This window comes from uncultured Flavobacterium sp., assembly GCF_951805225.1.
In the GTDB taxonomy this organism is placed as follows: Bacteria; Bacteroidota; Bacteroidia; order Flavobacteriales; family Flavobacteriaceae; genus Flavobacterium.
The window spans coordinates 4,383,027-4,498,369 of the sequence record NZ_OX638201.1; the positions used below are offsets into that span (position 1 = coordinate 4,383,027).

The following is a 115,343-nucleotide window of genomic DNA, read 5'->3' on the forward strand; positions in this document are numbered from 1 at the left end:
CGAGCCCGGTAACTATTGCAACAGAAACAAATGCTAATCCATACAATTCTAACATTGCAGTATCACTTCTAAATTTAGGAATTGTAGTAAATCCTGGTGAGAAAATTTATCTAAGATTTTATGCTTATAACGGAAACGGTAATTGGAAAATAATGGATAACAATACCTTAAAAATTATGGGTACTGTAAACACTATACCATCTCCGTTAAACGGACCCTATAAAATTGGAAGCGCATCTGACGCAAAATTTCCAAATATAACTGAAGCAATCAATGCTTTGAACGCTCTTGGTGTGAGCGGACCAGTAACTTTCCTGATTGATGAAAACCAAACTGTTACTTCACAACTTACTATTAATCAATTCACTGGTACTAGCGCAACAAATACAGTAACCATAAAACCGAATAATACAAAAACAGTTAGTATTACAGGAAGTATTGGTAGTGGCGCATTAATAGCTTTAAATGGAGCTGACAATATCATAATAGACGGAAATAATACTGGTGGCGACAACAACTTAACTTTATACAACAGTTATACCACAGGAGCTAATGACAATCGATTAGGAATTTGGCTTTACAATGATGCCAATAACAATATTTTTAGAAATTTATCTATTCGAATGACAATTATAGACAAAACTGTAGATGTATTTTCAGCAGGTATTTTCTCTGGTGGTAACACAATTGGTAGTTCTGGTAATAATTCTAACAACACAGTTTCAAACGTAATTTTCACCGAAACAAAGCAACCAGTTTTTGTAGAAGGTGGTAGCAACTGGACTGTTTCAAAAAATACTATAGGCTCCAGTAATATCGACATTCAGCCTTCTGTGGGTATCTATTTAAATAATATTAACGGATATACTGTTTCGGGTAATACTATTTCCGGAATCACAAAATACTCCAATAACAACGCAAGAACTGCCGCTGGTCTTTCTGTTTTAGGAACAAGTACCGGAGGAACGATTTACAATAATATAATCAATAACGTAAACAACACGCAACAATCAAATGGCAGTAACACAGCAGGTATATTTATTGACAATGCCGCAACCAGTACTACTACTATTTACAACAATATTATAAGCAATATTTATACGCAGGCAAATGATGACAGTGATAGTAATATCAACTATAAAGGCCATGGAATTTATATAAAAAACGGAATTAATAAATTGTATTATAATACAATTGCAATGATTCCTTCGACACAAGCAAATGGACGTTCATCATGTGTTTATATTCAATCTGCTGCATCTGTAGATTTAAAAAACAATATTTTCTACAATAGTCGTACATCAGGAACACAATATGCGTTGTATACACGTATGTCAAATACTAATCTAACCAGTAATTACAATAGTTTCTTTGTTACATCCGGTAATGCAAATAATATTGTTCGTTATGTAGATACTCCATATAAACTAGCTGATTGGAAAACTATTAAAGATGCAAACTCTGTAGGAACTTCACCAGTTTTCACGTCTACTTATCGTTTAAACACGACTGACGTTGCAAATAATGTACTAAAAGGAGATCCAATCTCTAATATCGTAACTGATATTGATGGTACAATACGTATCAAGCCATATATGGGTGCATTTGAAGTTAAAACTTGTACTCCTCTAGGTGATCAACTTGCATTTGGTACTAACTCATGGATAGGATATGTTTATAAATGGACTTCAGCAAATCCGCCAAATCCAGCACTAGCATCGTTGCCAGGAAATGATGCAACTACTTACCTTGGAACAGTTACAGAAGCTTCAATATTTGATAGAAATGTAGGCAATGGTGTAATAAGTGGTGCTACAATTAACCTTTGTGGTCCTGCACCGGCAGATACTTTCTTCGTGCGTTACAAAATGAAAGTAACAACAGTAGCTGGAATCTTTAATTTCTCAATTGGAGGTGACGATGGAGCACGTCTATATATCGACGGAACTCAGGTATTAACACGCTGGAATGATCACAGTTTCATTATAGACGCAGCTTTAATAACGTTAGCAGCTGGAGATCACGAATTCGTTTTTGAATATTATGAAAATGCCGGTGCTGCACGTGCGACTTTTTCTTATGGTCAAATTAAAGGTGATAATGTTAATTTGCCTTACGGTATTAATACATGGAATGTTTATGGTTTTACCAAAAACAATCTGGACTTGACTCAAACTGTTTATGCAGGTAATTATGTTGATTCTAGTCTAAACATTGTTACACCAAATTCTTGGGCTGCAGACAAATCACCATCGGTTGCTGCCGGATATCAAGGAGCTCCAATGCCTGTTGACTATTTTACAACGTCTCACAGACGTCAGGGTTTTCCATGTGGAAACTACCAAATTCAGCTTGCAAATTATGATGACGATGTTCAGATCTATGTTAATGGAACATTGAAATTTCCAATAGGAACTAATAAAACTGCACCACAATACATCAATAGCGGAGAAGTTTTTGCTTTAAACAAAGATTCAAAAGTTGAAGTTCGTCTACGCGAAGATGGCGGAGATGCAAAAATGACTGTTAATTTTGTTTCGGTTCCAGTTATTTATAACGGTGTCGGAGCTCCTCCAACAAACACATCAGCAATTACAATTTCGAGCAATACAACGCTTCAATCAGATATTGAAGTTTGTTCTTGTACTGTAAATCCCGGAGTAACACTTACTGTTCCATTAAACAAAACACTAACGGTTAATGAAACTTTAACTGTAGGAGCTGGCGGAAAACTTCTAATAGAAGATGGAGGTTCGTTACTACAAACTAGTACGGCGGCAAATGCTTACCAAGGTACCTCAGAATCTTTTCAGGTAAAAAGAAACACAGATCTTGTTCGTCGCTATGATTATACCTATTGGTCAGCACCTATAACGAGAACACCTATTTATACAATGCATGACTTATCTCCAAATACGTTATTAGACAAATATCAAAGTTATGATTCGTCAGTAGGAGCATGGGATATCGATTTAAATGGAAAAAAAGAAATGAAACCTGCTATAGGTTATGTAGTGAGAGCGCCACAAAGTTTCTCACTTACAGATGGTGCAGTTTATCCTGCAGTTTTTACAGGTATTCCAAATAACGGAGATTATTCAGTTCCGCTTTATGCTGCAAAATATAGTTTAATAGGAAACCCTTATCCATCAGCAATAGATGCACAGAAATTTATATCTATAAATCACAATGCTACACCATCTGTAGATGTTGGAGCACTATACTTCTGGACACACAATACTCCACCAAGTAACACACCTTCAGCAGGTGGTACTTATGATTATACTAGTAATGATTATGCGGTCTTTACTTTATCAGGTTCAACTTCTACAGGTGCAAAAAGACCTGACGGAACTTACGAACCTGCACCATCAGGAAAAATAGCTTCTTGCCAGTCTTTCTTTATGAAGGCTTCAGCACCAGGTGTTGTTAAGTTTACAAATGATATGCGAATAAAAGGAGGTAATACTGAATTCTTCAAAACAACAAAAACAGAGGAGCTTGAAAAAAATCGTATTTGGTTAAATCTTACCAATACTAAAGGCGCTTTCAAACAAGTTTTAGTTGGCTACATCGAAGGAGCAACAAACGAATGGGATGTTAATTATGATGCAGTCGCATTTAACGGGAATACTTTTGTAGATTTCTATAGTATTAATGATGCAACAAAATTGAGTATTCAGGGTCGTGCTTTACCATTTGAAGATACTGATAGAATTCCATTAGGATATAAAACTACAGTTGCAGGCGATTTTACTATTTCGATCGATCATCTTGACGGATTTTTCAATAGTCAGGGCGTATATCTTGAAGACAGAACAACAGGAAAAATTACAGACTTAAAAGCAGGTGATTATACATTTACAACTGCGATAGGAACTTTTGCGGATCGTTTTACAATTTCTTATATCAAGAAAACTCTTGGAACAGGAGATTTTGAAAGCACCGAAAATGATCTTTTAGTTTCTGTAAAAGACAAAACGATCAAAGTAACTTCTACTAAAGAAAACATCAAAGAAGTTGCTATTTATGATATCTCCGGAAAACTTCTTTATAATAAAAAGAAAGTTGATACGGCTGAACTACAAATAGAAAACCTACAATCAAGCACTCAGGTTTTATTGGTAAAAGTTACTTTAGACAACGACTATGTTATAACAAAAAAAATCATATTTAATTAAACCTACGATTATATATGTAAAATCCGACAGTGAAAGCTGCCGGATTTTTGTATGTAATATAAACCCTAAAACTGAATTATAACTATTAAAAAACATCAAATCATTTAAAGACTTACTCAAACAATGGCTTTAAATCTATAACCAACTCTAAAAAAACCAACCCTCCCATGTCCCATAAATCACTATTGCCTAATCATACCTTTTTTATATCAAAAATCGTATTGTTTTTTCTATTGATTTCTTTTAAGATGTCGAGTCAAACCAAAATAACAACAATATACACAGACTGGAACGGCTATTGGAAATCAAATGGCGTAACTGCTGCAGGAAACAGACCTGACACTGAAAACAATTTACTGGCTTTTGAATGGAATAATAAAATATACTCTACCGGAGTAAATGACAATATTCTAAATGGAAAACCTATTACTTATATCCCTCAAAAATTTAGAGCACTAAAAATTCAAACGTTAGGTTTGGATGCAACGTCTATGTACTTTTTACAAGGCTCAAAAATAGACGGAGACGATGCAATCACAAAATTAATTCCCCCACTTGCAGGAGCAACTTCAACAGGTGCCGAACTTGCTTCCCGACTTACAGATGGAATTAACGGTTTAACTCTTGGAACAGGTATTGCAAATATAAAAGCAGGTTCTACCGAATTTAAAATAGGAACAAACAACCTGAACCTCAATGGTCTTGGTGACAACATTCCTGATTTAATTGTGACTCAGGTTGCAGATCCGGGAGGTACTGAAGATGTTTTCAAATTTGTAGACAAAGACAATAATATTGTGGGTCATGCCTTATCTACAAATTTTGGTTCAATGTCAGCTATAGGCACTTATAGCTTGGATTTATTCCGAGCTGATAATGCTGCCAGAGCATATACACCTGCTGCAACCAGAAACATTCGAATGTTGGCAATTGAAACCAGCGATTTTGGTATTACAGCAGCAAATGCGGCAAGTGTGGATCGTTTTATAGTGACTTTTTCCGGAAATTCAGATTGTGCTTTTATAGCTTTTAATACTAATTCACTAAAAATCGCGGAGTTAACTTTGGTTACAAAAGGTACATTAACATCTTGCGGAAAAGTTGGAGACAAAATAAACTACACCTTTGAGGTAACCAATACTGGAGAAGTTCCTATCACTGACATTAAAGTTACCGATGCCTTAACAGGAATAGCAATATCCGGAAATCCAATTGCATCACTGGCCGTTGGTGCAAAAACAACTCTAACAGGAGTTTATACCATTACAGCAGCAGATGTTACTGCAGGTAAAATTATAAATACCGGAAAAGTTACCGGAGTCGATCCTTCCTTAAACACAGTTGAATTTAATAATACACCCGCAACGACATTTTTGTTAACACCTCCAACAATCAGTAGTTTCACAAATACCACGTGTACGATTTTAGGAACAATTACATTAAGCGACCTGCCAGCTAGCGGATCATGGACTGTTGAAAGAACTCCGGGAGCAGTTAAAACTGTGGGCTCAGGAACATCAATTACACTTACAGGAATTCCGGTTGGAAAATACACTTATAAAGTTTACAACTCTTGCTTTATGTCGCCTTCAAGCGCTGAAGTTACAATTACAAATCAATCGTCTACAACCTGGGACGGAACAACATGGTCTACCGGTGATCCAAATGCAACCAAAAGCGCCATATTTGCTGGACCATTTACAATAACAGCAGATATAGAAGCTTGTTCCTGCACCATTAATTCGGGAGTTAATATTATTGTACCCGCAGGACGTACTTTAAACATTAAAAATGCGCTAAATGTTGTGTCTGGAGGATCTCTAACATTTCAGAACAATTCAAGTTTATTACAAACTAACGGAACTACTAATACAAACACCGGTAATATTATCTATCAACGTAATACAGATCTTGTTCGTCGCTATGATTTCACTTATTGGTCAACACCAATAACCAGAGTACCAATTTATACAATGCACGACTTATCTCCAAATACGTTATTAGACAAATATCAAAGTTATAATTCTTCAGCAGGGGCATGGGACATAGATTTAAATGGAACAAAAGAAATGAAACCTGCTATAGGATATACCGTCAGAGCACCACAAAGTTTCTCACTTACTGTTCCTGCAGTTTATCCTGCGGTTTTTACAGGTGTTCCAAATAATGGAGATTATTCTGTCACACTTTATGCTACAAAATGGAGTTTAATTGGAAATCCTTATCCATCGGCAATAGATGCAGAAAAATTTATTAAAATTAACCATGATGCTTCTCCATCTGTAGATGTTGGAGCACTATACTTTTGGACACACAATTCTCCGCCAAGCAGTACGCCTTCTCCTGGCGGTTCTTATGATTATACCAGTAATGATTATGCAGTTTTTACGTTATCAGGATCGACTTCTACAGGAGCAAAATTGCCAAACGGAACTTACGAAGCTGCACCGTCAGGTAAAATAGCTGCCTGTCAATCTTTCTTTATGAAAGCTTCAGGACCTGGAGTTGTTAAGTTTACAAATGATATGAGAATAGGCGGAAGCAACGATCAATTTTACAAAACAACAAAAACAAGTGCTATAGAGAAAAATCGTATATGGTTAAATCTTACCAGTAATCAAGGAGCTTTCAAACAAATTTTGGTTGGTTATATCGAAGGTGCAACAAATGAATGGGATGTTAATTATGATGCTACTACAAACAACGGTAATACTTTTGTAGATTTCTACAGTATTAATGACGCAACAAAATTGAGTATTCAGGGTCGTGCTTTACCATTCACAGATGCTGACAGAGTCCCTTTAGGGTACAAAAGTACAGTTGCGGGTGATTTTACAATTGCGATCGATCATCTTGACGGATTTTTCAATAATCAGGAAGTATATCTTGAAGACAGAACAACTGGAAAAATTACAGATTTAAAAGCTGGCAATTATACATTTACAACTGCGATAGGTACTTTTTCGGATCGTTTTACAATTTCTTATATCAAGAAAACTCTTGGAACAGGAGATTTTGAAAATACTGAAGATGATCTTTTAGTTTCTGTAAAAGAGAAAACAATAAAAGTAACTTCTACTAAAGAAAACATCAAAGAAGTGGCTATTTATGACATTACAGGAAAACTTCTTTATAATAAAAAGAAAGTTAACACCGCTGAATTACAAATACAAAACCTACAATCAAGTACTCAGGTTTTATTGGTAAAAGTTACTTTAGAAAACGACTTTATAGCAACCAAAAAAATCATATTTCAATAGTTTCTTAACAATATAGCGTTAAGCATCTTCACAAAATAAAAAATCCATTCTGCGCAAAAACAGAATGGATTTTTTTATTCACCTTAATTATATTATAATGTATCTCTTAAAGTATAGATTATCGTTTTTCGATTAAGATACTAACTGCATTTCCTCCAAAACCAACAGCATTTATTAGTACTTTCTTAATTGATTTTTCAGATTGATTTTGTTTTTCTCCAAATGGAACTTCAATAAAAGTGTCATTTTGCATCATTAAAAGAGCAAGTTCTAAACTCAATATTCCCGAAGCCCCAAAAGTGTGACCAATTTTCCATTTATTAGTAGTCAATAAAGGCAATTGAGATCCAAAGACTTTTTCGATAGCGCGCAATTCAGTTAAATCACCTTTTATTGTTCCCGGAGCATGCATTACAATCACATCAATATCTTCTAAATTCTCATCTTTCAAAGCCATTTTCATCGATTTCTGAAAACAATCCGCTTCAGCAGAAATTGAAATATTATGCTCCAAAATCTCTGTTGCATATCCAACTCCGGTTACATAAGCGATTGCATTTTCTTTTTCGCCAGCCTCCAAACAACAAACTGCAGCACCTTCGCCCAGAATCATCGTGTTTTGAGTTTTCTCAAAATCAAAAGCCAGATTTGGCCACTCTTCTTCTGTTTGATTAATACGCGAATATATTTTTAAAGCACGCATTTGTGCAATTGTAAAATCCGTTAAAGGAGCTTCACTTCCACCAACCAAAAACTTATCGGCCATTCCGGATTTCAACCAAGCAAATCCATTTAATAAAGCATGAAGTGCGGTTGAACAAGTAATAGAATGAGAAATTTCAGGGCCAACACTTTGTAAATCGTGTGCAATCCAAGACGAAATATTCCCTAACGTTGTTGTAGGCGATGCCAAAGTCTGTGCTTTTCCGGTATCGATATATTCTTTATAATGTTTCTCGAATAAATCTGTAGCACCTCGCGAAGAACCGATGTTGATTCCAAAAACATCATTTGATTTCCATCCTGCCTGTTCAACTGCTTTACGAGAAGCTGCCAAAGCAAACAAAACAGAATCATCTAAGAATTTATATTTAGGATCTGATTCCCTAATTTCAGCAACAATTTGCTTCGACTCAGCATCAAGTGCCGCAACCGAAGTGTCTTGTTGATCTAAAAATTGCTTAGAAAAACAATGTTTATTGTCGAGATATTTTCCCCAAACTTCCTCAGCATTATTTCCCAAAGGAGAAATAGAAGAAAAAGCTGTTATGGATATTTTTTGTGTATTCACTTTATTTTATTTAATCGCAAAGTTCGCGAAGTTTTGTAAAATGGCACGCTGATGACACAGATTTAACTGATTTACAAAGATTAAAATTAATAATCGGCGGAAATCCGTTGCATCCGTTAAATCTGTGGGCCAAAATTATACCATTTCGATAGCTTCTTCGATTGTTTTATATACCTTTTGAAGTTGTTCGTCTGTCATTATATACGGTGGAAGAATGTAAACAATATTTCCGACTGGTCTCAAAACAATACCATTTTCAATAAAGAAATTGTAGAGTTTTGTTCGCATCGATCCATAATAACTTTCATCTGAATCTGATTTAATTTCAACTGCAAAAATAACCCCAAGAGTTCTGGCGGTAATTACTTTTGAATGTTTTTCAATTTTCTTCTGAAAGTTCAAATGACTTGTATTGATTCTTTGAATATTAGCTTGCATTTCTTCTGTTTGCAACAAATCAATACTTGCAAGCGCTGCCGCACAACCAGTAGGATTTGCTGTAAAAGTATGTCCGTGAAATAATGCTTTATTAATATCATCATCATAAAAAGCATCGAAAACCTCTTGCGTAAATGTCGTAATCGCCATCGGGATTGTTCCTCCGGTTAACGCTTTAGACAAGCAAATCATATCCGGAACTTCCGAAACATAATCCATTGCGAAGGTTTTTCCTGTTTTACCAAAACCTGTCATCACTTCATCGGCAATAGTTAAGACTTTATTTTCGTTACAAATCTGAATCAATTTTGCCAAAGCTTCCGGTTCATACATTACCATTCCAGCTGCACCTTGTACCAAAGGTTCAAAAATAAATCCGGCGCAATTATGATTTTGAATCACATTTCTTAAAGCGTCAAAACTCTCTTGCTCCTGCCCTTTTACCGGCACCGGAATTCTAACTACATCAATAAACATTCCTTGAAAAGCTTGTGTATAAAATGAAATTCCGCTTGCTGCCATTGCCGCAAAAGTATCTCCATGAAAAGCATTTTCGAAAGCAATAATTGTAGTTCGTTTTTCGCCTTTATTAAAGAAATATTGTAAAGCGACTTTTATCGCCACTTCAACTGCAGTTGAACCATTATCAGAAAAGAATATTTTTTGCTGATTCTTTGGCAAGATTTCGATAAGTTTCTCTGCAACATTTATAGCCGGTTCATGCGTAAAACCGCCAAACAAAACATGTTCTAAAGTCGTTAATTGTTTGTAAATCGCATCAGCAATAATTTTATTACTATGCCCAAACGGATTTACCCACCAAGAAGCAATTGCGTCAATATATTCTTTATTGTTTTCGTCCCAAAGCAATGCACCTTCACCTCTGGAAATTGCGATTGGAGTTTGCGACGTTTTGTGTTGTGTATAAGGATGCCAAAGATATTGGCTGTCTTTTTCTGTTAATGTCATCACTTGTAAATTGTAGATTTCTGATTTTAGATTTTAGATTTCTCTAGAGCCAACAAATTCTCTCTAAATAATTCAGCATATTCGCGAATTACATTTTGATCGAAATACGGTTCTTCATCAATTCTTCCAATGGATTTTATACCAGTTTTATTCAGAATCAAACTTTCAGTAGATTTGTTTTCGCTTCCGCTAAAGATAATCCCTGCAACTTCAAAACCACGATTCCGAATTGCTTCGATCGTTAATAAAGTATGATTGATACTTCCTAAATAATGTCTCGAAACAACAATTACTTTATAATCGGGTTTGATTAAATCTATAATTGTATCCGTTTCATTTAGCGGAACAAAAATTCCTCCGGCGCCTTCGATTACTAAATGATTCTCCGTTTCCGGTTCTTTTATTTCCTTTAAATCAATTGTAATTTCATCTATTTCTGCAGCCAAATGCGGACTTGCAGGCGTATTTAACTTATAAGCGTTTTCGAAAATTTTAGATTTTAGATTGGAGATTTTAGATTGGATTTTGTGACTGTCTGAATTGTCTAAATCTCCTGCCTGGATGGGTTTCCAATAATCAGCTTCTAAAGACTCAACAATAACTGAGGAAGCTATGGTTTTACCAACATCCGTTGAAATTCCTGTTACGAATATTTTCATAATGATATGGACCGCAGATAAAACTGATTGAACGGGTTTACCGCGGATTTGTTTTTTTTTATTTGCAAAAACTCAACAAGATAATCAGTGTAAATCTGTTCGATTCGTCATATCCGTGAGCCATGATGCAAAAATACCAATAAACAATAAACCCATCATTACGATGGGTTCTGTTTTTTCTATTCTTCTTTTAATTCGTCTATAACTTTCTTGATTTCTTTGGCAAACTTACCATAAAACTTATGTACCCACCATTCTAGAGAAATTGCCATAAAAAGCATAGTAAAAACTACAATCGAAAATAAGGCACCTAATTGAAAGTTTGTAAAATCATTTGACAGAAAACCCGGAGCGTCAGCAAACTTTAAATACAGAAAACCTATTAAATAAAGGATTAAAAAAGGCGTCAAAGCAAATCCAAAGGTTTTATAAAGCTCCATATTCAACCTTATATCAAAGTATGTTTCGTATAAATTGTCTTTTGTCTTTAAGGTTATTGAACTCAATCTTTTGTAAAAGAAATAGAATTTTGCCAAATAATAAATGCAAACTGCTACAAAAAGACTGAAAAGCAAGTAATACAAAGTTGTCATTTTTGGAGGAAAATCATAAAACGTTGGAATAAACCCGATGAAGATGATTGAAAAAACCTGATAAATAAATTCCTTTTTAAGATTTTTTCTAATCTTATCTAATGGCGTATTCGCTTCTTGTATTTTTTCTAAATTGTTTGGAAGAACGACATTTTCAGTCTTTTCGTTGTTCCATGCGTTTTGTATATCGTTAAAATCCATATCCTTGATTTTTAATAATTTCTTTTAATTTTTCTTTTGCTCTGTTTAATTTCACTCTGGCATTTCCTTCAGAAATTCCAAGATTATCTCCTATTTCTTTGTGTGAGAAACCTTCGAGTTGATAAAAAATGATTGCTTTATCAATTTTTTCCAGTTTTTGAACAGCTTTATAAAAGTGATCAATCTGACTTTCTTTTATATGTGAGTCACCTTCGTCGTCCTTAATGTTTTCTGAAGCGATTTCGTATTTATCCACCTTTCGTTTTTCTTTTCTAAGGAAAACAATGGCAGTATTTACGGCAACGCGATACATCCAGGTCGAAAACTGACTTTCATTTCTAAAGGAATCATACGATTTCCAAAGTTGACAAACAATCTCCTGAAACAAATCTTGTTGATCATCATGATTATCCATATACATCTTAGAAACTTTGTACAAGATTCCTTTGTGCTTTTCGATCCTATTTAAAAATTCTTGCTCTCTTTCTTTCAAAACAATACTATTTCATTACTGGTTTTACTGTATATCCTGCTTTTTTCAATAAATTAATTAATCCTAAATCACCCGCCAAATGCGCAGATCCAACTGCTACAAATAAGCTTTCTTTTTTCATCATTTCAGGTAAAGTTTTTACCCAATTTAAATTTCTTTCGTAAAGCATATGTTGTTTTGCTTTATCATTCATTACATTTTCAGTAGTTGTAACTTTATATAAATCTTCTAAATTTTCCTGTTTGTAAGCTACCACCATTTCTTTGGTTAATTCCGTATCTGATTCCTCCAACATAGCAATCATTTCATTATCAGAATAAGCATCTTCTAAGGATTTAAACTGAGATTTCACCGTTTCTAATCCGGCAATTTCCTTATTTTTAGCCTTAGCTTTTTCGATAAAATCCATTTCATAGAATTTCAAATCATTACAGCCAAAAGTCTTCATCGAAATTAAACTCATCACCGTCACTAAACTAAAAGCATCTACTTGCTGAATAGTCATTCCGGCTGATTTTTTCAGGATCGCATCTAATTTGGATATTTGTTCCGGACTTAGTTTTTTAGTTAAAGGTTCTTTCCCCATTGCCATTTGCTGCATATCGCTCATTTCTTTTGGATCATTAAAATTAATTTCCAAAACTAATTTCTCAGAGACATCAAATGCTTTTTTTGTTTTATCCGATAGAAAATAATCTCCTGAACAAATCATATGAATCGTTCCATACAAATAAGTTGGTTTTGACAATCCGTTTCCAGATACTTCCCACAAAAGTGAATTTTCAAGTTTTGGAGATTTTGTCTGCGCTTTTGCTGTTCCGCTAAAAATTAATGCAAATGCTACTATTGCTAATGTAAATATTTTTTTCATTTTGTTGATTGATTAAGTGATTGATGATAATTTGATTGATTCTTTTGATTTTGTTTGATTGATGATTGACTAACTTATGATTTACTATATTTTTTTCTCTGCCAAGAAGCTAATGAAGCAAAAAATAAACAGATTGCAATAAGCAGCAAATCTTTGTTTGGATGGCTTAGCACAAATTGATTCACTAATGCATATCCAAGTAATGCAGAAGCTACAGAGACAAATACATAATTGAATATTTTTTCGATAACTGAAGTTGATGTTTTCATAATAGTTTGGTTTTGATTGTTGTTATTATTGATTGATTTGATGATTAAAACTCCTTTATTCTTTACTGTATTCTTGCTTTTCTGAAGATGCAAAAGCTGATATTAGCAAACAAATTATTACTACCATAATATCCGGTTTTGGCTTTCCGTAAAAAATGTGATTTATTAAAGAATAACTTACCTGAACGGCGGTTAAAAAAATTAAAAGATTATAAACGCCTCTTTTTGCTAAAGTTGATATATTTTTCATAATTATTTTGGTTTATTTGATTACGGCTCGTAAGTAATCAAATAATCAAAACGTTACAAAAAAATTTAAACTTTTTTCAAAAAATGAGGAAATAAAGGCATTGAGAGCAGTATTTTTTTTTTAATAGCACACGGATTAAACTGATTTAACCGATTATCGCAGATTTTTTAGGTTTAGCTTTCTGTTATTGGTGTAAACTAATCTTTTAAAATCCGGAGTTTCACCAAAATTCAAAACTAATCCAACTTCAATTTCTGTAGATTTTAAATAATTCATTAATTGAGCAACATGCGAATTTATAAGATGTTCACATGCTTTTAGCTCTACAATTATAGTATCTTCAACTAGCAAATCAGCATAAAAATCGCCCACTAATTGGTTTTTGTAAAATACCTTTATCTGCTTCTGAGCTTCTACTTTATAACCTTGCGCTATCAATTCAAAATACATTGCATTTTGATATACTTTCTCAAGAAAACCATAACCAAGTTCATTGTAAACGTCATAAAATATACCTAAGATAGGTTTAGAAATTTCTTTGTGCAGTAAATCAATCATAATAATCCGCGTAAACCCGTATAATCGGTTTTATCTGCGGGCTAAAATACGAAATTTCCTAATAATTCTAAGATCTGATTAATTTCCACTTCTGAATTATAACTGTGAATGCAAAAACGAAGGCGTTCTTGCCCTTCCGGAACTGTAGGCGAAAGTATTGCCTTTACATCAAAACCTTTATCTTGTAGTTGTTGAGCCAAACGTTTTACATTTTCGTTACCCGGAATAATCGCAGATTGTATGGCTGATTTACTTCGAACAAACATTGGCTTTAAACCTAATAAATTTTTCTGCTGATTGAAAAGTACAATATTTTGACGCAGTTTTTCGATTGTTTCGGCTTCTAAATCAAGTTGATAATATGCTGTTAAAATTGTAGAAACCGAATGTGGAGATAATCCTGTGGTATAAATAAAGCTTCGGGCGAAGTTTACCAGATATTCTTTCAGTTCTGTGCTTCCTAAAACTGCAGCGCCATGACATCCCAAACCTTTTCCGAAAGTCATGATTCTTGCAAAAATTCTATTATGCAATTCTAAATATTGCATCAAACCTTCGCCTTTTTCTCCAAAAACCCCCAAAGTATGCGCTTCGTCAACTACAAGATAACAATTGTATTTTTCAGACAACGCAACAAGTTCTTCTAAATTTGGAGAATCTCCATCCATAGAAAAAACAGTTTCGGTAACAATATAAATGGTTGTGTCGGGAAATTTTACGATAAGGCGTTCCAAATCTTCAAAATCATTGTGATTGAATTTATATGATTTTGCGTTCGACATTACGATTCCGTCGCGAATAGAAGCATGACTTAATTCATCATACAAAATAACATCGTTTCGTTGCGGTAAAGCGCTAAAAAAACCAACATTGGCATCATAACCCGAATTAAAGATTAAAGCCGATTCAGCGTCATGAAATTGTGCGATAAAAGTTTCTGCAATTTGGTATAAGGAATGGTTTCCCGAAATTAATCTCGAACCGGTTGCACCATTTTGAATAATCTCATTTTCGATTAAATAATGATGTGCCTGTTTAAATATAGCTTCAGATTTTGAAAATCCAATATAATCGTTTGAAGAAAAATCGACAAGATTATTAAAACTTGGCAATTGTCTTAACGAATTATTTTGCTTTCGATTTTCGAGCTTTTGAATCAGGTTTTCCGGTAATTTCATAAAAGCAAAGTTAGAAAAAAATAAAATGATGTAACATTAATTCACTAAACAGGAATATATCGTACTGGGTTTTAATTAATCGAAATAAAATTCTTCTAGATAAAAAATTATCGTTTATAGATTTTTTATTATTGTTTATCGATAATTTTAATATATTTACATCCAATAAAAATCTAAAAAGCCATGAAAAACAACAACAAATTAGTAACGGTACTTTATATTATATCGCGATTAAGTTTTCGCACCTTTCAGCTTGTTCTATTATTTGCCATAATTTTTGAATTTATTCCAAATGGAAGTTTAGGAGGATTCAATTCTATTAGTCATCATTCAAAAGGATATTTAGTAAAAACCCAAATTCAGTTAAGTATTCCAGACACCTTAATTTTATTTAACAATAAAGAAGCAAGAACAAGCGGAACATCTGCAAAAAGAACGGATAAGGAATCGAATGCGGATTTTAATAAAATAAAAAATGATAAAAAAATAAACAAAACCTACCAAGTCAATAATTATGATGTTTATAATTATAGTGATAAAGATTTTTATGCTAAAAAGAAATTTGACAATATAGAACCACAGGGTGACAGTTCAGGTTTTAATGTTCTAATTAATCCCAAAAATTACTTTTTTAAAGCTGCTATATTAGTAAAAAATTATCTTCCATTACTTTTAGCATTATTTGTCAGCTATCATCTTATGCGATTGTTCAAACAGTTAAGAACTAATTTTGCATTTGATCAATTACTAAACAACAGAATCCGAATTATAGGATATTCGTTTATATCATTTCAAATTATAAACATGATAATTAGTATTATAACGACGCAATATTTATCAACTATAAACTATTATCACTATATTCCAAAAGTTGAAAATTCAAACTTTCAATTCATGAAGCTAAATACTTATGTTGAATATAACTGGCAAACACTCTTTATGGGATTATGTCTAGTCGTTTTAGCAAAATTATTGAGCTATGGATATGATCTTCAAAATGAAAATGACTTAACAATATAATTATGCCAATCATTGTGAATCTTGATGTAATGCTTGCGAAAAGAAAAATGCGTTCAAACGAACTAGCAGAACGAATTGGCATTACTACAGCGAATCTTTCTGTCCTGAAAACAGGAAGAGCAAAGGCTATTCGGTTTTCTACTCTAGAACTTATTTGTGAAGTTCTTGAATGTCAACCCGGAGATATTATGGAGTTTGTTAAGGATGAATAATTTTTTCATTGAACAGGATTGTTTTCATCTTACATCAAACGGTATAGCATCAACAAAATATATAAATTGAAAATAGTATAAACAAAAAAGCCATTCGTCGCAACGAATGGCTTTTATATTTATTTTGAAATGAACACTTTATTCCTGTTTAATAAACAGTATAAATTATGGATAAATACTATATGTTACTGAATTACTTGTAGTACTTTTAATCATATACTGAGTTGTAGGTGGATACCCACGACTAACAATATCGCGCTCTACAGCTGTAAGCGCTGACTCACAACAAATTCCCAACCAAGACGCTGTATAAGTTGGGCCATATACAACATTTACAACTTTGGGATTGTCAATTTTAGCTAGCGACATTGTCCCAAAACCTAATGTCATTACCAGCATTACTAAAAAAACTTTTTTCATAATAATATTTTTAAGTGTTAATATACTTACAAATATATCATGTATTAAGCAAAAAATTTGCATATTTTTTGCGTGTTTTTTGCATATTTTGTTAATTTTCTGACATTATATACAATTAGAGATATATCTTCTTCAAACATGGACTATAAAAAAAACCGACATTGATACCTAACTTTTCATCTTTATTCTAAAATTCCCCGACATTACCTCGTTTCAGAGCGAATATTATTGTTAATTAAAGCCTTAATATCTCTAATTTTCAAATTATAAACTGATTCTTACTAATTTGTATATTGCATTAAAAAAGAGAAAAATGAAAATTATTTGTAAAAACTGCGAAACACCTAATTATCCAGATTTCAATTATTGTCCTGAATGCAGCCAAAAAGTTAATTTGCATCGTATAAGTCCGCACGAGGTTTTTCATGAAGCTGTTCATTATTTCACACATGCTGACAAAGGTATTTTTCAACTTATTAGGGACTTAGCCTTAAAAAGTGGACTTGTAGCCAGAGAATATATCAATGGCAAAAGAAAAAAGTACTTTGCTCCGCTTAATTTTTTCTTATTGGTTGCTGCTATTTTTGTTTTCATTTCTAATATCCCAAAAGAAACACCTCCTGTTGATATTCAAAAAGAAAATCAGGAACTCAGCGCTATTTCAGATCCTATCCAAAAAGAAAAGATCATACATCTTTATGAACGAAAAGAAAAAATGCTTCATTTCATGAGAAAGTATTCAAATCTAATGGCGATGATGGCATTACCGCTTACTGCATTTTTCTTTTGGTTGTTTTATAAAAAAGAAAACTACAACTATACAGAACATTTAGTCGCAGGAATGTACATGTTAGGCTTTTGTATATTGGTCAATACACTTTTAATTTTGCCTATTTCTTTATTATTCCATCTCTCAGGTAATTATCAGGCATTGTTTTTTCTACTATTTCAACTCTTTTATTTCACGCTCTTTTATTACAAGTTTATAAATAAAAGCGCTAAACTTCAATTTGCAAAAGCTTTTGGAATAAGTGCTTTCGGGATTATCGCTTGGGCAATTATCTCCGGATTAACTGTGAATGCATATGTTTCCAGCGGCTTTTGGGGAATTGTACAATAATACAAAATCGCACAATCAAAAATAAACACAAACAAAAAAGCCATTCGTTATCCGAATGGCTTTTTTATATTTATTCTAAAATTGTTTTAGTCAACTAATACAATAATTTTATTGTCTTTCATCTCGATAGTACCTGACGTAATCTCTAATGTATAGGTTTGGTCATTTACTTTCGTGAATTTACTCGCTACCTCTTTAGGAAAATTGAAACTTGGCGCTGCAATTTTAATAGTTCCTTTTTCTAAAATAGAAACGATAGGCGCGTGGTGATTCAATATTTGAAAGCTTCCATCAACTCCAGGCAATGTAACAGCTGTTACTTCTCCTGAAAATAATTTTGCCTCTGGTGATACTATTTCTAAAATCATCTTTTTTTAGTTATGAGTTATAAGTTATGAGTTATAAGTGAGTTGAAACTCATAATTTATAACTCATAATTCATAATTATATTAAGCTTCAGCTAACATTTTTTCTCCAGCTTCTATAGCATCCTGAATAGAACCTTTCAAGTTGAAAGCTGCTTCTGGAAGGTGATCTAACTCACCGTCGATAATCATGTTAAATCCTTTGATAGTATCTTTAATGTCAACCAAAACTCCAGGAATACCTGTAAATTGTTCCGCTACGTGGAAAGGTTGAGATAAGAAACGTTGAACACGACGTGCTCTAGATACTGACAATTTATCTTCTTCAGATAATTCTTCCATACCTAAGATCGCAATAATATCTTGCAATTGTTTGTATTTTTGAAGAATTTCTTTTACTCTTTGTGCACAGTCATAATGCTCATTTCCTAAGATTTGAGGAGTCAAAATTCTTGAAGTAGAATCTAACGGGTCAACCGCTGGATAAATACCTAACTCAGCAATTTTACGAGACAATACTGTTGTTGCATCTAAGTGAGCAAACGTTGTTGCCGGCGCCGGGTCAGTTAAGTCATCCGCAGGAACGTAAACCGCTTGTACAGATGTAATAGATCCTTTGTTTGTAGATGTAATACGCTCTTGCATAGCTCCCATCTCTGTTGCTAGAGTTGGTTGGTATCCTACTGCAGAAGGCATACGTCCTAAAAGTGCTGATACCTCAGAACCTGCTTGTGTAAAACGGAAGATGTTATCAACGAAAAACAATACGTCTTTACCTTGATCAGTTCCAGCTCCATCACGGAAATACTCAGCGATAGATAATCCTGAAAGTGCCACACGAGCACGAGCTCCAGGAGGCTCATTCATTTGTCCGAAAACGAAAGTAGCTTTAGACTCTCTCATTCCTGGCATATCTACTTTAGATAAATCCCATCCTCCATTTTCCATAGAGTGCATGAAATCATCACCATATTTAATAATTCCTGACTCTAACATCTCACGAAGTAAGTCATTTCCTTCACGTGTTCTTTCTCCTACTCCTGCGAATACTGAAAGTCCACCGTGACCTTTTGCGATATTGTTGATTAACTCCTGAATCAATACTGTTTTACCAACACCTGCACCACCAAACAATCCAATTTTACCTCCTTTTGCATAAGGCTCGATCAAATCGATTACTTTAATACCTGTGAATAAAACTTCTGATGAAGTTGATAGATCTTCAAATCTAGGTGCTTGTCTGTGAATTGACAAACCGTTTTCTCCTGTTTTTGGCAAGTTTCCTAAACCATCAATTGCATCTCCAATTACATTAAATAATCTTCCATATACATCTGGACCGATTGGCATTTGGATTGGATTACCAGTTCCAACTACTTCATATCCTCTTGACAAACCGTCTGTAGAGTCCATAGAAATGGTACGAACAGTGTTTTCTCCAATGTGAGATTGCACTTCTAGAACTAATAATGTTCCATCTTTTTTAGTGATTTCTAGTGAATCATAAATTTTTGGAAGTTCAACATCTTTACCGTTGAAAACTACGTCAACTACTGGTCCAATGATTTGAGCAACTTTTCCTATTACTTTTGACATTACTTATGTATTTATTAAATAGCTATTTAGGTTTATCGAAAATACCTCTTTTTTCAGAGCGCAAAGATAATTTTTTAAAATATAAAATCAATTTTTTTTTATAAAAAATACTATTATTTTGTTTGATTCCTAAAACTCAGGCTCCAAATACAGAAAAAAGCATTTTTTATCGAAATAAAAAAAAGCCACTACATTTTAGAAATGCGCGGCTTTCTTACTAAAAAAAATTTGGCTTTACGGTAATACTGCCGGATATAGAATTGGGTATTTACCTACATCTACACCTTTTAAGTTTGATCCATATTTAGCATTGATCGCCTCAATAAATTTGTTTGCGATAAAAGCATAACCTCTTGGCGATGGATGAACACCGTCTAAAGAGAAAGTTCCTCCTGTTACAAATGTTGACAACATTGTGTAGTTATTAGCTACAATTCCTCCTTCATCAATTTTCTTCATAATCGCGTTTGCATCTACAAAAGCAAGACCTTTAGAATCTGCAAGTGATTTTATAGTTGCATTAAATGCATCTGTTGCTGTTTTTAATTCTGCAACTTCTGTTGGAATCAAAACATATTTATCTTGTAACGGATATGTGATTCCAAATTTATCTAATGGTGCCGGTGGCGCTATTCCTAATCCAGAATTCGCCGCTGTTGGAGCCGCACCAATTGCTGATTGTGTTGTCAAAAGAACTAAATCTGTTGCTGTTGCCTGACGAGCTTGTCCAAAAATCGCACCATAGAAAGCAGCTTTCTGAGCACCCAAAGTAGGTGTAAAAGCAGCTGTTAACTGAGCAGACAAGTTTGTTAAAGACTCATCTTTTATCAATAGCGGATTTGATCCTGTTGCAGACAATAAGCTAATTCTTGTTCCTGCACCAAAAGCAGTTAACGCTTGGTTTAACGGCCCGTAAAGTTGCGCGTTCAAAGCATTAATCGTTGCCGCACCAACAGCTTCACTGCCTCCTCCCAAAACTTTTGCTGTTAAAGGATTATAAGGAACTGTCTTAAAAAACGGAATTGAAGTTACATATGGAATATTAGCCACAACTCCTTTTGCTCCTGTCGAAGTCAAAGTAGTCACAAGAGCTCCATAAGTTCCATCAAAACCAACACCTGGCGCACCAGAAGCCGGCGTAATTGGGTTTGAGCCATCTCCACCCGAAGTTGCATATCCCAATACATCATTATTTCCAATCCATAAAGAAAAGAAGGTTGGCGCCTGACTCATTGCATAAGCCAATACAGATGTTGATCCGTTTGGAGCAAAACGCACATAGTAGGGATTTGCTGTTCCGTTTGCCAAACCAGCTGCCGCTCCATAAGTAGGAGACAATAAATGAAAACTCTTAGCACCCGGAACTCCTGTATTGTTATATGGTCCGGCTGCAGGAATTGCAGGATTCAGAACTTCTGTTGTAGACGATCCGCTTACCGGAACCGGCGCTGTACCATTAAAATACAATCTTGGCCCAAAAGCCGGATTCACCTGTCCTCCAAAAAGCAATCCTCCTATATTATCATTTGTATATGGAATTTTAAATTCTCCGCCTCCAACAAGTTTAAATTGTTGTGCCAAAATATTAGTATAAGCTCCTTCCTGACCTTTTTTAAACAATGCACCATCACTAAACCCCGAAGTTAAAGAATTTCCTAATGCAACATATTTTGAAAAATTAGCAGAACCGGCAGTCAAAGGCAATCCATCAGACGAATCTACTACTGTTGTAGCGTTGTCATCACTATTACAGGCTACAAAGGTCAACGAAACCAATAAAAGCCATTTGAAATTTTTTATCATAATTTATATATTTTAAAATTATCACTTTCTAAATCTTTCTTAAAGAAAAGTAAATAACATATTTGTTTTATCTGAGATTTTGCAATTACGGATTGATTGTCCAAGAAGCAAAATATTGCTGACCAATAGCTCCTGCTCCAATTACCTGAACATATTCTTTTCCTCCAATATTTGCAGCTCCTACTTTGAAAACAGATTTCAATACTGGTACTGCATAATTAATTTGCGCATCAATTACTGTAGCCGATTTAATTAAACCATCAGCAAAACTAGATTCCCACATGTATTCACTATTCCATCTTCCGCTTACATTAAATCCGAAGTTTTTGAATAATTTCTCATTTCCAAGAGACGCTTTAATTCTGTGTTTTGGTGTATTAAAACCAGCTTCAAAACTTGGATCTTTTGCCTGATCAAAATCAAATTGTGCATAGTTATAATTTAATCCTAACTCAAAATCAGCAATTACCTTTTTAGAAAGTCCAACACCAAAACCTAATGAATGAATTTCAACATCTGAGTTTGTATACAATTGGTATGCCCTGTATTCTCCATTTTGGATTGCACGAACAGATTGAAAACCTGGATTTGATGGTCCTGCAGCAAGATTAGGATTGTCCTGAGCTTCTCCATAATAAGTAGAAATAACATTTAGGTTACCAATAAAGTCATTGTAAATATTATAATATCCGTTTACATCTATAGAAAAACCTTCGAAAACAGAACGATATCCTAACTCAAAAGCTTTTACTTTTTCAGGTTGTACCAAATTTGCTCTTGCTTTTTTCAACAATGCTGCTGCCGCAATTGGATTACTTCCTGCCATAGCAGCAAAAGCAGTTACTGAACTTGCGATATAAGAGTTATCATAAGCATCGTACCCTGTCATATTTTTCGTTGCACTTCCGCCATTATATAATTGACCTTCGGCACTAACATTAAAAGTCTCACTAAATCTTCCCAAGTTATCAGGAGCAGAACCAAGCAAAACAGCATTTCCAATATTGAAACCAATATATTGATCTTGTGTAGATGGATTTCTGAAACCTGTTTGAAAAGATCCTCTGAAATTATGATTCTTCTTTTCTCCTCCAGAATAAACAAGTGCTAACCTAGGAGAAAAATTTCCGTCGAAATTTTTTGATTTATCATAACGAATAGATCCCGTGAATTTTAATCTATCATCCATGAATTTTTTCGCTAATTGCGTATAAGCTCCATATTCATTATAATTAATAGGACCGTTTGCATCTGTATAGATTCTTCCGTGCGAATTCAACTCATACAATCTAAAAGATCCTCCAACCTGAATTTCAGCCCATTTTATCATTTCTTTAAAGTTATAATTGGCATCAGAATGATAAATTCTTGAATTATCAACCAACTTAGAACCTGTCAATACGCTTTCATCAGCAATTACCTGATTGAAAGCATTTTTAAATGCTGCTGATCCCGGTACGTAACGTCCTGTGTCAGCAGTACTTCTTGCAATCGAATGTGCTTGTTCAGGAGTAGCTCCGCCTAAAGTAGACTGAATATACGCTCCTGCATACTGACCAAACCATGTTTTATCATCTTTCCATTTTCTATCTACATTGATCCCTGTAAACACCATGTCATAAGATTGTCCACCATCTTCTGATGTTGTATATCCTCTTAAAAAGAAGTTCTTCCCTTTAAATTCTATTTTATGTTGTTGCATTGAGAAGTTATTCAGATAATATCTGTTTGCTCCCTGATAAACAGCATTACCAAAACCAAATTTACTTTGCCAGATAATTTCTAATCTTTCATCTCCAAAAGGTCTTGCGTGAAATGAAAAATCTATTTTTGTATTACCCGCTTTATTATCTGTAAGATCTGTTTCATTATAACCAGTTCTACTAACATTAGTATTTGGCAATAAATTTACAGCTCCAGCAGGAATCAATCCTAAACTTGCCAATGATTGCCCTACACCTTTTAGGTTTGTAGAAACTTCATCACCATAAACATTTATTCCATCATAATTCGGATTACTTCTATCGATTCCGGCAGTCGTTTTATCACTATAATCTGTAGCATACCAATCAGTAGCTTTCATATAAGTAAAGTTAGCTTTGACAGCAATATATTTATTGAATGCATGAGCCATTCTAATCCCAAAATCATAATATATATTGTTACCTGCAGCATTTTGAGAAGTTTGCCCCATTTTCAAATAAGTCGAAATACCCTGACTTGTAAATGGACTTTTACTGTTCATAAACAAAATTCCGTTAAAAGCATTTGCCCCATATAATGCAGAAGAAGCTCCCGGTAAAAGCTCAACACTTTGAACATCTATCTCAGAAACTCCAATCATATTACCAAGTACAAAATTCAACAATGGAGATGAGTTATCCATTCCGTCAACCAATTGCATGAAACGAGTATTTGCTACAGTTGCAAATCCTCTGGTGTTTACAGATTTAAAAGTCATACTACTTGTATTCATCTGTACCTCTTTCATATTCTCCATACCATCATAAAAAGATGGCGAAGCAGTTTTTTTAATATCCTGAATTCCCATTCTCTCAATGGTAACCGGAGATTCCAAAACACGCTCAGGAGTTCTTGAAGCAGAAACTACAATTTCATCCAGTTTGTTTTCTTCATCTTTCAAAACCACATCTATCTTTTGGTTAGCCGATGTAACATTTACTGTCTTGGAAGTAAATCCAACTGCAGATACTTTAATCGTAAATGGCGGTTTAGTTGAAGTAGTTAATTTAAATGTCCCATCAAAATCTGTAGAAGCACCACTACGATCTCCTACAATAACAATGTTGGCACCAGGAATAGCTTGTTTGTTACCGTCAGTAACAGAACCAGTAATTGTATTCTGCGCAAAGGATATTCCGCTGAAAAACAACATAATTAGTAAATACACTCTCATGTTAGGTTTGTTTTTGGTTAGTTTATATAGCCAAAATACAAATATTTTTAATATTAATAAAAAAACGTTAAAATAAATTAATATTTAGCATGTTTTTAGCTAGTATTTTAACTATTCGTCAGTTCGATTTATTAAATTAAAATCAAACATCAAACACCCAATTCACAAATTACTATGCATACATATAATTTTTAAGAAAAAAAATAAGGATTTAATAAAAATACACGGGTAAGAAAAAAAATATGGCAATAAAAAAAAGCAAGACACAAATCTTGCTTTTTTAACACTTTTATAGTCTTAAACTATCTTGTCTGTAACTCTACTTTTTCTAATCTTTGTTGCAAATCGATTATTTGTTTATTCTGACCAATCATATACAAAGTCATTTCTTCTATTTTCTGAAGCAATTTAGCATTCATCTCACCAAGATTAATTCCGTTTTTTAAAACTTCTTCTTCACTTGGAATATTTTTCAAATGCCCTTTCTCGGCAATATGTTTTTCAACTTCTTCAAGCGTTGGTAAATTGTATTTTTTTTTGAAAACAAAATCTGCCCAGCCTATCATGTCAACTTTTACTTCTTTTGAATGGATTATTCCGTTAACATCTAATTTATTTAGCGGGTTAAGAACACCTATCCCTACATTACCGTTACCTAGAATTCTCATTTTTTCTGTTTGACCCGTAGAATATAATTCTTGTGTAAAAAATTGCATTCCATATGTATTATAACCACTACTTTGGGTAATTGTTCTTATAGAAGTTCCAAAAGTATTATAGCTCCCTAAACCTATAGAATGTGCAATCATAATAGAAGACTCATTATCAATGTTTGAGGAATTTCTAACTAAGATATTTCCGCCTTTAACTTCTAGTTTTGCCAGCGGAGTTATTGTTCCAATCCCTACATTTTTATCAGCGCCAAATGTTATAACCGAATTAAGCCCATAATTTATATCAAGATATGCAGCACCTGCAATATCCCTTGCTGTAAAATCCCATAATCCACCAGTATGACCATAAGGACGTAGCGATAAACGAATAATCTCACCTGCGGTATTTGCAGGCGCTTCTTGTTTACCTATTTTTAAATTTGTATCGAAATTAACACTCCCACTTGGAGGAACATTATTTTGAGAAAAAACATTTGGCATCCCAACAAGGATAAATAACAATATAAGCTTATTCATGGTCATTTATTTTATTTTTTGTTCAATCTGATATAATCTTTCAGAAATAGATTCAAGATTTTTGTTTTCAACACTTAACAGTTGAATTTCTTTCGTTTGCTTTTCATTTTCTTTTTTCATCTCAATCATATAAAGCGTCATTTCTTCGATCTTCTGCAATAATTTAGCATTCATTTCGCCCAGATTAATTCCGTTTTTCAAAACTTCTTCTTCACTTGGAATATTTTCTAAATGTCCTTTTTCGGTAATATATTTTTCTACTGCTTCAAGAGTTGGCAAATTGTATTCTTTTTTAAAAACAAAATCTGCCCAGCCTGTAGCCTGCACTTTTATTTCTCTTGCTGCAATTGAACCTTCGACCGCAAGTTTATGAGTTCCTGTAGTTGCTGTTCCAATACCTAAACTTCCATTTGAAGTTAAGGTCATCTTTTTATCCCCATAAGAATACCATGAAAATAGTGGTCTATTTTTTACTGAAGAGTCACTAAGTCTCGAATCAAAGATCATGATAGGCTCTGTTCCAGTATCATTTGCTAACTCAACAGCACTTATCATATAAAGAGCTGCTCTATTATCACTAACATGATATGCATGTAAAGCAGGTATGAATTGCCCATTTGAACCTGTAGTATTAGCGATTTTGATATAATCCTGAGGAGCATCTCCCACGCTTAATTTTAACAATGTTTCTCCACCAACGATTGCTGTACTTGTGATTTCAACTTTTCCGTTAGCAACCTCCATTACATTACGGCTGGTTTTATCTCCAAAGCGTATTCCTCCATGCCAGTGCAAATCCAAACCAGAAGAACCTGTCACTCCATATGTTCCAATTGTATAATTACTTGCATCATTAAACCCTACTATTGGCAAGGTACTCTGACTATAAATACTAATTGTAAACAATGCAAACATTATTACAAAACAAGATGACAATTTTACTTTTTTCATTTTTAAATTATTTTTTCAACTTAATAATTAAAGTCATTTTTATAAATATACCACTACAAACCAAAACTTACGTCACATAAAATGTAGAAAAAACGTGAAAAAATACAGCCTCTTTATCCATTTCGATCTTTCTGAATACAGAAGAATTATTAACACCTCAAAAGCTGTGCGAGCGTTTATTCTAACACAATTATATTTTCTTTCAATAGCTTTATAGCAAACATAGTTCTCACTTGGGCAAGCTAAAACAGCTTTTATTGGATTTTAGTTATCGCAAGCCAAACGAAAGGATCCATATAAGGCATGGGGTTTATTTTATTTTTTGCTCAATCTGAGATAATCTATCAGAAATAGATTTAAGATCTTTGTTCTCAATAATTAAAAGTTCTATTTTCTTGTTTGACTTTTCAATTTCTTCTGATTGTATTTTATTTTTCTTTTCCTCTTCAATAAGGTAAAGCGTCAATTCTTCGATTTTTTGCAATAATTTAGCATTCATTTCACCTAGATTAATTCCGCCTTTCAAAACTTCTTCTTCACTTGGAATATTTTCTAAATGCCCTTTTTCGACAATATGTTTTTCAACTTCTTGAAGCGTTGGCAAATTGTATTCTTTTTTGAAAACAAAATCTGCCCAGCCTGAAGCCTGAACTTTTACTTCTCTCGCTGCAATTGAACCTTCGACTGCTAATTTATAAACTCCTGTTGTTGTCGTACCAATACCTACATTCCCATCTGGTAAAACATTTAAACTTGAATTACTAAAAGACGGCATTGGAGAACATACAATCCACCAATCTGTACCGGTACTTTTGTATTTGTCAAACTCAGCCTCACTTACAAGTACGGAACTATACATACTAAAACTATTTGCTTCAAAGGCTTGATCAAAAGAATTACCCTTTACTACTGCCTGAGGATGCCAGATTGAATTAATTTGTTTATTAGCATTATATTCCAACGTATTAATACCATCCCATTTTATCATTAGGACCGTAAAGCTTTTACCCGGATTTCTGGATGCTACAATTGCATATCCACTAGCTCTTGCATTTTGTTGTTGCGTTGATGCGATCGTCTGTGCTTTTCCTGTCATCGCAAGAAGAAGTACAAAAACAGTAATAAAAAGTCTACTTGATTTTTTCAATTTTATATAATTTAGATTTATTTAGAACCTTCATGCTCTGTTTTGTAAAAACAAAATAACACCAAAAGCATTTTCTATAAATGCATATTTTTAATACATTTCTTACAAATATATAAATATAATCTAAAACTTACATAATATAATATCGAATAAAAGAAAAATGCATAAAAAAGCTATTTCTTTTCTAGCTTTTTTTATGCATTTTAATATCCCTGATCTAACACAAATCCTTTCGTGTGGCACAAAGAAAGATATGATGTATTTAAAATCAGTAGCAACCAGTAAGTTCTCTTTTTGGGTCAGGCAATCAATAACTTTACTAAAAATATAGATAATCCTCAGTTTTACAAACCAAAAATATTCTATCAGTTTTTAGTTATCTCAAACCACACGAAAGGATTCGTGCGGGAGCGGGGGATTACTCTTAAATCAGTTAATTTGGGTTGCGTATCTGATTTAAAAAATTCTCGCTACCAAGCTCTAATTCCTTTAATACTTCTAAAAAATTTTCGTAATTTGCTATAAAGTTGTGCATTGAATTGTTTATGTCGCAAGTACAATTTACTGTTTTTTTTAGCAGGTTGCACAACTTTTATTTATTAAAATGTAAATGCACTACGGGTTTATTTATTTTATTTCCTACACTACCTTCTCCTTTCTCATATATACCCAACAATCTAGACTATTAAGATTTAATAAAATATCAGTAGAAAAAACACATTTTTCTTCCACCTCTGAAAATTCAATATCTGCTAAAACCTCGACTGCAACATCACTTACATTTTCGTAATCATCTTCATTAGGTTCTCTTTCTAAGTAAAATATTAAAATTAATTTTCTTATACCTTCAAATCCCATGGCAATAGCCCTTATTTCTGGATATATCATCCCTAGCAAAGCTCTCTGAATAGATAATAAAGCGATTCTTTTTTATTTCATTATATACCATATATTTTAGTTTTTAAGGAATTGGTAGTGTCGAAGGAATAATGTGTACTCCTGTCATTTTTAAGTCGTCTATTATAGACGACTTAAAAAAAGACTGGGAAATAAAAAATAGTACAACAAAACCAGTCTTCATTGAATTCCTATGAATATAATTTACTTAGCTAAAAAACATTCTGTGACAAAATCTCAATAGGCTTATCATTGTTTCCCCTTATTTAAAACAAATCAGATTCAACTAAAACATAAACCTTTTCAATAATGTCATAATAACAAAATATACAATTAAAGAAATGATAATTATTGCGATTACTTTTAGACACTTAATAGTCGAAGTCCCTTCTTGTCTAAAAATATTATAATTCATCATAGTAGCAATTACCCCTATAACACCTCCAATAGCACCTCCAAAAAAAAGCAACAAAATTGGAATTCCACCTAAAACATATTGAAACCATTTGAGTTTTTCAGCTATATTATTTTTGACACCATTTATTTCTAATCCTGGAATTAGATCAGGAAAAGTCTGTTTTGGAAAAGCTTTTAAAAATTCGTTATTAGCTTTTGGAATAAGGAAAGGTTTACCTTTCTCTTTTGATTGTTCTAATTGTTCACTATTCATAAACAATTTTAATCGACCTGTCCAAATTGACACTTCTAATGCAAAATTTGCATCAGGGAAATCGGGTAATTTAAAATGGTGTTTTGTAATCTTATTTCTTTTAGAGTCCTCAATAGTCAAACTGGCATTATTCTTTGTATTACTTTCAGTTATGAGTAATTCAAAACCACAAACATTGCAATATTTAGCATTTACATTAATTGATTGACAATTATTACATTCAATTTCTTTCATTTTTTATATTATTATTTCTAATTGTTTTTTAGCAACAGCAATAAATTCCTTTTTAATATCTGACTTGACATCAAACAATCCCATTTCATAATATTTTATTTCGAATAATTTTTCAATTGAAAAAATAATATCCTCTATATCTTCATCTGTTTAAAAAAGCAAATGAGCATAATCATAATTAATTCTAAATTCGACTGTTTCTTTCATTTTTAATTATAGATCATTAATCATATTTAAAAAAAAACTTTTTGCCTGCACATTATGTCACAAATTACCTTTCAAAGATTTATTATTTGAATGTCGGATAATGTGGGAAATCATATTCACCCGTTTTTGCTCTATAAATAATACTTTCCGGATTAATGACCATTCCTATCTCAGCATTCCTATTTAGCCCCTCTAGCTTTCCAACTTTAGTAGATTCTAAATCTCCTATTTTCCAAACATACCAATTATCCGATATCTTAACTGGAGTTTGTCCTTTCATTACTCCATAATCATTTGTGTCACGAAATAAAATATTTTCAAATGTTCCCACATCTTTAATATTACCTGCTTTTTCCCAATGACCGAGTTTTACACCCCATTTCGTTACACAATGAGCATAAAAAAAAACTTCATCATTTATGACTTCCAATAAATCAGGGCTGTCTTCTAATAGATAAACTTTTTTAAAGCATCTAATAACATCACTATTTAACTGTTTCAAATCATTTGTTATGTATTGAAAATAGCGTTTATTAAAACTATCAATTTTAATAAAAAAAACATCTCCTATTTTTGTATTTACTCTTTTCATTTTAATTATGGTTTAATACCGTATTGCTCCCAATATTTTGGTGCAATGGAATTTCTAATATTTAATAAATTTTCTTTTCCAGATTGATTTATTAGAGATTGTTCAATAATTCGTGCATTTATTCTACTTAGATTTTCATAACCGTCAATTACTCTATATTCTAATAATGCTTTAGATCCTCCAGAATTGAAATGTTCACCGAATCTTATAAACGGGTCTCTCTGAGTAATTTCAAAATATTCAACTTTTCCCGTTATTCTATTAACTCCTTGATAAACTGAATTAATTCCTCCTTGATCTACAATCTTATTAAATGCTGGATTTTTAGAAAGATCAACATAACCTGAATTATCAACACCAGCCGTGCTACTCATGTTTATTGGCTCCTGCTGTGTCCTTACCGCCTTATCGTATGCTATTTGAGCATCTTTAGTAAAGGTATCAGTACTTTTAGCTATTACAGATGGTTTTGGTGCTCCAGTTATAGGATTTAGGCCTTGTGTCTGTGCTGCTTTATATCCTTGATAACCACCAGAAACTATTGATATTGCTGCTGTAATACCTGAATTAGCAAATGGATCTTGACCTTCTACAACATTACTAAGACCATTCAAAGTCAAATTGTAACAAGAGAATAGGCTGTACCATTAAGAATTCCAGCCGGTGCAAAATTAGCTGCATATCCTCCCGCAGCCCCAAAGACACCACCTTTAAGCCCTCCATAAGCACCATCCCACATTACTTGACCAAAACCATTTCCGTTTAGAGCTGATCCCGTTACACCTCCTGCAAAACCTGAAGCCGCACCTGTTATCATAGTTGCAGGTAAAGGCGATGTCATTCCTGCAGTTGCATTATAAGTTTCACACCAAATACCTCTTTCTTAAAATTTAATTTTGCTTAATAGCATCTTCAGGAATTTTTTCTTTAAACACTTTTTTATACCGCTCTAAGTCGTCAGAAGAATTGACGGGATAATTTAAGAGTATAAAACTATTCTTAGGATTTGCCTTTTCGTAAATAACTAGATACAAAAGACTCAAATCTGGTTTATCATTTGGAATATCAACATAATAATTCTCTCCATAAGAATGAACAAAAAACTGATTATCAATAGAGTAAACATATTTAATGGAATTACCTGTATCTCCTTTTCCCTTAAGATTAGTAACAATATATTGCTCTATACTCCCCGTAGTTAAATAAAAATTATTTTTTAACAATGCAACATTTTTATCTTGTTTACTATTTAAATAAATACCAGCTACTAATCCTATAATTAATATAATTAATAAAAACTTAAGTTGAATATCAATTGTTTTAAAGTTCCTCATAAAGTAAAAAACAATAAACAATACAATGATTCCGAAAATTGATATAATTATTTTTGTATGATCGCCTAGATTAAAAAATTCTTTCATAATAAATAATGTTTAGATAAATTATCCTTTAAATTGTGGTTTAAGCTTAGGAGCATAAAACGAAGGGGGAATCACATTTCTTCCTGGTATAATATAATTAGGAATCACAAGACTTGGATTTATATTAAAAGGCGTTATTGGTCTTAACTCTAAGGAATATATTAATGGTGATGGTGTTTGAGGTATATAAGAAGGCTGCGACACAAATCTACTTAATCCTGTAAATCCTCCACCAATAGCACTAAAACCTAAATTCACTGGATCTAAAGCTCCTTTAAAACTTTCAGCAGGATTTTTACCTCCTGTACGAACTAAATCGGTAGTGACATTTCCCAAAAAATTTGAGGTAACTTCTCTTGTTACACCAGTAATAATAGAATTTAAGGCATTATTCCCTCCTATCAGACCATTCGTAAAAGTAGCATCAAATTTTAAACCGATTCCTCGCGTTACAAATCCTCCTGCAACAGCTGACCCAGTATTTATTAACGTTTGCTGCATGTTTTCTCCTTTAATAGCTGAATTCATAAATGATTGTACTCCTGCCCCTATAACAACTCCATAAGGACCACCATAAACCGTTAATGCCCCAGAAGCTGCTCCTGACACAGTATAACCAGTAAATTTATCCCATTTAATATCTGAGAATTTACCAGTTCCTCCAGTAATATTATCCCAATTTTGATAAACATTTATTGCAGCACTAACCACAATTATTCCAACTATAACTAAAGGAACAATTTCTCCACTAGGATCCGTATACTTTACAGGATTATTCCAACAATATCCGTAACGATTAAAATTCTGTGTATTAAACGGGTCTTGCACAAAATTATCCGGCTGTAAAAAACGATGCAATTTAGGATCGTAAATACGACCATTCATATTGATGAAACCTGCACTTTGCAAATGTTCATGACCTGTATACCCACGATCTAAAACGGTTAATCCAGTAAGTTTATTTCCTGCTCCATCCTGTACACTCACAATGGCGCCCCAAGCGTCAAACAATCGTTTCTCGACAACTGCTCCGGCCTGATTTGTTATCGCTACGATAGAACCTTGGTAATCTCGTTGTAAATATAAATAATCTTCCGCCGTATTGGTACTTCTAAATACTATTGGTGCAGAATATCCATCACCATCAATATAAGTTATAAACTCAAAAGTACCTGTTAAACTATTTTCTTTAATCTCCATACTGCCATCTCCAGAGTAGTATTTTTTGAGCGGTCTATCTAATATTTTATCTTGTAAACCTCCGTAAAACATTGCCGTACGACTACTGTTGTCATTATAAGCAAAACTTATTTTATCAATACCCTTTTCGTCAATAAGTACTGGGCTTTTGAAAGTATTATAGGTTATAATCTGCGATGGTTTTGTAGTATAATAAATTAGCGCCTCAGGTGTTGTTACAATAGATGCATTTTGATAAGGATTATCTTTAGAATAACTATAAGTTCCTAAATCATTTTGAGTAATTCGCCCCTGATCATCATAAAGTTGCTTTTCCTGTAAACCCTTTACATTTGTAAATTCTATAAGACGATCTTGCGTATCGTATTTAAAGCTTTCATTACGGCTAAACAAACTGTTTGTTCTACTGGTAAGATTTCCTTTTTTGGCATCAAAAACCGTATTTAAAGTCAAAATATTTATCGAACTAGCTGTTTTGTCGTACTTTGATTGAGAAGCCAAACCATATACATCATAATTATTTGTAATTGTTGTTGGTCCGTTTTGCGCACTAGTAAGTTGTCCTCTTGCATTTACAGTATTGTTCTGCCATAATACAGCATTTGTGGCATTGTCTAACAATTGCCAATGCGAGCCATTTTTATAGCTGTTTTTTATAGTTTTTGAACTCGATTTTCCGCCTGAGATTGCGGTTGATGTTTCTGTATTTATACGTCCAAAACTATCATAACTAACTTCTTTTGTAAATACCGCATAGGGTGTTGTTTCTACTGTTTTATTAATTCTTTTGAAAGCATCATATGTAATTGAATTCAATATCGTTTTTGTACCATTTGCAAAATCATCAAATTTGCTCAAAGTCAACAACTTGCTTAAAGGATCGTACGAATATGTTGTTTGGGAATCTGTAATAGGTCCTTTGATTGTTTTTTGTGACAATTTACCAACATCATCTAATACGTAAGTCGTTGTTCCGTTTGGTGTCTCTTCACTTTTTAACTCACCAAACTCATTATATTTATAGATATATGTACCTGCAGACGAATCAATAAGTCGTTCCTTTCTACCGTAGATATCTTGTTTTATTGTTGTTTTTACCCCTGCATAATCAGACTCACTTAAACTTCCGTTAGCGAAGTAAGTGTATTTGATGGTTCCTCCAGGATTATCTGTCATAGAGACGACATTGCCCATGGCATTTTTAACAGACGTTTTTGATTTTGTACCATCATTTATAGTTGTTGTTAATACAGAATAAGTAATATCAGTTACTTTTCCTGTAAATGCGATACTTTTAATTACTCTGCCATAAATATCGTATTTGGTTTCGCTCCACTGGGTTCCCGTTGATCCAAAATAAGGTTCGCTTATTTTATAATTTCTGTCATGAATATCATAAACATAGTCGATATAAGAGAAGCTTCCCATTATATTTTTGACACCAACTTTTATTTTTCTTCCTAAATCGTCAAATGTTTCTTCGCTTACACTGCCGTCATCCGCTGTAGATGTTACAATTGTTTCTTGACCACTACGAGTGTAAGTGTAGTTATTCTTTTTCCCTAAATAATCTGTAGTAGTTGTCTTTTTAGACCAGGAATCATATAAATAGGAAGTCGTTAATCCATAAGGATTTGTTTCAGATTTTAATGTGCCATCTGTATTATAAACAAATGATGTTGACAATCCCTCAATATCAGTACTTTTTATTAAAAAACGACCAGAAAGGTCATATCCATAACTAGTAACCCTAGGCGTGAGTCCTGTGGCTGTAATTGTCTTTTCAGTAATGTTACCAAAACCATCGTACGAATTATCCTCGATAAGATAATTGGTCGCTACATTTGCTTTTTTCTTAATTCTCGAAAGAAGTTGCTTATCATTGTATTCATACACTTCCTCACTTCTTGAAATATCACCCGTTACCGCTACGGTTTGTATTTTGCTTTCCGGTCTTCCAATAATATACGGAGATACAGTTGGAGTTTTATATGTAACAGTTCCTGTAGTTGTTTGTACAATTGTTCCAGCCTCCTTTAATACTGTGCTTGATTTTAAAATATTATTATATTGATCAAATTCTATATTATTTGTTTCTGTACTTGTGTCATCTAAACCATTAAACTGTTTCGTTTTAATATTTTTAATTTTAAAAACTTTATTTGGCAAAAGCTCACTTTCATAAGTCAATAATGATTTTGTTATAAAACTGGAAGGCGTATTGGGAGAGTTATTATTTGCTTCCTCGTTTATTTTTGCCGAAAATGTACTGCCGGGTTTAATCCATGTATCAGGCTTTAACGTGATACTTTGTGTTGCTACTAAATGATCCGTTCCTGATACGGTATATGATCCTTCTTTTGTAATCGTTCTTGCTGTCTGGTTACTACTTGGCATCAAAGGGCTTCCAAGTTCCAATACTGTGTAATTTTCTGTATTTGATCCTCTTAAAGTGATGTCGTTTTTTGCTATAGTCGAAATCATACCACTATCATCGTCGTACCAATTGGTTCGTACTGTCGATCTAAAACCTAAGAAACCTAAGCCTTCAGTATTAGAAACAGCTCCTGCATATAAGAATTGCTGTTTTTTATTTACATCTTTACTTTGTTTCTCAAGAAATGAAACAATTTTAACTCCGGAAGCTACTACAATATCAATATTAGGGTAGATACCTGTTAGAGCTGTTGGTGTATATACAGGCTCGTAAGGATCTTGTTGTAAAGGTTTGTATGTTATTATTTCTTTAACTCCATTACCTGTTGTGATTCCTTTTAACAAAACATCTACTCTATTGTCTTTGGGACTATTAAAAGATATTATCGCATTATCACTTATTAAACTATATTCTAAATTTTGATTGATTTTATTATGATTTGTAAAAACTGGAATTGAATTTCTTTTTACTCCAGCAAGTTGAGATGATTTATTAATCAAGTTAAAACTAATTGCACTTCCTGTACACGACATATTTTCAAGCAGAACTAATTTGGTAACTTGTGGCTCTCCCTTTCTTGCATACATATCCTTATCACCCATAATATATTCTACAGTAAGATTCTGCTGATACAAAATGTCTGTTTTTCCATCGCCGTTAAAATCATTCGCAATAAAAGTTCCTTCGTTTAAACTATAAGTGTTTGTAGGGAAACCCACAACGCCATAATATCCAACAGCTGAAGTATAATAAGCTAAGCCTATTGGTGTATTTAATTTATAAAATTTTGTACCTGTAGAAAAATAAAAATTCCAACTATCTTCATTATCCTTTTGTGGTATTACAAAATCCATTTTTCCATCGCCGTTAAAGTCACCAAATAAAATTTGCCTGTTAAGGTCCATACTTGCATCGGCAATATCATTTTGAAACAAGAGAACCAGCTTATTATCTTTATTTAAGGTATAAACTTTTATAAAATTAGACTCAAAAACATAAATATCTGATTTTCCATCGCCATCAAAATCAGCAACAAAATATTTTTTAATAGAAGTATCGTTATTCTCAATACTTCCTATATTCTCAGGCTCATTTGAAGTAATTCGCCTGTCTAAATTAAAAAAATGTGCCGTTCCTCCCTTGTATAAAGGTCTTTGATACTCAGTTGTTTTATTCCCAAAATTGCAAACCTTCATATCGTAGTAAAAACTTTTCTCTATGGCAATAACATCAGTCAATCCATCTCCGTTAAAATCTCCGCTTAAATATTCTATAGGGATGTTTTCTAATATTACTCCGGTATAATCTTTTGGATCACAATAAGACCAATTAGATGCTTTCGTGACTGTTTTGCTAAAATTGTATTGCTTTTCATAATGTTTAAAAGCCGCAAAAGTTGATCCTTTTCCGTAAATTGAAATTGTACAATTTTTATCTGTTTTCCTTAAAATCCCCCAACCTTGTGGCAACATTTTATTATCTGAACTCAAAAAAGCTACAGGAAAAATATTCTCAAACGTCCCAACGTTTTCTAAACTACCAGTACTATACCCACCTGGTACTAAACTCGAATAAAGCGTGTAATTATTTTTTAATCCTTCAATTTTTGAATACAAAATAATATCTGTTTTTCCATCATCATCAAAATCACCGGATATATAATCAGTATTTGCATAATTAACTCCTGACATGCCAATTGTTGCAGGATTATTGATTATCATAGGAACGTCACTAACAGTAGTATCATAACTAAATGTAGTAGGATTATAACTCTTAGAATTATCTCCATTTTTTTCTGTAATACTAATTAAACGGTCATACCCTAAAGAAGTCTCTTCTTGCTTTAAAAGATAATTTCTAAAACCTATACCGTTCCCAACTACATTAATTTCTTTAAGTATCGCATTTCTAGTGATACTTAAGCCACCTATATAAGCTTGTTCACCACGCTTTTTAGTATCATATTTAAACTTAATCTCATTGATTGGTGTTTGAGTAGTCACACTGCCATATTTTATAGAAGCTATATCCAACGTATTATTATCCAAAGAATAAGCATAACTAATTCTCACGCCTTGTGGATTCTCCCAATAAGTAATTGCCCAGTCTGTTACAGAACGTGAATCTGCAGAGTTACCATAATATGCTTTTGAACCATCCGGATACTCAACTAAAAAATATGCCGGACCGTACTTAGCTCCTATGGGGTTTACACCAAAAGATGTTATCTTTAAACTTGAGAAGCTCTCGGTTTCATAAACAGTTTTCTCTACCCCGTAAACTCCATTTGTTCCATTTTTCACTATCAATCTTTGTCCATCTAGTGCGAAACGGTCTAAACTATTAAAATCTACCGCATCAATTATTCCATCATGAAATTTAGTCGCAGGAATTCTGGAAATTGCTGATACACCCGAAATATTCCAGCCATAACCAGCTATGCCATTCCCCCCTTGGCTATTATACCCCAAACTTATCTGTGGCAATATTCCATTGATCCCTGGAGGTACAGCAATTGGAATCGTATAATTTGCACCTCCAGACAAGGAAACAGACAATTGACCTTCTGTAACACCAACTTCTGTTGACTGCCCTGAAACCAAAAAACCAAACAATAAAAAAACAAGGGTTAAATATAAATTCTTCATAGCATTTATTGTTTAATGATTTTGATAGATTTCTCGCCCCCGTCTTTATATGAAAGTAATACTAGGTAAACACCTGTGGTATATTGTTGAAAAGGAATATTTAAATTGTTTAAACTGCTATTGGTTTGATAGGTTTGTAAAACCTGTCCTGTTATAGAATAGACATAAACAGTCGTTACATAATTGTCATTGACAAGCTGCCATTGCAAATACAATTGTTCTTTTACAGGATTTGGATAATAAGAGATGACATCATTGGGTGAAAATTTCAATAAATCATCTTCGACAATGGCTTCAACTTCCTTGACCTGTTTTGCAGATGTTGATACACAAGTAATGCACAATGTTCTATTGATTTGATTTCCAGCTGCATCATAACCAAAAGTAAGCTTGGTTTGTGCATTTGAAGTAAAATAGAATAATAAGAAAAAAACTGGTAGATATTTACTCATAAGGCTTAAAAATTAAATACATTTCCTACAAATATATATTTATAATTCAAATCCTACAAAATAAAAAGATAAATAAAAAAATAAGCGCATAAAAAAAGCGAGACGTAAGTCTCGCTTTTAAAATTATATTGTTTTATAAACCTTATTCTACAGTAACTGATTTTGCCAGATTACGTGGCTGATCGACATTACACCCTCTCATAACTGCAATATAATAAGATAGTAATTGCAAAGGAATAGTTGTAATCAATGGAGATAAAGCATCTGAAGTTTCAGGAATCTCGATTACATAATCAGCCAATTCACGAACTTGTGTATCACCTTTAGTAACTACAGCGATAATTTTACCGCTTCTTGATTTTATTTCTTGGATGTTACTTACAATTTTATCATAATGACCTTGTTTAGGCGCAATCACGATAACCGGCATATGCTCATCGATAAGCGCAATAGGACCATGTTTCATCTCTGCAGCAGGATAACCTTCAGCATGAATATAAGAGATCTCTTTAAGCTTTAAAGCACCTTCTAATGCTACCGGAAAGTTATATCCACGACCTAAATATAAACAGTTTGGAGCATCTTTAAAAGCTGCTGCAATTTCTTTTGCTCTGTCGTTTGTTTCTAATGCTTCGGCTACTTTTTCAGGAATTATTTCTAATTCTTGTAAGTACGTATGAAAATCAGTGTTTGATAATGTTCCTTTTGCTTTTCCTAATCGCAAAGCAATCATAGTTAAAACTGTGATTTGCGTTGTAAAAGCTTTAGTTGAAGCAACTCCAATTTCAGGTCCTGCGTGTGTATAAGCACCTGCATGACTTTCTCTTGAAATAGATGAACCTACCACATTACAAACTCCAAAAACAAAAGCACCGTTTTCTTTTGCCAATTTAATAGCTGCCATAGTATCTGCCGTTTCTCCTGATTGAGAGATTGCAATAACTACATCATTTTTATTGATGATAGGGTTTCTGTATCTAAACTCAGAAGCATATTCCACTTCTACCGGAATACGGGTAAACTCTTCAAAAATATATTCTGCTACTAAACCTGCGTGCCATGAAGTACCACAAGCAACAATAATGATTCTGTCAGCGTTTAAGAATTTTTCAAGATTATCTTCAACACCAGCCATTTGAACAATTCCTTCATTTGCATGAAGTCTTCCTCTGTAAGTATCTTTTATAACACTTGGCTGCTCATAGATTTCCTTAAGCATGAAGTGATCATAACCTCCTTTTTCGATTTGCTCCAAATTCATTTGAAGTTCCTGAATATAAGGATCTACTAAAGAATCATCTTTTATTTTTCTAACTTTAAGAGGTTTGTGCAATCTGATATTTGCCATTTCACCATCTTCAAGATAAATTGCATTCGAAGTATATTCGATAAACGGTGAAGCATCAGAAGCAATAAAAAACTCTCCTTCCCCAACCCCAATCGCTAATGGACTTCCTAATCTTGCAGCAACAATTTCGTTTGGATTCTTTTTGTCGAAAACTGCAATTGCATAAGCACCAACAACCTGATTTAAGGCTACCTGAACTGCTTTACCTAATTTAATACCTTCCTTTTTTTGAACTTCTTCAATTAAGTTCACTAAAACTTCAGTATCTGTATCCGATTTAAAAGTATAACCTCTTTTTTTTAATTCTTCTTTAAGCGGTGCATAATTCTCAATGATTCCATTATGAATAATAACCAACTCACCAGAATTTGAAAGATGTGGATGTGAGTTTACATCATTTGGAACTCCGTGTGTAGCCCAACGTGTATGCCCAATTCCTATACTTCCATTCGTCGTCAAATTATCTTTTGCTTTTGTTTCAAGATCTGAAACTTTACCTTTTGTTTTACAAAGTTTTATTCCGTCCTGGTCATCATACAACATAACACCAGCACTATCATATCCTCTGTATTCGAGTCGTTTTAATCCTTTGATTACAATAGGATACGCCTCTCTATGACCGATATATCCAACAATTCCACACATATATATTTATTAATTTGGTTTCGTGTAATAAACTTGGAGTTTTAGCCTTTTACTAGGATCTACATTAGATGTTCCTCCATACAAAATCGTACCTAACGGCCCCATAACTGAACCGGCTGGCGCTTCAGAAATAACGTCGTTTTTCAACTTTAATTTATTCGACGCAACAACACTAATTCCTTCTGTTACTGCTAAGCCCAATCTAATATTTTTTACAGTAGCATCTTTTATAAGAGCTCTGATATGTTTTGTAATTCGAACTTTATAACTTACTCCTCGTTGGGTAGTTGCATCAACCGCAATTATACCACCAAAAACAGCTCTATTTAGTTTTGAATCAAAAGCATTTGTACTACTATCAACATAATCAGCAATAATTGTATTATTATCCAGATCATATAGATAAACTCTTTTTGGCTCATTTACTAAATCCTCTTTTTTACCACTAGGATTGTAAGCCATCTTTTCTGCATCTATGTAAAAAACTAAATTAGCCTCATTAACCAACCACTTTTTAACGATAACATTATGTCTGATTTCGTCTAATTCATCTGAAACACCATTAGGTTGGTTTACTAACTCATTCTTATCATTATATCCTATAACATCAGTTTTATTAAAAAGGTTAATAACAGCCAATGATCCCTGACCTCCTTTTAGATAAAGTCTGTCGTCACCAGTATCTTTATTTCTATTGGCAACCGCAGCTTTATAATCAGAATTTTGTACGTCATTAAGCAAATTTGCTGTTGCTCCTGACAAATTGATCGTTATGGTTTTATCTTCTGTTGTAGCTTCAGGATCCGTTGTAATCGCTGTTTTTGCTTTATACTTTATAGTGATTTTAGCAGGGCCAGCTGGTTTTAAAAAATCCAACAATGCCATACATGACGGACTAGTACCTGATTTTTCAACCTGAAAATACAATCCTTTAAAATACTGCTGAAAAACATCTTGTGCTGAAAGATTTGCTGCCGAAGCATTTAAAATTTTCTTCTGAAAAAAAGCTTTATCCAAATCCAACTGCATTTGTGGCGCAGAATAAGTATCTGTATATACTACCGGATTGGCATTGGCATCTACCGCAGTTTTAGTTACCGTTTGTAGTGGACTAAAAACGAATTCATCATTCTGTGCTTTATCAGTCGAGTTATTTAATCTTTCTGGCTTGCCTGTTGCAACATCCTTTACTCTATTATCATAAAAAAAAGGATTTTGATCTGTATAATATAATTGCCCTAAAAGAGAACCATTCCCATCATAATAACTATTATACATTTGCGCTCCGGATTCATAAACACTAAGTTTAAGTTTTCCGTCTTTTGGTCCGTAAATAGAATCCAATGTATAAAAATTACCTCCTTTTGGATCAACCGCACCTTGTTTATAAAAATAAGGTACTGTAAGCACAACACTTTCTATAACTGGACTTTCACCAATAGTTGGTTTATATTCCGACAACGAAACCTGACAAGCAAAATTTGCTGTAGTCTGACCAAAAACCTGATTATCATAAATTCCTAAACCAAAAAGCGGCAATGCGTTTGACTGAACAGGAGTTACTTCCTGATTAAATGCCGTAACACTATATTGTTCAGGAACTAAATCAAAATGATTATCACCAATTAATTCGTCACCAATAGCGTTAAAATCTTTATCGCAAGAATACAAAAGAACAACAGTTGCAACTAATAGAATTTTCTTAATAAAAGAAGTATTATACATGTTTAATTATAAAGTTAATTTTTAAAGACCCATCGTTTTATAGAAATTTGTATACGCTTCAGCGAATGCATCTTTCGTGGCGAAAGGTAAAAAAGGTTTTCCTGAAGATTCTATAAATTTTGTTAAACTTGGAGATACATTTTCAGATGCTATAATCACCGCATCCGAGTGTAAGATACTAGCCTTTAAGATGTTTTCGTAATTTGGCGTTTCTAAATCAGCAACTGATTCATGAGGAACTCCGTCAAATTTAACTTTGTTTATCATTTCCAAATCTAAATTTTCATCAAAAGATTGTCCATAAACAGAGGTTACAATCTTAGTTTCAGAAAACAAAGCTTCATTTTTGTAGTAATGTTTCATGTAAATTGGCAACATTGCAGCCAACCAACCGTGAACGTGGATAATATCCGGAACCCAATTCAGTTTTTTAACTGTCTCAACAACTCCTTTTGCAAAAAATATTGCTCTCTCGTCATTATCAGGATATAAAACACCCTCTTCGTCAGCAAAAGTTGCTTTACGCTTAAAATATTCATCATTATCAATAAAATAAACCTGAATTCTCTCTTTCGGAATTGAAGCAACCTTAATAATCAATGGCATATCCAAGTCATTCACTACCAAATTCATTCCTGAAAGTCTAATAACTTCATGCAATTGGTGTCTTCTTTCGTTGATATTTCCATATCTTGGCATGAAAATTCTTATCTGACCTCCTTGATCGTTAATCATTTTTGGAACGTCATAAGACATTAAAGAAACCTCATTTTCAGCCAAATAAGGCACGACTTCAGATGATACATATAATATCCTCTTATCTTTCATAATAGTATTTTACTTAATTTTTGGTAATAAAAACGTTGCAAAATTACAAAAATTTATGCAGTTTATAACTAATATATTATGTTTGCACTAAATTTTAATAATACTGGCATGCATATTTTCTACGGTAAAGTAGCTTTGATAGCGTATTTAAAAACTATCAAAACGGCAAATTCAACCATTGGATTTGTACCAACAATGGGCGCTTTACACCAAGGGCATTTAGCTTTAATGCAAAGATCACTTAAAGAAAATGACGACACAGTTGTGAGTATTTTTGTCAATCCAACGCAATTCAACAATCCTGAAGATCTCGAAAAATACCCGCGAACACTTGAAGAAGACGTAAAAAAAATGCGAGGTTTAAGTGACAAAATGATTTTATATGCACCTTCTGTAGATGATATTTATGAAGGACACACAATTTCACAATCTTTCGACTTCGACGGACTTGAAAATCAGATGGAAGGAAAGTTCAGACCTGGGCATTTTAACGGAGTCGGAACCATTGTAAAACGTCTTTTCGAAATCGTTACTCCTACAAATGCTTACTTTGGAGAAAAAGATTTTCAACAATTACAGATTGTTAAGAAAATGGTCGAAAAGAACGATTTACCTGTAAATGTTGTTGGTTGTCCAATTTTTAGAGAAGAAAACCAACTCGCAATGAGTTCCAGAAACGAGCGTCTAACGCCCGAAGAAAGGAAAGAAGCTTCAATTATTTATAAAGTTTTGACTGAAGCCAAAGAAATATTCCAGACAAATACTCCTGAAGAAACCATCGCTTTTGTAGAAAATTCTTTCAAAGACAACAAAAAGTTTGACCTTGAATATTTTGTAATTGCTGACGAATCCACATTATTACCTATCGATCATAAGAGTAAAGACAAAAACTACCGTGCATTTATAGCGGTATTTGTTAATTCTATAAGACTGATTGATACCATTTCATTAAATTAATTTACCTTTGCACCATGCAAATTCAAGTTATAAAATCAAAAATTCATCGTGTAAAAGTAACTGGCGCTGATTTAAATTACATTGGCAGTATTACTATCGACGAAACATTACTGGAAGCCTCAAACATTATTGAAGGTGAGAAAGTAGCTATTGTAAATATCAATAATGGTGAGCGTTTTGAAACTTACGCCATTAAAGGAGAAAAAAATTCAGGTGAGATCACACTAAATGGTCCCGCAGCAAGAAAAGTTCAAAAAGACGATATTATCATCATTATATCCTATGCAACCCTGGAATTTGAAGAGGCTAAAACCTTCAAACCATGGATCATTTTCCCTAATGAGAACGACAATTCGTTAACATAAGATTTTCTTTTACACTTTACTCTTAATATTATTTGTCAAAATTATTTTTGAACAAAGAAGATTCCTTTTTTCTAAAAATAAAGAGAGAAATTTAAACGCAAAGTTCGCAAAGCTAAATTGATAAAGCTTTGCGAACTTTGTGTTTTTATTTAAAATCCATATAAAAATATCTTAGCACACTTTGCGGTTAAAACATTTTATTAATGCAAAATATTTTATACTGCTACGCAGGTTTTTATATTCATCCAAATAAAACAAATTTTCAATATAATTTTGATGTGTTTTAAACGTTCTCATTGACAAAAAAGCAAATAAAGTACTATATTGCTACACTATTTCAATACTTTTTAATTCACTGAAATGCCACAAATCATGAAAAAAGTTTACTTACTAATCCTTTTTGTTTCAATTTCTGTCTTTTCGCAGAAAAAATTCGACAACATCCAATCTGAGAAACTTGGAGAAGAAAGAAGAATAACCATCGGACTTCCTGCTTCTTACGAAGCGAATCCAGACAAAAAATATCCGGTTCTTTATTTATTGGACGGCGATTATTTATTCGATCCATTTTCCGGAGCTTTAAGTTACGGAACCTATTGGGACGATTTGCCGGAGATGATTATTATTGGTGTTCACCAAAATAAAGATGGAGAACGTGAAGACGACTCAACAATTGATCAAAATACAGGTTTACCTTTTGAAAAAGGAGCTAAATTTTTCGAATTTATTGGAGCTGAATTAGTTCCTTATATCGAAAAAAAATACCGCACATCTCCATTCAGAGTTATTGCTGGTCATGATGTAACAGCAAGTTTTATCAATTTTTATTTATATAAAGAAGAACCGCTTTTTAACGCCTATATTTGTTTAAGTCCGGAACTTGCTCCAAAAATGGAAGTTCGTATTCCGGAAAAGTTTGCCAAAGTAACACAACCATTCTTCTATTATCTTTCTGCTGCTGATGGAGACATCAAAAAAATTAAAGAACCAATAGAAAAATTAGACAGCAATATCAAAATCGCAAATAATCCGTTAGTGAACTATAAATACGAATTATTTAAAGGAACAACGCATTATACAGAAGTATTACATTCAATTCCGAGTGCTTTATATCAGATTTTTGAAGTTTACAGACCAATAAATTCTGCAGAATACAATGATAAAATTGCCGTTCTTCAAACTGGTTATGCCGATTATCTTCAAAACAAATACGACATGATGTCTAAAGTTTTGGGAGTTCAGATTCCGGTTAGGATGAGTGATTTTAAAGTAATCGAAAACATTATTCTAAAAAGAAATGCTTACGACGAATTAGGAAAAATGGCCGAAATTGGAAATGTAAATTATCCAAAAGCGATGTTGGGAGAATATGAATTAGGATTGATGTATGAAAAAATGGGCGATCCAAAACATGCTTCAAAAAAATACCAAAACGCTTCGCAAATGGAGCCAATTGGAGATTTGAATAAAGATTTGATGTACGAGAAAATCGACGAAATGAATACACTTGCAAAAAAGACCAAATAATGTCAAAAGTTAAAACTTCTTTTTTTTGTCAAAATTGCGGAACCCAATATGCCAAATGGCAAGGGCAATGCAATGCGTGCAAAGAATGGAATACGATTGCGGAAGAAATTATTCAGAAACAGGAAAAAGTAGCTTGGAAAAGCGAACCGACTCCTTCGGGTAAAGCTCCTCGACCTTTAAAAATCAACGAAATTGATTCGGCGCTGGAAATCCGAATGGATACAACAGATGGCGAATTAAATCGTGTTCTTGGCGGTGGAATTGTTCCGGGATCTTTAACACTTTTGGGCGGTGAACCCGGAATTGGAAAAAGTACACTTTTACTTCAAATCTCCCTAAAATTACCTTATAAAACACTTTATGTTTCTGGTGAAGAAAGTCAGAAACAAATAAAAATGCGTGCCGAAAGAATAACGCCAAATAGCGATAATTGCTATATTCTAACGGAAACCAAAACGCAAAACATCTTTAAACAAATTGAAGCAATTCAGCCGGAGATTGTCATTATCGATTCGATTCAGACTTTACATACGGATTATATCGAATCGACAGCCGGAAGTATTTCTCAAATTAGAGAAACTACAGCCGAACTGATCAAATTTGCCAAGGAAACCAATATTCCGGTTATTTTAATTGGACATATTACAAAAGACGGAAACATCGCCGGACCAAAAATTCTGGAACATATGGTTGATACCGTTTTACAGTTTGAAGGCGATCGAAATCATGTTTACAGAATCCTGCGTTCTTTAAAAAACCGTTTTGGCTCAACTGCCGAATTAGGAATTTATGAAATGCTTGGAAGCGGATTAAGAGAAGTTTCTAATCCATCAGAAATATTGATTTCGCACAAAGACGAAGAAATGTCTGGAACTGCAATTGCGACAACCATGGAAGGCATGCGTCCGCTAATGATCGAAATACAATCGTTGGTAAGTACAGCAGTTTACGGAACGCCACAGCGCAGCACCACTGGTTACAACGCCAAAAGGCTAAACATGATTCTGGCAGTTTTAGAAAAAAGAGCCGGATTTCGTTTAGGCGCAAAAGACGTTTTCCTGAATGTTACCGGCGGAATTTCTGTTGATGATCCTGCGATTGACTTAGCGGTTGTTGCGGCGATTTTATCGTCAAACGAAGATATTCCGGTTACTAAAGGTTTCTGTTTTGCAGGCGAAGTTGGACTTTCGGGAGAAATCCGACCTGTAAATCGTGTTGATCAAAGAATTCAGGAAGCCGAAAAATTAGGATTCACCACTATATTTGTATCTAAGTACAATAAAATAGCCTTAAAAAACACTGGAATCAAAATTGAGCTTGTTGCTAAAATTGAAGATATTGCCAGTATTCTTTTTGGATAATATTTTTATAAATCTACTTTATGAAATTTCCAAAACTAAATATTCCAAAACAAAAAATATTTAAAGCCTTAAAAATACTTGCTGTAGTATTGGTTTTGATTTTAATTGGACTTTACTACTTTCGTGATTCGCTCTTAAAACAAGCTATTGCTAAAGTTACACACAAAATGGCTGTCGATTATAACAGTACATTTTCTGTAAAATCAGCTTCATTTGAAGGTTTATCCGGAATTAAATTAACAGACGTTATTTTGGTTCCTAAAAACGCGGACACTCTTTGTCACATTCATAAAATAGAAACAAGCATAAGTTTAGCAAATTTATTAATTGGAGATGTTCAGGTTGGAACCTTAAAAGTTGACAATGGATACATACAATTGGTTAAAAAAGGAAATATCCGCAATTTTGACGCTTTTCTAAAAAAAGACAAATCAGATACTGATAAAAATGAAAAAAGAAAATACGCCGCTTTTGCGTATCGTATTATTTCAAAATTACTGAATTTGGTTCCGACTGATATGGATTTGAAAAATCTAAATTTCAGAATTGATGATAACGGCAAAAAAACCTCTATTGCGATCAATAAACTCGTTTTAGACAACAAACAACTCGAAACCAATCTTCATGTTCAAAGCAAAGATTTTGATCAGCGCTGGAACATAAAAGGTTTTGCAGATCCAAGAAATAAAAAAGCAGATATCAGATTCTTTAATTTAGATACCGGCGCAATCCGAGTTCCTTATTTAGACGAGCGCTACAATCTGAAAGCAAGCTTTGATTCGATCCGATTAAATGTTCAAAACATTGAAAAAGACGGAAGCGAATTGCATATCGACGGTTATACTTCGATTACTAATTTAAAAATCAATCACCCAAAAATTGCGAGCAAAGATGTAGTGATCAAAAATGCACGTTTTGATTACCGTTTTTTACTGGGGAATGATTTTATTTCGATAGACAGTACTTCGACTATGCAATTGAACAAAATAAAATTGCATCCGTATGTTTCTTACGACACTGAAAAAGACACGATTTATACTTTGAAAGTCAATATTCCGAAGATGAAAGCGCAGGATTTTATCGTTTCATTGCCTGATGGATTGTTTACACACTTTCAGGGAATGGAAGCAACCGGAAATTTTGATTATAAACTCGATTTCAAATTCAATAAAAACAAACCGAATACTTTAGTTTTTGACAGCAAACTAAACAAAGAAGATTTAAAAATCACCAAATATGGTGAAGCCGATTTAAATAAACTAAACGGTGAATTTGTCTATCGTGCCATTATTCAAAATGTGTTGCAACGTCCGGTTTTAGTTGGGAATGCAAATCCTAATTACACGCCATTAGATCAGATTTCTCCTTATTTAAGAAAATGTGTTCTTACGACCGAAGATCCATCTTTTTTCTCACATCGCGGTTTTATCAATGAAGCTTTCAAACAATCAATTCTAAAAAATATCAGAACCAAAAAGTTCTCTCGCGGTGCAAGCACAATTAGCATGCAGCTAATTAAAAACGTTTTCCTGACGCGCGAAAAAACGCTTTCGCGAAAGTTAGAAGAAATCTTATTGGTTTATATTCTTGAGAATAATCGTGTGGTAAGCAAAGAAAGAATGCTCGAAGTTTATTTCAATATCATAGAATGGGGACCAAATGTATACGGAATTGGCGAAGCAAGTCATTTCTATTTCCAAAAAAGTCCTTCGGCACTAAATGTTGATGAATGTTTATTTCTGGCGACGATTATTCCGAAACCAAGAAAATTCATGTATCAGTTTAATGATCAAGGCAATTTGAAAGATTTCGCAGTAAAGAATCAAAAATTCTTGAGAAACTTAATGTTCCGTCGTGGTTTATTAATTCCCGAAGATACACTTGGTCAATTACCGGTTTATATTTCTGGAAATGCACGTTCGTTAATACGAATTAAAGCTCCGGATTCTACAGCAGTTCCAGCAGATTCTTTGTCTATTAGCGACGAATTTGATTTGTAAGTTTTGACACGAAGACACAAGGGGTTTTATTTAATCGCGCAAAGACGCAGAGTCGCAAAGCTTTTCCATAGACCCTAGCTTCAGCTAGGGGAATAAAATTCACGCAAAAAGGGCTTTAGCCAAACTATAGTGTTTGGCTAAAGCCCTTTTTATTTACTTTATATTTTCATCCAGCTAAAGCTGGACGCTATTGAACTTAAGAAATTAAACTTTGCGACTCTGCGTCTTTGCGAGATTAAATAAATATCTACCAAAATCTTCGGGACATAACAACTTAAGGCGCAGGATCAGGAATTATCGCCTGAACTGCTGCAATCTCGGTTAAAATTTCTTTCGATAAAAACACATCAATTGTATCGATGTTTTCTTTTAATTGTTCCATTGTTGTTGCGCCAATAATAGCACTCGTTAAAAACGGTTGTTGCAACACAAAACCCATCGCTAATTCTGTTAAAGTCAAACCGTGTTTATGAGCGATTTCCTGATACAGTTTTGTCGCTTCTGTACATTGTTCGCTATTATAACGTGTATATTGCGGAAATAGATTGATTCTGGCGTTTGGATGCGCTTCTCCGGTTAAAAACTTACCCGTTAAAACTCCAAAAGCTAAAGGAGAATAAGCCAATAAACCAACATTCTCATATTTAGAAACTTCGGCAGAACCAACTTCAAAAAGACGATTCAATAAGTTATAAGGATTTTGGACCGTTTTGATTCTTGGTAAGTTGTGATATTTGCTTTCTTCCAGAAAACGCATCATTCCCCAAGCATTTTCGTTAGAAACTCCAATGTGTTTTATTTTTCCTTCTTTGATTAATTCGTCAAAAGTTTCTAAAACGGTTCTGAAATTATCTTCCCAAATTGCATCATGATCTTTAAAACCGCGTTGTCCAAAATAATTCGTCAATCTTTCCGGCCAATGCATTTGATATAAGTCGATATAATCTGTTTGCAGACGTTTTAAACTATTTTCTACAGCATATTTAATACTTTCCGGAGAGAAATCTCCCTTTTCACGCATGTACGTAAAATTTGGATTTGGTCCAGCAATTTTCGATGCCAAAACCACTTTGTCACGATTTCCCGATTTCTTGAACCAGGTTCCAATTATTTTCTCTGTACTTCCGTAAGTTTCTTCACGTGCCGGAACCGAATACATTTCGGCAGTATCAAAAAAATTAACACCTCTTTCAAGTGCATAATCCATTTGTTGATGTCCTTCTACTTCTGTGTTTTGTTGCCCGAAAGTCATCGTTCCGAGGTTTATTTTACTAACTTTTATATCCGTGTTGGGTAATGTTGTGTATTTCATTTTTTTTGAGGTTCTAAGTTGCTAAGAATCTGAGTCGCTAAGATTTTTTTCTAAGCTTTCAGCTTAATAATTATAAAACTCAAATATACGACGAGATTTTTCAAATGGAAATTCGATAAAAGTTAAAAAAAGAATAAGGTTTCTTTTTTGAGGTTCTGAGCTGCTAAGTTTCTAAGGCACTGAGTTTTCTTCGTTATAATAAACAAAAGGCTCAAAGTAAAACTTTGAGCCTTTTAAAAAAAATCTTAGAACCTTAGCAACTCAGTGTCTCAGAACCTTAATTAATACTATTAAGCATTTCAGCGATTTCATCTAATCTTGGCGTTAAGATGATTTCGATTCTACGGTTTTTAGCTTTTCCTTCGGGAGTTGCATTGCTTGCAAGTGGAGAAAATTCGCTGCGACCTGCTGCTGTTAATTTTTGTTTGTTGATTTTAGTATTTTCACTTAAAATGGCAACAATTGCAGTTGCTCTTTTTGTAGATAAATCCCAGTTGTTTGCAATTGGTCCTGAACCTGCATAAGGGTCATCGTCTGTGTGTCCTTCAATAAGAACTGAAAGATCCGGATTATCACCCAAAACTTTTCCTAATTCTACAACAGCTTTTCTACCTTCTACTCCAACTGCCCAACTTCCTGAGTTGAAAAGCAATTTGTTTTCCATAGAAACGTATACTTTTCCGTTTTTCTGTTCTACAGTAAGACCTTTACCTTCAAAACCATTTAAGGCTTTAGACAAAGTTTCTTTTAATTTTTTCATTGCAGCTTCTTTTGCTGCAATCATAGCTTCAAGTTCGTTTAGACGACTTGCTGTTTTATCTAAACGCGCTTGTTCATCGGCTAGTTTTTTAGATTTTGCTTCTAATTGAGCTAATAATTCACGGTTTTTAGCCATATTGCTTTCTAATGCATCATTGCTGTTTTTTTCTAATGCATTATAAGAATCCTGTAAAACCTTATATTTATTTTGGGCCGCAGTCAAATCGGCTTTTTGCTTTGCAAGATCAGCTTTTGTGTCGTTTAGATCTTTTGTTAAAGCATCACGATCTAATTCTAACTGATTTTTTGATTTTTGCAAACTTGCATTTTCATCAGCAATTGAGCGATTTTCTTTTTTTAGATCTGAATATTTTGTTTCAAGATCGTTGTAAATTTTCTTGGATACACATGAAGTCATAGACATGGCTACAACTAGTAATCCGATAGAGGCCTTTTTAATCATACTGTTTTTTATTTGGAAGGTATTAATAATTCTAAAATTTCTTGTTTAACCGAGAGTCCTAGCCCTGATGGAAGCGGCATCCTTTTGTGGCGGGGTTCGCCATAAAAGATATAGTGGACAGCAGGAAATAGCTCCGGAAAATTAAAATCCCAAATTCCAACTGAAATTACTTCGCTAAAACTGCTATTCACTCAACAAGAACAATACCACTTTTATTCTATCTCAACTAAAACCGGGCAATGATCTGAATGTACAGCATCGGGAAGAATAACAGCACGTTTTAAACGATGTTGCAAAGAATCGCTTACCAAATTATAATCGATACGCCAACCTTTGTTGTTTCCTCTGGCTCCGGCGCGGTAACTCCACCAAGAATAATGATGCGGATCTTTGTTGAAATGACGGAAACTATCAACGAAACCAGATTTCATAAATCCGTCAAGCCAGGCACGTTCTGCCGGAAGAAATCCTGAAACAGTTTTATTACGTACCGGATCGTGAATATCTATGGCTTCGTGGCAAATATTGTAATCACCGCAAATGATAAGATTTGGAATCGTAAGTTTTAATTCGTTGATGTAAGTTTGAAAATCATCCATAAACATAAATTTATGATCTAATCTTTCAATATTTGTTCCTGACGGAAGATATAAACTCATTACAGAACAATCGTCAAAATCGGCACGAAGGTTACGACCTTCAAAATCCATGTGATGAATTCCGGTTCCGAAAACCACATTGTTTGGTTTTATTTTAGACAAGATAGCCACGCCACTATAGCCTTTTTTGGTAGCCGGATAATAATATTGATACGGGTAACCTGCAGCAGTAATGTCGTCTACGGGAATTTGCTCTTGTGTAGCTTTTATTTCCTGAAGACAAATTACATCTGGATTAGCTTGTTGCAACCATTCGATAAAACCTTTGGTAATTGCGGCACGTATTCCGTTTACATTATAAGAAATAATTTTCATCAGTGTTTTTTTTAGGATTCCAAATGTAATAAAAAAGTGGAAAGTTTGTGTTTGAATCAACGAAAAGTAGAGTTTTTTGTTATCTTTGTTCGCTGCTCTAATAAATTAAAAATAGTACATGGGTTTAGTTACCGCGAAAGAAGTTGCAAAGGCAATAAATGTTGAGAAGTACGGAGTTCTTGGTACTTTTTCAGGCTGGATTCTTATGAAGGTTCTTAAGATCTCTACCCTTAATAAAATTTACGATCATAATAAACATTTAGAGGATGTTGCGTTTTTGAATGGGATCTTGGATGAAATGGAAATTAAATTCGAAATTCCGGAAGAAGATTTAAAACGTTTACCTAAAGATGGCGCGTATATTACCATCTCAAATCATCCGCTTGGAGGAATTGATGGTATTTTGCTTTTGAAATTAATGCTCGAAAGAGAACCAAATTTCAAAATCATCGCTAACTTTTTATTACACAGAATTGTTCCGCTTAAAAAATATATAATGCCGGTTAATCCTTTTGAAAATCATAAGGATGCTAAATCGAGCGTTGTTGGAATCAAAGAAACTTTACGCCATTTAAGTGATGGAAAACCGTTGGGAATTTTCCCTGCCGGGGAAGTTTCTACCTATAAAGATGGAAAACTAGTTGTAGACAAACCTTGGGAAGAAGGCGCTTTGAAGTTAATTCGAAAAGCTAAAGTTCCTGTAGTTCCAATTTATTTTCACGCTAAAAACAGTAAATTATTTTATTGGCTTTCTAAAATTGATGATACTTTGCGAACTGCAAAATTACCATCAGAATTGCTTACGCAGAAAGATCGGGTAATTAAAGTTCGTATTGGAAAACCGATTTCTGTAAATGAACAAAACGAAATTGAATCGTTTGAAGAATACTCAGAATTTTTAAGAAAGAAAACCTATATGCTTGCAAATCCTTTTGAAAAGGACAGCAAACTATTGGATACTGCAAGTTTAAAAATACCAAAAGCACCTAAAAAAATCGTAACGCCAGCAAGTGAATCTAAAATGCTTGACGAGGTAAATATGCTAAGAAACAGCGATTGTCGTTTGTTGCAAAGTAAAAATTACGAGGTGTTTTTTGCAAGAGCAAAATCTATTCCGAATGTTTTGCACGAAATTGGTCGTTTGCGTGAAATCACTTTTCGTGAAGTTGGTGAAGGAACAAATGAATCTATCGATTTAGATAAATTTGACCAATATTATCACCATATGTTTTTATGGGACGATGAAACTAAAAAAATTGCTGGTGCTTACCGCATGGGATTAGGTTCTGAGATTTATCGTAAATACGGAATTGAAGGCTTCTATTTGAATGATTTATTTAGATTTGAACCTGAATTACATGATATGATGCATAAATCTATAGAAATGGGTCGTGCATTTATCATCAAAGAATATCAGCAAAAACCGATGCCTTTGTTCTTATTATGGAAAGGTATTATTCATACAACATTACGTTATCCTGAACACAAATATTTGTTAGGCGGCGTGAGTATTAGTAATCAGTTTTCAGATTTCTCTAAATCATTGATGATTGAGTTCATGAAGTCCAATTACTATGATCCTTATATTGCACAATATATTCACCCAAAAAAGGCTTATAAAGTAAAACTGAAAGATGCTGATAAAGATTTTATCTTCGATGAAGCAGAATCTGATTTGAATAAGTTTGATAAAATCATTGACGAATTAGAACCAGGAAATTTACGTTTACCTGTTTTAATCAAAAAGTATATCAAGCAAAATGCACGTGTTGTAGCTTTTAACGTCGATCCTTTGTTTAATAATGCTATCGATGGTTTAATGTACATTAGAATCGCAGATATTCCGGAAAGCACAATGAAACCGGTTATCGAAGAATTTCAAATAGAATTGGAGCGCAAATTATCTGAGAAAGAAGATTAATTACAGCGATTATTATAAAATTAAAATCCCATTTGCTATAAAAGCGAATGGGATTTTTTAATTACAATTTTTTCCTCAAAACTAGTCCGGATGTTCCTTCCCAAACAATTTACCAAATCTCTATTTTTTGAATTAGATATAATTAAACTCATATCCAAACCCTATTAAAGAACAACTACACTTCGTTTGTAAAGAGATGCAATATTACTTCGCAAAAGAACTAGAAACGTCCCTTAAAAGTCATTAAAACAAAAGAAAAAGATATTTATAAAACTCCCAAAAAGAAAAAATCCCATTTGCCGCAGCGAATGGGATTTTTTATGTTTTAGAACCAAGGTTTTTGACCAATCTGATATGTTTGATAAAAATCTTCATCAGTTTTAGTGAGGTAAATTATCCCTTCTATTATACCAATTAAACCTCCAATACCAAATATTATGTTCAATAAAATTTGAATAATTCCCTCTTTTGTATATCCTAAATAAAATTTATGAATACCCAAAAAACCTAATAAAATAGCTAGAATTCCTGCTACAACCTTTTTATTCTCTTCACGATAAACCGGAGGATTATTCCAGTGTTCTGTTTTTGTGTTTTCCATTTTTATAGTGTTATTAGTTAATTAAACTTCTTTAAAAAAGGTTTTCCTGTCTTTTAAAACCAAATGGATTGATGCAATATATCATCAAACGAATTATTTTTGACAAAAAGAATCAATCGGATAAAATGATAAAAAGCTAAAAAATAAGCCATATTATAGGCTAGTTTTCTATTGTATAAAAGACTTGTAAAATATTCTTTTTTAGTTATAATTTCTGTTGTCAATACAATAATAGTAAGCCAACAAAACACAATAACAAAAGGCCCTAAAATATGATAACTAAGTGACTTGTAAATATCTCCCTGATAAAAATAAACCAATGATTTTGTAATCCCGCAACCAGGACAAGGAAAACCTGTAACCATCTTGAAAGGGCAAAACGACTGATCAGATTCTAAATGGTTATTATGATTATCAAGCATCAAAAAAAACGGAACTATCAGTGTAATTGCTGCACCGATAATTCCGTAAATTTTACGTTTTGTTCTGTTATTATTTGTATAATCTGTTGATATCACCTTGTACAATCATTGCTGCTGCAATAGGAAAAAAGAATCCTAAAACAATTAATAAAGTTGACTGATCTTTTTGAAGCTCTCCAGTTTTCTCATAAACTTTTGGCAATGCTTCTTTTCCAGCCAAATAATAAAAATAAATATTTACCGGCATACAACATCCTGCAAAAATTGCAATAGGCTGTGAGATAACTTCTCTTCCTGCAACGGCATTAAAAACTTCAGATACTTTAATATTCCAATAAATTAAATATAATCCACAAGTCAAAAACCCAAAAAGCAATACCATAATAGGATCTACTTTAAATACTGGAATTGGTTCATTAAAATTATTAGACGTTTCTTTAAATTCGTTTTCCATTTTTTATTAGTTAAAATTAATTGGTTATGTCCTACTCTTAGGATTTTCGGTCACTCCTTATTTAGAAACAATATTATTAAAAATTAACATTAAAAACTAATTCTAGTCTAAAAATTCTACAGAAAAAACTCGTTATTTAATTCTAAAAACTACAATGCAATCAAAACTTGGTCTTTAAACAATTTACTTATTATAAACCGCTTTAATTTTATCTACTATAACCTGCGCCAAACGCTCGTGGCTCTCAAAAGTCCAACCGGCAATATGAGGCGTCAACAAGACATTTTTGGCTTCTAATAAATATTGAAAAGCTTCCGGAGTATTTTTATCCTGAAATAATGTTTCAAAAGATAATTTCTCATATTCCAAAACATCCAAACCTGCTCCCAGAATCTTTTTAACCTTCATAGCTTCAACCAAATCTGCTGTAACGATATTTTTACCACGCGAAGTATTTATAATCCAAAATGGCTTCGAAAACGCATTTATAAAATCAGCATTCACAATTTTATCCGTTTCCGGAGTCCATGGAAGATGTAAACTCAAAACATCTGCTTTTTGCTGTAATTCCTGCAATGAAACTTGTCTGGCATTTTCATCTCCAATATTTTCTAAGATATCATGAAACAAAACTTCTACTTCAAAACCACGAAGTTTTTTAGCAAAAGCTTTTCCCATATTTCCGTAACCAATAATTCCAACGGTTTTTCCATCAAGTTCATGACCACGATTGCTTTCACGATTCCAATGTCCCCCTTTTATTTCGGCATCGGCTTGATTTAAATTATTGAATAATGACAAAATTACGCCTAAAGAATGTTCTGCAACAGCGTTGCGATTACCTTCCGGAGCAGCAATTAAGTGAATTCCTTTTGTCTTGGCATAATCACAATCGATACTTTCTAAACCCGCACCAACTCTGGCAATAAACTGCAAATTGGTAGCTTTATCCAAAAACGTTTTATCAATTTTAAAACGGCTCCTGATTACAATTCCGTTATAATCCTGAATCTTGGATTCAACTTCTTCTTTTGAAGATTTAAAATCGGCGTGATTTTCAAAACCGGCATCTTCTAATTGTTGCCATAAAATTGGGTGATTGCTATCGATGTGAAGAATTTTTATGCTCATTACTTTTTAATTTTATTAAAACAAAAATACGGTTAATTCTCTAAGATATCTTGTAAAAATTAATCCCGCAAAAACCAACAAAAGCAAAACCAAGAAGTTCAAAATTTCTTATTGGTCCGATTTTTTTTTAACTTTGAAAATATAAGATTCGCCAGCTTTGTCCGAATTTTTCCTTTCTAAATTATAATTCCCCTCCAATATGAAACTAACCAAGACTTTTAAAGCCTTTTTTGAAAATGAAAAATCGGGAGGAATATTATTACTCTTTGTCACTATTATATCACTTTACCTCGCCAATTCTTCGTTTCAGACAGAATACATCGCTTTTTGGGAAAAAGATATAAACGGACATTCGATCACACATTGGATTAATGACGGTTTAATGACGATTTTCTTTTTGTTAATTGGTCTTGAATTAGAACGCGAAATTTATCATGGCGAATTATCCAGCATAAAAAATGCCTCTTTACCAATTATGGCAGCTCTTGGCGGAATGCTTATTCCTGCTTCAATTTTCCTGGCTTTAAATTTTGGAACCGCAACTCAAAACGGAGCGGGAATCCCAATGGCAACAGATATAGCTTTTGCAATTGGAATTTTGTCTCTTTTAGGAAAAAAAGTTCCATCATCATTAAAAGTGTTTCTAACTGCCCTCGCTGTTATTGACGATTTAGGCGCTATTGTAGTAATTGCCGTTTTCTACACGACAACAATTTCTTTTGTAAATCTTGCCATTGCATTAGGAATCTGGGCATTCTTATTTATTTTGAATCGAATGAAAGTTCAAAACCTGATTCCATATTTAATTGGAGGCGTTGTAATGTGGTATTTTATGCTAAATTCTGGCGTTCATGCAACAATTACGGGAGTTATTTTAGCTTTTGTAATTCCGTTTGGCGATGGCGGAGAAAATTCATCTTCGTATAAACTACAGCACTTTTTACACAAACCTGTTGCTTTCTTTATTTTGCCATTGTTTGCCATTGCAAATACTTGTATTGCAATTCAATCTGACTGGCACGAAGGTTTAAATCATCCAAATACATTTGGAATCATTTTAGGTTTAGTAGTTGGAAAACCTCTGGGAATTTTACTTTTCTCTTCTATTGGAGTAAGTGCAGGATTATGTTCTTTACCTAAAAATCTGAAATGGGCGCATATTCTAGGCGCAGGAATGTTGGGCGGAATTGGTTTTACAATGTCAATCTTCATTACGATTCTCGCTTTTAAAGATCCTGAAACTATCGTTTTTTCTAAAATCGCTATTTTGATTGCTTCAATACTTTCCGGAATTTTTGGATTGGTTTATTTGAAATTTACTGTGTCCAAGAAAAAAACCATTTAATTATGACAACGTCTTTTTATAAAATTACAATCATAACTTTCTCCTTTCTACTATTTTCTTCCTGCAAGGATAAATCCAAAAACGTTACAGACGAAAACAATTCTAAAGAAGTTCTTATCGATTTGACAAACAAAAACGACGAATCTATTGAAGGTTTATACAAAACAGAACCAGATCCAAATAGCACTGAAGAATGTGAAATTTCTCTTGAAATCGCTAAAATAAAAAGTGACTATGTCTATTCTCTAAAAACTAAACTTCGAAAAGTAAAAGGCAAAGCAACTTTCTCTACAAATGAATCCGGAGAAAAATATATTGTTTTAGAAGGCATAAAATGGGATGATTATGAAGGAGACATCAGCAATGAAGATGAAACTGATTCTATTTCTGACTCAAAAGAAGCATTAGAAATTCCTGTTGGAATTGATGCGAGTTATGTAAAAGACACCATAACTATTCAGAATTATGGCAATTCTATGAATTCGTATACTAAGATTTCAGAATGTGGCAGGAAATACATACAGTTGATTAAGAAATAAAACTTACTATTATGATTGCGAGAATCTGGCACGGAAAAACAAGAATTGAAAATTATGAAACCTATACTCAATTCATAAAAAACACAGCAATTCCTGACTATTCAAAAACAACAGGTTTTATAAAATTGTCATTTTTAAGAAACATTAAAAACAACGAAGCCCACTTTACACTTATTACCTATTGGAAAAACCTCGAAGCGATTAAAAACTTTGCCGGCGAAGATTATGAAAAGGCTAAATATTATCCTGAAGATGATGAGTTTCTCTTGGAGTTTGAAGAAAAAGTCGAACATTTTGAAGTTTTTGCATAAGAAAAAACCGAAAATAAAAAATCCCAAATTCTAATTTTATCAATTGGAATTTGGGATTTTTATATTGAAATTTCTCATAAAACTAACCTTTAATCTGTTTCAAAGAAGTTTTGATTCCTTTGATCAAAGACGAACTAAAACCATTATGTTCCATTTCGTTCAAACCAACGATTGTGCAGCCTTGAGGCGTTGTTACACGATCGATTAATTGCTCCGGATGTACTTTTTCCTCTAATAACATTTTTGCAGCTCCTTTTACAGTTTGTGCCGCAATTGCCAAAGCTGTATTCGAATCAAAACCTATTTCGATTCCGGCTTGCATCGAAGCACGAATATATCTTAAAGCATATGCCGTTCCGCATGCGCCAAGAACAGTTGCAGCATCCATTAACTTTTCGTCAATAACCGGAGCCGTTCCTAAATCCTGAAATAAATCAACGATTGGCAAAGCTTTTTCTCTGTCCTTTTCAGGGAAAGAAATACAAGTCGCTGACTCTCCAAATTGTGCCGCAATATTTGGCATAATGCGAATTACAGGATATTCGTTATTTGTTTTTTCCTGAAGCATATCCAGCGATAAACCACTTACTGCAGATGCAATAGTTTTTCCTTTGATTACCGGTAAAATTTCAGCAAAAACGGTATCAACCTGATATGGTTTAATGGTTAAAATCACAACATCGGCTTCTTGAATATTATGTTTATTATCTGATGAAACCGTGATTCCGTATTCCGATAAATATTGAATACTTGCGATATTTCTTCGTGTAACCGTAACCTGATTACTTTTAGAGAACTTTGCAATTCCCAAGGCGATAGAAACTCCCAAGTTTCCTCCTCCAATTATATGTACTTTCATTCTTGGTTGGTTTTTTGATTTATTTTTAGCTGAGTAATAGCAGATTTTTTCGGCATGTAAATTACGCAGATTTTACAGATATTAAATCACTGTAATCTATCAATTTGTGGCAAAAATCTAAAAGTCAAGAATCATTCTGGCTATTTTAAAAGCATTATTCCATCTAGCTCTTTTCGAAAGAAACACGGATGATACGGGATTTACAAAAGTAAAAACGCAGATGAAAACGGATTTTTAAAAATAATAGATGAAAAAATTCGTTTTGATCGGCGTTTTCGCAATAGCGAATCAGTTTAATCCGCGTTCCTCTATAGATATTTTAAGATTTGTAGTCGTAATAAACAAACCTTGCACAAAATTTATGCATCTATATTATTCTTATAGCAATTTTCCTTTTAATAATAAAGAAGCAATCGTAAAGTAAATCACTAATCCTGTTACATCTACCAAAGTAGCCACAAATGGCGCCGATGAAGTTGCGGGATCTAGTTTAAGTCTTTTCAGTAAAAAAGGTATCATTGATCCGGAAAGTGTTCCCCATAAAACAATAAATACTAATGAAAGCGAAACCGTTGCTCCAATTGCTAACCAATGTTCTCCGTATTCATAAAGACCGGTTTGTTGCCAAACCATAATTCTGATGAAACCAACAATTCCTAAAATTGCGCCTAATAAAAAACCTGATGCAATTTCTTTCTTCATTACATACCACCAATCCTTTAGTGTCAGCTCTTTCAATGCCATTGCACGAATAATCAAAGTCGCTGCTTGTGAACCGGAATTTCCTCCACTCGAAATAATAAGCGGAACAAATAATGCTAAAACTACAGCTTTCTCAATTTCACCTTCAAAAAATCCCATCGCCGAAGCCGTGAACATTTCTCCAATAAATAAAACAACCAACCAAGTAGCTCTTTTTTTGACCATTTCGCCCAAACGTGTTTGAACGTAAGGTAATTCTAAGGCTTCCAATCCCCCGAATTTCTGAATATCTTCGGTATCTCTTTTCTCGATTTCGTCTTTGATTACATCGATAATATCATCGATTGTAATGCGACCAACCAAACGTCCTAATTCATCCACAACCGGAATTGCTTCAAGGTCGTATTTATCCATTATTCTGGCAACCTCAACATCAGGTGTTTCAACGTTTACATGATATAATTTTCGAATATAGATATCAGAAATTTGCGTTTTTGTAGAAGTTGTCAATAAGTCCTTAAGCGACAATCTGCCTTTAAGTCTGTTTTCATCATCAACAACATAAATTGAATGTACTCGCGAAACATTTTCTGCCTGAATACGCATTTCTTTAACGCAAGTAAGTACGTTCCAGTTTTCGTTGACTTTCACCAACTCTTTATGCATAATACCTCCGGCAGTATCTTCGTCGTAACGCAATAAATCAACGATTCCTTTTGCGTGTTCTACGTCCTGAAGTTCGGAGATTACCTCGGCTTTTCTATCTTTTGAAAGTTCTCCAATAATATCCGCCGCATCATTGGTTTCAAGTTCATCAAGCTCTTCGGCAATTTCTTTAGGCGAAAGTCTGTTTAAGATTTGTTCACGTAAATCGTCTTCTAATTCCAAAAGAATTTCAGCCGTTTTTTCGCTATCTAAAACCTTGAATATATAAGTTGCTTCATCAATGTCAATTTCATCAAGGATTTCAGCGAAATCCGCGTGATGCATGTCATTTAATAAAATCTCCAGCTCTTTGTTGTTTTTAGCTTGGATGAGTTGAGCTATTTGTTTAATTAGCTCTTTACTGATTTTAAACTCCATCGGCTTCTATTTTTTGAGTCAAAACAATAAATTCGTCTACGCTTAATTGCTCCGGACGCTTATCAAAGATAGTGTCTAATCGCAATTCATCTGATAAATTTAATGTTTTCAAACTGTTACGTAATGTTTTTCGTCTTTGCTGAAAAGCCGTTTTTACAACTGTAAAAAACAACTTTTCTCCACACGGAAGGCTATAATCTTCCTTTCGGGTCATTTTCATCACACCCGACTTAACCTTGGGCGGAGGAATAAAAACGTTTTCATCTACCGTAAACAAATACTCAGTATCATAGAAAGCCTGGGCTAATACAGATAAGATTCCGTACGCTTTTGAGCCTTTTTTCTCGCATATTCTTTCAGCAACTTCTTTTTGAAACATCCCCGAAAATTCCGGAATCTGATGCTTAAATTCTAAAGTCCTGAAAACAATTTGCGTAGAAATGTTATAGGGAAAATTCCCAATAATAGCGAATTGTTTATTTTCATAAACCTCGTTTATATTATATTTCAGGAAATCCTGAGAGATAATTTTATCTTTTAGTTTTGGATAATTTTCACCCAAATACACCACAGATTCTCCATCAATCTCAATCACGTGTGTATTAATTGGTTTGTCAAGCAAATACTTAGTCAACACACCCATTCCTGGTCCTATTTCTAAAACCTCATCATATCCTTTTAAACTTAAAGTATCCGCAATAGCTTTTGCGATACTTTCGTCTTTCAGGAAGTGTTGTCCTAAATGTTTTTTGGCTTTTACTTTTTCCATTTTCTTTATTGTTTTGCCTTTTTAAAAAGACACTAAACTTTTCTTTCTTGCCAAGTTTGCCGCAAAGGCACTAAGATGCAAAGTTTTATTTATTTTTCTGTTTTGCCGAATTATACAAATTATCACAAATCTTAAAATATAATAATCTGCGTAAATCAGTTTAATCCGTAAAATCGGCGGGCGATCTTAATGTTCCGAAATCACTTCTAATTCCGTTCTGAAAGAAAGCATTTTATCTGCAAATAATCCCAAAGCTTCTCTGTGAAATTCCGGTTCATCTTCGATATAATATTTCTCTAAAGTTTCTTTGCTATCGGTAACATATTGAACAGAATAAGTAATTCCGCCCATTTCTTCATTCACCAAAACTTTTACAATTCGTGCCGAAGAAAACTTTTGAGTTGCCAGAATTTCCGGTATGTGTTTTTCCTGCATCCATTTTAACCATTGGTCGTGAACGCTTTCGTGTATATTGGTGGTAACGTTGTAAATAATCATTTTTTTAAAGGTTCTGAGATTCTAATGTTCTAAGGGACTAAGTTTTTTAACTTTCCAGACTCTTAGAAACAAATCATCATATTTGTAATTCTTCTATAATCGTTTATTCGGTTAAACGTCTAACCGAATAAACGGTTCAACCAAACTATAAATTCTTGTCTCCTCTTAACTGTCGGTATTTTTTTCTCGCATCAACAAAGTAAATACTATCCTGATGGTTAAAAATTACCTTCTCGTACAAAGGTTTTGCCTTTTCTATATCGTGCAATTCGTCGTTGTAAATCTCTGCCGAAAAAAACAGCGCTTCATCTACATAAATTCCGTCACTATGATTGTCAATAATCTGTTGGTATTGGCTTAAAGCCGAATTATAATCTTTCTGACTTTCATAAACTTTACCTAAACGCAACAATGTTACGGCTTCGATTTCTTGTCCTTTATAGGTTTTCAGAATGCTCTGAAACTGCGCAATTGCTTCCGGTTTTTTATTCTGATACATCAAAAAGTCACCTTTCGCAAACTGCTTTAAAGCCGTTTGTGTCGAATCTGCAACGGTATTATCATTAATCAATAAAAAATATTCAAGAGCATCATTTGCAATCAATTGCGTGTTTGCTGCTTTCAACTCTTTAAATTGTTTCAAAGCCCACTCAAAATCGCCTTTATAATAACTTGTTTTTGCAGCTTTTAAACTTGCTTCGTGCGCCATTACATCATTCTTTAAATCCAACTGAATTTGCGAATAATAAATCAACGCCTGATTGTATTTTTCTTCCAAAAGCAAGATGTCTGCCAACTCCATCTTAGCATCTGCTTCCTGATAATCATTCAAATTTAATTCCAGCGCTTTTTTAATAATTGCCTTGCCTTCTTCCGTCTTTTTTAGATTAAAAGCCAGGAAATGCGCCTGAATTATTTGCAAAGATAAGGTAAAAGGAGTTATTTCATAGGTTGTGAGCAATTGTTGTAACTCAGCATTAATAATTGGATAGTCTTTTTCCTGTGCTTTGTCGATTTTAATTTGCATTAAATACGAATTAGTCTGAACCAACAAATCTAAATCTTTAGTATTTTGAAGGATAAAATTCAGGATTTCTTCCGCTGTATCCGTATCATCTTCATTCATTGCAAACTGACTTAAATTTACAATACTCGAAAGAGATTCCGGTTCACGTTTGTAAATGGCTTTTTCCTGAATAAAGGCTTTTCCGAATTCTTTTTGTTGTACATAAAACCAACTTAAATAGTGATTCCAAAATACATCCTGATCTTTTTGAGTTCTAAGGATTAAAGCCTTACGCATTGCATCTTTAAAAGCGGTGTTATCTGTTTCGCCACTCATAAAACGCGATAATTGCGTCTGAATTAAATTAGCATTCTGAGGATTATTATAGGATTCTGTTAATAAAAGTTCGATCATTTGATCCGTCTTTCCTAACTGTCCGTAAAGCATTCCTATTTGAAAATTAAAATTGTAACTCGGCTGAACCTGCATTGCTGTTTGATATGCTTTTAAAGCATATTCAAGCAACACTTTTTTCTCAAAAGAATTCCCGATTCCGTAAACATCATTCGGACTGGTTTTGATTTTTTCGATCGCCTGCTCGTAGTAATTTTTAGCTTTAGCGTCATTTTTCTGTAATTGGAAATTATATCCTAATTCTACTAAAAAGACACCTTGTTTATATCTGTTAAAACGTTCCTGAATAGCTTTTTGAGCTACATCAAATTGCTGCAATTGCTGATAACAATCTACGGTTCTTAAAAAATATTGTGTATTGGATGGTGCACTGTTCAAAAGCTCTTCATAGCTGATTTTAGCTTTTTCGAAATCACCTTTATCGTAGTAATATTGAGCAAGTTGCTCATTTTGTGCTAGTGCAAAAGTAGACCACAACAGAACGATATAGATAAAGATGTTTTTCATAATTCAGTCTTTTTTAGTCACTTTTTTCAGTTTTTCAATCTCAATACAAACTAAGTCTATAAACTAAATTACAACTTGCTTCTTCGATTTCCAAACTATCAAAGCTAAACCAATTAAAATAAATGGAATACTTAATAATTGTCCCATATTAATTGGCATACTGTTTTCCCAAGCTTCTTGATTTTCTTTGAAATATTCAATTATAAATCTGGCTAAGAACAATAACGTCAAGAAATATCCAAAAATTATTCCGTCAGTTTTTCTGATTTTATCTGATTTATACATCCAATATAAAATCACAAAAATCAACAAATAAGCAAATGCTTCATACAATTGCGTTGGATGTCTTGGAATCATGTCGTCTCTTTCGAAAACAACTCCCCAATTTCCGTTAGTTGGTTTTCCGTAGATTTCAGAATTCATAAAATTCCCAAACCTAATAAAAGCTCCAGTAACAGGAACTCCAATTGACATTTTATCTAAAAGCCACAAGAACTTAACTTTGTATTTGCGACAATATAAAACCATCGCGATCAAAACTCCAATTGATCCTCCGTGACTTGCCAATCCCATATAACCAACAAATTTATAAACTCCACCTACCTTCTGAATTGGCAAAAGAATCTCTATTGGATGTTGCAAAAAATAAGACGGTTCATAAAAAAAACAATGTCCTAATCGGGCGCCTAAAATTGTTCCAACTATTACATATACGAGTAAACTATCCAGATTGTCTATGGATAAATGCTCTTTTTTGTAAATATTTCGTACAATATAATAACCCAGTAAAAGCCCGCAAGCAAAAAGAGCACCATAATATTTTAAAGGAAAACTATCCGTTATCATCACAATAACCGGATCTACATTCCAGTTTAGTACTCCATTCATAAGTATACCATTTAAAAGTATTCAGTCGCAGTCGCAGTTAAAAAACTGAAAACTGCGACTGAGACTATTAACTTTATTTTATTCTTAATTTATAATATCAAATCCACAGTAAGGGCGTAAAACTTCTGGAATTACGATTCCTTCCGGAGTTTGGTAATTTTCTAATATTCCTGCCAAAACTCTTGGCAATGCCAATGAACTTCCGTTAAGTGTGTGTGCCAATTGATTTTTTCCGTCTTTGTCTTTGAAACGTAATTTCAAGCGATTTGCCTGAAAAGTTTCAAAGTTAGAAACTGAACTAATTTCTAACCAACGATCCTGCGCTGTAGAAAATACTTCAAAATCATAGGTCAAAGCCGATGTGAATCCCATATCGCCACCACACAAACGTAAAACTCGGTATGGCAATTTCAATTCTTTCAAAATATCTTTTACATGCTCTACCATTCCGTCAAGTGCTTCATAAGACTTATCAGGATGTTCAACACGCACGATTTCTACTTTATCAAATTGGTGCAAACGGTTTAATCCACGAACGTGTGCTCCATAAGAACCTGCTTCACGACGGAAACATGGCGTATATGCTGTATATAAAACTGGTAATTCAGTTTCTGTTAAAAGAACATCACGGAATAAATTCGTAACCGGAACCTCAGCCGTTGGAATCAAATATAAATCATCAATTGTTGAGTGATACATTTGTCCTTCTTTGTCTGGCAATTGTCCTGTTCCGTAACCTGAAGCTTCGTTTACCAAATGCGGAACTTGTACTTCATTATATCCTGCAGCAGTATTTTTATCTAAAAAGTAATTGATTAAGGCACGTTGTAAACGAGCACCTTTTCCTTTGTAAACCGGAAATCCTGCACCCGTAATTTTTACACCTAATTCAAAATCGATGATATCATATTTCTTTACCAATTCCCAGTGAGGTTGTGCACCTTCATGAAGAACCGGAATATCTCCTTCTTCGAAAACATTCAAATTGTCATCCGGAGTTTTTCCTTCAGGAACAATATCAGCCGGAAGATTTGGTAATGTGTATAATTTATGAGTCAATTCGACAGCCAAAGCTTCTGCTTTTTCGCCTAATTCTTTACTTTTTTCTTTTAATGAAACGGTTTTTTCTTTTAAGATTGCGGCTTTAGATTTCTCACCCGCTTTCATTAATTCGCCTATATCTTTGGACAATTTATTAGATTCGGCTAAAGTGTTATCTAATTCAACTTGTGTTGCGCGACGGTTTTCGTCTAGTTGCACCACTTCTTCAACAACGCTTTTAGCATCGATATTTCGTTTTGCTAAAGCCTTGATTACTTTCTCCTGATTCTCTCTAATAAATGCGATTTGTAACATAGCTTGATTTTTATAACTATTGTATTTTTTATATAAAGGAAGCAAATTTAAGGAAATGTTTCATAAGAATAAGCCAAAGTTGATGAGGAAAAACGATTTTGAAGATTATTATGCAAAGATCCGTTAAGGTTTTACAGAGATTCGGAAAGCTTTTTGGACAGATCAACATTATACAGATAAAATCCCAAAGCGATGATACATTTTGCAGCAACAGATTTTAATCCGTTGAACGCATCAATTAAAATATAGAAATAAGTAAATTGCAATTAAAAATTTACAATGATTAATATCGACCACTTTATAGAAGATTTTTCAAAGACTTTCAAAGATCTTATTGTTTCAGAACCTTGGACAATTACAAACGATCTTAAAAATATAATCGAAAAAATGATTTTAAATCTTGATGATAATTATATAATTAAAGATAATGTTGCTATTCATAAATCTGCAATTATCGAAAATAATGTAATCATAAAAAGTCCTGCAATTATAAGTGCGAACTGCTTCATTGGAGCAAATGCTTATTTTAGAGAAGGTGTTTTTTTAGATCATTCTGTAAAAATTGGTCCCGGTTGCGAAATCAAAAATAGTATTGTTTGTTCAGGAACTGCAATTGCACATTTTAATTATATTGGAAATAGTATTATTGGCCGAAACATCAATTTTGAAGCAGGTTCGATTGCCGCAAATCATTACAACGAGCGAGCTATAAAGAAGATATCTGTACTTTATAATGGAGAAATTATTGAAACTAACTCAGATAAATTTGGATCGCTAATTGGCGATAACTCCAGAGTTGGCGCAAATGCAGTATTATCACCAGGAACAATATTAACTAAAAACTCGATCGTAAAAAGACTTGAATTGATTGAGCAAGTTCCGCTAAAATAATATTTAGCGAAAGGCTTATTTATGCTCAACTAGCAATTCTCTCAATTCATTGGTTTTTAAATATGTCGCAAAACGTCCGGAAAGCAATAACATTTCTCTTTCTTCGGGCGTAATTCTCAATTTAGTTTCGACATGAGAAGCATATTCATATAGAAGTAAAATTTGTCGTGGTGACAATTCGCTAAATTTTTCTTTATCTAATGTGGCAACGATTACTTCGCCGTCTTTATCTTTTTTAAAGGCGTCCTCGCCAAATTTACTCAACAGTTCTTGCTTAAAATTAGCGTATAATTTTGACCAACTGCTCGAATCGTCATTTGTGTTTTTTAATTCGATTACTAAATCTTCATAAGGCTGATCTTTATCCAATTTTAATAAATGATCCCGAATCGTAGTAAAACCAATAATTTGATAATTTGTAACCGGAATTTTATAGCGTTCAAAAGTATTTTCGACATCTTTATCAAAAGTCATATATCTTGTTTGAACCGTGTATAAAGATGCAGTTTCAAACAACGAAATCAACTTGATTTTGGCATCATTTACATAAGGTTCTTTTTTCCCCTGTCCCAAACAATCGATAAAAACTGCTTTTTTATTCTTATCGTCAACTTTGGTATCGTTATGAAGTAATTCTACCAAAGTTTTATATCCCATATTATCTGAAGCGCCGCCATCGACAATACACAATATCTTATCTCTGTTTTTTACTCCGAATTTCACTTTTGGAAGAACTCCGGGAAAAGCTGAACTTGCTGTAATGGCGTAAGTAACCGGAAAATTATATCCGTCATTTATCTTATTCTCATTCAATGCAATATCTGCTTTATTGGGCGCCAAAGACGAATTTAGATTTAAACCTCGAATAATATGTGGCATAAACGGAATGCGTTCGCCATTGTTAAAAGCAGTTCCATTTGCAACAAACATCGGTAAAGAAGGCGTTTGCTTACTATCTTTTGAAACAAAGAAATCCGACAATAACATTTGAGTTCCAAACTTATTGACATTATCAGGATTAGTGCCGTCATATTGCAAAATATCCGAATCTATACGTTGCGTCATCGATATTTTATCTCCTTTTTCGTTTCGGCTATTGTTTAGAAGTGATAATATATTGGCCGATTTATCTACGTAATCTTTATACGCATCGGCTTTAGAAAAATAGAATTCGTTGAAAGTACAATTGTCATAAAACAATTTATTTTTAAGAATAGTCAAATAATATCCCGCCGAAAAACAACCTCCAGAAACAGTCGAATAATAATCGATCTCATTCAGAAAATTACGTTGACCATCACTTTCTTTAATTTCTTCTAATCCTAAAAGAACGCCCATACTAAAAAACTGAGCTCTCGAACCTCCGCCCGAAATACCAATTCCAAGAGCAATATTAGGATTTTGAAACCTTTTATCCCTTTCCTGAACTGATTTGTAATCGCTTAATGATACCGATGGAATAGAATTATAATTGATTTCTGAAAACAGACTTATTTTATTTTGAGAAAATCCTATCTGAAGAAAAAGAAGAAAGAATATCTGGTAGTATCTACATCTCATTTTTGACTTTTTAAATCGCTAAATCATTCAAGGCTAAATTAATGAAGTTATTTCAGAAAGTTACTTGAACGCTTCACAAAGATTCGCCAAGTTTTATTAAAAAAAATTTGAAATTAATCATGTGAAAATATATTAATCGCGCAAAGACGCAGAGTCGCAAAGGAAATAAAACTTAGCGCCTCTGCGTCTTTGCGAGCAATTTTATAGATATTATAAATCTTTGCGAGGCTTCAACTTCGCTCAGCCTGACAATGCATGATTAAAAACTTTGCGAATCTTTGCGAAAAACCTTAGCGAACTTTGCGGTAAAAAACCTTTGAACCTTTGAACCTCAAAAAAACTAAGCTCTCTTAATTTCATGTCCAACAAATTCCTCTAAAGCAGCAAACATATCGTCTACAGAAAGTACTTCGAAATCAGGGTGGTTTTTCAAGAAATTAGCATTTAGTGTAACCAGATTTTCTTCCAGTTCATAGAAAGTATCGTTTTGCAATAAATCGCGCGTTGGGTTTACGCCTTCCAATTTTCCGCTTACGAATTTATTCAGCTTTACGCTGCTCATCAATTTGACTTTTTTGCTTTGTTGTTGAAACAATTCCAAATGTTTTTCGGCACCAATTAATGCCAAACCTTCTTCGATAAGTTCGTTCAACTCTTTATTCCAACCCGATTTATAGACAAACTGAGCAAAATTTCCTTCGGCATATTGCGAATAGTAATAATCAAGATAGTAACTCATCAAAGCATCTTCGTGAATAAATTCGTCATCGACACCTTCTTCGCGCATTAAATTGATTACCGAAATATTGGAATGAATCACATCGTGAAGATTTTCACTATTCATTGCCGTTTCAGAAACTATTATTCTACCAAATTCCTCCATCTTGTTTTTTGTTTTGAGATTGTTTTGCAAATTTCAGCTAAATTAAAACAGAAAAAAAACACAATCTGATTTAAATACCATCAGATCCTTCATTCTTCTTTTGCTCATTCATTTTTGCAACCAAAGCTTTCAATCGCAATGCATGTTCTTTTTTTTCGGCTTGAATTTTAGCCTTTTTCTTATTGAGCAATTTGGTATGCAAAGCCTTGTTTTTGGTATTTTTTTCAGGTCCTTTTGCCATGATTTCTGCTTCTTTACATTGTTTTGCAAATTTCGGGGAAATAATAATACAAATGACATTATTTTTTTGGCCTTTTCTGCGGCGGCGGATCAGGTTATTCGCTGCTATCCCTAACGCATACATTTTCAAAAGACAATAATAATTGGCAAAGATTTTGTTTCACTATTTAAAATTTCAACCAATAAACAAAACCACTAAAACCAAAAACCATGAAAGAAACCGTCTATAAGAGCTTACTATTTTCTCTTTTGATTACTAATATTTGGAGTGTAATAATATTTTTTATCTATTTTTTTGAAAGTCCGGGATGGTTTCAGGGTTTAACAACTCTCATGATTTTTGTATATAGTTGTTGGTTTACTTCAGCTTTAGGAATTCTTTCTATAATAATTTCATTCCTAAAAAAATGGTTTTCTACTCAAAGGAAACTCTTCATGCTTGTTTTAATTGCATGGCTAAATTCATTTTTCTCAATAATACTTTTAATAGTAACCTCTTTGGAAATAGTTCGTTCAGAAGCCATTTTTGGTTTTTACCTATTTTTAAACCTTATTGTTTCAATAGTAGCATTATTAATTATAAAAAGAATTTACAAAACCAATCAGCCCGATTTCCAATCAATAACCCAACATACAGTTTAGAAAATTAAATTAAACCTCAACGCAACCTTTTATAAAATCATAGAAACTTATAATAGTAATTTTCATGGCGTTTTCCGCCGCGGCGGATCGGACTATTCGCTACAAGTCCTCGCACTTCCTGCGTCAGGCTGTGGGCTATCCGCTGCTATCCCTAACGCGCACGTTTTCAAAAGAAGAGATTATTTCGAAAGAAAAAACAGTATTTTAGCATAGTAACAAAAGAAGATTAACAAAAAAGAGAAGTAATAAAATAAAGAGAAATGGGCAAAACAAGACAATTCTTAGATACACTTTCAGATCATGAACTTGCCTTTTTCTATAAATATAAGTTGCATACTTATATGCGCGATACTCAACTAAATATAAATACTTATGTAATAGAACGGAATTTAAACCACGAAAAAATAAATCAACTTATTACAAAACCAACACAACTTTATTACAAAAAAGCAAAATGCTGTCCGCGTTGCGGAACTAATAAATTACTGGTAAATACTGTAGAATGGACAGAAACATATGGCAAAGTTGGATATGAAGACGAAATAGCTGTTGGTGATGCAATGATGGGAAAAGCCACATACAAAGATGAAATTATTTGCAACGTTTGCAATTTTTGGTTACAAGATCCAAACAATAAAAACCCGGAAAAAAGCAAAGAAAACAAATGGTCAATTTGGACTTTTATTAATTTCATTTTAGATATCTAATTCATAACCAGAATTTCAAATCATTAATCACAAAAAAACCAAAACCTCAACGCAACCTTTTACAAAATCAATCATCTGTTAACAAGGAGAATAGTTTAAATTTCAAAAGCAATTCTTTTTAACTAAAAAACCAAAATCATGAAACAGATTTTCATCCTTTTTTGTGTCTTTTTTTTGCTAACAGGTTGCAGCGATAACGACGACTCACATTCATCAGAAGTAAAATATTCCGAAATCATTCAAGGAGATAATTTTAATGGAGATTATAATAATCCAAAAGCCAATCTGGTTATAAAAGATCAAACGGAGTGGAATAATCTACTTTTAAAATTCAATCTCATTACGAATGCAAATGTAATTTCTCCTGATCTTACTGTCGATTTTACCAAATATCAAGTTATCGCCGTTATTGACGACGTCTATAATTATGGCGGATATTCTATAGATATAACCAAAATCATAGAAACCAATAGTAGCATTTTTGTTAAAGTTGAATACTTAAAACCAGGAGGAATTAACGCTGTAATTACCCAACCGTACCATATTGTTAAAATACCAAAGACTAATAAAAAAGTAGTTTTCAAGTAAAACCGCGAAAAGTCTTGCTTTTTAATCTGTGTCTAAAACAATTATGATATAACTTTACGGTTTAAAGACAACAACTATGAAAACCGTATTAATTGCAATTATTTCACTTTTATCTTTTTCAATGCAATCGCAAAATCGTTACGAATTGCAAGATCAGGGAAAAGAAAAACTATATCTTTCTGATTACATCACAACAATGTCTGAAAGAAGGATCATCAAAAGTGAACCTATAATTGTAATTGACGGAACTCCATTCCGTTTTCAGGATCTTGAAAAACAGAAACTTCCCTTGTACAAAAATGAAATTCAGGAAATAACGCCACTTGACCATCAAAAAGGAATCAGCATTTATGGCAATTTTGCCGAAAATGGCGTTTTAATTATCACCACAAACAGAAAGAAGAGTTCGAACAACCATGAATAATCTTTCTAAAAACTGGACATTATTCTTTGTTTCTGGAATCATAGCCATCATCTTCGGCATTATTTATGCTATAATCCTACTCAACGGAAATTCGGCAGAAGACGGATTAATGGGAATTTATATTTTGTTTTGGATACTTCCTGTTTTTGCAATACTACTTATTGATCGTTTTTTGGTTCGCAAGTTTGGCAATCAAAAAGTAAATAAAGTGCAATTCTCTTTTCTCGGATTTATTATACTTTTATGGATTATTAGAGCGATTGCAAATCTCTAAATTATTTAAATCATGATGAAAAGAGTTTTATTAATTACAACTGCATTAATTTTCTTCGGATGTAAAAAAGAAGAAACAAATCCTAAATTTAAATATTTTGATTTTTCATTTAGCAACACTTTTGAAACCTCATTTTCCGTAAAATTTACTCCAAATGACAGTGTTTATCTTAGAGAACATTGGAATGGTCGTACTGTTTTTGATAGCACAACCATTCCCAAAAGCGAAACAAATTATATCGCCTTAATAACAAAAGAAGACAAGAAAACATTGATTGATTTAATATCAAAAACGCAACTTAAAAAGTACGATTCTACTTATTACGAGAATTACAGTGATGGAAGATTTTACACTTTTTATATAGACAAAGATTCAATCAAAAAATCAATTGCAATACATAGTTATAAAGATGACGTTCCTAAAGAATTGGATTCTTTGGCAAAATGGATTTATATTTGGAAAAAGAACATCAAATTAATTAAGACTAATAAAAACTTAACTTTCTTTAGCTCAAAATACATTCTTCCACCACCTCCACCACCTCCAATAAAAACAAGATAAAAATGAACCCAACCTTCTTCCCAACCCAGGAAAAATTCAGAGAATGGTTAGAAAAGCATCACCAAAAAGAAACCGAACTTTTAGTAGGTTTTTATAAAGTGAGTACCAAAAAACCAACTATGTCATGGTCAGAATCTGTAGATCAGGCGCTTTGTTTTGGCTGGATTGACGGCATTCGGAAATCAATTGACGAAGAAAGTTATACGATCAGGTTTACACCGAGAAAAAAATCGAGCATTTGGAGTGTCATAAATATTAAAAAAGTTGAAACACTTACAAAAGCCGGATTGATGAAAGAAGCCGGAATAAAAGCTTTTGAACTAAAATCTGATGAAAGATCAAAAATTTACTCGCATGAAAATGAAGCGTATGTTCTAGATCCTGAACTCGAAAAGCAATTTAAAGCTAATGAAACGGCTTGGGAATATTTCAACAATCAGGCACCATCGTACAAAAAAGTAATAATTCACGTAATTATGAGCGCCAAACAAGAAAAAACCAGAATTGCGAGATTAGAAAAAGCAATAAAATTTAGCGCCGAAGGAAAACGAATGCTGTAAAAAATTCAGAAAAAACGACTTCTTGCCTACTCTATTTAATTTTACTTTTTGGTAATATACTTCGGCACTTATTTTTACAAAAAAATAAAACAAAAAAGTAAATAAAGTACACTTTTTCTTTCTGTCTTTGTAGTACTTTTATAAAATATTTAGGAGCAATACTACTTATTTACAAAACACTTTCTCCTCTAAAAAGATAACCAATGGAAAAAAGAACCACTTTACAATACTACGTTTTAGATGTTTTCTCTAATAAAAGTTATAAAGGAAATCCGTTATCCGTTGTTTTTACAGATGGTGATTTAGATTTGGAAGTTTATCAAAACATTGCAAAAGAATTCGGTTACTCTGAAACTTCGTTTGTTTATTATTCTCCGGTGCAAAAAGCACTAAATGTTCGTTCGTTTACGCCAATAGGTTTTGAAATAGACGGCGCAGGACACAATTTATTAGGAGCAGTTTGCGGAGCATTACTAAAAAAACTTCCCATATTTGACGAACAAGACGAATCGAAACGTTTTGTAATGATGAAAAATGCACCAATTCCATTAACGGTAAGTTTTGATCCCGTGACTCAATATCCGGTTGTACAAATGCATCAAAAACCGGCTGTTATCAAACAAGAAATTCCTACTTATAAAATAGCAGTGGCGCTTGGTTTGAAAATTGAAGATTTGGACAGTAATGATTTTGTTCCTTCGGTTGTTCAAACGGAAGTTACACATACAATGGTTCCGATAAAAAACAGCCAATTGCTGAATGATTGTATTCCAGATAATAAACTTTTGATCGAAATTTCGAAAGAATATAAATCAGAAGGTTTTTATTGTTTTGCGATTAATCAAAATGAAGATCATTTAGTCGAAACGAGATTTTTTAATCCAATAATCGGAATTAATGAAGATCCTGCAACGGGAACAGCTGCTGGTCCACTAATTGGTTTTTTGACCCAAAAAAAACAGGCAAAACTTAATAAAGAATATAAAATCCTGCAAGGCGTTAAACTCAACCAACCTTCTTTGATTGAAGTAATGTGTAGAGAAAATGATATTTTGGTTGGTGGTTCGTCTATTATTACAATGCGTGGAGAACTTTATATATAAAAAATAATGCAAAACATACTACTTGAAATTTCTAAGAAAGCAATTGAATATGAGGATTTCAATTTCACATCAGAGCAAATTGAAACTAATTGGCTCGGAGCTATTCCCGCAACGGAAAAGCAAATACGTGAAATTGAAAACAAATTAGGTCTAAACTTACCCAAAGATTATATCGATTTTATAAGAATAACTAATGGTTTTTCAGCGCCGAATGATATCGAGCCAAGTTTTGAATCAATTGAAAATATTGATTACTTAAAAAACATCGAGCCTTTTACAATAGAAGCTTACGCCCATTTACCAGAATTAGAAAATGCTATACTTATTGCAGGTAGAGAAGAAGAACAATATTTTTTACTTATTCCTCCCACATCAAACAGTCCCGAATGGAACTATTGGAAGTTTGCAAACTGGCATCCAGGAGAACAGCCTTATAAAAATCTAAAAGACTATTTTGAAGATGTTCTTCAATTTATAATTAAAAATCACGAATCATAAAAAAAGCTGCATCAAATGATGCAGCTTTTTTTATGTTTAAACCTGAAATCGGAATTTCTTAGTTTGTTTTCATTGGTGGTAAATCAAATGCGATTGATTCATGTTCGAAGTTGTTACGGTGTCCGCCATCGCAAAATGGTTTGTTTGCAGATAATCCGCAACGACAAAGTCCTAATGCAGATCTTCCTTGTAGTCCATAAACTGCTCCTTCTGAATCCATGATTTCAAAATCACCTTCGATTTTGATAGATCCGTTTTTATTGATGATTAATTTTGTCTTGCTCATAACTTGTTTTTGTTTTTTTCAGGGCAAAGATTGCGAAATAAATTTTGAAGATTTTAATTAGGATGCTAGTTTAAACTGGTTCTATTTTAGGATTTCCTTAAGCGATTTGCCAAAGTTTTTTTTTAAAATAAACGTGAATTTAATCGCGCAAAGACGCGGAGGCGCAAAGTTTTTAAATTTATATCTGTCGTCCCTACGGGACTTTTGTTTGTGATCGTATTTCATTTTCAACGGATTAAAATCCGTTGCTACAATATGTAACGAGCCAAAGGCTCTCTTGAAAGTTCCGGAGGAACGATTTATTTTGTAGCAACGGATTTAAATCCGTTGAAAAATGCGCGATCTTGTCAGAAATGACAAACTGGGTGTTTTTTAGCCCCGATAGAAGTGGAAATCCTTTTACTTTTTTCTTTAAAAAGTAAAAGATTGTAACGGATAGCGGGATTAGCTCCTGAAAAAACTACTACGAAAAATCAAATCTTTGTCCATTTTATAGTGTGGTTGCTTCGTTCCTCGCAATGACAAACAATGAGAAAAAACTTTGCGACTCTGCGTCTTTGCGAGATTAATTCACATTCTGCAAAACAAAAACTCGGCGCTTTTTCTTTGTGAAACTCCGTGAAATAACAAAATCTCAATTCTATTGCTTATTTTTGCACTCAATAAAATTGAGTTATGATACAAAATCCAAAGAGATATACTATTACGGCAGCATTGCCTTACACCAACGGACCTATACATATTGGGCATTTGGCGGGGGTTTACGTGCCTGCAGATATTTATTCGAGATATTTACGTTTGCAAGGAAAAGACGTTGCGTTTATTTGCGGAAGTGATGAACATGGCGTTGCAATTTCGATGAAAGCCAAAAAAGAAGGAATTACACCACAAGAAGTTATTGATAAATATGACGGAATTATTAGAAAATCATTCGCTGATTTTGGGATTTCGTTTGATAATTATTCTAGAACTTCGGCTAAAATTCATCATGATACGGCTTCGGAATTCTTTAGAACGTTGTATGATAAAGGTGATTTTATTGAAGAAATTACCGAACAATTGTACGATGCAAAAGCAAATCAGTTTCTGGCAGATCGTTTCGTAGTTGGAACTTGCCCAAAATGTGGCAATGAAGGCGCTTATGGAGATCAATGCGAAAATTGCGGATCGACTCTAAATGCTACGGATTTAATAAACCCGAAATCGACAATTACAGGAGAAACTCCGATTTTGAAATCTACAAAACACTGGTTTTTACCTCTTGACCGTTATACTGAATTCTTGACGGAATGGATTCTTGTTGGACATAAAAACGACTGGAAACCTAACGTTTACGGACAAGTTAAATCTTGGGTTGATGGCGGACTTGAACCTCGTGCGGTAACGCGTGACCTTGATTGGGGAATTGATGTTCCGGTTGAAGGTGCCGAAGGAAAAAAATTATATGTTTGGTTTGATGCGCCTATCGGGTACATTTCTTCTACGAAAGAATGGGCTTTACGCGAAGGAAAAGATTGGGAACCATATTGGAAAGATGAAGACACAAAACTGGTTCATTTTATTGGGAAAGACAATATTGTTTTTCACTGTATTATTTTCCCAGCGATGCTTAAAGCCGAAGGAAGCTATATTTTGCCGGATAATGTTCCTGCAAATGAGTTTTTGAATTTGGAAGGAAACAAACTTTCGACTTCTAAAAACTGGGCAGTTTGGTTGCACGAATATTTAGAAGAATTTCCGGAGAAACAAGATGTTTTGCGTTATGCATTGACATCAAACGCTCCAGAAACTAAGGATAATGATTTTACATGGAAAGATTTCCAAGCGAGAAATAACAACGAATTGGTTGCAATTTTTGGAAATTTCATTAATCGTGTTGTGGTTTTAACCAATAAATATTACGACGGATTTATTCCAACGCCAAACGAATTATCTGAAGTTGACGAGAATACTTTGGCTGAATTAAAAGCGTATCCAGCCGTGATTTCAAGTTCGGTTGAGCGTTACAGATTCCGTGAAGCTCTTGGCGAATTGATGAATGTTGCACGTTTAGGAAATAAATATCTTGCCGATGAAGAGCCTTGGAAAGTTATGAAAGACAATCCGGAGCGTGTAAAAACTCAAATGTATGTAGCGTTGCAAATTGCTGCTGCGTTGAGCATTTTGGCAGAACCTTTCTTGCCTTTTACTGCTGCAAAATTGTCAAGAATCCTTAAAAATGAAGGTAAATTGAATTGGAATGACGTTGCCGAAAATTCAGAATTGATTCCGGAAGGTCACCAAATTGGTGAAGCCGAATTACTTTTCGCAAAAATAGAAGACGAAGAAATACAAAAACAAATAGATAAATTGGAAGCTACAAAAACTGCTAATCTTGCCGAAAGCAAACAACCGGAACCTCAAAAAGAATTGATTCAATATGAGGATTTCGCTAAAATGGATTTACGCGTAGGAACTATTATTGAAGCTGAAAAAATGCCGAAAGCAAACAAACTTCTAGTTCTTAAAATTGATACCGGAATTGATGTTCGTACAATTGTTTCTGGAATTGCCGAAAGCTTTTCGCCAGAAGAAATCATTGGAAAACGTGTTACAGTTTTGGCAAATTTAGCGCCAAGAGCTTTACGCGGAGTTGAAAGTCAGGGTATGATCTTAATGACAACAAACGCCGAAGGAAAATTAGTATTCGTAAATCCTGATACTGACGCTCCAAACGGTGAAACGATAAATTAACTTTTTTAGTGAAAGGTTAGATGCGATATGTTAAAACATGAGAAATTTCTCATGTTTTTTCTTTTTAGATGAGTTTATAGTCGTACGTTTGTCTTGACAAAATATCAGAAGACTTTAAATAGTAACTTATTCAAAGTTAACATAAGCGAACCCTCGCCATGGTGCTGGAACAGGAAACTGTCCTTAATCTATCCTTCGGATATTTTGTCACACCTAAAGCGAGGGTTTCGTGCGTTTAAAATTTTCGATTATGACAAAAGAAAATGAAAAAACATTAGAGCCAGATGTAATGCGTGCAATGGCAGAATTCCTCTCGAATCTTTGGTATGAAGAAGATTTTAGAGATCAACCTGAGTATTTGTCCGAAATTTTCGAGACAATTCTCTTAACCGAAATGGGCGATGATCTAGATCTTCGGATCAGAATGGTAAGTTCGATTAGAACAAGCAAATTGTTGGCAAATGCCCTTGGACCTTTTACGGACACGGAAATTAATAACGCCTGCAAAAAAATCATGAATGCCTAATACCACACAAAAACAAGTTCAATCCTAAATTTTATTATTCAAGAATAATTTAAAGTGTGCCGTCAGGCACAAATGATCGGTAGAAAGAATTAGGTTCAAAATTCGTTGGCGTGCCGTAGGTACGCATCAAAACGATTTCCATGCGTACCTACGGCACGCTAAATCTATTGCAATTCCTTTTTTTCTACCGATCATTTGTGCCTAGCGGCACATTTTGATTCTTGATTTGCATTTCTAAATAAATGCATTACTATTCCTTCACCATAATATCCCTATGGAACCACGGGATTTATTCAAATTAGGGATTTTATAACATCTTAAACGAGGTTTTATTCTATGCTTCTTTTTTTGAAAAATAAAAAATAAGATCTTCGCAAAAAAAAACAGACTAAATAATGCTTAAAAAATTATTCTTTGCCTCGCTATTTTTAAATACTTTAATCTCTTTTTCTCAAGAGGTTGTTAGTTCTACTCCTGTTGAATTAAAAAAGAATCGTGATATTTTTCAGGTTGTAAACAATGAAAAAAAGGATGTTACTTTATTTGTAAGTGATAAAATAAAAGTAAAAGGGATTCATCTTAACGAAAACATGCAAATTGTTGATAGTATTTCTACCGAAAGACCAAGTACTAAGATTTATGATAATATGATTGGTTACAACATCAGCAATAACAATACTAGATTATTTTGGTCTTCTAATAATTATCAGGATATTTATACGCAATTGTTTGATTTTAATACTCGTAAAGTTGAAACAAAACAATATTCTCTTATATTGAAAGAAGAGAAAATTCTACAGAAATTCAGCGAAAATGAAAATTTCTATATTTTAACTTTTATCAAAAAAAGCAGTAATTTAAAACTCCATATTTTTGACAAAGACGGAAACTATACTGCAAAAACAATTTCGCTGGGAGGATTTCACTTTTTAAAACACGATTATGCAAAAACAGATTTAGATGGAATATTAAGCGAAAACTTACTTCCTTTTGAACTTCCTTACACACTAAAATATATCGACCCTGAAAACCCAACTTCATTAACCGATGGAGCTAAAAAGAGAAAATGTTACTTTAATAAAAACCAAATTACAATAACTCTTGACACTAATATTGACTTTACTCAGGTTTTTATCATTGATTTAAAGACTTTTACCGCTACAGAAAAAATTATAAAACAACATTCTATAGCTGGAGATCGTACATTTTTAAATTCTAACTCTTTCTATTTTGACAATAAACTATATCAGGTAAAAACTGCATCAGACCTTTTATATTTTACTATAAAAGATCTGGATGACAATATCTTAAAAGAACATTCTGCAAATGCTACGACTCCAATCGAATTCAAAAATTCTGAAATATATCAGGAAGGTGGAGATTTCTTTGGAGGAAAAAGAACCTTAGAAACCTCAGCGCAGTTTATTAGAAAAGTAAACAATTTGCATGCTGGTCTTTCTTGTTATCATATTGGCGATAATACATTAATTACTTTTGGAGGTGTTTCTGCAACTCAGCAATCAGGCGGACAAGCAGCTTTAGGACAATTTGGCTTAATTGGAGCTTTGATTTCAGTAGCTGTTTACAATCCAACAATGGAAAACTTCAACTCGTATTCTAATAGAAAAGTCGTGAAAATTGAAGGTTTATTTGACAAAGAAGGAAATAATATAAAAGGCGAATTAAAACCTTTGGCATTTGATAAAATCAGGACATTTTTTGATAAAAACACTGATGTTTCATCGCAAACCTTATTTAAAATTAACGACTTTTATTATCTGGGTTATTATGATAATAAAACCAAAGAATATACGATTAGAAAATTTGCTGATTAGAACAAGAATCCCGATTTAAAACTCGGGATTTTTTTTATCTGTAAATTGACTTCAATAGCTGATATTGTTAATACCTAAAGATAGAAAAGTTATAATTTGTGCCGTTAGGCACCTAATATTGGTAGAAAAGATTAGGTTAAAAATTCCGTGGCGTGCCGTAGGTACGCATCAAAACGATTCCATTGCGTACCTAACGGCACGCTATACCTACTGTAATTCTTGTTTTTTCTACCGACATTTAGTGCCTAATGGCACATTTTGATTATTGATTTGCATTGTTGAATTAAAACACTTTTAATTCCTTTGCTGATAAAACAGAGGTTTTGTTTTAGGTTTCTTTTTTTTGCTAAAGAAAAAATAAGATCTTCGTAAAAATTAAAAAACCATCAAAAAATGCTTAAAAATCTACTTCTCGCTTCTTTATTTTTAAATAGTTTACTCTCTTTTTCACAAGACATTGTAAAAGAATTTGATCTGAAATTAGAAAAGAAAAGAGACTTTTTTCAAGTAGTGAATGAGGATAAAAAAGAAGTTATTCTGTTTTTGAATGATAAGGAAAAGGTTACTTCTATAAGATTTGATGAAAAGTTTAATATTATAGATTCTTTGACTACTGCAAGGCCAGAAAAAAAATACGATAATATCATTGGTTATAATCAAAAGGATAATAATTATTTTGTTTTTTGGGCATCAGAAAATAGAAAAGAAATAAGTTCTCAATATTTCAATTTTGCAAAAAAAGAAACCAAAACAACTTCGATTAATCTCGAATTAAAAAAGGAAAAAATAGTCAAAGAGCTTACTATAAACAATGTCTTTTATTTAATTACGATTGTAAAAAACACGAGCATTTTAAAATTTTATATTTCTAATAATGATGGAAATCTAGATACAAAAACAGTAGACTTGTCTAACTTACAATTTCATAGTTCTTCTAATGAAAATGTAAATCTATACGATCTTTTATTTGCAGTATTTGAAGAGCGCTCCATTGAAACTATTCATAATGATAGTCCGCCTTCACTGGCCTTGAGTTCAAAGAAGTACAAGATTTACACCTACAAAAATGACGAGATTATTTTTACTTTAGATAATAATCCTGATTTAACGGCGATACTAAAGATTAATCTCAACGATTTTACTGCCAATTTAAAATCGATTGAACAGCCACGAATAATCATAGACCCGTCTGATTTTAGTACACCTGAGTCAAATTCGTTTTTAATTGAGGATAAAATTCTACAAATAAAAACCAATCATAGTGTCTTATTTTTAACCATTAGTGATCAAAATGGAAATAGAATCAATCAATTTAAAACTTTACGAGACGAAGAAATAGCCTATAAAAATTCAGATGTTTTTCAGGAAACCGGCAGTGTGCATAATAAAAAGGTTCTCGAAAAACCAAAACAATTTATACGAAAAATCAACAACTCTAATCCCGGCATATCATGTTATAAGCTAAATGATTTATATTATACTGTAATCGGGAGTTCGCAAGATATATCGCATGCAGGTGGAGGTCCAGGAATGGGAATGGGTGCTGGTTTTGGTGGCGCTCCTATGGTTTTTGGTTTTACATCGAATTATACTATTGGAAATTTGGTTTCTTATAAGGATAAAATTGTTGTTTACACGAATTGTCTATTTGATTCCAATTTTAATCCTTCAAAAAGCAAAACCGAAACTTCAGCATTTGAAAAAGCCAGATTATTTTTAGAAGAAAACGAAGAAGTCAAAGAGAAGACATCGATTTTTGGCAGAGATTTATATAAAGATTTAATTGTTTTTAAATTCAATACTTCTCTGTATCTTGGGAATTATAATAAACAAAATAAAAAATATCAGATTTTTAGTTTTTCAGAATAATAATCGCAACTATTTACGTTTTTTAATCATTCGTAAAACAGAAATCTTAGCTTTTCTAAAAGATAGTTTTTGAAAAAGCTCAAATTAAAATAAAATGAAAATCACCAAACCAAGATTAGCCTTAATCTGCGGAATACTTTGTATTTCGATCTTCCCGATATTGATAAAACTGAAACTAGCGCCTGGATTAATTTCGGCTTTTTACCGAATGACTTTTGCGGTGATTTTACTTTTGCCTTATGTACTTATTACAAAAAGTTTCAAAATGCCAAAGACAAAATTCTTGCTTCTTGCGGTACTTTGTGGCATTTTATTCTCATCAGATGTTGCCGTTTGGAATATCGCCATTCAGGATTCAAGCGCGACTCAGGCTTCGTTGCTAACGAATTTATCTCCGCTTTGGGTTGGAATTGGTTCCTTCTTCTTTTTAAAAATAAAACCTGCTACAAATTTCTGGATTGGAACCATAGTTTCCTTATTTGGAATGATCACTTTGGTTGGTTTTAGCTTTTTTATGGATTTGAATTTTGATCAGGCTTTTCTATTTGCGGTCTTATCCGGAATCTTATATTCGATCTATCTTTTGGTCAGCAAAAAAGTACTTTCAGATGTTGATGTTCTTTCGTTTATGACCATTAGTTTATTCGCGTCAAGCATTTATTTAGGAATACTTTGTTATTCTTTAGATCAGCCTTTTACAGGATTTTCGGATACGGGTTGGTTTGTGTTACTACTTCAAGCGGTTATTTGTCAATTGTGCGCTTGGCTTTCTATTAGTTATGCGACACAACACATGCGTGCAACAAGGGTTTCGCTAAGTTTATTAAGTCAGGCTGTAATTACTTCTGTATTAGCTTGGTTGTTTTTGGAAGAACAAATAACTTTACAAATGGTTTTTGGCGGAATCATTTTGCTATTTGGAATCAGAATTACATTTTACGATAAAGCTATTTCTTTAAAGAGATTGTTTTCTAAGAATTAGGATTGAGAATTGGCACACTGATTTTTACGGATTAAACGGGTTTTCGCTGATTGTTTTTTAATTTGTTGCGAAAAAAATTCTCTCGCAGATTTGGCAGATTTAGCAGATTTTTTTTTAAAATAATTCGTGAATTCGTGGCTAAAAAAACTTGAAACAAATTTTTCTACAAATAAAAAACCTGAAACCTGAAACAAAACAAACTTGAAACAAAAAACATCATGTTACATAAAAGCAAAATACCTAATTTAAAAGTAATCGCATTTGATGCCGATGATACTTTGTTTGTAAACGAGCCTTATTTTCAGGAAACTGAACATAAATTTTGCGCTTTGATGGAAGATTATCTTTCGCATCAGGGAATTTCACAGGAATTATTCAAGATCGAAATCGAGAATTTACCTTTATACGGCTACGGAATCAAAGGATATATTCTTTCGATGATTGAAGCCGCAATGAATATTTCGAATAATACAATTCCGATTGAAGTTATTGAGAAAATCATTCAATACGGAAAAGAATTACTAGAAAAACCAATCGAACTTCTTGACGGAATTGAAGAAACTTTGCAGGCTTTGCATGGAAAATACAAATTGGTCGTTGCCACAAAAGGCGATCTAAAAGACCAACACAGCAAATTGCATCGTTCTGGTTTAGGACATTATTTTCACCATATCGAAGTAATGTCAGACAAACAAACTATTGATTACGATAAATTAATTGGTCGTCTGGACATTCAGCCACATGAATTTTTAATGATTGGAAATTCGTTAAAATCGGATATTTTACCTGTTCTGGAAATTGGAGGTTACGCCGTTCATATTCCGTTTCATACTACTTGGGAACACGAAAAAATAAATCATAAGGTAGAGCATGAGCATTTTAGTTCGTTCGAAAAAATTACCGAAATAGTTCATAATTTACTATAATGAAAACACTTTTAGATTTAGAAAACTGGAATAGAAAAGAGCATTTTGCACATTTCAGTAAAATGGAAGAACCTTTTTTTGGTGCAACTGTTGAGATTGATTGCACAAAAGCTTACAAAACAGCAAAAGAACTCAAAGTTTCTTTCTTCATTTATTATTTGCATAAAACTTTGGTGGCCGTAAACTCAATCGAGAATTTCAGATATCGAATTGCCGAAGACAAAATCTATATTAATGATCGCATCGATGTTTCGGCAACTATTGGTCGTGAAGATGGCACTTTTGGATTCTCGTTAATAGAATATAATCCTGATTTTAGAATCTTCGAGCAAAATGCTTTGGCAGAAATTGAGCGAATTCAAAACACAACCGGACTTTTTACAAGATCGTTTGATGATGATAATGTCATACATTTCTCGGCAATTCCGTGGTTGAACTTTACTTCGCTTTCGCATGCCAGAAGTTTTACTTATCCGGATAGTTGCCCTAAAGTTTCTTTTGGAAAAATGATCACTTCAGAATCCGGAAAGAAAACAATTGCCATGTCCGCTCATGTACATCATGGTTTGATGGATGGCCTACATTTAGGACAATTTGTCGATACGCTTCAAGGATTAATGAACGAATAAAAAACGAAATATCCATTGCCTTATTCTGTTGCTTTTATGACTTATTGAGAAGGTTAATTCTTACAATTAATTGTTTGTTTGGGGAAAATTTAAAATCTCAAATTAATATGAAAAAAATTGTAACAATGCTAGCATTTTCAGTAGGTCTGGCAAATCTATATGCACAAACCGCTACAGAAAAAACTACCGAAAACAACTATAACAAGTGGTCTATTGAATTAGCCGGAGGAGTTAATAAGCCTCAAAGTCCTATGATGGAAAATTATTATACTTCGACACCAAGCTTTTTGGTAGGTGATTTAGGTGTAAGATATATGTTTAATAACAAATTTGGTTTAAAAGCAGATTTTGGTTATAACAGTTTTACCGGAAAAAGCACTTCACTAGATTTTGATTCAAAATATTACAGAGCAGATTTGCAAGCTGTTGCAAACTTAGGTAGAATCATGAGTTTTGAAACCTGGACAAATAGAATTGGTTTGTTAGGACATGCTGGTTTTGGAATGGCTCAATTAGAGAACAAAGATTTGCATGTTAAAGACAGAATGGCGAATTTTATTGGTGGTATAACAGCTCAAATCAGATTATCTAATAGATTTGCTTTAACTGGCGATTTTACAACTATTGTAAATGCTTCACAAGATTATACTTTTGATTGTGGATGTCCTGTAGAATCAAGAGGTTTTAACGGAGTTCTTTTTAACGGAACTGTTGGTTTAAATGTTTATTTAGGTAAAAACACAAAACATGCTGATTGGGTTGTTCTTTCACAGGAGTTTGATAGCTCTGCATTAGAAAGCAAAATAGCAAATCTTGAAAATCTAGTAAGTAAAATGCCGGAAAAACAAGTAATCATAGAAAAACCTGTAACAACAACAGTAGTAAATGATAAAGATCTTATTAAAGAAATGATTGATGCTAAATATTACAGCGTTTATTTTGACTTTAACAAAGCGACTCCAATTGAAAATTCAACAGCAGCAATTGATGTCGTTTTAACTTACTTAAGAAAAACCCCTTCGGCTTCTCTTGACATTTTAGGTTATGCAGATCAAGTTGGTAGTCAGGAATACAATGAAAAACTATCAAGTTTAAGAGCTAATAACGTAAAAACTATTTTTGAAAAAGCGGGTATTTCACCTTCAAGATTAAATGTAGTTGCTCAAGGCGCAGATACTTCAATCCAAAAAGATTCTGAAGAAGCAAGAAGACTTGCAAGAAGAGTTACTTTTAAAATAAAATAATCTCGACAAAATTTAAAACAAGAGCCCTGAAGAAATTCTTCAGGGCTTTTTTTTATGTCCAAAAGTCTAGTCTTAAAATAAGATTACATCAAACAAGATCATTACAGAATAGTAAACAAATTACATACATATAAATCTGAGCAAGACTGCAACTTGATATTGAAAAAAAGACTTTCTATTAGTAAACTAAAACAATATCTTATCCAAACTCTAAACAGCTATTCAATACTTATTAACCTTGATAAAGATTTACTTAGACAGCCTTTTGTTATCACTAAAAAAGATGGCTCTGTTTGATAAGATAATCAATTTGACAGAAAAGAGTATCAATACCCATTTAAGACAAGAAAGCGCCACACAAGTTACATAAAAGGCATTATCAGTTTAAAACAAACCATATAAAATCCTAACAACATACAAACTCAAATGCAATACCTGAAAAATTCAGATAGATTGGTTGCAAAACAAAAAAAGCTGCAAGAACGTTCTTGCAGCTTTTATATTTGTTTATGACAATTGTGGTAATACCTTATTGTCAAAAAAAACAAATTTTACATGAATTAATAACTATAAGTTGATGTTTCCGTAGTGATTTTACTACCAACCTGTTTTACTTCAGTTCTCTTAGTAGGATAACCATTTGTATCGTATTCATAAGTATAAGTTACTGTCTCTACTACGTTATTAGGATTATTATTTTTACTTGTTCTTTTAATGACATTATTCTTAACACCAAAGCCAAAATTATTATCTACTAGTGAATCAAAGCCTAAAACATTAACTCTAGGATTATTTTTAGAATCATATTCATATGTAATCACACTTTCAAAAGTACCATTATAGGATTGAACTGAGCTCAAATTACCGTTAGAAAAAGCATATCTTCCAGTTATCCCTGTTTCCTCTCCCTCGCTTCTTAAATTGTTACTATTCAACTTGTGATAAAATATACTTCCATCGGTATTATAAACATATTTTGTTATATAGTAACTTTCAAACTCTTTATTAAAAACATAATCTAATTTACCATTTGCATAAAAATATTCACTCGTAAGATAAACATTTCCTGAAAGGTCGGCTTTTTCAGTTTTTGTAATAACTCCACCTGTATAAGTATAATTTGTAACGTTAGATCCATCTCTGTCTGATACTATTTTATTATCATTGTATAATAATTCAAGAGTAGTCTCATCGCCGTCTGCGTAAGTATGACCTTGTTTTTTTAACAAAATAGGCTCCACAATTACAGCAGGAATAGAATCTTTTTTTGGTGGCGAAATCGTATCATTCTTAATTGGATCCAAATCGTTTTTTTTGGCACAAAAACCATCATAATCATTAGTACAAGAGACAAATACTAATAAGGCAGCACTAAATAAATAAAGTGACTTTTTCATAATTTCAATTTTTTTTACAAAAATAATTCAACAAAGAACTTTCAGCCTCCCCTATAAGTTATACTTACAAAAGAATAAGACTACAGTTTATTTATGATTTAACATATATAAACAGTATAAAACTTATGAAATAATTTATTTCAGAAAATTGCATTTTATATTTAACCGCTCAATATTCTCTAGTAATTCTAAATTAAAAATCATAAATTCAACCTTTAATCTGGAATGTTTTTTGTCATTAGAAAATTTATGAAAAAGCTATCATTAATATTGTTACTAATCTGTCAATCAGCTTTGTTTAGCCAAACAGTATTGAATTCTTATGCTATTAGTATGAGAAATTCAGGAGAATATAGTCAGATCCTGAATGTCGAAAACTCAAAAACTCATGATGTTTTTGCTTTTATTGCTGACGACAAAAATCTTACGATCCTGCAATACAATAAAGCATTATTCTTAACAAATGAATTAAGGACTTCCCGCACCAATATAGAAGACAAATTAATAATTGGATATAGTTTTGATGAAGATGGAAATCCAACACTTTATTGGTCATCAGAAGATTTTAAAAGCATTGTATTGATCAAATACGACATGAGTAATAAAGCGATCAAGCCTTTAAAATTCAGCTTTCCATACTCAAAAGAATATTTTATAGCTACATTTCAAAAGAACAATGTATTTTATCTTCTCTCTAAAGACAGTGCCGAACAAACGCTGACACTTTATAAATTTAAAGACGATACCGTTGAAGAAAAACCTCTGGATTTTTCCTCTTTTACTTTCCAAAATAGAAACACACAACCTATAACTTTCAATCAGTTTATTAGAGATTATCCTATCGAAAAAATTGAAGTTGGAGATTATAATCCTCTTTCGAGAAGCATTAAAAAGAGTAAAGCCTATATGCTTAATAATAGACTTGTTCTAACATTTGACCAAAATCCGGCAAAAACGCAAATATTCGATGTTAATCTGGAAACTTATGAAATAAAGGAGAAAAACTTTCCGCAATCGATGGCTGAAAAGTCAAGAAGAATAAGTAATTCGTTTTTTCTCGATGATAGACTTTACCAGATTAATACTAATTCGGAAGAACTTCAATTAGACATTAAGGACTATAATACAGGCGAAACAATTAAGAATATCAAGGTTTCGAAAAACGATACTATTAAATTTAAAAACTCCCCGTTGTTACTTCAAATTGAAGATCAAAAACCAAAAGAAATAAGAAAGACAAGCACATTTTTAAAGTATTTATCTGCATTAGATTTTGGTATATCCGTTTTCAAAAACAGCCAAAATGCTTATATAACAATTGGTGGAATAACACAACAAGATAGATCCTACTACAGTTTTTATGATGATGTGCAGCCATTTCAAATAAACTTATCTCAATATGGTCAAAACCAAACGGCTTATTTTGAAAGTATATTAAATCCAAATTCCGAATTTATACAGCAAAGACAAGAACCATTTGCGAATGATAACATTTTTTATTTTTTGGATACAAACAAAAAAATAAGACTGCAAAGCATATTAACTCTTCCCGATTTTTCAATTTTAAGTTATTATGATTCCGCTGCAAAGCAATTCATAATGCGAAAATTTACTGACGGATTTACTCCTGATGAAACAACAAATCCGATAATAGACAAAGCTGTTTTTTCGAAATCATTTAAATTTGACAGACCTTAATTTTATTGGAAATTAATCCAAATGTCCCATGTTTTCGACGTTTCAAAAAATGGTTTGAATTATTTTTTTTAACTTTACAAAAAAGACACTATTATGTTATCAAAAAATATAGAAGCAGCATTGAACAAGCAAATTCGCATAGAGGCAGAATCTTCGCAAACCTATCTTTCTATGGCTTGTTGGGCTGAAGTACACGGACTTGAAGGAATCGCTCAATTTATGTACACACAATCAGACGAAGAGCGCGCGCACATGCTTAAATTAATAAAGTATGTAAACGAACGCGGAGGTCACGCTCACATTACCGATCTAAAAGCGCCTAAAACTTCTTATACTACGTTTAAAGAAATGTTTGAGGCACTTTATAACCATGAAATTTTTGTTTCGGAATCAATTAACGAATTGGTTCACATAACTTTTGAAGAAAAAGATTATGCAACACATAATTTCTTACAATGGTATGTATCAGAACAAATCGAAGAAGAAGCTACTGCTAAATCAATTTTAGACAAAATCAACTTAATTGGAGATGATAAAGGTGGACTTTATTTGTTTGATCGTGATATTCAGCAATTAACAGTTACAAGTTCGATTGCAATCAATCCAAAATAAAAAAAGTTAAAGTTTATTTAGAATATATAAAAATAACAATTTTCGTTTATATTTGCCACTGTTTTTATAATACAGAGGAAAATTGGGCAAGAAAGAAAAAGACAAGGACAAGAAAAAGGATAAAAAGAATAAGAAAAATAAAGCTATCCTTGAGAACATTAAGAAGTTGGAAAACTGTAAATCTTCTTGTTGTGAAAAATACAAAAAAAGCGAGAAGAAACGTTGTTCGCGCTGTCCTATGTTTGATTTATTCAAGAAAACAGCTTAAACTTATATATAATAAACCCACCACAAGATTTGGTGGGTTTTTTTTATGCTTAAATTACACTACTATTTCTGATTTAAAAAAATTCAAAGTTTCTACTATGAAAAACAATATTACTATTCCTAAATCCAGTCTTGACTTTTTGACTGAGCTTAAAGAAAACAATAACAAGCCTTGGTTTGATGCAAACAAACAAAACTATTTAATCGAATTAAATCATATCGAAACTTTTGCCGGTGCTTTACTTGAAGAACTTTCCAAAACAGATGTTTTAGAAACCGCTTCGGGTAAAAAAAGTGTTTACCGAATTTATCGTGACATTCGTTTCTCAAAAGACAAAACTCCATTCAAAACTTTCTGGGGCGGCAGTTATACCAGAGCCACAAAAGAGAGACGCGGTGGTTATTATTTCCATATAGAAAAAGGAAATACTTTTCTCGCTGGTGGATTTTGGGGACCAAACGCAGCAGACTTAAAACGCATTAGAGCCGAATTTGCTCATGATGATGAACCAATGCAAAAAATCGTAAAGGCAAAATCTTTTGTTACCAATTTTGGAAATTTGCAAGGCGAACAAGTCAAAACGTCTCCAAAAGGATATGACAAAGATCATAAAGCAATTGATTTGCTTCGTTATAAGCAGTTTTTGGTAATCAAACGTTTTACAGATTCTGAGGTTTTGAGTGATAATTTTCTTGAACAAGCTTTAGAAGGTTTCAAAAACATGAGACCGTTTTTTGACTATATGAGCGAAATCTTAACAACAGACATTAATGGCGCTTCTGTTTTATAAATACAACAAACCCGACAGGTTTTAAAAACCTGTCGGGTTTATTAGATTACGTTAAGTATTATCTGCTAAGCAACAAAATCTCGCTGACCAAAACTTCGGTGATATATCTTTTTTCACCGTTTTTATCGTTATAACTTCTATGAATTAGCTTTCCTTCTACACCTACTTCTTTTCCTTTTTCGACATATTTTTCGATAATTTCAGCCGTTTTTCCCCAAGCTGTAACACGATGCCATTCCGTTTGTTCGACTTTTTCGCCTTTATCGTTTTTATATCTTTCGGTTGTTGCGATATTCAAATGCGCTAATTTAGTTCCGTTTTCTAATGTTTTAACTTCTGGATCGTTTCCTACGTTTCCAATCAATTGTACTCGGTTTTTCATTCCGTTCATGGCGTATAATTTTTAAATGTTCGTATAAAAGAATTCGTTTATCAAATTCAACAAGGCAAAGATCCGCCGAACCTCGATAAATATTCGGTTAACAACTATTTACTTTCGGTTGTAAATATTTGTAAGCGTTTGTAAGTGGAAATAATTTCGTATATTCGAGAGAAATCTTACGATATGCAGACTAAAATAAATAAAGTTGAGTTACGAAATTTAGAATTTGACGATTACAAACAATTGAAAGACTCAATGGTTGAATCGTATCCTGAAATGGCCGACTCGTACTGGAAAGAAGATGATATCAAAAGATTACTTTCTATTTTTCCTGAAGGTCAACTTGTTATACTCGCAGATGGCAAAGTGGTTGGATCAGCATTATCACTTATTGTCGATGAAAAACTGGTTGATAAAAGACACAATTACAGACAGATTCTTGGAGATTATACTTTCTCTACACACAATAAAGACGCAGAAATTTTATACGGAATCGACGTTTTTATACATCCGAATTATCGCGGTTTACGATTAGGCCGACGTTTATATGATGCCCGAAAAGAACTTTGCGAACAGCTTAATCTAAAAGCGATAGTTTTTGCCGGCAGGATTCCAAATTATGGCCAATATGCCAAAAAGTTATCTCCAAAAAACTATATCGAAAAGGTAAAACATAAAGAATTACACGATCCAGTTCTTTCTTTTCAGTTAAGTAATGATTTTCACGTGTTGAGAATCATCAAAAACTACTTAGAAGGCGATGAAGAATCAAAGGAATTTGCGGTTCTCTTAGAATGGAATAATGTTTATTATGACGAAAGTCCAAAATTGATTAACCTTGAAAAAAGCGTTATCAGATTAGGTTTGGTTCAATGGCAAATGCGTCCCTTGAACAATCTGGAAGAATTTTTTGAGCAAGCCGAATTTTTTATTGATGTAGTTTCGGGTTATGGAAGTGATTTTGCCTTATTTCCGGAACTTTTCATTGCGCCTTTAATGGCCGATTATAATCATTTATCAGAAGCCGAAGCAATTCGGGAACTTGCCCGATATTCTGATCCAATCAGAAAGCGTTTTCAGGAATTTTCGATCTCTTACAACATCAACATTATCACAGGAAGTATGCCTTATCTGGAAAATGGTAATCTTTATAATGTTGGTTTTCTATGCAAAAGAGACGGAACTTCAGAGATGTACACCAAAATTCACGTAACTCCAAATGAAGTGCAACATTGGGGAATGAAAGGCGGATCTCAGTTTAAAACCTTTGATACCGATTGCGGTAAAATTGGAATTTTGATTTGTTATGATGTTGAATTCCCGGAACTTTCGAGAATTTTAGCCAACGAAGGAATGAATATTCTATTTGTTCCATTTTTGACAGATACACAAAATGCTTACACGCGTGTAAAACATTGTTCTCAAGCCCGCGCAATCGAAAATGAGTGTTATGTAGCGATTGCAGGTTGCGTTGGAAACTTACCGAAAGTGAATAATATGGATATTCAATATGCGCAAGCTTCTGTTTTTACACCTTCTGATTTTGCTTTTCCAAGTAATGGTATAAAAGCCGAAGCGACTCCAAACACAGAAATGACTTTGATTGTCGACGTCGATTTAAACCTCCTAAAACAGCTTCACGAACATGGAAGTGTGCGAATTTTAAAAGACAGAAGAACTGATTTATACGAAATTAAAAAAATAGAATCATGAAGACTTGCCTCGAATGCTCGGAAAAACTAGTAGGTAGAGAAGATAAGAAATTCTGTTCAGATAGTTGCCGAAATGCCTACAACAATAAAATAAATAAAGACAGTACTAATTTCATGCGTAATGTAAACAACAAATTACGAAAAAATTACCGTATTTTGTCCGAACTAAATACAGATGGAAAATCAAAAGCAACAAGGGATAAAATGATAAACAAAGGTTTCGACTTCGAGTTTTTTACGAATGTTCTGCAAACAAAAACAGGAAACACCTACTATTTTCTGTACGATCAAGGATATCGCTCTTTGGACAATGATTATTTTATGCTTGTAAAAAAAGAAATTTAGTACTTATTAATCATGAAAAAAAACCAGACCTCAATTCTTGGCATCGCAGGCATTCTAGCAATTCTAGGCTTCATTTACGTTACAATGATGCCACAGTATATTTCGAAAAATGATGAAGCACTTGCCGATTTTTCTACTGAAAGAGCATTAAATCAAGTCGAAATTATTGCCCAAAAACCTCATTATGTAGGTTCAGTAAATCATGAATTAGTAGCCAATTATTTAAAGCTCGAGCTGAATAGAATTGGATTAGAAACAAGTGTTCAGGAAGGTTTTACGCTCAATGACAAAGGACTTTTGGTTAAATCCAAAAATATTCTTGCCCGCATAAAAGGAACAAACAACTCAAAAGCTCTTTTATTACTTTCACATTACGACAGTGCTCCACACTCTTTTTCAAAAGGTGCAAGTGACGATGCGTCTGGAGTTGCAACAATACTCGAAGGAGTTCGTGCTTTTTTATATTCAAAACAACCACACAAAAACGATATTATCATTCTTTTTTCAGATGCCGAAGAATTGGGTCTGAATGGAGCAGCACTTTTTGTAAATCAACATCCGTGGGCAAAAGACGTTGGATTAGTACTCAACTTTGAAGCCAGAGGTTCTTCAGGACCAAGCTATATGTTGATGGAAACCAATAAAGGAAACGAAGCTCTTGTAAAAGAATTTTCGAAAGCAAAAACAACATATCCGGTTTCAAACTCTTTGATGTACAGCATTTATAAAATGCTTCCAAATGATACTGATTTAACCGTTTTTAGACAACAAGGAAACATTCAGGGATTCAACTTTGCCTTTATAGACGGACATTTTAATTATCACACACAACAAGATGATGTTCAACATTTAAGCAAAACAACATTAGCGCATCAAGGAACTTATTTGATGCCTTTGCTAAAATACTTTGCAAATACAGACTTAAACACGACCAATTCAAACGAAGATGATGTTTACTTTAGCGTACCATTTTCATTCATAAGTTATCCGTTTGCATGGGTATTACCAATGACTGTCATTGCTTTAGGTTTATTAATTCTTTTTATTTTTATCGGAAAAGCAAAACGAGTTATTACTTTCCGCGAAATCTTCAGAGGTTTTCTTCCTTTAATCGGATCTATAATAATTGCAGGATTAGTTACCTTTTTAGGATGGAAAATCGTTTTACAAATCTATCCACAATACTCCGATCTACTTAACGGATTTACCTATAACGGTCATGCTTATATTGGAGCATTTGTAACGCTTAGCATTGCAATTTGTTTTGCATTCTATCACCATTTCTCAGAAACAAAAGTGACAATGAATCACTTTGTTGCTCCTTTACTTCTTTGGATTATTATCAACGGATTTCTTGCCAATAGTTTAACCGGAGCAGGTTTCTTGATTATTCCGGTTTATTTTGGAATCTTATTATTTGGAATTTTTGTCCTTACTCAGCATTATAGTTTAGGTTTAAATTTATTATTCTCAATTCCGGCTTTAGTAATTATAGCGCCTTTTATTGTAATGTTTCCTATTGGTTTAGGTTTAAAAATCCTTTACGGAAGTGCCATTTTAACCGTATTAGCTTTTGGTTTATTACTTCCCGTATTTGGATCTTTTGCTAAAAAAAATGCCTGGATAATGGTATTCTTTGCAGCTTCTATAGCTTTCTTTGTTTACGCAGGATATCATTCCGGTTATGAACACGGAAAAGCAAAATCAAACAGTTTATTATACGTTTATAATGGGAATACAAACTCAGCAATCTGGACGACTTATGACGTGAATCTAGACGATTGGACTAAAAGCTATTTGGGCGAAAAAAATCAAAAAGCAGTTGGCTTAAACAACTTGCCAATATCCAGCAAATACAATTCAGGATTTACTTATAGTGCAATTGCGCCGGTTGTCGAAATACCAAAACCAACAATTACATTTTTACAAGACAGCGTTGTTGGAAATAACAGATTCTTAAAAATAAAAATTACGCCAAACCGAAAAGTAAATCGATACGACATCTACGCAAATCCTAAAATGAGGTTTTTCAATTTTAAAGCAAATGGCGTTTCAACTTTTGGACAAAAAGGAAATGAATTAGAGCGAGAAGGAATGCGTCTTATTTCTTATTATGTTGTAGGCAATGAACCTCTTGTGATGGAATTCTACATTAACAAATCGTCTATTTTTGATATGGATTTAATCGAAAGCTCTTTTGATTTAATGACAAATCCATTACTTAAGGTAAAACCTAGAAGCGACTGGATGATGCCAACACCTTTCGTCTTGAACGATGCCGTATTAATTCAGGAGAAAATAAAAAAATATACAGCGCCAGTACCAACTATACCAGCCGCAACAGTATTAAAAGATAGTACTGTTATTGCAAAAGACAGCTTAAAACCGATTGTAAAACCACAATAAAATACTTGTTATGGCAACAAATATTTCAACAATCTATCTTAATGCTCCAATAGAAAAAGTTTGGAATGCATTGACAAAGCCTGAATTAGTCAAACAATGGCAATATGGAAGTGATTTGATTACAGATTGGAAAATTGGTAAAGAAATCAGATTTAGAAACGAATGGGAAGGTCAGGTTTTTGAACAATGGGGAACCGTTTTGGATGTTATTCCGAATCAGAAAATTAAATATTCCCTATTTTTTCCAAGACCGGAACTAGAAGATAAGCCGGAGAATTATTTTATAATGAGTTATATTCTATCTGAAGAAAATCAGAAAACAAAACTTGAAATCCTTCAGGAAGACAATCGTCCCGGCGCTGTTCAGGAAGAACTACAAGGCGAAGAAAATCCAATTCTTCAAAGTCTGAAAGCTTTAATAGAAGCTTAAAAAAAGGTACAAAGGTACAGAGGCACAAAGTTGCAAAAGCACAAAGGTTAAAAAAAGCACTATTTTTATAGTGCTTTTTGTTTTTCAGAATACCTCGAAAAACCTTTGAACCTTTGCAACTTTGAACCTTTGAACCTTTGTACCTAAAAAAAACTAACAAGCACATTCGATTTTCAAACCTGCTTTTACACCATTTGTTCCTTCGGTGGCATAACCGTCAAACTTCCACCACTCTATTCCGCCAATTAGTTCTTTTACCTTAAAACCAAGTTTAGCCATATTTAATGCACCTCTTGTCGAAGCATTACAACCAATTCCGTCGCAATACGTCACATACAAAACGTCTTTATCCAAGTGACTTGTGCTTTCGATCGTCATTTGGCGATGAGGAATATTAATCGCAGTTGGAATATGTTCTGCCTCAAAACCAAAAGCTTTTCTGGTATCAATAACAATTACTTTTTCTCCATTATTCAAAGCATCAAATAAATCAGAAGGATCCATTTCGAAGGCTAATTTGTTTTCATAATGTTTAATTTGTGCTTCCATTTTTTTATAGTTTTAATGATTTTGTTTTTCCAAAAGTAATTCAGTAACACTTTCCATAAAAACGAAAAGAATTCATCACTTTGATTACTTTTTTTCATAGAAAAGCCACTCTAAAATTTCGTTTCTTTGTATACAAATTCTCAAAAATGGAAATCCGTCATTTAAAATTAATAAAAGCAATTGTCGAAGAAGGAAGCATTACCAAAGCAATTGACAAATTGTATTTGACACAATCGGCGTTGAGTCACCAACTCAAAGAAGCTGAATATCAATTGGGAACTCCTATTTTTCTGAGAACAAACAAAAAGCTGGTTTTGACCAAAGCTGGCGAGAAAATCTATGATCTTGCCAACGAAATTTTGGACAAACTTTCTCAAACCGAATCCCAAATCAAACAAATGGTTTATGGCGAACACGGCGAAATCAGAATTAGCACAGAATGTTATTCGAGTTATCACTGGCTTCCTCCGGTTTTAAAACAATTCCACAATTTGTACCCAAATGTAGAATTGAAAATTGTAACCGAAGCCACTCATATTCCAATACAAAAATTATTAGAAAATACGATCGATATTGCGATTATCAGTGATCAGATCAAAGACAATAATATCAAATATATTGAGCTTTTTCAAGATGAAGTTGTTATGGCAGTTTCTGAAAATCACGCTTGGGCGGATAAAAAATATGTTGTTGCAGAGGATTTTATCAACGAACATTTACTGATTCATTCTCTTCCGATGGAAACGGTAACGATTCATCAATTTCTTTTGGCTCCAGCCAAAGTAACTCCGAAGAAAATCACGCCGCTTCCTTTGACTGAAGCTTCTCTGGAAATGGTTAAAGCAGATATGGGCGTAATGTCTATGGCAAAATGGGCTTTATTACCACATTTGAAAAACAATCCGATAAAAGCCGTAAAAATTGGAAAGAACGGTTTAAAGAGAAAGCATTTTATCGCGATTAGAGAAAACGAGCAATATCCGGATTATTTTCATCATTTTATCACCTTTTTACAAAACGAAATCAATTTGCAATGGAATATTCAATAAGAAAGTGCGAAGTATCAGACTTGCCAAAATTGGTCATTTTATGTCAAAAACATGCCGAATATGAAAAAGCCGATTATTCGCCGGAAGGAAAAGAAGAAGGATTGAAAAAAGCATTGTTTGGCGAACATCCAAAATTAAACTGTTTTGTAGTTGCAACCGATAATGATATCGTTGGATATGTCTCTTATACTTTTGATTTTTCGACCTGGAGCGCGGGTGATTTCTTGTATATGGATTGTCTTTATCTGGAAGAAAACACCAGAAACTTTGGAATTGGTGAAGTCTTAATCAACAAACTTAAAGAAATTGCAAAAGACAAAAACTGTGTCAACATGCAATGGCGAACGCCTCAATTTAATGAAAGAGCGATAAAATTCTACAACAGAATTGGCGCAAAAGGAAAAGACAAAATTTGTTTCTTTTTAGATTTGTAAACATTAATTCTTGAAATTTAATTTCGTGAATTCATCGATAACCAACGGATTTAAATCCGTCTCTACAATATAAATCGTTCCTCCGGAACTTTTTACAAAAACATTAAGTTCAAATTAAACACAATATATTAAAACCTTAGAACCTCAGTTTCTTAGAACCTTAGAATTTCAAAAAATGACTCAAATAAGCATATTAGGTTGCGGTTGGCTTGGTTTGCCTTTAGCGAAAAGCTTAATCGTAAAAAAGCGTTATTCGGTAAACGGATCAACAACTTCTGAAAATAAACTTACTGTTTTGGAAAATGCAGGAATAAATCCGTTTTTGGTAGCGCTTGAAAGCGAAAGTGTTTCTGAAAGTATCATTCCTTTTTTAGCTGAAAGCGAAATCTTAATTATTGATATTCCGCCTAAATTGAGAGGAAATAATGATGTTTCTTCCCGAAAGGTTTTTGTCGAAAAAATAGAAAATCTAATTCCGTTTATAGAAAAATCAACCGTAAAAAAAGTACTTTTCGTAAGTTCAACTGCGGTTTATGGCAATGACAACGGAAACATTACCGAAGAAACTATTCCGAATCCAGAAACTGAAAGCGGAAAACAATTGCTTTTGGCGGAAGCTATTTTACAAAAAAATCAAAATTTCGAAACTACTATTTTACGCTTCGGCGGATTAATTGGCGAAGATCGTCATCCTGTTAAACATTTAGCCGGAAAAGAAAACCTTGAAAATCCAGACGCGCCCATAAATTTAATTCATCAAAATGATTGTATAAAAATCATTGAGGAAATAATAAGCCAATCAAAATGGAATGAAATTTTTAACGCCGTTGCACCTTTTCATCCAACTCGAGAGGAATATTATACGCAACAAGCAAAAGAACAAAACTTAGTTTTACCCAAATTCAGCGCTGAAAAATCGAATATCAAAAAGACTATTTCAAGTGAAAAAATAGAAACTATATTAAACTATCAATTTAAACTGGATGTTTATTGAACCATATAAGTTATGTAAGTTCATTTTAGTTGGATTGCTAAAACATTGAGATTAAAAATAATGTGGTTAAATATTTTACCGCAAAGTGCACAAAGTTTTTTTTAAGTTATACTTTATAAAAACACAAAGTTCGCAAAGCTTTATGTTGATCTAGCTTTGCGAACTTTGTGTTTTCTATGTGCAAAGTAAAATTAAATCTTAGCGCCCTTTACGGTAAAAACACACCCAGTTTTATATTTACTTCAATAACTTATATGGTTTAAAAACAAAATTCTTATTTTCACTTCGCAAAATAACTTCTTTCATGGTAAGACATTTCAGGTTTATATTCACTTTCAGCATTTTATTACTTTCATTATCGCAATGTTTCGCCCAAACAGATTCTACGGCAACAGAAGAACATGAACGTACTGAAAGAATAAAACAATTTCACTCAGACATTCTCGTTAAAGAAAACGGAAACATTGTCGTTACCGAAACTATTACCGTTTATGCCGCAGAACAAGAAATAGATCACGGTATTTTTCGCGAACTTCCAATGAAAAATTATTCACCTAAAGCTCGTAGAAATAATTTTTATACCGTTTTGGATGTTACCAAAGATTGGCTCAAAGAACCTTATCACACAAAAATAAATAGCGAGAATTTCACGATTTATGTTGGCGACAAACACATTTCACTTAAAGAAGGAACTTATACTTATAAAATAACTTACGAAGTCGAAGCGCAAATTCTGCCATACGACAACTTCGACGAGGTTTATTGGAATGTTACCGGAAACTATTGGCAATTTGAAATCGAAAATGTTTCGGCAAAAGTAATTTTACCAAACGGAACATCTATTTTACAAACGCATTGTTATACCGGAGTTTTAGGATCAAAAGAAAGTGATTGTAATTCAAAAATCGGTGGGAATTCGGTTTATTTTACTTCAAAAAATTTAAAACAAGAAGAAGGTTTTACTGTAGCCGTAGGATTTCCAAAAGGAATTGTTCATCAACCGTTCTTTTCACCGCATTACAAAATGGAGGAATTTGTCTCGGCAGGAAAATTGCTTTTAGCATTTCTACCCGTTTCAATTTGTTTCCTGTTTTTCTATTTTTCATGGAAAACCTATGGCAAAGATCCTTTACCTTCTTATGAAAGCAGTGAATCTATAGATTTAAAAGGACGTTTTTCTGCAACTTCGCTGCGATATCTAAAAGAAAGATATTCTAATTCTCAAACACTTTTGGTTTCGATAATTAGTCTTTCGATTAAAGGCGCGATCGAAATTACCGGTAACGGATTACAGACATGGAAAGAAGGATTCGAATATTATCTGGTAAAAGGGACAAAAACAACAAATTTATCGCAGGAAGAAAATGCCGTTTTAGAGACTTTATTCAAAGAAAGTAACACTTTTGCAATCAACGCTGAATCTTACATTGTTTTTGGCGAGGCAGAAAAAGCGCTTGAAAAATCACTTAAAAGTCAATACAATCTAAAAGATTATTTTTCTTTCAATCTAAAACAAATATTTATTGGGGTGCTGCTCACAATTGTTGCAATTGCCGGATATAGTTACTTAACGGCAGGCACAGCATTGTTATTTGTGATCTTTGGTTTTTCTATGATGATGCTTACCGTGCTATTAATCACTATAGCCATCAAGTCAATTAGAAGTAAACAAGCTGCAATAGCTTTTCCTTGCATTATTATTTCCATTTTTACTGGCGTTTTTACCTATGCTTCTTTTTTTGCCGTTAACATCGATAAAAACTATTCGGCTCTAAATGCATTAGTTATATTTTTACTACTTGCCGGTTTTGCAATATATCTGAGCTTGATTGGTTCTTATACTAAACTGGGACTTGCTGTAAAAAACCAAACTGAAAATTTAAAACAGCAATTATTAAATTATGTTTTAGATCAAAATTCAGATATTATAAAAACATACGAAGAAAATCTTCCCTACGCTTTTGCATTGAGTATTGAAAAAGAATGGAATTTAAAATTTGAAGAAGCCTTAAAAAATCTAAATTACACCAGTAACTGGATCAAAACCAGCGATGGTTCTGTGGGATTCTCCAATCAAATTGTAGTTCATTTTTATAATACTTATAATTCCTCTTCAGCTTCGAGCTCTTCCAGCAGCGGAAGTTCAGGTGGTGGAAGTTCCGGCGGAGGTGGTGGAGGAGGCGGTGGCGGTGGCTGGTAGAATTCACACCGCAATTAGAACAATTAAATACACTATTCAAGATGAATCATACAGTTCATATCCAGACTCCTATAGGAATTGCGCGAATTATTGGGGACGAAAATGGAGTTTCGGAGATTTCTGTTTTAGATGAAGGAGAAATTTCTACAGAGATTCCCGATGAATTAAAAGATGCCGCTCTTCAACTTCAGGAATACTTTGACAAAAAAAGACTCACTTTTGATTTCAAACTAAACCCAAAAGGAACCGAGTTTCAGCAAAAAGTATGGAAATCTCTATTAGAAATTCCATATGGAAAAACGATAAGTTACATGGATCAGACTAAAAAGCTGGGCGATGTAAAAGCAATTCGTGCCGTAGCATCTGCAAATGGCAAAAATCCGTTATGGATTGTCGTGCCTTGCCATCGTGTTATTGGCACAAATGGCTCGCTAACAGGTTATGCAGGAGGTTTATCTCGTAAAAAATGGTTACTCGAACATGAAAACCCAACAACGCAACAAAGTTTGTTTTAAAAATTATAGTCTATTTCTTATATAAAATAGAATTTGTGTGTACTTTTATAAATCTAAGATGTCTAATATCTAAGAAGTCTTAAAACATGATTGAAAAAATAAACCTCAACAACATATTATTTCTCGATATAGAAACTGTTCCGGAAGAAGAGAACTTCAATTCGCTTGACGCGGAAATGCAATCTTTATGGGATCATAAAACACAATATCAAAGAAAGGACGATTTTACTCCGGAAGAATTTTACGATCGCGCCGGAATTTGGGCCGAATTTGGGAAGATTATCTGTATTTCGGTTGGATATTTTACAATAAAAGGTGACGTCAGAAACTTTAGAGTAACATCGTTTTTTGGCGATGAAAAGAAGATATTAAAGGATTTCAATAATCTGCTGAACAATCATTTTAATCAGCCACAACATCTTTTATGCGGACATAATGCCAAAGAGTTTGATATTCCGTTTATTGCCCGAAGAATGATCATCAATCAAATTGCGATTCCGGACAAGCTTAATCTATTTGGGAAGAAACCTTGGGAAATTGCTCATTTAGACACTTTAGAATTATGGAAGTTTGGCGACTATAAACATTTCACGTCTTTAAAGTTGCTGACTAAGATTCTCGGTGTTCCATCGCCAAAAGGCGATATTGACGGAAGTCAGGTTGGCCATGTTTATTACGTAGAAAAAGACATCGACAGAATCATAACGTATTGCGAAAAAGATACAATTGCCGTAGCGCAGGTTTTCCTTCGCTTACGCCGAGAAGAATTATTGATCGATGATGAAATTATTCATGTATAATTGAAGATGCTAAGGTTCTGAGGTACTAAGGCACTGAGATTGCTTATCATGAACTTATATAACTTATATGGTTTAATTTTTTAGAAAATGACACATTCGGAAATATCGCATTATCGTCTTATTTCGCAAAAGCTTTATAAATCGACTCCATTTTCGCCACAGGAAATTGTACGGCATTTAGGCGCGATGCAAGCGCAGGATTATGCGATGGCAAAATGGGCGATTGGTTCTCGCTGTGATTCTTCTGAAAAAGCGATTGAAGAAGCTGTAAATTCAGCAGAAATTATTCGAACTCATATTCTAAGACCAACTTGGCATTTTGTTGCTTCCGATGATATTTACTGGATGCTGGATGTTTCGGCGCCACAAGTCAAACGATTTACCGCTTCGGCTGCCAAAAAATATGGTTATGATGATAAAAAACTAGATCAGGTTAATTCTCAAATCGAAAAAATGTTAAGTGGAAATAATCATTTGACTCGCGACGAAATCATGCAGGAACTTAATATCAAGAAAACTTCTAATGAAGATTTTTTAAGTGCCGCGATTATGATGAATGCGGAATTGGATGGTTTAGTTTGTAACGGAAGAATGAAAGGCAAACAAATCACTTATTCTCTACTTGAAGAAAGAGTTATTAAACCAAAAAACAAACTTACAAAAGAAGAAGCGTTAGCAAAATTAGCGCTTAGATATTTCAAAAGTCATGGTCCTGCAACGTTACTTGACTTTTCGTGGTGGTCTGGTTTTCCGCCAACTACCTGCAAATTGACTATTAATGCAATAGAGTTGCAATTGAATTCTATTGAGATTGATAACCAAACTTATTGGTTTGGAAATGATATTTCTGTAGAATCTGACTTCCGCGAAAGCGTACATTTTCTTCCTGCTTTTGATGAGATTTTAATTTCGTATAAAACTCGTGAAGCATCTATTTTATCGGAACATCAATCTAAAGCTTTTACCAATAATGGAATCTTTAAACCAATTATTCTCGAAAACGGAAAAGTTATTGGAACCTGGAAAAGAACTATTAAAAAAGATCACGCCAAAATAGAAACGCAATTTTTTCATGAAACCGAAAATCATAAAAAAGCAATTCTGTTTGAAGAGCTTAAAGCTTTTGAAAACTATCTGGGAACAAAAATTGTTATTGAATAAATTGATTTTTCACTAAAAACATACGATTTCAGATAAAGAGTTGTTGTTTCAACGATAAATTCTTTGTGCATTTTATTGCTAAATAATTACATTTACAAAAAAAACAGCGCTATGGTATTAAGTAGATTTTGGTTAACTATTTTTATTTCGTCGATTATCTTTATTATAATCAGCTTATTCACAGCCAACACTTATACTATTGATTATGTTTTGAATGGAAAAAAGGATGATCCTATTCTTATTTCAGAAAAATATGCGGAGCAACTTCCTGCTTTTATCAAAGACAGCATCAAAAAAGCGCCGGATCAGACTATGATTATAAATCGTGATACGCTTAATGCCGACACAACTTACGTTTATAAAAACAAAACCGTAAAAATCTACAGCGGGGTTCAAAAATCAGATGGTTTATTACCAACTTGCAAGACTACTTTACTCGATTTGATTCTGCCACTTATCGCCTATTTAGCTTTTTTCTGCGGATTAATGGAACTTTTAATCATTTCTGGAGTATCTGGAAAATTAGCTAAAGCTTTGAGTCCGGTTTTTGTAAAAGTATTTCCAAGTATTCCAAAAAATCACCCTTCTATATCGTATATGACGTTAAACTTTGCAGCGAACTTCTTAGGATTAGATTCTGCTGCAACGCCATTTGGTCTTAAAGCAATGGAAAGTTTACAAGAAATAAACCCGGATAAAGACAAAGCCAGTGACGCACAAATTATGTTTATGTGTCTACATGCTTCTGGTTTGACTTTGATAGCGACTTCAATTATTGGTTATCGCGCTGCTGCGAATGCAAGCAATCCCGCTGATGTTATGTTGCCTTGTATCATTACTTCGTTTATTGGTACAATTGCCGCCTTTTTAATTGTTGGAATCAAACAGAAAATCAACTTTAAGAGCGCTTCACTTGTTATCGCCTTAATGGTATTAATCGCCGCCATTGTTGGTTTGTTGATGTACGTGAACCATTTGGATTTAATAGGAAAAAATTATTTTACCGCTAATCTTTCAGGATTAATATTAATCGGGATAATTGTTGCGACTTTGATTTTTTCATTCATACATGAAAAGAAATTCACCGAAGCAAACACTACCGTTTTTGATGCTTTCGTAGTTGGGGCAAATAACGGAGTTAAAACGGGAGTTACGATTTTTCCTTATGTTTTAGGAATGTTAGTCGCTATTTCGTTATTCAGAAACAGTGGTTTATTTGAAATTATTAGTGATGGAATTGCTTTTATTTTCTCAAATATGGGTGTCAACAAACAAATTACCGATGCTTTGCCGGTTGCAATGTTAAGACCTTTTAGTTCTGCAGGATCACGAGGATTTTTGATTGATTCAATGAATACTTTTGGTGCAGATTCCTTAACGGGAAGATTAAGCAGCATTTTTCAATGTAGTGCCGAAAGTACTTTTTATGTGATTGCTGTTTACTTTGGTTCTGTTAATATCAAAAATACCCGATATGCTTTAGGCACAATGCTTCTGGTTGATGTGATTTGTGTAATTACGGCGATTTTTGTTGCTAGCTGGTTTTTTTAAATCATTATATAATTTAAACTGGACTGAAGTCCAGCCTTACAATATAGATCGAGCCGTTGGCTCTTTATTTTGAAATTTTGTAAAAAAACATATATCATTCGAATAGAATTTGTTAAAGTTCCGAAGGAACAAATCATATTGTAGGGCCGGATTTCAATCCGGTTTAAACGTAAGAATAAAATCAATATTTTGTAAGAATATTTTGTATTATTGTAAAACGAAATCATCGTTTAAAATAATACACATAGAATGTCAAATACATTTCATCAAGTTTATATTCAGGTTGTTTTTGCAGTAAAATATAGAGAAGCAGTCATTACGAATGAATGTAAACCTAAAATATTAAGCGTAATTGGAAATTTAATAAATGAAACCGGTTGTAAAACGATTATCGTAAATGGTACCGAAGATCACATTCATTGTCTTTTAGCGCTTAAACCCACAATTTCTATTTCGGATTTGATGAAAGTTATAAAAGGAAAATCATCGAAATTTATAAATGATCATCAATTGACAAAACATAGATTTGAATGGCAAGTAGGCTATGGCGCTTTTTCTTATAGTAAATCTCACATCGATTCGGTCTATAAATACATTGCCAATCAGGAAGAACATCACAAAAAACAAAATTTCAAAGATGAATATTCTTCTTTTTTAGACAAATACAATGCGACATTTGATAAAAGATGTCTTTTTGAAAATCTAATGTAATTAAAACACAATCCATATTATTTATGTTAACCGGATTAAAATATATACAATCAATTTTCGTTTAAACCGGATTGAAATCCGGCCCTACAATATAAATCGAGCCGTTGGCTCTTTATCTTGAAATCTTGTAAACAATAAAAGAAACATAAATAATTCGAATGCAATTTATTAAAGTTCCGAAAGAACGAATCATATTGTAAGGCCGGATTTCAATCCGGTTTACACAAACAACATAATAAATATCAAAATACCACAAATTCATGAAACCACAATCCCTTTTTATTTTATTTCTATTGATTGGTTGTCAAAAACCTAAATCTGAATCACAAATAACGAGTACAACGCCTACAGAAACCAAAACAGAAGTTGCTATTGCAAAAGAAGAAAAATTCTTAAAAACGGATACACTTTTTATTTCTGAAGATGGAGAAACATCAAATAACAATTATGTTCTGGCGCATCTTGTAGACCAGAAAGCAGATAAAGACAGTATTGTAACAGGAAAATATCAACTTGATTTTTATCTGGATAAAAGCAAAACCGCTTCTTCAAAGATTACGATTAAAGGAATTGAAAAAGGATCAGAATGGGGAGCTTCTTATGGATTGACTTCGGCTGCAGCCAAAAATTCTCCCTTTATTCAAATCAGTTTTGGATATCCTGCTTGCGGATATAATCAGAGTCACTATTTGTATCATTTGAAAAACAGCAATTTACAACTCGTTTATGAATGGGATTCTATGACTGATAGTGGTTGGGGAAGTTGGGTTGAGTTCGAGAATCCTTCGGCGAAAGCCAATCCTGAATCATTCTACTGCAAGACAGTTGCTTTTGAACCGGAAGACAATGACGAAAACATGGGAACTGTCACACATTCAGATTCGATAGTTTTTCGCTTAAGCGGAAATAGTTATAAAAAGCAGCTCCTTTCGGCAAAAGACAAGACTTATTTCGAGAAAAAAATGTCTTTTGATGCTTTTCACAATCAAAAATAAACGCACAAACGGCCCTTATTCAAATTCTTTCTTAGGTAAATAATTTCTAACTTTGTAAAAAACAAAGCAATGATTGATTTTATATACCAAGACCCTTATCCTATTTTAAAGGATGATACGCAATACCGCAAAATCACTTCTGATTTTGTAAAAGTAGAGCAATTTGGAGAACGTGAAGTTTTAACCGTTGATCCAAAAGGACTAGAATTACTGGCTGAAGAAGCCTTAACTGATGTTTCGTTTATGTTGCGAACGACACATTTGCAAAAACTACGCAATATTCTTGACGATCCTGAAGCTACAGACAACGATCGTTTTGTAGCTTATAATTTGCTTCAAAATGCTTCGGTCGCTGCCGAAGGTCAGTTACCAAGTTGCCAAGATACAGGAACGGCAATTGTAATGGCCAAAAAAGGAGAAAGCATCTTTACTGGTGTTGATGATTCTGAATGGTTGAGTAGAGGAATTTTCAATACGTACCAAAAACGTAATTTACGTTACTCGCAGATTGTTCCGATTTCGATGTTTGAAGAAAAAAATTCAGGTTCGAATCTTCCGGCACAAATTGATATTTATGCTAAAAAAGGAACTTCTTATGAGTTCTTGTTTATGGCAAAAGGTGGTGGATCTGCTAATAAAACATACTTATACCAACAAACTAAGTCTTTATTGAATGATAAATCTATGGATGCTTTCATTCGCACAAAAATCAAAGATTTAGGAACTTCGGCTTGTCCGCCTTACCATTTGGCTTTAGTAATTGGAGGAACTTCTGCGGAAGCAAATCTAAGTGCGGTTAAAAAAGCTTCGGCAGGATATTATGATCATTTACCAACTTCCGGAAATATGGCTGGTCAGGCTTTTCGTGATATCGAATGGGAGCAACGCGTTCAGAAAATCTGTCAGGAAAGTGCGATTGGAGCGCAATTTGGAGGGAAATATTTTACGCATGACGTTCGTGTCATTCGTTTGCCACGTCACGCAGCTTCTTGTCCGGTTGGATTAGGAGTTTCGTGTTCTGCTGATAGAAATATCAAAGGAAAAATTACTAAAGACGGAATCTTCGTTGAACAATTAGAAGTAAACCCGAAACAATTTTTACCGGAAACTGCTCCACATTTAGAAGCTCCTGTAGAAATTGATCTTGATATGCCAATGGCTGATATTCTGGCTAAATTGAGCCAATATCCAATTAAAACTCGTTTGAAATTAAACGGAACTGTGATTGTTGCCCGTGATATTGCTCACGCAAAAATCATGGAATTATTGGAAGCCGGAAAACCAATGCCGGAATATTTTAAAAATCACCCTGTTTATTACGCCGGACCTGCAAAAACTCCGGAAGGAATGGCTTCAGGAAGTTTTGGACCTACAACTGCCGGACGTATGGACGTTTATGTTGATGAATTCCAGAAACATGGCGGAAGTATGATTATGCTTGCAAAAGGAAACCGTACCAAACAAGTTACAGATGCATGTCATAAATATGGCGGATTCTACTTGGGTTCTATTGGTGGTCCTGCAGCAATTTTGGCGCAAGACAATATCTTAAAAGTTGAAGTTGTTGATTTTGAAGAATTAGGAATGGAAGCTGTTAGAAAAATTACCGTTAAAGATTTCCCTGCTTTTATCATTACTGATGATAAAGGAAATGATTTCTTTGAGAATTTGTAATTCTAAGGTTCTGAGGTACTAAGTTACTGAGGTTCTAAGTTTTTCTTTTAAGGGACAAAGTTACAGAGGGACAAAGGTTCAAAGTTTGATTCTCTTTTTATAAAATAGAAACCGCCTTTTTAGGCGGTTTTGTTGTTGATATACTTTGATTGTCAGGCTTAAATTAACCGCAAAGTTCGCTAAGATTTTTTCAAGTATTATTTTATAAAAACACAAAGTTCGCAAAGCTAAATCAACATATAGCTTTGCGAGCTTTGCGTTTACTAAGCGCAATCAACAACAAAAAATACTTTGCGAACTTTGCGGTTAAACCTTATGCACTAAGATTTTTTTCGAAAGCTATGAAATGCGTTAATTTCCCTTTTATATTAAAAACCGGCGAAGCATTAATTTTACATTTATAAACTCTACCATCTTTTCTGTAGTTTTGAATTGTTTTTTCAAATGGGATTTGCAATTTAACTGCTTCTCTCATTTCTTCTACGGCAGTTTTACACGTTGTTGGCCCCTGAAACATTCTTGGTGTTTTCCCAAGAACTTCTTCTTCTTTGTAACCCGTCATTTTTTTTAGTCCATTTGAAGCAAAAACAATTTTGAGATTTACATCTGTAACCAAAACAACTTCCTCTTGAATTCGATCTTTGATATCAAGATTAACATCGTCCCAGGCAAATTGTTCCGATATCTTTTTCATTTTCTTCAAATCAGTCAAAACAGCTTTCAATTCTCTCAAATATTCACAATGAAATTCCCATGCCATAATTGGCAGTGAATGACGACTTGAAGCTTCTTCAAATTTATTAGTTTTCATTATAAATAATTCTTGTTAGTTTTACCTTTCTCTCAAAGATAGAAAGAAAATTCGTCACAAAACAATAAAAAACGCGATTTAACGAAAGGTTAATTTAATTAAAAGGCAAATTTTAGTTGTACAACAACCGCCTTTTTTTCTTCGGTATTTAGATTACTTAACGAAATTCCGAGTAATCGAACAGAATCTTTCATGCGTTCCTGATACAATAATTCTTCTACTGTTTCTATAATCAGACTTTTATCTGAGATAAAATAAGGCAAGGTTTTGCTTCTTGTTTGTTGTGTAAAATCGCTGTATTTAATTTTTAGTGTTACCGTTTTTCCCGAGATATTGTGTTTTTTTAGTCTTCTTTCTAATGAAACAGCAATTTTATCAAGTTGCTCCAACATAAAAATTTCCGAAGATAAATTCACATCAAAAGTATGTTCTGCTGCGACAGATTTGGTAATTCGGTTTGATTTTACTTCGCTATTATGGATTCCACGAACCACTTTATAATAAAAAGTTCCAGATTTTCCGAAGTGTTTCTCCAAGAATTCCAGCGATTTACTTTTTAAATCTGTTCCCGTAAAAATTCCTAATTGGTACATTTTTTCCGTCGTCACTTTTCCAACACCGTAAAACTTCCTGATTGGCAATTCTTCCAAAAAAGCCAAAACTTCATCGGGATTTACCGTTTTTTGTCCGTTTGGTTTATTATAATCACTGGCAATCTTGGCCACAAATTTATTTACGGAAATTCCAGCCGAAGCGGTTAATCCAACTTCATTCAAAATTCGCATTCTGATTTCCTGCGCAAGCAAACTCGCACTTGGATTTCCTTTTTTATTCTGAGTTACATCAAGATAAGCTTCGTCAAGCGAAAGTGGCTCAACCAAATCTGTATATTCGTGAAAGATCTTATGAATTTTATTCGAAATCTCTTTGTACCGATCAAATCTTGGGCGAACAAAGATAATTTCGGGACAATATTTTTTAGCCAAAACACCACTAATAGCACTTCGGACTCCAAATTTTCGAGCTTCATAACTTGCTGCCGAAACTACTCCTCTATTCTCTGAACCGCCAACAGCAACGGGTTTTCCGCGTAAAGCAGGATTATCCATTTGCTCTACCGAAGCATAAAAAGCATCCATATCAATATGGATAATTTTTCGATATGTTGGCGCATCTGACATTATGCAAATTTAAACAGTAAAGCATTAATAAGAATGCTGTTAATAGTTATAAATCGTATCAATTTTTAAAGATTCTCAACTTAATGATCTCAAACAAATCATTTTCTTTATTTTTGTACTTCTACACGAAATAAAATAAAATGCGAACATTTGTTATAGGCGACATACACGGCGGATTACTAGCGCTTGAACAAGTGATGAAAAGAGCCGAAATTACGACCCAGGATACTTTGATATTCTTAGGCGATTATGTTGATGGATGGAGCCAGTCGCCACAAGTAATTGATTTTCTGATTGACTTAAAAAGCAAACAAAATTGTATTTGCATTAAAGGAAATCATGACGATTTACTACTGTCATGGTTTAGAAACGAAACTGAAGAAATTGACGAAACTTCGTGGTACAAACACGGTGGTGAAGCAACTGTAAAGGCTTACGAAAAAGTAACTCCCGAAACAATCAAAATTCATATTGCATTTTTAGAATCGCTGGAAGATTACTATCTCGACGAAGAAAACCGTTTATATGTACACGCAGGTTTTACAAACGTGAACGGTATAACATATGAATATTTCCCTAAATTATTCTTTTGGGACAGAACATTGTGGGAAACGGCACTTTCATTAGATCCAAATCTTAAAGAAGGTGACTTATTTTACCCTAAACGATTTACTTTATACAAAGAAATTTTTATTGGACACACGCCTGTAACCAGAATCGGTGAAACGGTTCCTGTCCAAAAAGCCAATGTATGGAATGTAGATACCGGCGCAGCTTTTAAAGGTCCGCTAACAATGATGAATGTCGAAACCAAAGAGTTCTATCAAAGCGATCCGTTAAATGAATTGTATTTCGACGAAAAAGGTAGGAATTAATCTATAAAAGGCTATTTTTGCACTTTAAAAAAAATAATTAATATTTAAGTTTTATGAAAAAGATCATCACACTTTTGTTTTTAGTATCATTTGGAATTACACAAGCACAACAAGCTTTTAAAGGAAAAGGCGATATTAAAGTTAACGTAGGGGCGAATCTTCAAGATGGTGGTTCAGGAATTCAAGGATCAGTTGATTTTGGTTTAGGAGAAAATTTCTCTTTTGGTTTTGTTGCTAATTATTTATTAGGCGTTGATAATTTCAGTGGTTTTTACCACAATAATCCAACTCCATACACTGATAAAAAACCGGATTTCAGCGATCGTTTTGATGCTAAAGCAAGAATTAATGCAAATTTAAGCAGCGTTATTGGTGTTGAACAACTAGATGTTTATCCTGGTTTAAGTTTAGGATTACACAATTTTGGAGGACATGTTGGTGGTCGTTACTTTTTTACTGACGGATTTGGTGTTTTCACAGAAATTGGATTCCCAATTGCAAAATATGGTAGCAATAATGATGTATTCGATCATTTAAATAATCAAACTACTTTTAGTTTAGGAGCTTCTTTTAATTTATAAGAGTTTTTAACCGCAAAGCGCGCGAAGTTTTAATTTTACTTTACGCATAGAAAACACAAAGTTCGCAAAGCCAGATCAACACAAAGCTTTGCGAACTTTGCGTTTTTATAAAACCCTTAAAAAAATCTTAGCGTTCTTTGCGGTTAAGTAAGGTCGATTTAAAAAATTACTAGGTAAAAAAATCTTAACCGCAAAGTGCGCGAAGTTTTACGCGAAGTTCGCAACGTATTTCTCGCAAAGTCGCAGAGACGCAAAGCTTTTTAAATAAAAAACCGCCTGATTGGGCGGTTTTTTGTTTTATGGGATATCTTGAAGATTGTTAAACTACATTATTTGCTTAGCAAAATACTCCAATCGGCTCCGCTGTAGATTTTGTATTTTTCAGAGAAACTTCCTTGGTTTACTGCTAATGAAAAATTCAAAAGGCTGTTAAAGTAACAAACATCTGTACCAACCTGAACTTCTCCAAAAGTGTGAACCAATTTTAATTTTCCATCATAAACCTTTTTAGTTCCTTTGAAAATCTGGATTTTAACGATATCTCCAGCTTTCAAATCTAAATTAGCAAAAGTCTTTTTATCAATATTTGTCCAAACGTTTCCGTATTGAATGTCTAGAATTGGAATTCCGCCTTTGATAATTCCTTTTTCGAAAACCGGTTTTTGGTATTCGATTTTTACTACTTCGTTTGGCAATTTTGGTCCAACTTCTTCAAACGTAATTGTTTTTGATGCTAAACGTGCTCCGGTAAAAGCATAAACATCGCGACCATGAAACGTATAAGATTCATTTGAATTCTGACGACGGTTTTTTACTTCGTCGATTTCGCGAACTTCCTGAATTCCTAATTGTTCAGCAATTAAAGTTAAAGTTCCGTTGTCCGGAGTTACAAAATAATGTCCTGATTTAGTCAATAAAACAACTGAATGTCTTGAAGTACCAACTCCCGGATCACAAACAGAAACAAAAACAGTTCCTGCAGGATAATATTGTGCCGTTTGAGACAAACGATATGCTGCTTCCCAAATATTAAATGCCGGGATTTCATGTGTTACATCAAATATTTTCAAATCGGTTGAAACTCCCATCGCAACCCCTTTCATAGCAGATACTGCCCCATCTTTCAAACCAAAATCTGATTGAAAAACCAATACGTTATTTTGCGAAAAGCCATTAAATGTAATGGCACACAAAAAAAGTAATAATCGTAATTTCATTTTTTCTCTTTTTAAATTTTTAGCAAAGATATTTCATTAAACTTAAAAATTGACACGTTGAACTTATAAAAAACATCATTTTATAAATCGATTTTAATTATTTACAATTACATTTGCATTTTATTCATAAGTCTATATAAATACTAGACAATTACTTTTCATTTCTTCCATTTGAAGAAGAATTATTACATCATATTCAAAACCAAATTCACCAATGAGAAAAAAATTACAAATTGTGCTAACCGCAATTCTCACTCTTTCGAG

The 115,343-nt window shown here is 33.3% G+C and carries 106 protein-coding genes (2 of these 106 cut by a window edge); 53 read left to right on the plus strand and 53 right to left on the minus strand.

Annotation, left to right across the window (positions count from 1 at the left end; translation table 11 throughout):
- Window positions 1-4,181: the 3' portion of a T9SS sorting signal type C domain-containing protein gene (locus tag WN975_RS18285; protein WP_337967749.1), read on the plus strand. It extends 346 nt beyond the left edge of the window; 4,181 of the gene's 4,527 nt are visible here — the last part of the coding sequence; its start codon lies beyond the left edge, outside the window; the stop codon is at window positions 4,179-4,181.
- Between the two features lie 248 nt (window positions 4,182-4,429).
- Window positions 4,430-7,441 (plus strand): T9SS sorting signal type C domain-containing protein, encoded by a 3,012-nt coding sequence (locus WN975_RS18290; RefSeq protein WP_337967750.1) that lies wholly within the window; start codon window positions 4,430-4,432, stop codon window positions 7,439-7,441.
- A gap of 118 nt (window positions 7,442-7,559) precedes the next feature.
- On the opposite strand, the gene WN975_RS18295 is transcribed toward WN975_RS18290, so the two are convergent.
- From WN975_RS18295 to WN975_RS18340, 10 genes are all read right to left on the minus strand, one after another.
- Window positions 7,560-8,732, minus strand: coding sequence for a beta-ketoacyl synthase N-terminal-like domain-containing protein (locus tag WN975_RS18295; protein ID WP_337967751.1), 1,173 nt, complete (start codon window positions 8,730-8,732; stop codon window positions 7,560-7,562).
- Between the two features lie 135 nt (window positions 8,733-8,867).
- Window positions 8,868-10,139 carry an adenosylmethionine--8-amino-7-oxononanoate transaminase gene (gene bioA, locus WN975_RS18300; protein ID WP_337967752.1) on the minus strand — a complete coding sequence of 424 codons (1,272 nt, stop codon included), beginning with the start codon at window positions 10,137-10,139 and terminating at the stop codon, window positions 8,868-8,870.
- A 26-nt stretch (window positions 10,140-10,165) separates the two neighbouring features.
- Complete coding sequence (bioD, locus tag WN975_RS18305; protein WP_337967753.1) at window positions 10,166-10,798, minus strand: dethiobiotin synthase; 633 nt, start codon at window positions 10,796-10,798, stop codon at window positions 10,166-10,168.
- A 179-nt stretch (window positions 10,799-10,977) separates the two neighbouring features.
- Complete coding sequence (locus WN975_RS18310; protein ID WP_337967754.1) at window positions 10,978-11,592, minus strand: hypothetical protein; 615 nt, start codon at window positions 11,590-11,592, stop codon at window positions 10,978-10,980.
- Entirely contained in the window at window positions 11,582-12,085 is a 504-nt protein-coding gene (locus WN975_RS18315; RefSeq protein WP_337967755.1) for an RNA polymerase sigma factor, read from the minus strand. The genes WN975_RS18310 and WN975_RS18315 overlap by 11 nt, the downstream gene beginning before the upstream one ends.
- Window positions 12,086-12,092: 7 nt before the next feature.
- Window positions 12,093-12,956: a TraB/GumN family protein gene (locus WN975_RS18320; RefSeq protein ID WP_337967756.1), complete on the minus strand. Its 864-nt coding sequence runs from the start codon at window positions 12,954-12,956 to the stop codon at window positions 12,093-12,095.
- A gap of 74 nt (window positions 12,957-13,030) precedes the next feature.
- Window positions 13,031-13,225 (minus strand): hypothetical protein, encoded by a 195-nt coding sequence (locus WN975_RS18325; protein ID WP_337967757.1) that lies wholly within the window; start codon window positions 13,223-13,225, stop codon window positions 13,031-13,033.
- A gap of 55 nt (window positions 13,226-13,280) precedes the next feature.
- On the minus strand, window positions 13,281-13,475 hold the full coding sequence (locus WN975_RS18330; protein ID WP_337967758.1) for a hypothetical protein: 195 nt from the start codon (window positions 13,473-13,475) through the stop codon (window positions 13,281-13,283).
- Between the two features lie 153 nt (window positions 13,476-13,628).
- The gene (locus WN975_RS18335; RefSeq protein WP_337967759.1) at window positions 13,629-14,033 is read right to left on the minus strand and encodes a GxxExxY protein; all 405 of its coding nucleotides are present in this window, start codon (window positions 14,031-14,033) and stop codon (window positions 13,629-13,631) included.
- 41 nt (window positions 14,034-14,074) lie between these two features.
- A complete protein-coding gene (locus WN975_RS18340) occupies window positions 14,075-15,211 on the minus strand; it encodes a pyridoxal phosphate-dependent aminotransferase family protein (RefSeq protein ID WP_337967760.1) in 1,137 nt (378 codons plus the stop codon).
- Between the two features lie 183 nt (window positions 15,212-15,394).
- Here WN975_RS18340 and WN975_RS18345 point away from each other — a divergent pair, with 183 nt between their 5' ends.
- Window positions 15,395-16,231: a DUF2975 domain-containing protein gene (locus tag WN975_RS18345; protein ID WP_337967761.1), complete on the plus strand. Its 837-nt coding sequence runs from the start codon at window positions 15,395-15,397 to the stop codon at window positions 16,229-16,231.
- Between the two features lie 2 nt (window positions 16,232-16,233).
- Window positions 16,234-16,443 carry a helix-turn-helix transcriptional regulator gene (locus tag WN975_RS18350; RefSeq protein ID WP_121328340.1) on the plus strand — a complete coding sequence of 70 codons (210 nt, stop codon included), beginning with the start codon at window positions 16,234-16,236 and terminating at the stop codon, window positions 16,441-16,443.
- Between the two features lie 165 nt (window positions 16,444-16,608).
- Here WN975_RS18350 and WN975_RS18355 read toward each other — a convergent pair whose 3' ends face one another.
- Window positions 16,609-16,842: a hypothetical protein gene (locus tag WN975_RS18355; protein ID WP_337967762.1), complete on the minus strand. Its 234-nt coding sequence runs from the start codon at window positions 16,840-16,842 to the stop codon at window positions 16,609-16,611.
- A gap of 334 nt (window positions 16,843-17,176) precedes the next feature.
- On the opposite strand from WN975_RS18355, the gene WN975_RS18360 reads away from it, so the two are divergent.
- Window positions 17,177-17,983 carry a DUF3667 domain-containing protein gene (locus WN975_RS18360; RefSeq protein ID WP_337967763.1) on the plus strand — a complete coding sequence of 269 codons (807 nt, stop codon included), beginning with the start codon at window positions 17,177-17,179 and terminating at the stop codon, window positions 17,981-17,983.
- An 86-nt stretch (window positions 17,984-18,069) separates the two neighbouring features.
- Here WN975_RS18360 and WN975_RS18365 read toward each other — a convergent pair whose 3' ends face one another.
- From WN975_RS18365 to WN975_RS18450, 18 genes are all read right to left on the minus strand, one after another.
- Window positions 18,070-18,351 (minus strand): F0F1 ATP synthase subunit epsilon, encoded by a 282-nt coding sequence (locus WN975_RS18365; protein ID WP_099709937.1) that lies wholly within the window; start codon window positions 18,349-18,351, stop codon window positions 18,070-18,072.
- A gap of 81 nt (window positions 18,352-18,432) precedes the next feature.
- On the minus strand, window positions 18,433-19,944 hold the full coding sequence (atpD, locus tag WN975_RS18370; RefSeq protein ID WP_099709938.1) for a F0F1 ATP synthase subunit beta: 1,512 nt from the start codon (window positions 19,942-19,944) through the stop codon (window positions 18,433-18,435).
- A gap of 234 nt (window positions 19,945-20,178) precedes the next feature.
- The gene (locus tag WN975_RS18375) at window positions 20,179-21,747 is read right to left on the minus strand and encodes a G-D-S-L family lipolytic protein (protein ID WP_337967764.1); all 1,569 of its coding nucleotides are present in this window, start codon (window positions 21,745-21,747) and stop codon (window positions 20,179-20,181) included.
- Window positions 21,748-21,832: 85 nt separating this feature from the next.
- Window positions 21,833-24,664: a TonB-dependent receptor gene (locus tag WN975_RS18380; protein ID WP_337967765.1), complete on the minus strand. Its 2,832-nt coding sequence runs from the start codon at window positions 24,662-24,664 to the stop codon at window positions 21,833-21,835.
- Between the two features lie 302 nt (window positions 24,665-24,966).
- A complete protein-coding gene (locus WN975_RS18385) occupies window positions 24,967-25,854 on the minus strand; it encodes a hypothetical protein (RefSeq protein WP_337967766.1) in 888 nt (295 codons plus the stop codon).
- Between the two features lie 6 nt (window positions 25,855-25,860).
- Entirely contained in the window at window positions 25,861-26,805 is a 945-nt protein-coding gene (locus WN975_RS18390; RefSeq protein WP_337967767.1) for a hypothetical protein, read from the minus strand.
- 310 nt (window positions 26,806-27,115) lie between these two features.
- The gene (locus WN975_RS18395; RefSeq protein WP_337967768.1) at window positions 27,116-27,952 is read right to left on the minus strand and encodes a tail fiber protein; all 837 of its coding nucleotides are present in this window, start codon (window positions 27,950-27,952) and stop codon (window positions 27,116-27,118) included.
- Window positions 27,953-28,591: 639 nt separating this feature from the next.
- A complete protein-coding gene (locus WN975_RS18400; protein ID WP_337967769.1) occupies window positions 28,592-28,840 on the minus strand; it encodes a hypothetical protein in 249 nt (82 codons plus the stop codon).
- A gap of 295 nt (window positions 28,841-29,135) precedes the next feature.
- Window positions 29,136-29,753 carry a hypothetical protein gene (locus WN975_RS18405; protein WP_337967770.1) on the minus strand — a complete coding sequence of 206 codons (618 nt, stop codon included), beginning with the start codon at window positions 29,751-29,753 and terminating at the stop codon, window positions 29,136-29,138.
- A gap of 289 nt (window positions 29,754-30,042) precedes the next feature.
- Window positions 30,043-30,552, minus strand: a complete 510-nt coding sequence (locus WN975_RS18410) for a hypothetical protein (RefSeq protein WP_337967771.1) — start codon at window positions 30,550-30,552, stop codon at window positions 30,043-30,045.
- A gap of 5 nt (window positions 30,553-30,557) precedes the next feature.
- Window positions 30,558-31,166 (minus strand): hypothetical protein, encoded by a 609-nt coding sequence (locus WN975_RS18415; protein WP_337967772.1) that lies wholly within the window; start codon window positions 31,164-31,166, stop codon window positions 30,558-30,560.
- A 2-nt stretch (window positions 31,167-31,168) separates the two neighbouring features.
- Window positions 31,169-31,393, minus strand: a complete 225-nt coding sequence (locus tag WN975_RS18420; protein ID WP_337967773.1) for a hypothetical protein — start codon at window positions 31,391-31,393, stop codon at window positions 31,169-31,171.
- A gap of 49 nt (window positions 31,394-31,442) precedes the next feature.
- Window positions 31,443-31,973 carry a hypothetical protein gene (locus tag WN975_RS18425; RefSeq protein WP_337967774.1) on the minus strand — a complete coding sequence of 177 codons (531 nt, stop codon included), beginning with the start codon at window positions 31,971-31,973 and terminating at the stop codon, window positions 31,443-31,445.
- 21 nt (window positions 31,974-31,994) lie between these two features.
- Window positions 31,995-38,258 carry an RHS repeat-associated core domain-containing protein gene (locus tag WN975_RS18430; RefSeq protein WP_337967775.1) on the minus strand — a complete coding sequence of 2,088 codons (6,264 nt, stop codon included), beginning with the start codon at window positions 38,256-38,258 and terminating at the stop codon, window positions 31,995-31,997.
- A 5-nt stretch (window positions 38,259-38,263) separates the two neighbouring features.
- The gene (locus tag WN975_RS18435; RefSeq protein WP_337967776.1) at window positions 38,264-38,710 is read right to left on the minus strand and encodes a T9SS type A sorting domain-containing protein; all 447 of its coding nucleotides are present in this window, start codon (window positions 38,708-38,710) and stop codon (window positions 38,264-38,266) included.
- Window positions 38,711-38,852: 142 nt separating this feature from the next.
- The gene (gene glmS / locus WN975_RS18440; RefSeq protein ID WP_337967777.1) at window positions 38,853-40,703 is read right to left on the minus strand and encodes a glutamine--fructose-6-phosphate transaminase (isomerizing); all 1,851 of its coding nucleotides are present in this window, start codon (window positions 40,701-40,703) and stop codon (window positions 38,853-38,855) included.
- A 9-nt stretch (window positions 40,704-40,712) separates the two neighbouring features.
- Window positions 40,713-42,428: a DUF4270 domain-containing protein gene (locus WN975_RS18445; RefSeq protein ID WP_337967778.1), complete on the minus strand. Its 1,716-nt coding sequence runs from the start codon at window positions 42,426-42,428 to the stop codon at window positions 40,713-40,715.
- A gap of 21 nt (window positions 42,429-42,449) precedes the next feature.
- Window positions 42,450-43,256: a glycogen/starch synthase gene (locus tag WN975_RS18450; RefSeq protein WP_041520305.1), complete on the minus strand. Its 807-nt coding sequence runs from the start codon at window positions 43,254-43,256 to the stop codon at window positions 42,450-42,452.
- A 78-nt stretch (window positions 43,257-43,334) separates the two neighbouring features.
- Here WN975_RS18450 and panC point away from each other — a divergent pair, with 78 nt between their 5' ends.
- The 5 genes from panC to WN975_RS18475 all read left to right on the plus strand — a co-directional run bounded on the left by panC (window position 43,335) and on the right by WN975_RS18475 (window position 49,466).
- Window positions 43,335-44,213 (plus strand): pantoate--beta-alanine ligase, encoded by an 879-nt coding sequence (gene panC, locus WN975_RS18455; protein WP_099709945.1) that lies wholly within the window; start codon window positions 43,335-43,337, stop codon window positions 44,211-44,213.
- Window positions 44,214-44,227: 14 nt separating this feature from the next.
- Window positions 44,228-44,578 carry an aspartate 1-decarboxylase gene (gene panD / locus WN975_RS18460; protein ID WP_017495920.1) on the plus strand — a complete coding sequence of 117 codons (351 nt, stop codon included), beginning with the start codon at window positions 44,228-44,230 and terminating at the stop codon, window positions 44,576-44,578.
- 372 nt (window positions 44,579-44,950) lie between these two features.
- The gene (locus WN975_RS18465; RefSeq protein WP_337967779.1) at window positions 44,951-46,105 is read left to right on the plus strand and encodes an alpha/beta hydrolase-fold protein; all 1,155 of its coding nucleotides are present in this window, start codon (window positions 44,951-44,953) and stop codon (window positions 46,103-46,105) included.
- Window positions 46,105-47,466 (plus strand): DNA repair protein RadA, encoded by a 1,362-nt coding sequence (gene radA, locus WN975_RS18470; RefSeq protein ID WP_099709947.1) that lies wholly within the window; start codon window positions 46,105-46,107, stop codon window positions 47,464-47,466. Before WN975_RS18465 ends, radA begins: the two co-directional genes overlap by 1 nt.
- Before the next feature lie 20 nt (window positions 47,467-47,486).
- A complete protein-coding gene (locus tag WN975_RS18475) occupies window positions 47,487-49,466 on the plus strand; it encodes a transglycosylase domain-containing protein (protein ID WP_337967780.1) in 1,980 nt (659 codons plus the stop codon).
- A 274-nt stretch (window positions 49,467-49,740) separates the two neighbouring features.
- Here WN975_RS18475 and WN975_RS18480 read toward each other — a convergent pair whose 3' ends face one another.
- The 3 genes from WN975_RS18480 to WN975_RS18490 all read right to left on the minus strand — a co-directional run bounded on the left by WN975_RS18480 (window position 49,741) and on the right by WN975_RS18490 (window position 52,974).
- Window positions 49,741-50,778 (minus strand): aldo/keto reductase, encoded by a 1,038-nt coding sequence (locus WN975_RS18480; RefSeq protein ID WP_337967781.1) that lies wholly within the window; start codon window positions 50,776-50,778, stop codon window positions 49,741-49,743.
- A gap of 277 nt (window positions 50,779-51,055) precedes the next feature.
- Entirely contained in the window at window positions 51,056-52,000 is a 945-nt protein-coding gene (locus WN975_RS18485; RefSeq protein ID WP_337967782.1) for an OmpA family protein, read from the minus strand.
- A 212-nt stretch (window positions 52,001-52,212) separates the two neighbouring features.
- A complete protein-coding gene (locus WN975_RS18490) occupies window positions 52,213-52,974 on the minus strand; it encodes an exodeoxyribonuclease III (RefSeq protein WP_337967783.1) in 762 nt (253 codons plus the stop codon).
- A 118-nt stretch (window positions 52,975-53,092) separates the two neighbouring features.
- On the opposite strand from WN975_RS18490, the gene WN975_RS18495 reads away from it, so the two are divergent.
- Window positions 53,093-54,895 carry a lysophospholipid acyltransferase family protein gene (locus tag WN975_RS18495; RefSeq protein ID WP_099709952.1) on the plus strand — a complete coding sequence of 601 codons (1,803 nt, stop codon included), beginning with the start codon at window positions 53,093-53,095 and terminating at the stop codon, window positions 54,893-54,895.
- Between the two features lie 325 nt (window positions 54,896-55,220).
- On the opposite strand, the gene WN975_RS18500 is transcribed toward WN975_RS18495, so the two are convergent.
- From WN975_RS18500 to WN975_RS18515, 4 genes are all read right to left on the minus strand, one after another.
- Entirely contained in the window at window positions 55,221-55,496 is a 276-nt protein-coding gene (locus tag WN975_RS18500; RefSeq protein ID WP_337967784.1) for a TM2 domain-containing protein, read from the minus strand.
- 53 nt (window positions 55,497-55,549) lie between these two features.
- Entirely contained in the window at window positions 55,550-56,014 is a 465-nt protein-coding gene (locus WN975_RS18505; protein ID WP_337967785.1) for a DUF2752 domain-containing protein, read from the minus strand.
- The gene (locus WN975_RS18510) at window positions 55,989-56,372 is read right to left on the minus strand and encodes a DUF4234 domain-containing protein (RefSeq protein ID WP_099709955.1); all 384 of its coding nucleotides are present in this window, start codon (window positions 56,370-56,372) and stop codon (window positions 55,989-55,991) included. The genes WN975_RS18505 and WN975_RS18510 overlap by 26 nt, the downstream gene beginning before the upstream one ends.
- Window positions 56,373-56,555: 183 nt before the next feature.
- Window positions 56,556-57,503, minus strand: a complete 948-nt coding sequence (locus WN975_RS18515; RefSeq protein WP_337967786.1) for a 2-hydroxyacid dehydrogenase — start codon at window positions 57,501-57,503, stop codon at window positions 56,556-56,558.
- Window positions 57,504-57,702: 199 nt separating this feature from the next.
- Here WN975_RS18515 and nhaA point away from each other — a divergent pair, with 199 nt between their 5' ends.
- From nhaA to WN975_RS18530, 3 genes are read left to right on the plus strand one after another with little or no spacing between them, the layout of a single operon-like run.
- Window positions 57,703-58,848, plus strand: coding sequence for a Na+/H+ antiporter NhaA (nhaA, locus tag WN975_RS18520; protein WP_337967787.1), 1,146 nt, complete (start codon window positions 57,703-57,705; stop codon window positions 58,846-58,848).
- Window positions 58,849-58,850: 2 nt separating this feature from the next.
- Window positions 58,851-59,387, plus strand: coding sequence for a hypothetical protein (locus WN975_RS18525; RefSeq protein WP_337967788.1), 537 nt, complete (start codon window positions 58,851-58,853; stop codon window positions 59,385-59,387).
- Between the two features lie 11 nt (window positions 59,388-59,398).
- Window positions 59,399-59,698 (plus strand): antibiotic biosynthesis monooxygenase, encoded by a 300-nt coding sequence (locus WN975_RS18530; protein WP_337967789.1) that lies wholly within the window; start codon window positions 59,399-59,401, stop codon window positions 59,696-59,698.
- A gap of 82 nt (window positions 59,699-59,780) precedes the next feature.
- On the opposite strand, the gene proC is transcribed toward WN975_RS18530, so the two are convergent.
- The 7 genes from proC to serS form a co-directional block, all read right to left on the minus strand.
- Window positions 59,781-60,557: a pyrroline-5-carboxylate reductase gene (proC, locus tag WN975_RS18535; protein ID WP_337967790.1), complete on the minus strand. Its 777-nt coding sequence runs from the start codon at window positions 60,555-60,557 to the stop codon at window positions 59,781-59,783.
- A 378-nt stretch (window positions 60,558-60,935) separates the two neighbouring features.
- Window positions 60,936-62,342 carry a magnesium transporter gene (gene mgtE, locus WN975_RS18540; RefSeq protein ID WP_337967791.1) on the minus strand — a complete coding sequence of 469 codons (1,407 nt, stop codon included), beginning with the start codon at window positions 62,340-62,342 and terminating at the stop codon, window positions 60,936-60,938.
- A complete protein-coding gene (rsmA, locus tag WN975_RS18545; protein ID WP_099709962.1) occupies window positions 62,332-63,111 on the minus strand; it encodes a 16S rRNA (adenine(1518)-N(6)/adenine(1519)-N(6))-dimethyltransferase RsmA in 780 nt (259 codons plus the stop codon). Before rsmA ends, mgtE begins: the two co-directional genes overlap by 11 nt.
- Before the next feature lie 186 nt (window positions 63,112-63,297).
- On the minus strand, window positions 63,298-63,609 hold the full coding sequence (locus WN975_RS18550; RefSeq protein WP_099709963.1) for a DUF4286 family protein: 312 nt from the start codon (window positions 63,607-63,609) through the stop codon (window positions 63,298-63,300).
- 145 nt (window positions 63,610-63,754) lie between these two features.
- The gene (locus tag WN975_RS18555) at window positions 63,755-65,536 is read right to left on the minus strand and encodes a tetratricopeptide repeat protein (RefSeq protein ID WP_337967792.1); all 1,782 of its coding nucleotides are present in this window, start codon (window positions 65,534-65,536) and stop codon (window positions 63,755-63,757) included.
- Window positions 65,537-65,599: 63 nt separating this feature from the next.
- Entirely contained in the window at window positions 65,600-66,424 is an 825-nt protein-coding gene (gene lgt / locus WN975_RS18560) for a prolipoprotein diacylglyceryl transferase (RefSeq protein WP_337967793.1), read from the minus strand.
- An 84-nt stretch (window positions 66,425-66,508) separates the two neighbouring features.
- The gene (gene serS, locus WN975_RS18565) at window positions 66,509-67,780 is read right to left on the minus strand and encodes a serine--tRNA ligase (RefSeq protein ID WP_337967794.1); all 1,272 of its coding nucleotides are present in this window, start codon (window positions 67,778-67,780) and stop codon (window positions 66,509-66,511) included.
- A gap of 279 nt (window positions 67,781-68,059) precedes the next feature.
- On the opposite strand from serS, the gene WN975_RS18570 reads away from it, so the two are divergent.
- Window positions 68,060-68,671 carry a DapH/DapD/GlmU-related protein gene (locus tag WN975_RS18570; protein WP_337967795.1) on the plus strand — a complete coding sequence of 204 codons (612 nt, stop codon included), beginning with the start codon at window positions 68,060-68,062 and terminating at the stop codon, window positions 68,669-68,671.
- Between the two features lie 15 nt (window positions 68,672-68,686).
- On the opposite strand, the gene WN975_RS18575 is transcribed toward WN975_RS18570, so the two are convergent.
- From WN975_RS18575 to WN975_RS18585, 3 genes are all read right to left on the minus strand, one after another.
- Window positions 68,687-70,231, minus strand: coding sequence for a patatin-like phospholipase family protein (locus WN975_RS18575; RefSeq protein WP_337967796.1), 1,545 nt, complete (start codon window positions 70,229-70,231; stop codon window positions 68,687-68,689).
- A 340-nt stretch (window positions 70,232-70,571) separates the two neighbouring features.
- Window positions 70,572-71,114, minus strand: a complete 543-nt coding sequence (locus tag WN975_RS18580) for a hypothetical protein (RefSeq protein ID WP_337967797.1) — start codon at window positions 71,112-71,114, stop codon at window positions 70,572-70,574.
- 70 nt (window positions 71,115-71,184) lie between these two features.
- Window positions 71,185-71,478 carry a hypothetical protein gene (locus WN975_RS18585; RefSeq protein ID WP_337969021.1) on the minus strand — a complete coding sequence of 98 codons (294 nt, stop codon included), beginning with the start codon at window positions 71,476-71,478 and terminating at the stop codon, window positions 71,185-71,187.
- Between the two features lie 86 nt (window positions 71,479-71,564).
- On the opposite strand from WN975_RS18585, the gene WN975_RS18590 reads away from it, so the two are divergent.
- From WN975_RS18590 to WN975_RS18630, 9 genes are all read left to right on the plus strand, one after another.
- The gene (locus tag WN975_RS18590) at window positions 71,565-71,996 is read left to right on the plus strand and encodes a hypothetical protein (protein ID WP_337967798.1); all 432 of its coding nucleotides are present in this window, start codon (window positions 71,565-71,567) and stop codon (window positions 71,994-71,996) included.
- Window positions 71,997-72,256: 260 nt separating this feature from the next.
- Window positions 72,257-72,703: a hypothetical protein gene (locus WN975_RS18595; RefSeq protein WP_337967799.1), complete on the plus strand. Its 447-nt coding sequence runs from the start codon at window positions 72,257-72,259 to the stop codon at window positions 72,701-72,703.
- 138 nt (window positions 72,704-72,841) lie between these two features.
- The gene (locus WN975_RS18600) at window positions 72,842-73,291 is read left to right on the plus strand and encodes a protease complex subunit PrcB family protein (RefSeq protein WP_337967800.1); all 450 of its coding nucleotides are present in this window, start codon (window positions 72,842-72,844) and stop codon (window positions 73,289-73,291) included.
- A 76-nt stretch (window positions 73,292-73,367) separates the two neighbouring features.
- The gene (locus WN975_RS18605; RefSeq protein WP_337967801.1) at window positions 73,368-73,715 is read left to right on the plus strand and encodes a hypothetical protein; all 348 of its coding nucleotides are present in this window, start codon (window positions 73,368-73,370) and stop codon (window positions 73,713-73,715) included.
- Window positions 73,708-73,989: a hypothetical protein gene (locus WN975_RS18610; RefSeq protein WP_337967802.1), complete on the plus strand. Its 282-nt coding sequence runs from the start codon at window positions 73,708-73,710 to the stop codon at window positions 73,987-73,989. Before WN975_RS18605 ends, WN975_RS18610 begins: the two co-directional genes overlap by 8 nt.
- Window positions 73,990-74,001: 12 nt before the next feature.
- Window positions 74,002-74,550, plus strand: coding sequence for a hypothetical protein (locus WN975_RS18615; RefSeq protein WP_337967803.1), 549 nt, complete (start codon window positions 74,002-74,004; stop codon window positions 74,548-74,550).
- 2 nt (window positions 74,551-74,552) lie between these two features.
- Window positions 74,553-75,110: a YdeI/OmpD-associated family protein gene (locus WN975_RS18620; protein ID WP_337967804.1), complete on the plus strand. Its 558-nt coding sequence runs from the start codon at window positions 74,553-74,555 to the stop codon at window positions 75,108-75,110.
- A gap of 203 nt (window positions 75,111-75,313) precedes the next feature.
- The gene (locus WN975_RS18625) at window positions 75,314-76,213 is read left to right on the plus strand and encodes a PhzF family phenazine biosynthesis protein (protein WP_337967805.1); all 900 of its coding nucleotides are present in this window, start codon (window positions 75,314-75,316) and stop codon (window positions 76,211-76,213) included.
- A gap of 6 nt (window positions 76,214-76,219) precedes the next feature.
- Complete coding sequence (locus tag WN975_RS18630) at window positions 76,220-76,711, plus strand: SMI1/KNR4 family protein (protein WP_337967806.1); 492 nt, start codon at window positions 76,220-76,222, stop codon at window positions 76,709-76,711.
- 58 nt (window positions 76,712-76,769) lie between these two features.
- Here the strand turns inward: WN975_RS18630 and WN975_RS18635 are convergent, their stop codons facing one another.
- The gene (locus WN975_RS18635; protein ID WP_089353750.1) at window positions 76,770-76,997 is read right to left on the minus strand and encodes a CDGSH iron-sulfur domain-containing protein; all 228 of its coding nucleotides are present in this window, start codon (window positions 76,995-76,997) and stop codon (window positions 76,770-76,772) included.
- Window positions 76,998-77,672: 675 nt separating this feature from the next.
- Here WN975_RS18635 and metG point away from each other — a divergent pair.
- The 8 genes from metG to WN975_RS18675 all read left to right on the plus strand — a co-directional run bounded on the left by metG (window position 77,673) and on the right by WN975_RS18675 (window position 87,741).
- Complete coding sequence (gene metG, locus WN975_RS18640) at window positions 77,673-79,730, plus strand: methionine--tRNA ligase (RefSeq protein WP_121328254.1); 2,058 nt, start codon at window positions 77,673-77,675, stop codon at window positions 79,728-79,730.
- 250 nt (window positions 79,731-79,980) lie between these two features.
- The gene (locus WN975_RS18645; protein WP_337967807.1) at window positions 79,981-80,256 is read left to right on the plus strand and encodes a hypothetical protein; all 276 of its coding nucleotides are present in this window, start codon (window positions 79,981-79,983) and stop codon (window positions 80,254-80,256) included.
- 395 nt (window positions 80,257-80,651) lie between these two features.
- Window positions 80,652-82,091 (plus strand): hypothetical protein, encoded by a 1,440-nt coding sequence (locus tag WN975_RS18650; protein ID WP_337967808.1) that lies wholly within the window; start codon window positions 80,652-80,654, stop codon window positions 82,089-82,091.
- A gap of 393 nt (window positions 82,092-82,484) precedes the next feature.
- On the plus strand, window positions 82,485-83,960 hold the full coding sequence (locus WN975_RS18655; RefSeq protein ID WP_337967809.1) for a hypothetical protein: 1,476 nt from the start codon (window positions 82,485-82,487) through the stop codon (window positions 83,958-83,960).
- Window positions 83,961-84,054: 94 nt separating this feature from the next.
- Window positions 84,055-84,942 (plus strand): DMT family transporter, encoded by an 888-nt coding sequence (locus tag WN975_RS18660; RefSeq protein WP_337967810.1) that lies wholly within the window; start codon window positions 84,055-84,057, stop codon window positions 84,940-84,942.
- Window positions 84,943-85,160: 218 nt separating this feature from the next.
- A complete protein-coding gene (locus WN975_RS18665; RefSeq protein WP_337967811.1) occupies window positions 85,161-85,868 on the plus strand; it encodes an HAD family hydrolase in 708 nt (235 codons plus the stop codon).
- Entirely contained in the window at window positions 85,868-86,497 is a 630-nt protein-coding gene (locus tag WN975_RS18670; RefSeq protein WP_337967812.1) for a chloramphenicol acetyltransferase, read from the plus strand. Before WN975_RS18665 ends, WN975_RS18670 begins: the two co-directional genes overlap by 1 nt.
- Before the next feature lie 107 nt (window positions 86,498-86,604).
- Window positions 86,605-87,741: an OmpA family protein gene (locus WN975_RS18675; protein WP_337967813.1), complete on the plus strand. Its 1,137-nt coding sequence runs from the start codon at window positions 86,605-86,607 to the stop codon at window positions 87,739-87,741.
- A 560-nt stretch (window positions 87,742-88,301) separates the two neighbouring features.
- On the opposite strand, the gene WN975_RS18680 is transcribed toward WN975_RS18675, so the two are convergent.
- Entirely contained in the window at window positions 88,302-89,138 is an 837-nt protein-coding gene (locus tag WN975_RS18680; RefSeq protein WP_337967814.1) for a hypothetical protein, read from the minus strand.
- Window positions 89,139-89,387: 249 nt separating this feature from the next.
- On the opposite strand from WN975_RS18680, the gene WN975_RS18685 reads away from it, so the two are divergent.
- The 3 genes from WN975_RS18685 (at window position 89,388) to WN975_RS18695 (ending at window position 92,506) form a co-directional block, all read left to right on the plus strand.
- Window positions 89,388-90,836 carry a hypothetical protein gene (locus tag WN975_RS18685; protein ID WP_337967815.1) on the plus strand — a complete coding sequence of 483 codons (1,449 nt, stop codon included), beginning with the start codon at window positions 89,388-89,390 and terminating at the stop codon, window positions 90,834-90,836.
- Between the two features lie 93 nt (window positions 90,837-90,929).
- A complete protein-coding gene (locus WN975_RS18690; protein WP_099710000.1) occupies window positions 90,930-91,448 on the plus strand; it encodes a ferritin in 519 nt (172 codons plus the stop codon).
- 365 nt (window positions 91,449-91,813) lie between these two features.
- A complete protein-coding gene (locus WN975_RS18695; protein WP_337967816.1) occupies window positions 91,814-92,506 on the plus strand; it encodes a DUF2461 domain-containing protein in 693 nt (230 codons plus the stop codon).
- A gap of 58 nt (window positions 92,507-92,564) precedes the next feature.
- Here WN975_RS18695 and ssb read toward each other — a convergent pair whose 3' ends face one another.
- Window positions 92,565-92,897, minus strand: a complete 333-nt coding sequence (gene ssb, locus WN975_RS18700) for a single-stranded DNA-binding protein (protein WP_337967817.1) — start codon at window positions 92,895-92,897, stop codon at window positions 92,565-92,567.
- Between the two features lie 174 nt (window positions 92,898-93,071).
- Here ssb and WN975_RS18705 point away from each other — a divergent pair, with 174 nt between their 5' ends.
- Genes WN975_RS18705 through WN975_RS18720 form a run of 4 tightly spaced genes read left to right on the plus strand, consistent with a single transcriptional unit; the run spans window position 93,072 to window position 97,781 of the window.
- The gene (locus WN975_RS18705) at window positions 93,072-94,601 is read left to right on the plus strand and encodes a bifunctional GNAT family N-acetyltransferase/carbon-nitrogen hydrolase family protein (RefSeq protein WP_099712739.1); all 1,530 of its coding nucleotides are present in this window, start codon (window positions 93,072-93,074) and stop codon (window positions 94,599-94,601) included.
- Window positions 94,598-94,945 (plus strand): hypothetical protein, encoded by a 348-nt coding sequence (locus WN975_RS18710; protein ID WP_121328229.1) that lies wholly within the window; start codon window positions 94,598-94,600, stop codon window positions 94,943-94,945. The genes WN975_RS18705 and WN975_RS18710 overlap by 4 nt, the downstream gene beginning before the upstream one ends.
- A gap of 12 nt (window positions 94,946-94,957) precedes the next feature.
- Complete coding sequence (locus tag WN975_RS18715; RefSeq protein ID WP_337967818.1) at window positions 94,958-97,351, plus strand: M28 family peptidase; 2,394 nt, start codon at window positions 94,958-94,960, stop codon at window positions 97,349-97,351.
- Between the two features lie 10 nt (window positions 97,352-97,361).
- The gene (locus WN975_RS18720) at window positions 97,362-97,781 is read left to right on the plus strand and encodes an SRPBCC family protein (RefSeq protein ID WP_337967819.1); all 420 of its coding nucleotides are present in this window, start codon (window positions 97,362-97,364) and stop codon (window positions 97,779-97,781) included.
- A 153-nt stretch (window positions 97,782-97,934) separates the two neighbouring features.
- On the opposite strand, the gene WN975_RS18725 is transcribed toward WN975_RS18720, so the two are convergent.
- The gene (locus WN975_RS18725; protein WP_337967820.1) at window positions 97,935-98,330 is read right to left on the minus strand and encodes a rhodanese-like domain-containing protein; all 396 of its coding nucleotides are present in this window, start codon (window positions 98,328-98,330) and stop codon (window positions 97,935-97,937) included.
- A gap of 146 nt (window positions 98,331-98,476) precedes the next feature.
- On the opposite strand from WN975_RS18725, the gene WN975_RS18730 reads away from it, so the two are divergent.
- The 11 genes from WN975_RS18730 (at window position 98,477) to WN975_RS18780 (ending at window position 110,414) form a co-directional block, all read left to right on the plus strand.
- A complete protein-coding gene (locus tag WN975_RS18730) occupies window positions 98,477-99,379 on the plus strand; it encodes a LysR family transcriptional regulator (protein ID WP_337967821.1) in 903 nt (300 codons plus the stop codon).
- Complete coding sequence (locus WN975_RS18735) at window positions 99,364-99,813, plus strand: GNAT family N-acetyltransferase (protein WP_337967822.1); 450 nt, start codon at window positions 99,364-99,366, stop codon at window positions 99,811-99,813. Before WN975_RS18730 ends, WN975_RS18735 begins: the two co-directional genes overlap by 16 nt.
- Before the next feature lie 175 nt (window positions 99,814-99,988).
- Entirely contained in the window at window positions 99,989-100,807 is an 819-nt protein-coding gene (locus WN975_RS18740; protein ID WP_337967823.1) for an SDR family NAD(P)-dependent oxidoreductase, read from the plus strand.
- Window positions 100,808-101,111: 304 nt separating this feature from the next.
- Window positions 101,112-103,007, plus strand: a complete 1,896-nt coding sequence (locus WN975_RS18745) for a DUF2207 domain-containing protein (protein ID WP_337967824.1) — start codon at window positions 101,112-101,114, stop codon at window positions 103,005-103,007.
- A 41-nt stretch (window positions 103,008-103,048) separates the two neighbouring features.
- On the plus strand, window positions 103,049-103,522 hold the full coding sequence (locus tag WN975_RS18750) for a methylated-DNA--[protein]-cysteine S-methyltransferase (RefSeq protein WP_337967825.1): 474 nt from the start codon (window positions 103,049-103,051) through the stop codon (window positions 103,520-103,522).
- Between the two features lie 86 nt (window positions 103,523-103,608).
- Complete coding sequence (locus WN975_RS18755; protein ID WP_099710011.1) at window positions 103,609-104,322, plus strand: 3'-5' exonuclease; 714 nt, start codon at window positions 103,609-103,611, stop codon at window positions 104,320-104,322.
- A gap of 87 nt (window positions 104,323-104,409) precedes the next feature.
- Window positions 104,410-105,483, plus strand: coding sequence for a winged helix DNA-binding domain-containing protein (locus WN975_RS18760; protein WP_337967826.1), 1,074 nt, complete (start codon window positions 104,410-104,412; stop codon window positions 105,481-105,483).
- 111 nt (window positions 105,484-105,594) lie between these two features.
- Window positions 105,595-107,034 carry a nucleoside recognition domain-containing protein gene (locus WN975_RS18765; protein ID WP_337967827.1) on the plus strand — a complete coding sequence of 480 codons (1,440 nt, stop codon included), beginning with the start codon at window positions 105,595-105,597 and terminating at the stop codon, window positions 107,032-107,034.
- Between the two features lie 249 nt (window positions 107,035-107,283).
- Window positions 107,284-107,745 carry an IS200/IS605 family transposase gene (gene tnpA, locus WN975_RS18770; protein WP_337967828.1) on the plus strand — a complete coding sequence of 154 codons (462 nt, stop codon included), beginning with the start codon at window positions 107,284-107,286 and terminating at the stop codon, window positions 107,743-107,745.
- 260 nt (window positions 107,746-108,005) lie between these two features.
- Entirely contained in the window at window positions 108,006-108,740 is a 735-nt protein-coding gene (locus WN975_RS18775) for a hypothetical protein (protein ID WP_337967829.1), read from the plus strand.
- A gap of 69 nt (window positions 108,741-108,809) precedes the next feature.
- Window positions 108,810-110,414: a fumarate hydratase gene (locus tag WN975_RS18780; RefSeq protein WP_337967830.1), complete on the plus strand. Its 1,605-nt coding sequence runs from the start codon at window positions 108,810-108,812 to the stop codon at window positions 110,412-110,414.
- A 313-nt stretch (window positions 110,415-110,727) separates the two neighbouring features.
- Here WN975_RS18780 and WN975_RS18785 read toward each other — a convergent pair whose 3' ends face one another.
- Both WN975_RS18785 and dinB read right to left on the minus strand, forming a co-directional pair.
- Window positions 110,728-111,225, minus strand: coding sequence for a PAS domain-containing protein (locus tag WN975_RS18785; protein ID WP_337967831.1), 498 nt, complete (start codon window positions 111,223-111,225; stop codon window positions 110,728-110,730).
- Between the two features lie 98 nt (window positions 111,226-111,323).
- Window positions 111,324-112,406 carry a DNA polymerase IV gene (dinB, locus tag WN975_RS18790; protein ID WP_337967832.1) on the minus strand — a complete coding sequence of 361 codons (1,083 nt, stop codon included), beginning with the start codon at window positions 112,404-112,406 and terminating at the stop codon, window positions 111,324-111,326.
- Between the two features lie 140 nt (window positions 112,407-112,546).
- Here dinB and WN975_RS18795 point away from each other — a divergent pair, with 140 nt between their 5' ends.
- On the plus strand, window positions 112,547-113,281 hold the full coding sequence (locus tag WN975_RS18795; protein ID WP_099710019.1) for a metallophosphoesterase family protein: 735 nt from the start codon (window positions 112,547-112,549) through the stop codon (window positions 113,279-113,281).
- A gap of 53 nt (window positions 113,282-113,334) precedes the next feature.
- The gene (locus tag WN975_RS18800) at window positions 113,335-113,862 is read left to right on the plus strand and encodes a hypothetical protein (RefSeq protein WP_337967833.1); all 528 of its coding nucleotides are present in this window, start codon (window positions 113,335-113,337) and stop codon (window positions 113,860-113,862) included.
- A 329-nt stretch (window positions 113,863-114,191) separates the two neighbouring features.
- Here WN975_RS18800 and WN975_RS18805 read toward each other — a convergent pair whose 3' ends face one another.
- The gene (locus WN975_RS18805; protein WP_099710021.1) at window positions 114,192-115,079 is read right to left on the minus strand and encodes an S-adenosyl-l-methionine hydroxide adenosyltransferase family protein; all 888 of its coding nucleotides are present in this window, start codon (window positions 115,077-115,079) and stop codon (window positions 114,192-114,194) included.
- Window positions 115,080-115,293: 214 nt separating this feature from the next.
- On the opposite strand from WN975_RS18805, the gene WN975_RS18810 reads away from it, so the two are divergent.
- Window positions 115,294-115,343, plus strand: the 5' end (the start) of a protein-coding gene (locus tag WN975_RS18810; RefSeq protein WP_337967834.1) for a TonB-dependent receptor. 2,605 nt of this gene lie beyond the right edge of the window; the window shows 50 of its 2,655 coding nt (coding positions 1-50); it begins with the start codon at window positions 115,294-115,296; its stop codon lies off the right edge, out of view.

Coding starts and splice junctions, on each gene's coding strand:
- WN975_RS18765 (WP_337967827.1), top strand. CDS start 105,595: ATGGTATTAAGTAGATTTTGGTTAACTATTTTTATTTCGTCGATTATC.
- WN975_RS18605 (WP_337967801.1), top strand. CDS start 73,368: ATGAAAACCGTATTAATTGCAATTATTTCACTTTTATCTTTTTCAATG.
- WN975_RS18675 (WP_337967813.1), top strand. CDS start 86,605: ATGAAAAAAATTGTAACAATGCTAGCATTTTCAGTAGGTCTGGCAAAT.
- WN975_RS18710 (WP_121328229.1), top strand. CDS start 94,598: ATGAAGACTTGCCTCGAATGCTCGGAAAAACTAGTAGGTAGAGAAGAT.
- WN975_RS18600 (WP_337967800.1), top strand. CDS start 72,842: ATGAAACAGATTTTCATCCTTTTTTGTGTCTTTTTTTTGCTAACAGGT.
- bioA (WP_337967752.1), bottom strand. CDS start 10,139: ATGACATTAACAGAAAAAGACAGCCAATATCTTTGGCATCCTTATACA.
- WN975_RS18645 (WP_337967807.1), top strand. CDS start 79,981: ATGACAAAAGAAAATGAAAAAACATTAGAGCCAGATGTAATGCGTGCA.
- WN975_RS18425 (WP_337967774.1), bottom strand. CDS start 31,973: ATGAAAGAATTTTTTAATCTAGGCGATCATACAAAAATAATTATATCA.
- WN975_RS18365 (WP_099709937.1), bottom strand. CDS start 18,351: ATGATTTTAGAAATAGTATCACCAGAGGCAAAATTATTTTCAGGAGAA.
- WN975_RS18400 (WP_337967769.1), bottom strand. CDS start 28,840: ATGATATATCCAGAAATAAGGGCTATTGCCATGGGATTTGAAGGTATA.
- WN975_RS18475 (WP_337967780.1), top strand. CDS start 47,487: ATGAAATTTCCAAAACTAAATATTCCAAAACAAAAAATATTTAAAGCC.
- WN975_RS18420 (WP_337967773.1), bottom strand. CDS start 31,393: ATGACATCGCCTTTACCTGCAACTATGATAACAGGTGCGGCTTCAGGT.
- WN975_RS18450 (WP_041520305.1), bottom strand. CDS start 43,256: ATGAAAGATAAGAGGATATTATATGTATCATCTGAAGTCGTGCCTTAT.
- WN975_RS18620 (WP_337967804.1), top strand. CDS start 74,553: ATGAACCCAACCTTCTTCCCAACCCAGGAAAAATTCAGAGAATGGTTA.
- WN975_RS18385 (WP_337967766.1), bottom strand. CDS start 25,854: ATGAATAAGCTTATATTGTTATTTATCCTTGTTGGGATGCCAAATGTT.
- WN975_RS18690 (WP_099710000.1), top strand. CDS start 90,930: ATGTTATCAAAAAATATAGAAGCAGCATTGAACAAGCAAATTCGCATA.
- WN975_RS18530 (WP_337967789.1), top strand. CDS start 59,399: ATGATTGCGAGAATCTGGCACGGAAAAACAAGAATTGAAAATTATGAA.
- WN975_RS18330 (WP_337967758.1), bottom strand. CDS start 13,475: ATGAAAAATATATCAACTTTAGCAAAAAGAGGCGTTTATAATCTTTTA.
- radA (WP_099709947.1), top strand. CDS start 46,105: ATGTCAAAAGTTAAAACTTCTTTTTTTTGTCAAAATTGCGGAACCCAA.
- WN975_RS18485 (WP_337967782.1), bottom strand. CDS start 52,000: ATGATTAAAAAGGCCTCTATCGGATTACTAGTTGTAGCCATGTCTATG.
- WN975_RS18355 (WP_337967762.1), bottom strand. CDS start 16,842: ATGCTGGTAATGACATTAGGTTTTGGGACAATGTCGCTAGCTAAAATT.
- rsmA (WP_099709962.1), bottom strand. CDS start 63,111: ATGGAAAAAGTAAAAGCCAAAAAACATTTAGGACAACACTTCCTGAAA.
- WN975_RS18550 (WP_099709963.1), bottom strand. CDS start 63,609: ATGATTATTTACAACGTTACCACCAATATACACGAAAGCGTTCACGAC.
- dinB (WP_337967832.1), bottom strand. CDS start 112,406: ATGTCAGATGCGCCAACATATCGAAAAATTATCCATATTGATATGGAT.
- WN975_RS18695 (WP_337967816.1), top strand. CDS start 91,814: ATGAAAAACAATATTACTATTCCTAAATCCAGTCTTGACTTTTTGACT.
- WN975_RS18320 (WP_337967756.1), bottom strand. CDS start 12,956: ATGAAAAAAATATTTACATTAGCAATAGTAGCATTTGCATTAATTTTT.
- WN975_RS18805 (WP_099710021.1), bottom strand. CDS start 115,079: ATGAAATTACGATTATTACTTTTTTTGTGTGCCATTACATTTAATGGC.
- WN975_RS18515 (WP_337967786.1), bottom strand. CDS start 57,503: ATGAGCATAAAAATTCTTCACATCGATAGCAATCACCCAATTTTATGG.
- nhaA (WP_337967787.1), top strand. CDS start 57,703: ATGAAACTAACCAAGACTTTTAAAGCCTTTTTTGAAAATGAAAAATCG.
- atpD (WP_099709938.1), bottom strand. CDS start 19,944: ATGTCAAAAGTAATAGGAAAAGTTGCTCAAATCATTGGACCAGTAGTT.
- WN975_RS18570 (WP_337967795.1), top strand. CDS start 68,060: ATGATTAATATCGACCACTTTATAGAAGATTTTTCAAAGACTTTCAAA.
- glmS (WP_337967777.1), bottom strand. CDS start 40,703: ATGTGTGGAATTGTTGGATATATCGGTCATAGAGAGGCGTATCCTATT.
- WN975_RS18660 (WP_337967810.1), top strand. CDS start 84,055: ATGAAAATCACCAAACCAAGATTAGCCTTAATCTGCGGAATACTTTGT.
- WN975_RS18625 (WP_337967805.1), top strand. CDS start 75,314: ATGGAAAAAAGAACCACTTTACAATACTACGTTTTAGATGTTTTCTCT.
- WN975_RS18795 (WP_099710019.1), top strand. CDS start 112,547: ATGCGAACATTTGTTATAGGCGACATACACGGCGGATTACTAGCGCTT.
- WN975_RS18730 (WP_337967821.1), top strand. CDS start 98,477: ATGGAAATCCGTCATTTAAAATTAATAAAAGCAATTGTCGAAGAAGGA.
- WN975_RS18705 (WP_099712739.1), top strand. CDS start 93,072: ATGCAGACTAAAATAAATAAAGTTGAGTTACGAAATTTAGAATTTGAC.
- WN975_RS18480 (WP_337967781.1), bottom strand. CDS start 50,778: ATGAAATACACAACATTACCCAACACGGATATAAAAGTTAGTAAAATA.
- WN975_RS18350 (WP_121328340.1), top strand. CDS start 16,234: ATGCCAATCATTGTGAATCTTGATGTAATGCTTGCGAAAAGAAAAATG.
- tnpA (WP_337967828.1), top strand. CDS start 107,284: ATGTCAAATACATTTCATCAAGTTTATATTCAGGTTGTTTTTGCAGTA.
- serS (WP_337967794.1), bottom strand. CDS start 67,780: ATGTTACAAATCGCATTTATTAGAGAGAATCAGGAGAAAGTAATCAAG.
- WN975_RS18745 (WP_337967824.1), top strand. CDS start 101,112: ATGGTAAGACATTTCAGGTTTATATTCACTTTCAGCATTTTATTACTT.
- WN975_RS18785 (WP_337967831.1), bottom strand. CDS start 111,225: ATGAAAACTAATAAATTTGAAGAAGCTTCAAGTCGTCATTCACTGCCA.
- WN975_RS18510 (WP_099709955.1), bottom strand. CDS start 56,372: ATGGAAAACGAATTTAAAGAAACGTCTAATAATTTTAATGAACCAATT.
- WN975_RS18685 (WP_337967815.1), top strand. CDS start 89,388: ATGAAAAAGCTATCATTAATATTGTTACTAATCTGTCAATCAGCTTTG.
- WN975_RS18390 (WP_337967767.1), bottom strand. CDS start 26,805: ATGAAAAAAGTAAAATTGTCATCTTGTTTTGTAATAATGTTTGCATTG.
- WN975_RS18360 (WP_337967763.1), top strand. CDS start 17,177: ATGAAAATTATTTGTAAAAACTGCGAAACACCTAATTATCCAGATTTC.
- WN975_RS18430 (WP_337967775.1), bottom strand. CDS start 38,258: ATGAAGAATTTATATTTAACCCTTGTTTTTTTATTGTTTGGTTTTTTG.
- WN975_RS18650 (WP_337967808.1), top strand. CDS start 80,652: ATGCTTAAAAAATTATTCTTTGCCTCGCTATTTTTAAATACTTTAATC.
- WN975_RS18435 (WP_337967776.1), bottom strand. CDS start 38,710: ATGAGTAAATATCTACCAGTTTTTTTCTTATTATTCTATTTTACTTCA.
- WN975_RS18580 (WP_337967797.1), bottom strand. CDS start 71,114: ATGGAGGAATTTGGTAGAATAATAGTTTCTGAAACGGCAATGAATAGT.
- WN975_RS18465 (WP_337967779.1), top strand. CDS start 44,951: ATGAAAAAAGTTTACTTACTAATCCTTTTTGTTTCAATTTCTGTCTTT.
- WN975_RS18500 (WP_337967784.1), bottom strand. CDS start 55,496: ATGGAAAACACAAAAACAGAACACTGGAATAATCCTCCGGTTTATCGT.
- WN975_RS18615 (WP_337967803.1), top strand. CDS start 74,002: ATGATGAAAAGAGTTTTATTAATTACAACTGCATTAATTTTCTTCGGA.
- WN975_RS18375 (WP_337967764.1), bottom strand. CDS start 21,747: ATGATAAAAAATTTCAAATGGCTTTTATTGGTTTCGTTGACCTTTGTA.
- WN975_RS18405 (WP_337967770.1), bottom strand. CDS start 29,753: ATGAAAGAAATTGAATGTAATAATTGTCAATCAATTAATGTAAATGCT.
- WN975_RS18655 (WP_337967809.1), top strand. CDS start 82,485: ATGCTTAAAAATCTACTTCTCGCTTCTTTATTTTTAAATAGTTTACTC.
- WN975_RS18590 (WP_337967798.1), top strand. CDS start 71,565: ATGAAAGAAACCGTCTATAAGAGCTTACTATTTTCTCTTTTGATTACT.
- ssb (WP_337967817.1), bottom strand. CDS start 92,897: ATGAACGGAATGAAAAACCGAGTACAATTGATTGGAAACGTAGGAAAC.
- WN975_RS18735 (WP_337967822.1), top strand. CDS start 99,364: ATGGAATATTCAATAAGAAAGTGCGAAGTATCAGACTTGCCAAAATTG.
- lgt (WP_337967793.1), bottom strand. CDS start 66,424: ATGAATGGAGTACTAAACTGGAATGTAGATCCGGTTATTGTGATGATA.
- WN975_RS18610 (WP_337967802.1), top strand. CDS start 73,708: ATGAATAATCTTTCTAAAAACTGGACATTATTCTTTGTTTCTGGAATC.
- WN975_RS18715 (WP_337967818.1), top strand. CDS start 94,958: ATGAAAAAAAACCAGACCTCAATTCTTGGCATCGCAGGCATTCTAGCA.
- WN975_RS18760 (WP_337967826.1), top strand. CDS start 104,410: ATGACACATTCGGAAATATCGCATTATCGTCTTATTTCGCAAAAGCTT.
- WN975_RS18720 (WP_337967819.1), top strand. CDS start 97,362: ATGGCAACAAATATTTCAACAATCTATCTTAATGCTCCAATAGAAAAA.
- WN975_RS18725 (WP_337967820.1), bottom strand. CDS start 98,330: ATGGAAGCACAAATTAAACATTATGAAAACAAATTAGCCTTCGAAATG.
- WN975_RS18585 (WP_337969021.1), bottom strand. CDS start 71,478: ATGTATGCGTTAGGGATAGCAGCGAATAACCTGATCCGCCGCCGCAGA.
- metG (WP_121328254.1), top strand. CDS start 77,673: ATGATACAAAATCCAAAGAGATATACTATTACGGCAGCATTGCCTTAC.
- WN975_RS18750 (WP_337967825.1), top strand. CDS start 103,049: ATGAATCATACAGTTCATATCCAGACTCCTATAGGAATTGCGCGAATT.
- WN975_RS18525 (WP_337967788.1), top strand. CDS start 58,851: ATGACAACGTCTTTTTATAAAATTACAATCATAACTTTCTCCTTTCTA.
- WN975_RS18495 (WP_099709952.1), top strand. CDS start 53,093: ATGGGTTTAGTTACCGCGAAAGAAGTTGCAAAGGCAATAAATGTTGAG.
- panD (WP_017495920.1), top strand. CDS start 44,228: ATGCAAATTCAAGTTATAAAATCAAAAATTCATCGTGTAAAAGTAACT.
- WN975_RS18325 (WP_337967757.1), bottom strand. CDS start 13,225: ATGAAAACATCAACTTCAGTTATCGAAAAAATATTCAATTATGTATTT.
- mgtE (WP_337967791.1), bottom strand. CDS start 62,342: ATGGAGTTTAAAATCAGTAAAGAGCTAATTAAACAAATAGCTCAACTC.
- WN975_RS18800 (WP_337967833.1), top strand. CDS start 113,335: ATGAAAAAGATCATCACACTTTTGTTTTTAGTATCATTTGGAATTACA.
- WN975_RS18665 (WP_337967811.1), top strand. CDS start 85,161: ATGTTACATAAAAGCAAAATACCTAATTTAAAAGTAATCGCATTTGAT.
- WN975_RS18445 (WP_337967778.1), bottom strand. CDS start 42,428: ATGTATAATACTTCTTTTATTAAGAAAATTCTATTAGTTGCAACTGTT.
- WN975_RS18380 (WP_337967765.1), bottom strand. CDS start 24,664: ATGAGAGTGTATTTACTAATTATGTTGTTTTTCAGCGGAATATCCTTT.
- WN975_RS18595 (WP_337967799.1), top strand. CDS start 72,257: ATGGGCAAAACAAGACAATTCTTAGATACACTTTCAGATCATGAACTT.
- WN975_RS18555 (WP_337967792.1), bottom strand. CDS start 65,536: ATGAAAAACATCTTTATCTATATCGTTCTGTTGTGGTCTACTTTTGCA.
- WN975_RS18410 (WP_337967771.1), bottom strand. CDS start 30,552: ATGAAAAGAGTAAATACAAAAATAGGAGATGTTTTTTTTATTAAAATT.
- WN975_RS18740 (WP_337967823.1), top strand. CDS start 99,989: ATGACTCAAATAAGCATATTAGGTTGCGGTTGGCTTGGTTTGCCTTTA.
- WN975_RS18630 (WP_337967806.1), top strand. CDS start 76,220: ATGCAAAACATACTACTTGAAATTTCTAAGAAAGCAATTGAATATGAG.
- WN975_RS18310 (WP_337967754.1), bottom strand. CDS start 11,592: ATGGATTTTAACGATATACAAAACGCATGGAACAACGAAAAGACTGAA.
- WN975_RS18635 (WP_089353750.1), bottom strand. CDS start 76,997: ATGAGCAAGACAAAATTAATCATCAATAAAAACGGATCTATCAAAATC.
- WN975_RS18775 (WP_337967829.1), top strand. CDS start 108,006: ATGAAACCACAATCCCTTTTTATTTTATTTCTATTGATTGGTTGTCAA.
- WN975_RS18345 (WP_337967761.1), top strand. CDS start 15,395: ATGAAAAACAACAACAAATTAGTAACGGTACTTTATATTATATCGCGA.
- panC (WP_099709945.1), top strand. CDS start 43,335: ATGTTTGCACTAAATTTTAATAATACTGGCATGCATATTTTCTACGGT.
- WN975_RS18575 (WP_337967796.1), bottom strand. CDS start 70,231: ATGAGATGTAGATACTACCAGATATTCTTTCTTCTTTTTCTTCAGATA.
- WN975_RS18335 (WP_337967759.1), bottom strand. CDS start 14,033: ATGATTGATTTACTGCACAAAGAAATTTCTAAACCTATCTTAGGTATA.
- WN975_RS18680 (WP_337967814.1), bottom strand. CDS start 89,138: ATGAAAAAGTCACTTTATTTATTTAGTGCTGCCTTATTAGTATTTGTC.
- WN975_RS18290 (WP_337967750.1), top strand. CDS start 4,430: ATGTCGAGTCAAACCAAAATAACAACAATATACACAGACTGGAACGGC.
- WN975_RS18780 (WP_337967830.1), top strand. CDS start 108,810: ATGATTGATTTTATATACCAAGACCCTTATCCTATTTTAAAGGATGAT.
- WN975_RS18755 (WP_099710011.1), top strand. CDS start 103,609: ATGATTGAAAAAATAAACCTCAACAACATATTATTTCTCGATATAGAA.
- WN975_RS18490 (WP_337967783.1), bottom strand. CDS start 52,974: ATGAAAATTATTTCTTATAATGTAAACGGAATACGTGCCGCAATTACC.
- proC (WP_337967790.1), bottom strand. CDS start 60,557: ATGAAAGTACATATAATTGGAGGAGGAAACTTGGGAGTTTCTATCGCC.
- bioD (WP_337967753.1), bottom strand. CDS start 10,798: ATGAAAATATTCGTAACAGGAATTTCAACGGATGTTGGTAAAACCATA.
- WN975_RS18670 (WP_337967812.1), top strand. CDS start 85,868: ATGAAAACACTTTTAGATTTAGAAAACTGGAATAGAAAAGAGCATTTT.
- WN975_RS18340 (WP_337967760.1), bottom strand. CDS start 15,211: ATGAAATTACCGGAAAACCTGATTCAAAAGCTCGAAAATCGAAAGCAA.